At 45.8% G+C, this 115,343-nt stretch carries 104 protein-coding genes and 1 riboswitch (2 of these 105 cut by a window edge); of the genes, 26 read left to right on the forward strand and 78 right to left on the reverse strand.

Annotated features, from left to right (window positions below):
• The 14 genes from EGM68_RS21340 to uptA all read right to left on the reverse strand — a co-directional run.
• Nucleotides 1-1,272, reverse strand: partial view of a glycosyl hydrolase family 18 protein gene (locus EGM68_RS21340; RefSeq protein WP_129549964.1) — the 5' portion only. It extends 447 nt beyond the left edge of the window; only the first 1,272 of its 1,719 coding nucleotides appear in the window; the start codon lies at nucleotides 1,270-1,272; the stop codon falls past the left edge of the window.
• Between the two features lie 186 nt (nucleotides 1,273-1,458).
• Complete coding sequence (locus EGM68_RS21345; RefSeq protein ID WP_013373015.1) at nucleotides 1,459-1,890, reverse strand: Fur family transcriptional regulator; 432 nt, start codon at nucleotides 1,888-1,890, stop codon at nucleotides 1,459-1,461.
• 108 nt (nucleotides 1,891-1,998) lie between these two features.
• Complete coding sequence (locus EGM68_RS21350) at nucleotides 1,999-3,402, reverse strand: DUF4097 family beta strand repeat-containing protein (RefSeq protein ID WP_129549965.1); 1,404 nt, start codon at nucleotides 3,400-3,402, stop codon at nucleotides 1,999-2,001.
• 7 nt (nucleotides 3,403-3,409) lie between these two features.
• Complete coding sequence (locus tag EGM68_RS21355) at nucleotides 3,410-4,045, reverse strand: hypothetical protein (protein ID WP_025675442.1); 636 nt, start codon at nucleotides 4,043-4,045, stop codon at nucleotides 3,410-3,412.
• A gap of 83 nt (nucleotides 4,046-4,128) precedes the next feature.
• Complete coding sequence (locus EGM68_RS21360; protein ID WP_025675440.1) at nucleotides 4,129-4,842, reverse strand: MgtC/SapB family protein; 714 nt, start codon at nucleotides 4,840-4,842, stop codon at nucleotides 4,129-4,131.
• Between the two features lie 59 nt (nucleotides 4,843-4,901).
• Nucleotides 4,902-5,363, reverse strand: a complete 462-nt coding sequence (locus EGM68_RS21365) for a GNAT family N-acetyltransferase (RefSeq protein ID WP_013373019.1) — start codon at nucleotides 5,361-5,363, stop codon at nucleotides 4,902-4,904.
• Between the two features lie 131 nt (nucleotides 5,364-5,494).
• A complete protein-coding gene (gene gatB, locus EGM68_RS21370; RefSeq protein WP_013373020.1) occupies nucleotides 5,495-6,940 on the reverse strand; it encodes an Asp-tRNA(Asn)/Glu-tRNA(Gln) amidotransferase subunit GatB in 1,446 nt (481 codons plus the stop codon).
• 26 nt (nucleotides 6,941-6,966) lie between these two features.
• A complete protein-coding gene (gatA, locus tag EGM68_RS21375; RefSeq protein ID WP_025675437.1) occupies nucleotides 6,967-8,424 on the reverse strand; it encodes an Asp-tRNA(Asn)/Glu-tRNA(Gln) amidotransferase subunit GatA in 1,458 nt (485 codons plus the stop codon).
• A 27-nt stretch (nucleotides 8,425-8,451) separates the two neighbouring features.
• Complete coding sequence (gene gatC, locus EGM68_RS21380; RefSeq protein WP_013373022.1) at nucleotides 8,452-8,739, reverse strand: Asp-tRNA(Asn)/Glu-tRNA(Gln) amidotransferase subunit GatC; 288 nt, start codon at nucleotides 8,737-8,739, stop codon at nucleotides 8,452-8,454.
• Nucleotides 8,740-9,032: 293 nt separating this feature from the next.
• A complete protein-coding gene (locus EGM68_RS21385; RefSeq protein WP_025675434.1) occupies nucleotides 9,033-9,419 on the reverse strand; it encodes a hypothetical protein in 387 nt (128 codons plus the stop codon).
• A gap of 80 nt (nucleotides 9,420-9,499) precedes the next feature.
• The gene (locus EGM68_RS21390) at nucleotides 9,500-9,709 is read right to left on the reverse strand and encodes a hypothetical protein (protein WP_025675432.1); all 210 of its coding nucleotides are present in this window, start codon (nucleotides 9,707-9,709) and stop codon (nucleotides 9,500-9,502) included.
• A 244-nt stretch (nucleotides 9,710-9,953) separates the two neighbouring features.
• Nucleotides 9,954-10,583 (reverse strand): MBL fold metallo-hydrolase, encoded by a 630-nt coding sequence (locus EGM68_RS21395; RefSeq protein ID WP_025675431.1) that lies wholly within the window; start codon nucleotides 10,581-10,583, stop codon nucleotides 9,954-9,956.
• 3 nt (nucleotides 10,584-10,586) lie between these two features.
• A complete protein-coding gene (locus tag EGM68_RS21400; RefSeq protein ID WP_013373026.1) occupies nucleotides 10,587-11,156 on the reverse strand; it encodes a thioredoxin family protein in 570 nt (189 codons plus the stop codon).
• A gap of 1 nt (nucleotide 11,157) precedes the next feature.
• A complete protein-coding gene (gene uptA, locus EGM68_RS21405; protein WP_013373027.1) occupies nucleotides 11,158-11,772 on the reverse strand; it encodes an undecaprenyl phosphate transporter UptA in 615 nt (204 codons plus the stop codon).
• Nucleotides 11,773-11,916: 144 nt separating this feature from the next.
• On the opposite strand from uptA, the gene EGM68_RS21410 reads away from it, so the two are divergent.
• A complete protein-coding gene (locus EGM68_RS21410; protein WP_129550359.1) occupies nucleotides 11,917-12,240 on the forward strand; it encodes a dehydrogenase in 324 nt (107 codons plus the stop codon).
• Between the two features lie 80 nt (nucleotides 12,241-12,320).
• Here the strand turns inward: EGM68_RS21410 and EGM68_RS21415 are convergent, their stop codons facing one another.
• Entirely contained in the window at nucleotides 12,321-13,535 is a 1,215-nt protein-coding gene (locus tag EGM68_RS21415) for a class I SAM-dependent methyltransferase (RefSeq protein ID WP_016324720.1), read from the reverse strand.
• Nucleotides 13,522-14,178, reverse strand: a complete 657-nt coding sequence (locus tag EGM68_RS21420; protein ID WP_129549966.1) for a DUF6483 family protein — start codon at nucleotides 14,176-14,178, stop codon at nucleotides 13,522-13,524. Before EGM68_RS21420 ends, EGM68_RS21415 begins: the two co-directional genes overlap by 14 nt.
• Nucleotides 14,179-14,576: 398 nt before the next feature.
• Between EGM68_RS21420 and EGM68_RS21425 the strand changes: the two genes are divergently transcribed.
• Nucleotides 14,577-15,143, forward strand: a complete 567-nt coding sequence (locus tag EGM68_RS21425) for a pyridoxamine 5'-phosphate oxidase family protein (protein ID WP_129549967.1) — start codon at nucleotides 14,577-14,579, stop codon at nucleotides 15,141-15,143.
• 100 nt (nucleotides 15,144-15,243) lie between these two features.
• On the opposite strand, the gene EGM68_RS21430 is transcribed toward EGM68_RS21425, so the two are convergent.
• Both EGM68_RS21430 and yyaC read right to left on the reverse strand, forming a co-directional pair.
• Nucleotides 15,244-16,038, reverse strand: a complete 795-nt coding sequence (locus EGM68_RS21430; RefSeq protein WP_129549968.1) for an alpha/beta fold hydrolase — start codon at nucleotides 16,036-16,038, stop codon at nucleotides 15,244-15,246.
• A gap of 88 nt (nucleotides 16,039-16,126) precedes the next feature.
• The gene (gene yyaC, locus EGM68_RS21435) at nucleotides 16,127-16,720 is read right to left on the reverse strand and encodes a spore protease YyaC (RefSeq protein ID WP_129549969.1); all 594 of its coding nucleotides are present in this window, start codon (nucleotides 16,718-16,720) and stop codon (nucleotides 16,127-16,129) included.
• Nucleotides 16,721-16,840: 120 nt separating this feature from the next.
• Here yyaC and EGM68_RS21440 point away from each other — a divergent pair, with 120 nt between their 5' ends.
• Nucleotides 16,841-17,068 (forward strand): DUF1128 domain-containing protein, encoded by a 228-nt coding sequence (locus EGM68_RS21440; protein ID WP_013373034.1) that lies wholly within the window; start codon nucleotides 16,841-16,843, stop codon nucleotides 17,066-17,068.
• Between the two features lie 158 nt (nucleotides 17,069-17,226).
• On the opposite strand, the gene EGM68_RS21445 is transcribed toward EGM68_RS21440, so the two are convergent.
• Complete coding sequence (locus EGM68_RS21445; RefSeq protein ID WP_019688597.1) at nucleotides 17,227-17,946, reverse strand: pirin family protein; 720 nt, start codon at nucleotides 17,944-17,946, stop codon at nucleotides 17,227-17,229.
• A gap of 231 nt (nucleotides 17,947-18,177) precedes the next feature.
• Between EGM68_RS21445 and EGM68_RS21450 the strand changes: the two genes are divergently transcribed.
• The 4 genes from EGM68_RS21450 to EGM68_RS21465 all read left to right on the forward strand — a co-directional run bounded on the left by EGM68_RS21450 (nucleotide 18,178) and on the right by EGM68_RS21465 (nucleotide 20,299).
• Nucleotides 18,178-18,891: a phosphatase PAP2 family protein gene (locus tag EGM68_RS21450; protein WP_040102889.1), complete on the forward strand. Its 714-nt coding sequence runs from the start codon at nucleotides 18,178-18,180 to the stop codon at nucleotides 18,889-18,891.
• Nucleotides 18,892-19,031: 140 nt separating this feature from the next.
• Complete coding sequence (locus EGM68_RS21455; protein WP_039276219.1) at nucleotides 19,032-19,289, forward strand: GlsB/YeaQ/YmgE family stress response membrane protein; 258 nt, start codon at nucleotides 19,032-19,034, stop codon at nucleotides 19,287-19,289.
• A 42-nt stretch (nucleotides 19,290-19,331) separates the two neighbouring features.
• A complete protein-coding gene (locus EGM68_RS21460) occupies nucleotides 19,332-19,733 on the forward strand; it encodes a YtxH domain-containing protein (RefSeq protein WP_129549970.1) in 402 nt (133 codons plus the stop codon).
• 95 nt (nucleotides 19,734-19,828) lie between these two features.
• Complete coding sequence (locus EGM68_RS21465) at nucleotides 19,829-20,299, forward strand: DUF5665 domain-containing protein (RefSeq protein WP_090738246.1); 471 nt, start codon at nucleotides 19,829-19,831, stop codon at nucleotides 20,297-20,299.
• Between the two features lie 116 nt (nucleotides 20,300-20,415).
• Here the strand turns inward: EGM68_RS21465 and EGM68_RS21470 are convergent, their stop codons facing one another.
• From EGM68_RS21470 to EGM68_RS21520, 11 genes are all read right to left on the reverse strand, one after another.
• Nucleotides 20,416-21,375, reverse strand: a complete 960-nt coding sequence (locus tag EGM68_RS21470; protein WP_129549971.1) for a magnesium transporter CorA family protein — start codon at nucleotides 21,373-21,375, stop codon at nucleotides 20,416-20,418.
• Nucleotides 21,376-21,493: 118 nt separating this feature from the next.
• Complete coding sequence (locus tag EGM68_RS21475) at nucleotides 21,494-22,267, reverse strand: sigma-70 family RNA polymerase sigma factor (RefSeq protein WP_013373041.1); 774 nt, start codon at nucleotides 22,265-22,267, stop codon at nucleotides 21,494-21,496.
• Nucleotides 22,264-22,716 (reverse strand): anti-sigma B factor RsbW, encoded by a 453-nt coding sequence (gene rsbW, locus EGM68_RS21480; protein WP_013373042.1) that lies wholly within the window; start codon nucleotides 22,714-22,716, stop codon nucleotides 22,264-22,266. The genes EGM68_RS21475 and rsbW overlap by 4 nt, the downstream gene beginning before the upstream one ends.
• A gap of 18 nt (nucleotides 22,717-22,734) precedes the next feature.
• Nucleotides 22,735-23,073 carry an STAS domain-containing protein gene (locus EGM68_RS21485; RefSeq protein ID WP_040102885.1) on the reverse strand — a complete coding sequence of 113 codons (339 nt, stop codon included), beginning with the start codon at nucleotides 23,071-23,073 and terminating at the stop codon, nucleotides 22,735-22,737.
• A 100-nt stretch (nucleotides 23,074-23,173) separates the two neighbouring features.
• Nucleotides 23,174-24,844 carry a response regulator gene (locus EGM68_RS21490; RefSeq protein WP_025675411.1) on the reverse strand — a complete coding sequence of 557 codons (1,671 nt, stop codon included), beginning with the start codon at nucleotides 24,842-24,844 and terminating at the stop codon, nucleotides 23,174-23,176.
• 19 nt (nucleotides 24,845-24,863) lie between these two features.
• Complete coding sequence (locus EGM68_RS21495) at nucleotides 24,864-25,733, reverse strand: CheR family methyltransferase (protein ID WP_025675409.1); 870 nt, start codon at nucleotides 25,731-25,733, stop codon at nucleotides 24,864-24,866.
• 80 nt (nucleotides 25,734-25,813) lie between these two features.
• Nucleotides 25,814-29,530 (reverse strand): response regulator, encoded by a 3,717-nt coding sequence (locus EGM68_RS21500; protein WP_129549972.1) that lies wholly within the window; start codon nucleotides 29,528-29,530, stop codon nucleotides 25,814-25,816.
• A complete protein-coding gene (locus tag EGM68_RS21505) occupies nucleotides 29,514-30,698 on the reverse strand; it encodes a PP2C family protein-serine/threonine phosphatase (RefSeq protein WP_129549973.1) in 1,185 nt (394 codons plus the stop codon). Before EGM68_RS21505 ends, EGM68_RS21500 begins: the two co-directional genes overlap by 17 nt.
• 235 nt (nucleotides 30,699-30,933) lie before the next feature.
• Complete coding sequence (locus EGM68_RS21510) at nucleotides 30,934-31,275, reverse strand: YflT domain-containing protein (RefSeq protein WP_013373048.1); 342 nt, start codon at nucleotides 31,273-31,275, stop codon at nucleotides 30,934-30,936.
• 96 nt (nucleotides 31,276-31,371) lie between these two features.
• A complete protein-coding gene (locus EGM68_RS21515) occupies nucleotides 31,372-31,890 on the reverse strand; it encodes a hypothetical protein (protein WP_090738240.1) in 519 nt (172 codons plus the stop codon).
• 50 nt (nucleotides 31,891-31,940) lie between these two features.
• Nucleotides 31,941-32,462, reverse strand: a complete 522-nt coding sequence (locus EGM68_RS21520) for a DUF948 domain-containing protein (RefSeq protein WP_090738238.1) — start codon at nucleotides 32,460-32,462, stop codon at nucleotides 31,941-31,943.
• Between the two features lie 261 nt (nucleotides 32,463-32,723).
• On the opposite strand from EGM68_RS21520, the gene EGM68_RS21525 reads away from it, so the two are divergent.
• Nucleotides 32,724-32,891: a DUF1328 domain-containing protein gene (locus tag EGM68_RS21525; protein ID WP_013373051.1), complete on the forward strand. Its 168-nt coding sequence runs from the start codon at nucleotides 32,724-32,726 to the stop codon at nucleotides 32,889-32,891.
• Between the two features lie 129 nt (nucleotides 32,892-33,020).
• Here EGM68_RS21525 and EGM68_RS21530 read toward each other — a convergent pair whose 3' ends face one another.
• Both EGM68_RS21530 and EGM68_RS21535 read right to left on the reverse strand, forming a co-directional pair.
• Nucleotides 33,021-34,211, reverse strand: a complete 1,191-nt coding sequence (locus EGM68_RS21530) for a C40 family peptidase (RefSeq protein ID WP_064963544.1) — start codon at nucleotides 34,209-34,211, stop codon at nucleotides 33,021-33,023.
• Between the two features lie 188 nt (nucleotides 34,212-34,399).
• Nucleotides 34,400-35,269 carry a cation diffusion facilitator family transporter gene (locus tag EGM68_RS21535; protein WP_058712539.1) on the reverse strand — a complete coding sequence of 290 codons (870 nt, stop codon included), beginning with the start codon at nucleotides 35,267-35,269 and terminating at the stop codon, nucleotides 34,400-34,402.
• A 476-nt stretch (nucleotides 35,270-35,745) separates the two neighbouring features.
• Between EGM68_RS21535 and EGM68_RS21540 the strand changes: the two genes are divergently transcribed.
• On the forward strand, nucleotides 35,746-35,931 hold the full coding sequence (locus EGM68_RS21540; protein ID WP_007432127.1) for a hypothetical protein: 186 nt from the start codon (nucleotides 35,746-35,748) through the stop codon (nucleotides 35,929-35,931).
• Between the two features lie 181 nt (nucleotides 35,932-36,112).
• On the opposite strand, the gene EGM68_RS21545 is transcribed toward EGM68_RS21540, so the two are convergent.
• From EGM68_RS21545 to isdC, 8 genes are all read right to left on the reverse strand, one after another.
• On the reverse strand, nucleotides 36,113-37,741 hold the full coding sequence (locus tag EGM68_RS21545) for an ABC-F family ATP-binding cassette domain-containing protein (RefSeq protein WP_090738234.1): 1,629 nt from the start codon (nucleotides 37,739-37,741) through the stop codon (nucleotides 36,113-36,115).
• A 214-nt stretch (nucleotides 37,742-37,955) separates the two neighbouring features.
• Nucleotides 37,956-38,789 (reverse strand): ABC transporter ATP-binding protein, encoded by an 834-nt coding sequence (locus EGM68_RS21550; RefSeq protein WP_058712535.1) that lies wholly within the window; start codon nucleotides 38,787-38,789, stop codon nucleotides 37,956-37,958.
• A complete protein-coding gene (locus EGM68_RS21555) occupies nucleotides 38,779-39,762 on the reverse strand; it encodes a FecCD family ABC transporter permease (RefSeq protein ID WP_129549974.1) in 984 nt (327 codons plus the stop codon). The genes EGM68_RS21550 and EGM68_RS21555 overlap by 11 nt, the downstream gene beginning before the upstream one ends.
• 14 nt (nucleotides 39,763-39,776) lie before the next feature.
• Nucleotides 39,777-40,736 (reverse strand): heme ABC transporter substrate-binding protein IsdE, encoded by a 960-nt coding sequence (gene isdE, locus EGM68_RS21560; RefSeq protein ID WP_129549975.1) that lies wholly within the window; start codon nucleotides 40,734-40,736, stop codon nucleotides 39,777-39,779.
• A 157-nt stretch (nucleotides 40,737-40,893) separates the two neighbouring features.
• Entirely contained in the window at nucleotides 40,894-45,261 is a 4,368-nt protein-coding gene (locus EGM68_RS21565; RefSeq protein ID WP_129549976.1) for an NEAT domain-containing protein, read from the reverse strand.
• A gap of 99 nt (nucleotides 45,262-45,360) precedes the next feature.
• Nucleotides 45,361-45,858, reverse strand: a complete 498-nt coding sequence (locus tag EGM68_RS21570; protein ID WP_013373062.1) for an NEAT domain-containing protein — start codon at nucleotides 45,856-45,858, stop codon at nucleotides 45,361-45,363.
• A 32-nt stretch (nucleotides 45,859-45,890) separates the two neighbouring features.
• On the reverse strand, nucleotides 45,891-46,358 hold the full coding sequence (locus EGM68_RS21575) for an NEAT domain-containing protein (RefSeq protein WP_013373063.1): 468 nt from the start codon (nucleotides 46,356-46,358) through the stop codon (nucleotides 45,891-45,893).
• 72 nt (nucleotides 46,359-46,430) lie between these two features.
• A complete protein-coding gene (gene isdC / locus EGM68_RS21580; protein WP_013373064.1) occupies nucleotides 46,431-46,946 on the reverse strand; it encodes a heme uptake protein IsdC in 516 nt (171 codons plus the stop codon).
• A gap of 398 nt (nucleotides 46,947-47,344) precedes the next feature.
• On the opposite strand from isdC, the gene EGM68_RS21585 reads away from it, so the two are divergent.
• From EGM68_RS21585 to isdG, 4 genes are read left to right on the forward strand one after another with little or no spacing between them, the layout of a single operon-like run.
• A complete protein-coding gene (locus tag EGM68_RS21585) occupies nucleotides 47,345-48,325 on the forward strand; it encodes an ABC transporter substrate-binding protein (protein WP_129549977.1) in 981 nt (326 codons plus the stop codon).
• Nucleotides 48,326-48,334: 9 nt separating this feature from the next.
• Nucleotides 48,335-49,333, forward strand: a complete 999-nt coding sequence (locus tag EGM68_RS21590) for a FecCD family ABC transporter permease (protein WP_206099037.1) — start codon at nucleotides 48,335-48,337, stop codon at nucleotides 49,331-49,333.
• On the forward strand, nucleotides 49,330-50,121 hold the full coding sequence (locus EGM68_RS21595) for an ABC transporter ATP-binding protein (protein ID WP_129549979.1): 792 nt from the start codon (nucleotides 49,330-49,332) through the stop codon (nucleotides 50,119-50,121). The genes EGM68_RS21590 and EGM68_RS21595 overlap by 4 nt, the downstream gene beginning before the upstream one ends.
• 1 nt (nucleotide 50,122) lies before the next feature.
• The gene (isdG, locus tag EGM68_RS21600) at nucleotides 50,123-50,473 is read left to right on the forward strand and encodes a heme oxygenase (RefSeq protein ID WP_025674837.1); all 351 of its coding nucleotides are present in this window, start codon (nucleotides 50,123-50,125) and stop codon (nucleotides 50,471-50,473) included.
• 116 nt (nucleotides 50,474-50,589) lie between these two features.
• Here the strand turns inward: isdG and EGM68_RS21605 are convergent, their stop codons facing one another.
• The 4 genes from EGM68_RS21605 to EGM68_RS21615 form a co-directional block, all read right to left on the reverse strand.
• Entirely contained in the window at nucleotides 50,590-51,600 is a 1,011-nt protein-coding gene (locus EGM68_RS21605) for an MBL fold metallo-hydrolase (RefSeq protein WP_129549980.1), read from the reverse strand.
• 209 nt (nucleotides 51,601-51,809) lie between these two features.
• The gene (gene cydS / locus EGM68_RS26580) at nucleotides 51,810-51,920 is read right to left on the reverse strand and encodes a cytochrome bd oxidase small subunit CydS family protein (RefSeq protein WP_014278118.1); all 111 of its coding nucleotides are present in this window, start codon (nucleotides 51,918-51,920) and stop codon (nucleotides 51,810-51,812) included.
• A 6-nt stretch (nucleotides 51,921-51,926) separates the two neighbouring features.
• Complete coding sequence (locus tag EGM68_RS21610) at nucleotides 51,927-52,958, reverse strand: cytochrome d ubiquinol oxidase subunit II (RefSeq protein WP_058831087.1); 1,032 nt, start codon at nucleotides 52,956-52,958, stop codon at nucleotides 51,927-51,929.
• Nucleotides 52,955-54,301, reverse strand: coding sequence for a cytochrome ubiquinol oxidase subunit I (locus EGM68_RS21615; protein ID WP_013373071.1), 1,347 nt, complete (start codon nucleotides 54,299-54,301; stop codon nucleotides 52,955-52,957). The genes EGM68_RS21610 and EGM68_RS21615 overlap by 4 nt, the downstream gene beginning before the upstream one ends.
• A gap of 359 nt (nucleotides 54,302-54,660) precedes the next feature.
• Here EGM68_RS21615 and EGM68_RS21620 point away from each other — a divergent pair, with 359 nt between their 5' ends.
• The 4 genes from EGM68_RS21620 to EGM68_RS21635 all read left to right on the forward strand — a co-directional run bounded on the left by EGM68_RS21620 (nucleotide 54,661) and on the right by EGM68_RS21635 (nucleotide 59,991).
• Nucleotides 54,661-55,215 (forward strand): MarR family winged helix-turn-helix transcriptional regulator, encoded by a 555-nt coding sequence (locus EGM68_RS21620; protein WP_129549981.1) that lies wholly within the window; start codon nucleotides 54,661-54,663, stop codon nucleotides 55,213-55,215.
• An 87-nt stretch (nucleotides 55,216-55,302) separates the two neighbouring features.
• Nucleotides 55,303-56,535: an MFS transporter gene (locus tag EGM68_RS21625; RefSeq protein WP_129549982.1), complete on the forward strand. Its 1,233-nt coding sequence runs from the start codon at nucleotides 55,303-55,305 to the stop codon at nucleotides 56,533-56,535.
• Between the two features lie 398 nt (nucleotides 56,536-56,933).
• Nucleotides 56,934-58,067 carry a virulence factor gene (locus EGM68_RS21630; protein ID WP_025674828.1) on the forward strand — a complete coding sequence of 378 codons (1,134 nt, stop codon included), beginning with the start codon at nucleotides 56,934-56,936 and terminating at the stop codon, nucleotides 58,065-58,067.
• 120 nt (nucleotides 58,068-58,187) lie between these two features.
• Nucleotides 58,188-58,390: riboswitch (Lysine riboswitch) on the forward strand.
• 134 nt (nucleotides 58,391-58,524) lie between these two features.
• Nucleotides 58,525-59,991, forward strand: coding sequence for an amino acid permease (locus EGM68_RS21635; RefSeq protein WP_013373076.1), 1,467 nt, complete (start codon nucleotides 58,525-58,527; stop codon nucleotides 59,989-59,991).
• Between the two features lie 125 nt (nucleotides 59,992-60,116).
• On the opposite strand, the gene EGM68_RS21640 is transcribed toward EGM68_RS21635, so the two are convergent.
• Together EGM68_RS21640 and EGM68_RS21645 are read right to left on the reverse strand one after the other, a co-directional pair.
• Nucleotides 60,117-61,493, reverse strand: coding sequence for an MFS transporter (locus tag EGM68_RS21640; RefSeq protein ID WP_129549983.1), 1,377 nt, complete (start codon nucleotides 61,491-61,493; stop codon nucleotides 60,117-60,119).
• Between the two features lie 49 nt (nucleotides 61,494-61,542).
• Entirely contained in the window at nucleotides 61,543-62,670 is a 1,128-nt protein-coding gene (locus tag EGM68_RS21645; RefSeq protein WP_025674823.1) for a transglutaminase domain-containing protein, read from the reverse strand.
• A gap of 280 nt (nucleotides 62,671-62,950) precedes the next feature.
• Here EGM68_RS21645 and EGM68_RS21650 point away from each other — a divergent pair, with 280 nt between their 5' ends.
• The 3 genes from EGM68_RS21650 to EGM68_RS21660 are packed head-to-tail and all read left to right on the forward strand — an operon-like array spanning nucleotide 62,951 to nucleotide 65,415.
• Nucleotides 62,951-63,196, forward strand: a complete 246-nt coding sequence (locus EGM68_RS21650; RefSeq protein ID WP_025674821.1) for a FeoA family protein — start codon at nucleotides 62,951-62,953, stop codon at nucleotides 63,194-63,196.
• Nucleotides 63,187-65,196 carry a ferrous iron transport protein B gene (feoB, locus tag EGM68_RS21655; RefSeq protein ID WP_058710433.1) on the forward strand — a complete coding sequence of 670 codons (2,010 nt, stop codon included), beginning with the start codon at nucleotides 63,187-63,189 and terminating at the stop codon, nucleotides 65,194-65,196. Before EGM68_RS21650 ends, feoB begins: the two co-directional genes overlap by 10 nt.
• Nucleotides 65,197-65,232: 36 nt before the next feature.
• Nucleotides 65,233-65,415, forward strand: a complete 183-nt coding sequence (locus tag EGM68_RS21660; protein ID WP_013373081.1) for a FeoB-associated Cys-rich membrane protein — start codon at nucleotides 65,233-65,235, stop codon at nucleotides 65,413-65,415.
• Nucleotides 65,416-65,557: 142 nt separating this feature from the next.
• Here EGM68_RS21660 and EGM68_RS21665 read toward each other — a convergent pair whose 3' ends face one another.
• The 4 genes from EGM68_RS21665 to EGM68_RS21680 are packed head-to-tail and all read right to left on the reverse strand — an operon-like array spanning nucleotide 65,558 to nucleotide 69,946.
• A complete protein-coding gene (locus tag EGM68_RS21665) occupies nucleotides 65,558-66,274 on the reverse strand; it encodes an ABC transporter ATP-binding protein (protein ID WP_025674816.1) in 717 nt (238 codons plus the stop codon).
• Nucleotides 66,275-66,287: 13 nt separating this feature from the next.
• A complete protein-coding gene (locus EGM68_RS21670) occupies nucleotides 66,288-67,541 on the reverse strand; it encodes a hypothetical protein (protein ID WP_025674814.1) in 1,254 nt (417 codons plus the stop codon).
• 16 nt (nucleotides 67,542-67,557) lie between these two features.
• Nucleotides 67,558-69,720, reverse strand: a complete 2,163-nt coding sequence (locus EGM68_RS21675) for a peptidase domain-containing ABC transporter (protein WP_481855693.1) — start codon at nucleotides 69,718-69,720, stop codon at nucleotides 67,558-67,560.
• Complete coding sequence (locus EGM68_RS21680) at nucleotides 69,704-69,946, reverse strand: response regulator transcription factor (RefSeq protein WP_025674810.1); 243 nt, start codon at nucleotides 69,944-69,946, stop codon at nucleotides 69,704-69,706. The genes EGM68_RS21675 and EGM68_RS21680 overlap by 17 nt, the downstream gene beginning before the upstream one ends.
• A gap of 226 nt (nucleotides 69,947-70,172) precedes the next feature.
• On the opposite strand from EGM68_RS21680, the gene EGM68_RS21685 reads away from it, so the two are divergent.
• Nucleotides 70,173-70,394 carry a mersacidin family lantibiotic gene (locus tag EGM68_RS21685; protein ID WP_013373086.1) on the forward strand — a complete coding sequence of 74 codons (222 nt, stop codon included), beginning with the start codon at nucleotides 70,173-70,175 and terminating at the stop codon, nucleotides 70,392-70,394.
• A 107-nt stretch (nucleotides 70,395-70,501) separates the two neighbouring features.
• Complete coding sequence (locus tag EGM68_RS21690) at nucleotides 70,502-73,732, forward strand: type 2 lanthipeptide synthetase LanM family protein (protein WP_129549985.1); 3,231 nt, start codon at nucleotides 70,502-70,504, stop codon at nucleotides 73,730-73,732.
• A gap of 72 nt (nucleotides 73,733-73,804) precedes the next feature.
• Here EGM68_RS21690 and xylB read toward each other — a convergent pair whose 3' ends face one another.
• Together xylB and xylA are read right to left on the reverse strand one after the other, a co-directional pair.
• Nucleotides 73,805-75,328, reverse strand: coding sequence for a xylulokinase (gene xylB / locus EGM68_RS21695; RefSeq protein ID WP_129549986.1), 1,524 nt, complete (start codon nucleotides 75,326-75,328; stop codon nucleotides 73,805-73,807).
• A gap of 56 nt (nucleotides 75,329-75,384) precedes the next feature.
• Nucleotides 75,385-76,701: a xylose isomerase gene (xylA, locus tag EGM68_RS21700; RefSeq protein WP_013373089.1), complete on the reverse strand. Its 1,317-nt coding sequence runs from the start codon at nucleotides 76,699-76,701 to the stop codon at nucleotides 75,385-75,387.
• A 134-nt stretch (nucleotides 76,702-76,835) separates the two neighbouring features.
• On the opposite strand from xylA, the gene EGM68_RS21705 reads away from it, so the two are divergent.
• Nucleotides 76,836-78,008, forward strand: coding sequence for an ROK family transcriptional regulator (locus tag EGM68_RS21705; protein WP_013373090.1), 1,173 nt, complete (start codon nucleotides 76,836-76,838; stop codon nucleotides 78,006-78,008).
• 83 nt (nucleotides 78,009-78,091) lie between these two features.
• Here the strand turns inward: EGM68_RS21705 and EGM68_RS21710 are convergent, their stop codons facing one another.
• Together EGM68_RS21710 and trxB are read right to left on the reverse strand one after the other, a co-directional pair.
• Nucleotides 78,092-78,322: a glutaredoxin family protein gene (locus EGM68_RS21710; protein ID WP_013373091.1), complete on the reverse strand. Its 231-nt coding sequence runs from the start codon at nucleotides 78,320-78,322 to the stop codon at nucleotides 78,092-78,094.
• 58 nt (nucleotides 78,323-78,380) lie between these two features.
• Nucleotides 78,381-79,322 carry a thioredoxin-disulfide reductase gene (gene trxB / locus EGM68_RS21715; RefSeq protein ID WP_016820315.1) on the reverse strand — a complete coding sequence of 314 codons (942 nt, stop codon included), beginning with the start codon at nucleotides 79,320-79,322 and terminating at the stop codon, nucleotides 78,381-78,383.
• A gap of 282 nt (nucleotides 79,323-79,604) precedes the next feature.
• Between trxB and EGM68_RS21720 the strand changes: the two genes are divergently transcribed.
• A complete protein-coding gene (locus tag EGM68_RS21720; protein ID WP_129549987.1) occupies nucleotides 79,605-80,336 on the forward strand; it encodes a ZIP family metal transporter in 732 nt (243 codons plus the stop codon).
• Between the two features lie 82 nt (nucleotides 80,337-80,418).
• Here the strand turns inward: EGM68_RS21720 and EGM68_RS21725 are convergent, their stop codons facing one another.
• Together EGM68_RS21725 and EGM68_RS21730 are read right to left on the reverse strand one after the other, a co-directional pair.
• Nucleotides 80,419-80,880, reverse strand: coding sequence for a hypothetical protein (locus EGM68_RS21725; protein ID WP_129549988.1), 462 nt, complete (start codon nucleotides 80,878-80,880; stop codon nucleotides 80,419-80,421).
• Between the two features lie 10 nt (nucleotides 80,881-80,890).
• Nucleotides 80,891-81,445 (reverse strand): NAD(P)H-dependent oxidoreductase, encoded by a 555-nt coding sequence (locus EGM68_RS21730; RefSeq protein ID WP_129549989.1) that lies wholly within the window; start codon nucleotides 81,443-81,445, stop codon nucleotides 80,891-80,893.
• 135 nt (nucleotides 81,446-81,580) lie between these two features.
• Here EGM68_RS21730 and EGM68_RS21735 point away from each other — a divergent pair, with 135 nt between their 5' ends.
• Together EGM68_RS21735 and EGM68_RS21740 are read left to right on the forward strand one after the other, a co-directional pair.
• Nucleotides 81,581-82,216: an HlyD family secretion protein gene (locus EGM68_RS21735; RefSeq protein WP_058711483.1), complete on the forward strand. Its 636-nt coding sequence runs from the start codon at nucleotides 81,581-81,583 to the stop codon at nucleotides 82,214-82,216.
• 9 nt (nucleotides 82,217-82,225) lie between these two features.
• Nucleotides 82,226-83,749 (forward strand): DHA2 family efflux MFS transporter permease subunit, encoded by a 1,524-nt coding sequence (locus EGM68_RS21740; protein ID WP_129549990.1) that lies wholly within the window; start codon nucleotides 82,226-82,228, stop codon nucleotides 83,747-83,749.
• Nucleotides 83,750-83,908: 159 nt separating this feature from the next.
• Here EGM68_RS21740 and EGM68_RS21745 read toward each other — a convergent pair whose 3' ends face one another.
• From EGM68_RS21745 to EGM68_RS21850, 22 genes are all read right to left on the reverse strand, one after another.
• A complete protein-coding gene (locus EGM68_RS21745) occupies nucleotides 83,909-85,891 on the reverse strand; it encodes a heavy metal translocating P-type ATPase (RefSeq protein ID WP_346427891.1) in 1,983 nt (660 codons plus the stop codon).
• A gap of 306 nt (nucleotides 85,892-86,197) precedes the next feature.
• A complete protein-coding gene (locus tag EGM68_RS21750) occupies nucleotides 86,198-87,634 on the reverse strand; it encodes a PEP-utilizing protein (RefSeq protein WP_040102860.1) in 1,437 nt (478 codons plus the stop codon).
• A 304-nt stretch (nucleotides 87,635-87,938) separates the two neighbouring features.
• Nucleotides 87,939-90,362, reverse strand: a complete 2,424-nt coding sequence (locus EGM68_RS21755) for a heavy metal translocating P-type ATPase (RefSeq protein ID WP_040102859.1) — start codon at nucleotides 90,360-90,362, stop codon at nucleotides 87,939-87,941.
• 187 nt (nucleotides 90,363-90,549) lie between these two features.
• Entirely contained in the window at nucleotides 90,550-90,918 is a 369-nt protein-coding gene (locus EGM68_RS21760; protein WP_007432172.1) for an ArsR/SmtB family transcription factor, read from the reverse strand.
• Nucleotides 90,919-91,019: 101 nt separating this feature from the next.
• Nucleotides 91,020-92,144: an NADH:flavin oxidoreductase gene (locus EGM68_RS21765; RefSeq protein WP_170973200.1), complete on the reverse strand. Its 1,125-nt coding sequence runs from the start codon at nucleotides 92,142-92,144 to the stop codon at nucleotides 91,020-91,022.
• Nucleotides 92,145-92,321: 177 nt separating this feature from the next.
• Nucleotides 92,322-92,657 (reverse strand): cytochrome o ubiquinol oxidase subunit IV, encoded by a 336-nt coding sequence (cyoD, locus tag EGM68_RS21770; protein ID WP_013373103.1) that lies wholly within the window; start codon nucleotides 92,655-92,657, stop codon nucleotides 92,322-92,324.
• Nucleotides 92,658-93,266 (reverse strand): cytochrome o ubiquinol oxidase subunit III, encoded by a 609-nt coding sequence (gene cyoC / locus EGM68_RS21775; RefSeq protein ID WP_013373104.1) that lies wholly within the window; start codon nucleotides 93,264-93,266, stop codon nucleotides 92,658-92,660.
• Nucleotides 93,266-95,242: a cbb3-type cytochrome c oxidase subunit I gene (locus EGM68_RS21780; protein ID WP_013373105.1), complete on the reverse strand. Its 1,977-nt coding sequence runs from the start codon at nucleotides 95,240-95,242 to the stop codon at nucleotides 93,266-93,268. Before EGM68_RS21780 ends, cyoC begins: the two co-directional genes overlap by 1 nt.
• A 25-nt stretch (nucleotides 95,243-95,267) precedes the next feature.
• On the reverse strand, nucleotides 95,268-96,236 hold the full coding sequence (cyoA, locus tag EGM68_RS21785) for a ubiquinol oxidase subunit II (RefSeq protein ID WP_129549992.1): 969 nt from the start codon (nucleotides 96,234-96,236) through the stop codon (nucleotides 95,268-95,270).
• Nucleotides 96,237-96,589: 353 nt separating this feature from the next.
• Nucleotides 96,590-96,838 (reverse strand): hypothetical protein, encoded by a 249-nt coding sequence (locus tag EGM68_RS21790; RefSeq protein ID WP_013373107.1) that lies wholly within the window; start codon nucleotides 96,836-96,838, stop codon nucleotides 96,590-96,592.
• A 220-nt stretch (nucleotides 96,839-97,058) separates the two neighbouring features.
• Nucleotides 97,059-98,405, reverse strand: coding sequence for a GH1 family beta-glucosidase (locus EGM68_RS21795; protein ID WP_129549993.1), 1,347 nt, complete (start codon nucleotides 98,403-98,405; stop codon nucleotides 97,059-97,061).
• Complete coding sequence (locus EGM68_RS21800; protein ID WP_129549994.1) at nucleotides 98,402-100,873, reverse strand: glycoside hydrolase family 95 protein; 2,472 nt, start codon at nucleotides 100,871-100,873, stop codon at nucleotides 98,402-98,404. Before EGM68_RS21800 ends, EGM68_RS21795 begins: the two co-directional genes overlap by 4 nt.
• Before the next feature lie 105 nt (nucleotides 100,874-100,978).
• On the reverse strand, nucleotides 100,979-102,673 hold the full coding sequence (locus EGM68_RS21805; protein ID WP_129549995.1) for an ABC transporter substrate-binding protein: 1,695 nt from the start codon (nucleotides 102,671-102,673) through the stop codon (nucleotides 100,979-100,981).
• Nucleotides 102,674-102,735: 62 nt separating this feature from the next.
• Nucleotides 102,736-103,638, reverse strand: a complete 903-nt coding sequence (locus EGM68_RS21810) for a carbohydrate ABC transporter permease (protein ID WP_040102855.1) — start codon at nucleotides 103,636-103,638, stop codon at nucleotides 102,736-102,738.
• 15 nt (nucleotides 103,639-103,653) lie between these two features.
• Nucleotides 103,654-104,667, reverse strand: a complete 1,014-nt coding sequence (locus EGM68_RS21815) for an ABC transporter permease (RefSeq protein WP_129549996.1) — start codon at nucleotides 104,665-104,667, stop codon at nucleotides 103,654-103,656.
• 440 nt (nucleotides 104,668-105,107) lie between these two features.
• The gene (locus tag EGM68_RS21820; protein ID WP_025674777.1) at nucleotides 105,108-105,524 is read right to left on the reverse strand and encodes a cupredoxin domain-containing protein; all 417 of its coding nucleotides are present in this window, start codon (nucleotides 105,522-105,524) and stop codon (nucleotides 105,108-105,110) included.
• A gap of 144 nt (nucleotides 105,525-105,668) precedes the next feature.
• Nucleotides 105,669-107,468, reverse strand: coding sequence for a thiol reductant ABC exporter subunit CydC (gene cydC, locus EGM68_RS21825; protein WP_129549997.1), 1,800 nt, complete (start codon nucleotides 107,466-107,468; stop codon nucleotides 105,669-105,671).
• Nucleotides 107,449-109,203: a thiol reductant ABC exporter subunit CydD gene (gene cydD, locus EGM68_RS21830; protein ID WP_025674772.1), complete on the reverse strand. Its 1,755-nt coding sequence runs from the start codon at nucleotides 109,201-109,203 to the stop codon at nucleotides 107,449-107,451. Before cydD ends, cydC begins: the two co-directional genes overlap by 20 nt.
• A complete protein-coding gene (gene cydB / locus EGM68_RS21835; protein ID WP_129549998.1) occupies nucleotides 109,203-110,216 on the reverse strand; it encodes a cytochrome d ubiquinol oxidase subunit II in 1,014 nt (337 codons plus the stop codon). Before cydB ends, cydD begins: the two co-directional genes overlap by 1 nt.
• Nucleotides 110,203-111,609, reverse strand: coding sequence for a cytochrome ubiquinol oxidase subunit I (locus EGM68_RS21840; RefSeq protein WP_025674770.1), 1,407 nt, complete (start codon nucleotides 111,607-111,609; stop codon nucleotides 110,203-110,205). Before EGM68_RS21840 ends, cydB begins: the two co-directional genes overlap by 14 nt.
• A gap of 402 nt (nucleotides 111,610-112,011) precedes the next feature.
• Nucleotides 112,012-113,661, reverse strand: coding sequence for a response regulator transcription factor (locus tag EGM68_RS21845; RefSeq protein ID WP_129549999.1), 1,650 nt, complete (start codon nucleotides 113,659-113,661; stop codon nucleotides 112,012-112,014).
• Nucleotides 113,654-115,343, reverse strand: partial view of a cache domain-containing sensor histidine kinase gene (locus tag EGM68_RS21850; protein ID WP_102163508.1) — the 3' portion only. It continues 101 nt past the right edge of the window; the window shows 1,690 of its 1,791 coding nt (coding positions 102-1,791); its start codon lies off the right edge, out of view; its stop codon occupies nucleotides 113,654-113,656. Before EGM68_RS21850 ends, EGM68_RS21845 begins: the two co-directional genes overlap by 8 nt.

The following is a 115,343-nucleotide window of genomic DNA, read 5'->3' on the forward strand; positions in this document are numbered from 1 at the left end:
CATTACCATGAGATAATCAGTAATCGCACCCAATGATTTTCGATCCAAGAAGGCAGACCACATCTCACTTTGAGATTTAGGCGTAACATCAATGGACAGTATCAAATCATGTTCCCGAGCCATCGGTTTAAGTTCCCGTAAAAATTGGGTGACATTGGGACCATCCTTTGTATGAACATTTTCAAAGTCAATATTAATACCGTCCAGATCATTTTCTTGGGCAAGTGAAATCATCTTATCTACAATCGACTTTCGACGTTCAAAGGTAGATAGTGCCTCTGTTGTTATTTCGGGATTAAAGCTGTTGCTCAACAAGCCCCATACCTCTATCCCCTTACGATGTGCCCAGCTGACATATGCAGGGTCCGCCTTGCTTTCTACAGTACCCTCATGATCAACGACGCTGAACCATGTAGGGCTCACCACATTTACTCCAGGCATAGGATCAAATTTGGAAGGATCAGGCCTACGATTATAGACGGCTTCCCAAGCGAGATTCACAGGTTTACCCTGCCAATGCTTCTCAGAGATTGACAAATCGTCCTTAACCGAAGGTATCACAAGTTCTTCTCCTTCAGAGATACAGTCTGACTTAATGTATCCTGCATAACCATTGTCTAACTGCACAAAATACCAGTCGCCCTGTTGAGACCAGATGCGTACTTTCGTTTGCTGTGATACATCTGCCAGAATAAAGGATAGACTAGAGGCTTCTTTACGCAAAGCTATCCTAGCATCCTGTTGCCCATCTTTCTTTTCTACACTACCTAGCCTGACCTTCTCTCCGGCTTTCATCAGAATGACGGCACCTGTTACAGGGTCTTCGTGGATGGATATACCATATACTTCACGTACAGCCTCAATGGGGACATACACCTCTCCACTGATTATCTGAGGAGCAGCGCTAGACGTATATGTTTTACCATTCAGTTCGCCTTGTGTCTTTGAAACATTCATATGGAGCAAGCTTTGTCTCGTTGCCATAATGACGGTTTGGCTGTCATCCTCATAACGAATTGTAGGGTCAATTTGGCCTTGTATCAATTTAAGCGGCATCAGGATGTTCTTACCGGAGCTTTGAGCTTCATATCCGGTCAACTTGCCCTTCATAAAAATAGGTCGGACACTCCCCTGCCAATCGGGTTTCTCGTGAAGAGGATTACCGTACCATACGACAGTAATTGCACATATAATCGCTGCGATTAATAGCAGGCTTGCCGCTCCTTTGAATCGAGAACGTTTACGGCGGCGTCTGGAATGATTTCTAGCCAATATGGAACCTCCATTTTAAGAAATTTTGATTTCTGTATTTTGTAACTTTAACAGATTACTTGAAACAAAAAACAAAGTGATTCAAATAAAAAAACGCGGTAAATCCCCACTTATGGGGAATTCCTCACGTTTCCAATCCATTACAATATATACATACCGCACAAAAAACTTCTATTCCTTGTTTCGTTACGATTGTTTGTTACTACAAGCCTTGCATACTCCGTGTAACTCCATACGATGTCCATGCACCTCGAAGCCAGTTTCCAACGCGGCATGGCGTTCCACATCTGCCAAATACGGATAACTGAAATCTTCAATCTTTCCGCATTTTTCGCAAATGATGTGATAGTGCTCCGAAATATTGGCATCATAACGACTGGCGTTATCTCCATAGGTCAACTCATGTACCATACCCGCTTCTATAAACATCTTTAAGTTATTATAAACCGTAGCCACACTCATACTTGGAAACTTGGACTCAAGCGCACGATATATTTCATCTGCAGTCGGATGCCCCATAGATTCCATTAAATAGTTTAATATGGCATGGCGCTGGGGTGTTATGCGTACACCTGTCTTCTTCAGAAGTTCCAAAGCATGCTGGACGCGTGCTGCCATATATGTCCACCGCCTTATCCCTTACTTGCAATCCTATCAATTACCACGCATCTATTTAAAATTCACTTCTAAAGCTATTCACATTGTACGGTCTACTCAAGATTCTTGTCAACGCGCCGTATTGTCCCTGGATGTTCCTATAGAAGTATCGTTCACAGGAACTTCAGTCTCATCTGGAGAAATTCCAGTTGCATCAGGCACAGTCGATCCCCCAGAATCATCCAAGTAAGGTAACGACGGCATCAGCAACTTTTTAATGGTTAAATTGCTGTTACCCTCTACGCTAATCACATATTTGCCATCTCCGTTTTGGCCTGAAATGCTTTTACTGTCTATTTTAAACGGAAAATCAGACTGAAGATTACCATAACTGCTTGAACCCTCTAACTGAAAATCTCCATTCGATGGAAGTTCCAATACGATATCACCGACAGCACTGTATATTTTCCAATCCCCACCTACCTGCTCGCTATGCACTTTGATAGCGCCATTAAGCGAATTTGCATTCAGCTTGGCTGTAGAATTCAGCACATTCATGTCACCATTCTGAGTATCAACGGTGATATCCCCTTCCGAACGAGCGACCTGAATGTCACCTACCATGGTGTGGAGTGACACGGCCCCTTCAATATCCCCTGCCTGCATATCTCCACGGTTCGTGCGTACATCCACATCTCCGGAAATCCGATGCAATTTAATTTGTCCGTTCAGGGTGCCTCCTTTGACATTGCCAATAGCGTCATTAACTGTGAGATTCCCATTACCGCTCTCAAGCCGGATGCTGTCGATAGCGTCAACTCCATTCAAGGTGATATTCCCGTTGGAGGTTCTAATCTGCATGTTGAACCGCCGATCCTCTGGTACGGTGATCAACATGTTCATACGAGGCTGACGTTTACTTGATGCTCCGTATGACTGTACCTCTGGACGAATCTGGATGGTCTTGCCGTCGGTAGAAGTCAGTGAAGAAGCTTGAGCAATCTTGTCCGCTTCGGCAGCAGGCGCTTGATCCACCCATAGAGTCCCACGTACCTCTATATTGGATACCGGCCGTCTGATCAGTGTTATATCTCCATTCACTGAATCAACTACTAAATCGGACGTCTGCATAGTTACCGGTACCAGCACACCGCCCATATCATACCGATTCTCTTTAGCCTGGCTAAAATCCATAGAGGCCGATGTCAGATTGAGACTAACCCGGTTCCACAGGTACATATAATGGTTTTGCTGGGTCACGATAAAAACCGAAGCAGCCACTACCAAAGCGGACAGAATCCCCTTTAAGTCAGGTCTAAAACGTCGTCCGTTGTCAGGCTTGCCCTCTTGGCGATAATACACACCAAAAAAAATCAGATACTCCAGTCCCCAAAGCACAAAGATTACAGGCCACCACACAAGGAGCTGAAGCATATATTCCGTGTTCTGAAGCACATCTACAATCAGCAAAATGCCTACAGCCATCAACAGAAGCGAAGAGGTGTAGCGGCCGACTCTTATTTTGCGGTGCACGCCTGCTTCACCCTCTTTCTTTCAACTTTTTACGTTTAAAGGATAGAAAGGCTTCCCTTAGAAAAAGGAATAAACCGATCATCATTAATATAATGGCCAGCGTCAGAAATCCATAATCTTCGAAGAAAATGCTTAACCAGCGAGGTTTCATGCGGAACAGAATCATAAGTCCACCGCCTGCCACCAGTAGCACTGCAAAAGCAAAACCTCTTTCCCATGCATAAAAAGGACTGCTTTGCTGACCTCTAGCATCCATTCGTGCATATTGATCCGGCTTGCGCCGATAACGAACCATGTAATCCGCTGACTGTAGTACATCATATACATTATAAAAATATAATACGGGTATGAACAATCCAAGCAAAATAAGTAATGGGATGTTAATCCTCAATCCATCTGAGGAAACATACAGCATCGCAAAAATATCTAGCAGGAGCAATACAATAAATGTAAGTCCCCTAATAAACAATCCTAAGAAAAGATGTCCCATTCCTGGTATCAGTGCTGCCATGATAATAGCAATTACTTTGCGAAATTTAGCGTATTGCAGACGTCCCCGCTGTTTCTGTCCATGTGGCTGCCCAGGCTGTCCAGACGGTAACGGTTGTTCCGAGTTCATGCCATCCTCCCCTTTGAATTCCATACGTAGCTCCGCTGAAAAATGCTTTGATGGTTACATAGTACCCCAATCAGATTTGATAGTAACTGTAAAAAAAAGGGTTATGATCACTCAACGGAGACTGCAGCTATATCTTCCCATTGTCGTAAATCAGCTGCAATACGTACCGCATTAAAGTCATGTCGGGCCAGCACCTCCAGGGAAACCTCCATACTCTGACGATCCGGATGCAATTCATGAAATGGAACATGCTCATGTTCTTTAATCATAATTTTACGTATTTCCACTTTTTCTTGCTCTAAATAAGTCGAAATTTGATCGAGCAATCCGTGAGAGGACAATCCGTACAGTGTAATAAGATGAGGCTTGCGTCCACGCATATACCGAAGTTCTAATTTGTTGAACACCCATAAATTTAAAAATACGAGCACCGTTGCTGCTATAGAAGGTAAATAGAAGCCTGCTCCCACCCCAAGGCCAATGGCAGCTACGACCCAAATGGAAGCAGCCGTCGTGAGTCCAGTAATGGATTTACCTGTGAACATAATTGTACCTGCCCCCAAAAAGCCTACGCCAGTAATCACCGCCGTAGCCAAACGAGCTGGATCTATACGCACATTAGCTTCTTTAATAAAATCAGCAAAGCCGTAAATGGAGAGCAGCATAATCAGCGTCGAACCAAGACTGACCATAATGTGAGTCCGCAAACCAGCAGCGTGATTGGAACGTTCTCGCTCAAAGCCAATGAATCCACCGAGTAGCATGGACAGTAATAGCCGTAAAATGATATGTGAATCATCTATAATCCACGGATTATTCATTCGAGTCTCTCCTCCCGGTTGTGTCGTGCTTCCTTGTCCGGGCACGCGGTTTGTGAGTATTATTCCACGTTATGCAAATGGTAGGTGGTTAATTCCACACCTGGGGCCACTTCTGCCGCGGAAACGGGTCGAAAACCATGTTTTCGATAAAGTGTCACTGCAGGCGTGTTTAAAGTTCCTGTGGTGACGATAAACAGCGGGACATTCTGATATTCATTCAAAACATGCTTCATTAAGGAGTCCGCAATCCCTTTGCGAAAATGATCTGGATGAACCATCATACGTGTAAGGGTAAGCGAACCAGACGATTCAGACTGCACAGCTAGCGCTCCTAGCAGTTCATCATCCTCCAACCACCCATAAAAAGACTCTCCACAGCTTCTAAGTGTCTCCAATGTATCCATCAGTGGAGGAATCTCATCAAATCCAATCAGCTCAGCTTCCAGTCTATAAGCGACGTGCTGAAGACGCCATATCTGACTGACAATATCATCATCTTCCAATGAACATAGGGTAACCATGCTGTTTGCCCTCCTAAGGAAACTATAATATGTCATTACGATTCTGATACTTGTTCGATGCCCATACGTTCTCTGCACTTATGCAAAAGAGGCCTGTCCCTAAAAGACAAGCCCCTGTCATAACTATGCCATTAACGGTTCAACACTTCTGTCAGCAACTTATTAGCGAGACCCGGGTTGGCTTTTCCCTTGCTCTCCTTCATCACTTGACCGACCAAGAAGCCGATGGCCTTTTGCTTGCCAGCTTTGTAATCCTCGACCGATTGCGGGTTGGCTGCTACAACTTGCTCGACAATTGTCAGGATTGCACCTTCATCACTGATTTGCACAAGCCCTTTTTCTTCAACAATTTGCTGTGGCAGTTTATCACTTTCCAGCATTTCCTTGAAGACCGTTTTGGCTATTTTGCTATTGATCGTCCCCTTCTCCAGTAGTCCGATCATTTCACCCAAGCCCCGACCTGTCAATTTAACCTGCGACAGTTCTACACTGGCACTGTTTAAATAGCCGAGTAAATCTCCCATAATCCAGTTGGATACTGCTTTGGCATCCTTGGTGTACTGAAGACTATCCTCGAACAAATCAGCCAATGGTTTGGAGGACGTAATTACCTGTGCATCATACTCAGGTAATCCATATTCCGAAGTGTAACGTGTTTTGCGCTGGTCGGGTAATTCAGGAATCGAAGCACGGATACGTTCTTTCCACTCCTCATCAATATGCAGTGTAACGAGATCCGGGTCCGGGAAATAACGATAGTCGTGCGCCTGTTCCTTACCACGCATGGACAGGGTTTTACCCTGTGCCTCATCCCAGCGACGTGTTTCCTGTACGATCGTTCCACCTTCGTCCAGGGTCTGTTCTTGCCGGAACTGCTCATATTCCAGTCCGCGCTGTACGCCACGGAAGGAGTTCATGTTTTTCAGTTCCGCTTTGGTTCCCAGCTCTTTTTGACCATGCGGACGAAGACTGATATTGGCATCGCAACGAAGCGAGCCTTCCTCCATCTTCACATCGGATACGTCACAATACTGCATAATGGCACGTATTTTTTCCAGATAAGCCTTGGCTTCTTCCGGCGAAGATATATCCGGCTCCGAAACGATTTCAACCAATGGTGTGCCGACCCGGTTAAAATCAACCAAAGACGCATAGCCACCATCAACATGGGTTAATTTCCCCGCATCCTCTTCCAGATGCAACCGGGTAATACCGATACGCTTGGTTTCACCGTTCACTTCAATATCAATCCAGCCGTTCTCGCCGATCGGCTGGTCATATTGCGAAATTTGGTAAGCCTTCGGTGAATCGGGGTAGAAATAGTTTTTGCGGTCAAACTTGCTCACATCAGCAATGGTGCAATTGAGCGCCATTGCCGCTTTCATCGCATAATCAACGGCTTGACGATTCAATACAGGCAATACTCCAGGATGTCCAAGACAGACCGGACATGTATGAGAGTTTGGCGGCGCTCCGAAGGATGTCGAGCATCCACAAAATATTTTGGACTTCGTATGCAATTCCACATGGACTTCAAGTCCAATGACCGTCTCATACTTCGATGTAGTTGTAGACATGAATAGGTTCCCTCCTTTTTGCCAAATTACAGCTGCGGACGCTGCTTGTGAAATTCAGTATTTTGTTCGAATGCATGCGCTACGCGCAGTACAGAAGACTCGTCAAAGGCTTTCCCGATAATTTGTAGTCCGACTGGCATTCCATCTGCAAGACCACAAGGAATACTGATTGCCGGCACGCCAGCTAAACTCACCGGAATAGTCAAAATATCGTTCAAATACATCGTCAATGGGTCATCCACTTGGGAGCCGATTTTGAAAGCGGTAGTCGGTGCAGTAGGTCCGATAATCACATCATATTGTTCAAATACACGATCAAAATCCTGTTTGATCAGTGTTCGCACTTTTTGAGCTTTCAAATAATAAGCATCGTAGTACCCGGAGCTGAGTGCATAGGTGCCAAGCATAATCCGACGCTTCACCTCAGGACCAAACCCTTGCGTACGGGACTGATGATACAGATCAAGCAGGTTATCTGGATTGTCAGCGCGCACACCATAGCGCACACCGTCAAAGCGGGCCAGATTGGATGATGCTTCGGATGAAGCCAGTAGGTAGTATGTCGCAACCGCATATTCCGTGTGCGGAAGAGATACCTCTTCCCATACAGCGCCCAATCCTTCCAGAGTTTTCAGTGCATCAAGCACCTTTTCCTTGACCTGTGGGTCTACGCCTTCACCAAGATACTCTTTAGGTACAGCGATACGAAGACCTTTTACATCTCCGGTTAAAGCGTTCAAATAATCAGGAATGTCTACCTTCGCAGAGGTGGAGTCCTTCTGGTCATAGCCTGCAATGGCTTGCAGGACATAGGCCGAATCCTGAACATTTTTTGTAATCGGACCGATTTGGTCTAAAGATGAAGCAAAGGCCACCAGTCCAAAACGGGATACCAGACCATAGGTTGGTTTTAGGCCAACTACGCCGCAATAAGAAGCGGGCTGGCGAATGGAGCCGCCTGTATCGGAACCGAGCGTGAAATAAGCTTCACCCGCCGCAACAGCCGCAGCCGAGCCGCCACTGGAACCGCCGGGAACACGTTCTAAATCCCAAGGGTTACGTGCGGGGAAAAAGCTGGAGTTCTCGTTAGAACCACCCATAGCGAATTCGTCCATGTTCATTTTACCAAGTGTCACGGTTTGCGCTGCGCGTAACTTGCCAACCACTGTGGCATCGTAAACGGGATCAAAATTTTTCAAAAACTGACTGCCACATGTTGTGCGTAGCCCTTCCGTCACGATATTATCCTTAATACCAACCGGCAGGCCAAACAACAATCCTCTTTCCTCTCCGGAAATCAGCTGATCATCCAGCTGACGTGCGGATGCCCGGGCCTGTTCCTCGTCAACGGTAATATAGGCTCTGATCTTGTCTTCCCGCGCATCAATTGTCTCCAGAGCGTGCCCCACCAGATCACTCACGGAAATTTCCTTTTGATGCAGCTTGTTATGTATTTCCGGCAATGTGTTATTAAACAAGCTCAATTTGCATCCTCCTTTCAAATGTGAAATCTATTCCAGAACAGCAGGAACTTTAAACTGTCCATCTTCTTCTTCAGGTGCATTACGCATCACTTGCTCATGCGTCAAACTTTCGCGAACTTCGTCGTCCCGCATGACATTGCTGACGTGCAGCACATGAGTGGTCGGTTTTACCTGCTCCGTATCCAGCTCATTCAGCTTCTCCGCATAATGGAGAATGGCGTTTAATTGCCCTGTCATCGTTTCTTCCTCATTCTCGGTCAAATTCAACCGGGACAGCCTGGCTACGTGACGGACATCTTCCTTGGAAATGTTCATTCAAAACCCTCCTCATGTATATATAAAAATCCAATAAGCGACTGGAATCGGATTTTGCAAAATCCTGGTATCAAAAATGTTACACCGAACTTTGAAATAACGTTTTTAATTATAGGATAGAACCCTATACAATTCAATCTTTGACGCGGTACAGAAGCAGACTGTACATTAATGAGGTAAATGTTACTAAAAGAATATAAAAAAAGCACCTTTCGGTGCTCTTTCAAGAAAACTATAGCAGCTGAAATCGTGCCCATTATATATTGTTAAAAAGAGTCGGCAACAGCCGATTCCTATATCCAAGCACGCAAATTGACTTGTCTGATAAAATCAGCCTGTGACAACAACTCCGCCGCGGTTTCTTCTTCCTCAGTCTCTACCGAATCAATACCACCGTTCATCACATGCATGAACAGTTGCTCATTATGGGTAGCAAGGGCATAATCTATCAGCGCTTCACGCTCAATCCGCTCGGCTTCCAGCTTGAGAATACTCTCTTCCAGCTCGATGTCTCCGGATGGTACAAAAAAATTGCGGTTCACCTTCGGTACGCGAATGACATAGTCAAAAGCATTGTCCGCATTACGGTCGTAAGCAATGATATAACCATGTTCGCCCACAGGAAGATTCTGCTCAAAAGCATCCGCGACGATCATAATTCTAGCTCCTAAATGATGCATCGTTAGCCCCCCCGTTTGTCTGAACTTATCTGCTAAGTCTACTAAAAAAAAGGTAGCTTGTCTATATCATCTATGTATCTTCATAATCGATCGTCTCCACGTCCAAATCTATGCTCATTAAGCCGTATATGCCAATTTTGCGTAAGGGTTCCGCCCCGCCGTTTTACCTTTTTCCAAGTTATGATCTTCGGTTCGGAACCTACCACAACATCTTCAATATCTACTATTTCGGAAAGACGGAAACTGCCTTCGTTCTCACGTTGTACACCATATATATGTTTTCTTTTCATTCTTGCTCCCCCTTGTGATCTGATGGCCTCATGCCTCTTTATCCTCTTAATGGGCAAAAAAAAGAACGCAAACCGGGATTCATCCACAGCTTGCGTGCTTCGCGAGTTTAGTATGTAACTTTAATAAATTTATGTTAACAAAAATAAAAACCTTTGTCTATACATAATTTATATTTTGTTGTCGAATTGAGGCAAAACCTGTCACTTCTTTGATTTTGCCTCAATTAATTAACGTTTATCAAATTTACCGAATGTACGGATTGTTGGCTTTCTCATAACCAATGGATGTTTTGGGTCCGTGACCAGGATAAACTGTAACGTCATCTCCAAGCGGGAACAACTTATTCTGAATGGAATCATACAAGTCGCGTTCCCGACCACCAGTCAGATCTGTGCGTCCGACGCCCTGACGGAATAGCACATCCCCCGAGAAAAGATCTTTGCCACACAAGAAGCTAACACTTCCAGGTGAATGCCCCGGTGTATGGAGCACCTTGAACGTGTGTCCGATTAGATTTAATTGCTGACCTTCCGCCAAATCATATTCGGCAGGTCCTGTCGAGATCGGTGGAGATGCCTCTGGCCACATCAGGGAGCCATTCAGCTTAGGAGATGTGAGCCAGTCTTGCTCCAAAGCGTGCAGATACACCGGGCATCCTTTCGCATTGCGAATCTCCTCCACCCCTCCAATATGGTCAAAATGGGCATGAGTCAGCAGAATAGCTTCAATGGTTAGAGACTCAATCGCTCTCAGCAAAGGACCCGGATTCATTCCTGGATCAATAATAACGGCGCGCTGTGGATCATCCCCTTGAAGCAAATAAGCATTTGTTTGAAGGGGACCCAGATTAAAGCTGCGAATTGATAAGGTCATAAGTTAAAATCCCGAGATCAGCTCGCGTAATTCCTGAACAATCACAGGATGGACCTCGGTTCCCTCCCCATATTTTTCAGCCATTTCTTTGCGAGCTACTGCAATTTTTTCTTGATAGTCATCGGCTTCCCGATCTGGGTTTTCACGTTTGAATTCGATCATAATTTGTTGGACATGTGCAGGGCGTGGTCCCCAGTGGCCAAGTACATGACCTCCTGTATCCGCAAAAATCACAATCGGCACAGCACGTCCGCCCATTGTCAGGAAGTCGTCCATCAGCGCCTGATGATTTTCCAGAATCAATACTTCGGTTGGAATACCGCTATTCTCCAGCGCGCGGAACACAACTGGCACATTGCGTACGACATCCCCACACCAGTCGGCAGCCAAAATAAGCACACGCAGATCATCACGATGGTTCAGGCTTTCAAAAAACTCCCGATCCTCTTCGCTGCTCCACACAAACTGATCGTATCCAGAACGGAAGGCTTCTTTGTTCTTTTCCATGCCCTCCATAAATTGTTCAGGACTCAAGCCCTTGCCGAAATATTGCGATACGTTAGTACGGCTCATGTTATACACTTCCTTTTTTGTTTTTGGCTACAATCCATTTGATAACAAAATAAATGATCAAGAGTGCAAGAGCAACCAGCAAAATGGGTTTGATATAAGGTGCCGCCACTTCGTCAATTTGCTCCCACTTGTCTCCCAGCAGCATACCTAAATATATAAACAAAACAGACCAAGGTATAATCGCCAGCGTCGTCAAAATAATAAAGCGCCATACGTTCATTCGAGCCAACCCGGCAGGGATTGAGATCGCGTGACGAACAACAGGGATAAAGCGAGCTGTAAAAATGACCCCTGTGCCATATTTATTGAACCAGGCTTCAGCGTGGTCAACATGACTTTTTTTGATGAGTATGTATTTACCATACTTATCTAATACGGGTCTGCCGCCATAGCGTCCGATCCAGTAAATAAACAGCTGGGCCAGCACCCCACCAATCGTTCCAAACACGACTGCGCCAAAAAAATTAATATGACCCGAGGACACTAAAAAACCGCCATAAGCGAGGACAATTTCACTTGGAATGACCTCCACCATCAAGCCTAGCATAATACCAAAATACCCAAGACTGCGAATGATCTCAAACAAATAATTAATGATACTAGATATATGGTCCATTTCTCTTCCCACTCCCTGCCTGTTTCTCTATTTTCATTAGTGTATCACAGCGGCAGAACACGCCGCCACTTCACGCAATCAGGGAGGTCAGTGACCCCGGCTCCTGTGCCCGCATAAGTTGTGAGAGAGAGGAGGGGGTACAATATGCCTCCCGGCAAATTCCCCAAACATGACAATCCACAATCCCATTTACCCACGGCTCGTGGTATCCGCCGCGCATGCAGCAAAGAGCTGTACCGAACCTGCAAACGTCTGCCTGTTCACATTGCTCCTGATCTGGTCAAGCAGGGCGAGGAGCTATATTGCCGCAAGGTCGTCGGCCACCTCATCTGGATTGCGGAAAACCATAGCAACCGCAAACTACTGTGCGACTGGTGGGACGAAGATGTCAGCGAGGAGCTCGCGGCATTGTGGAAGGTGGATCGTGATGTCTTGTGCACCGCTTTTAGAAGTGCCTATGGCGGGTAGATGTTGGCGTACAGCAACCATGAACTGTAAACTACAAAAAAGTGGAGCCACCCTGCAATGGCTCCACTTTTACTATATTCTTAGCTGTGTGTCTGCTGCTGTCCCGCCCCTTCGGGAAGCAAATCCGCACAGGCACGTTCCAAATAAGGATCAGCATGTATAAAATCCCGAAATGCTGTATACTCACGCCACAGAACGGACCGTTCTCCCGCTTGGCCTTTGACAGCACGAATCAGAATATTTTTAGGCGTATGCTCCATGTCGATAAATTCCAAGAGCTGTGTCCGATACCCCATCATATCCAGCAGCTTGGCCCGGATTCCATCCGTTGCCAGTGCAGAAAAACGCTCTTTTAAAATGCCATGGGAGAGCAAAGGCTCCAATACCGGATTTTCCAGTTGGCTAAACAACTCATGCTGGCAGCACGGAACTGATAAAATGACAGACGCTCCCCAGCGGACAGCCTTTTCCAGCGCTGCATCTGTTGCTGTATCGCATGCATGCAAGGTAACGACCATATCCACCTGCTCCAGTTCATTGTAGTCTGCGATATCTCCGACCAGAAACTCCAACTGTCGATATTGCAGCTTTTGAGCCAGAAGATTACAGGTTTCAATGACATCTGCCTTCAAGTCCAAACCAACAATCTGCAAAGGTCGTTTTTGCTGTACTGCCAAATAATGATATAAGGCAAAGGTCAAATACGACTTGCCGCAGCCAAAATCCACAATCGTCAATGGGCGGCCTACCGGAAGGCTGGGCAATACATCTTGCACCATTTCGAGAAAACGGTTGATTTGACGGAATTTATCGTATTTGCGGGCCAGTACCTTACCGTCCTCATTCATAATCCCCAGCTCAATCAGGAAAGGAATACGCTCTCCTTCCTCAAGCACATATTGCTTTTTGCGATTATGAGACAGATCGGCTTTACTTTTGCTCGGTGACTTTGTCAGAATGGATACTTTATATTTTTTACTGATTAGCACCTGGTAGTCTGCATCCTTGGCACATAGAAGTCCTTGACGGAATGTGTCCTCAAACAAGGCAGTCATGCGCTCATTAGCTTCGTCAGGGGTCAGATTTTCATGAATGACTTTGTTGCTGTAATGAAAGGCAAACTGGTAATGCAGTTTGTTTTTCAATTCCACAGGTTTGATTTGTACTTTAGTAAAAGAAGCATCCTCACGTTTGCGCAGCTGACTCAGCGTTGCTGTTATGAGGGATCCTCCCGTGGTCAATTGGTATACAAGTTCGCGCAGTGAATCCAAAAGGTACATCTCACTTTCTTTCATGTAATTGGGTGATCTCGGACAAACCCTCGATGATTTCCTGGCGTGAAATTCCACCCCGTTCTAGCTCTGCATCGGTCTTATCCAGTAACTGACTGTAAAATGTCTCTGCTTCTGATCTCAGCTCCGGCTGCTCCCATGCCAATCCAAACCAGACATCTGCGGCTTGGTCCAGCCTGTTTTCCCGCTCATAATGAACAGCTAACAGCCTGCTGGTTTCCGGAGAGAGTTCATATTCATGAAGCAGTTTTACGATACACGCTATTCGTTCAGGCAGGACCTGTAGATCACGAGTCGCGCCATTCAGATCGCTGTACAAATATAAATGAAGAGATTTCATTAAAATTCGTATGCCCTCGTCTAATCTGCTGGTCTCCATGTATATAACAGCTTCTTCTTCCAGAATGCGAGCCACTTGCTGAAGCTCATCCGCTTCCATCCCAGGGCCCATTCGGAAAAGCTCAATAATTTGTTCCGGCGGCAATCGTCTGAGCAAATCTGAACGAAGGCGAAACTGCTTGTTGAGTAGGTCATCTAGTTGTTTTAGCGCTTCGATGTGTTTATTTTCACGCCTCAGACCGAGCACCGATGCCACTGCTGATGTCAATTCTTCCATCATGCTAAGCAAATAATCTTTTCTAAGCAAGCCGTTCCCTTCCTTTCATCCTGATGCCTAGAGACCCAGCAACCCTGTCCCTTCTGATTGTAAGACATCCTTGTCTAAAAGCCAAATGCCGCCGACATGGCGTAAACTCATTTAGCACAGTTACAAATCATTTATAGCATCAATGATCCGGCACTCAGAAAATCACGTACAACACGTAACATTCGGGTAGCAAAGTGTTTTGTAGCCGTCATGTGATCAACTTCAAATACAAGTATTCGAAAATTTGATATTGATTCTCCGTTAGTCTCATGTTATTTTTGTTTCATAAGAAACAAAAATAATCTTTTTAACATATTGATTCGCGAAATAAAATATAATATTTATTTTCTATAGAAACAAAATCATGAGTTAATATTTTACGGGAAGGATGTTGAAGTATGGGAAAACAATTTAGTTCGATACTACCGGAATATCAGGAGTTCATACAGCGGCAGCATATTTTCTTTGTAGGATCAGCACCTGTATCTGAGACGGGGCATGTGAATATTTCCTCCAAGGGCTATGATTCTTTTCGTATATTATCAGATCATAAGGTAGCCTATCTCGACTTGTCGGGAAGTGGCAACGAGACAAGTGCGCACATTATAGAAAACGGACGGGTAACCATCATGTTCTGTGCATTTGAAGGCGAGCCCTGTGTATTAAGGCTCTTTGGTACTGGCACAGTCGTACTGCCCAATACAAAGCGTTGGAATGAGCTCTATCCTCTCTTCAATCCACTGCCTGGAGCAAGACAAATCATTGTTGTTGATGTTCATATGGTACAACATTCATGTGGTTTTGCAGTTCCCTTCATGACTTACACGAGCGAACGGGAAAAGCTGAAGGACGTGGCGATTCAGATGGGCGAAGAAGCACTTAAAAAGTATGCATACGAGAAGAATTTAGAGAGTATTGACGGTTTGCCGACGGCGTTTGCCTTGAACAAAAACAATATGACTTAGGCATTTTGCACATTAACCAATAGGAAGCAACAAGTCAGCAAAAAACCGGATCCCCTCTGATACCACATCAGAAGGTTCCGGTTTTTAGACTTACCTTACTCTACTTTTTCAAGTTCTGATCTAAAAATGACAAGATGGCATTCGCTAATAACTGCGGTGCTTCGATCAAGCTCATGTGTCCAGACTGCGGTAGAGTAACCTGGGTTACCCCGGTTCGATCTGTTGTAAACGTCCGTGCTGGAGGAACCGCCTGATCCTGCTCCCCTGCTACTAAAAGAGCTGGCAATGCAGAAGCCGAGAGCACATCCCGACGGTCCGGGCGCTCGCGCATAGCCAGTGTTGCTCCTACGGCTCCTTGTGGAGGTGTTTTGTAGCCAATTTCTTTGACTTTTAGTAGTTGGTTCGGCATCGACTCCACATGTTCAGGAGCAAACAATCCTGGTACGAGTCCATCTACAAAGGTTGTAATCCCTTCCGTTTGAATGGTGGATACAGCCTTGTTCCGCTTTTCTTTACCTTCGTCCGTATCTGCATAAGCCGTCGAATGAATCAGTCCAAAGGCTGTCAGACGCTCTGCATGTCTCTGTACCGCGGAAAGAGCCAAGTAACCTCCTAGGGAGTGGCCAAACCATGCAGCCTGAGGAATGTCCAACTGTTCCTGAAGTTTAAGCACATCGTCTGCCATTTGATCAATCGTATAGGCTCCGAGTGGAGCATCGCTGCGTCCGTGTCCACGCAAGTCTGGAACAATACAACGATAGCTTGGGGATAGCAAGGGAACAACCTCATCCCAATAGGAGGAGCTTCCGCAAAATCCGTGCAATAGAATGATCGGATCTCCTTTTCCTTGTTCGGCATAGCAAATCGTCGTTCCTTCGCATAATACCTTTTCCATGTGGAACCCTTCCTTCTCTGTATATAATCTATTCGTTCTGAATATATTAGTAAGTAGAACATGCTGATGTATATTATTAAGCAGACCATCAATATCTGAAACGGTAACCCGCTGGAAAATCTTGCGAAGCTGTTTTTAAACCAAATTCACAAGCCGCTGCATCTGCAATATATGCAGCCATCGTCATGACCAGGTGAAGCGACGTCATCTGGAGTGTCCAGTACGGTTTGGCACTGCGCTCATTCACAATCGCTGCAACGCTATAATGCCCGACAGACGGCAGAGACAGACCAACCGATCGCGCAGGGGTTAGCGGTTCACGGGCAACAAGGAACATTCCCGTTGAGCCATGCTGTCCAAGACAAGCATCTATGGCGATCACATGATGATCTTGGGGAATACGCTCCAAGTATGAAACCAGATGATCCGCATCACAAGGCTCCGTCATTGTGCCAATCACATGTGGAAAGCCTTGCTCCTTGAGCATAGTGCCTACCAGTGGCCCGAGTGAGTCACCCGACGAGCGATCTGTACCGATACATACAAAAGTCAACTTATCTATAGCATGCTGATGTTGAATTTCTCGGAAAAACGGTGCGAGTCCGTCGCGATCTGTTTTCTCTACATTAGTAGGTTCTAAGGGTGAGCGACCGGATGTAGAAGCTCGATTATACAAAGACAACTTTGTCCATCCTCCTTCATTCAGTTGTATATCGATAATCTGGCTATCAGTACATTCTACAACAAAAACATGATACAATACAGGCAACTTCCCCTGTTATGAAAGGATGGAACATTAACGATGGATTTGTCTGTACCGTCTCATGCCAACATTGAGTATATGATTGAGGGCATTAAAACCAAGCTTCGTATGGCGAGTGGTGCTGCTATGCAGGCTTCCGCTTTCTCGCTAGAGCAATACGAGGACATCCATGATGTCTACGATATGGTGATCAGCAAGCCTAACCTCAGCATTTCAGAGGTTGAAGCCATTGTCTCCGAACTGGGTAGATTGCGTAAGTCCTCCTAAACCAGCTTGTAGGACAGACAGCTTGGCTATTTAAAGTTTGTCACCATAAATAAAGCTCGTATCTCCGGTCGTCTTAACAGACGCACAAGGGATACGAGCTTTATTTTTTCGATGCATATACGTATTTTCATACACTTCTTCCTTTACCCATGGACACTTCAAGGCAAATCTACTAATACCAGTTCAGATATTTCCTCATTCCCTGTAGCTAGTATCTTTAATGTACAGCTTTTTTGAATTCGCGCGGCATCACCAGGTCTTAACTGAAATTCCCCATCCTGACACGTAACTTCGACATGACCGCTAATGATATAAATGTGAGTACGGCGCTCTTCTTGCTGCGGATATTCAAGCTGCTGTCCCTTTTCCAATCTACTCAGATACAGATTTATATCCTGTGCAATGGATAGCGCTCCCTCCACCTCTGAACCAGACACTACAGGCTGAAGTCGATTTAGGCGTTCACTATGCTTGAATCTTTGTACCTGATAAGAAGGCTGAAGGCCAGGACTCTCAGGTAGAAACCACATTTGCAAAAAGCGAACCGGTTTTTCATCCCCAGGATTTCGCTCCTCATGTTCAATCCCGGTGCCTGCACTCATAACCTGGATCGAGCCGCTTTTCAGATCCTGTTCGTGGCCCAAGCTGTCGCTATGATGCAGAAGACCTTCAATTACATAGGTAACGATTTCCAAATCATGATGCGGATGTCTTTTGAACCCTTGCTGCGGTTTAAGCTCATTATCATTATGGGCCAGCATACATCCAAAATGGGCATTGCTCGGATCTTCATAATCTGCAAACGAAAAGCTAAACTCACTATGAATCCATCCTTTATTTGAGGTATGTCTTTCTGCTGATGTCACTATTTTAATCATCCTTAACACCTCCATGGATTTCAGTTCCGTAAAGCAGCCCTTACTTCGTGATTCCTAATCCACTTCCGGCCCTGGCATTACAAACGCTGTAATACGATCCCTTTACCCCGCACTTATATGCGTCAATCAGCCTATTGTCTCTGTCTGATTTTGCTCTCCAGTTCATTTTTCGTTAAGTTAATAGTACACAAAATCAATCTATCACAGCCATAAGGAGGCGATTTACTACATATGCTATCCCATGAACCTCAACGATTCCGATTCTTACCAAGCTATTTGCGTCGCAGTCTATCCGCATCTATGATCATGATCGCTGTCTTACTTCTCATTGCCTATTCAGTAAGATGGATTGGCACAGCTCCTTTTCTATATTGGGATGAGCGCATTCAAGATATTGTTTTTCCAGACACAGCTGCTACTCATTACCAACTGCTACCCGTCGCCATCTTCATTACATCGTTAGGCTCATTCCGCATATCATTACTGATAGCAATCGGTACCGCAATCTTGTGCTGGGTCTATCTCCGTTCAAAAGCGTACTCCTTTGCCATCCTAAGCAGCTTTACCGCGATGTGGGTGCTAAATACGATCATAAAAGAATTTTTACAACGGGAACGCCCGTCTCTTCAACATTTGGTGGAAGCGGGGGGTTACAGTTTCCCCAGCGGTCATGCGATGATTTCCATGGGATTTTACGGAATGATATTTGCCATTTGGGCTATAGAACGAATGGTTCATAAGCGAACATTCTTCCTTCCGTGTGTTCTTGGTGCATTGCTCATTCTCTTGATTGGCCTCAGCCGTGTATATTTAGGAGTTCATTTTCCTACCGACATTGTAGGCGGCTATATTGCAGGTATGATCTGGCTGGTATTTACCGTTCCCGTGGTCTATTGGCAAGCGCGTCTGTGGCCTTCCTCCCCTTCATCTCTCCCCCGTCCATAAGCGCTCTAAGATGGCTTTTTGTTTCACTCACGGTCACAACGTTTATATACGAAGTAAGCAAGGCGAAGAAATAACGAAAGCTCAGAGATTCATCAAAAACATTATCGTTGTGTGAACTCAAGATAAAGGAGGCGATCCTTGTGTGGGGAATTGTCCTAAGTATTGTAATGGCTATTATTATCGGATTGATTGGCGATGCACTAGCAGGTCATGAAATGCCTGGCGGCATTGCGGGCTCTATGATTGCTGGATTTGTAGGAGCTTGGCTCGGTGCCATGATTCTAGGAGACTGGGGCCCAGTCATCGGAGATTTTGCAGTTATTCCAGCCATACTTGGAACCGCATTGTTCGTGTTCTTGCTCGGACTTGTGTCCAAACTATTAAGAAGGGCTACCTAACATTTATATATATTTTTTATTCTATAAAAGGAGTGATATATCATGAGTAACATGGACAATCAAAATATGGCAAGCACTTCAGGTTTTGCAAAAGGTTTATTCATTGGAAGTTTGATTGGTGCTGCGGCAGCCCTTCTGTTCGCTCCAAAACCAGGCCGCGATTTGCGTAGCGATCTGTCCGAAAAAATGACCGTTGTCTCCGATAAAACCAAGGATGTCGCATCCGTAGTCAGCAGCAAAGCAACGGATTTGGCTAAAACCGTTTCCACCAAAACAGCAGATGTAGCCAAAACGGTAGCCGAGAGCAAAGACAACATCGTATCCAGCGTAACTAAAGCCTCTGCGGATGTCGCTAATGAAGCGGCCAAAGCGGATAAAGAAGTTATGGATGCAACCGCTCAAGCAGCCAAGGACACGCAGAAGCAATTAAATGCAAATTCCTAATAACAACACATTTCGATTACAACCAAAATAAGCTCCAAACACTGAACAGCCAGCAGGCAAGAAGCTGGCTGTTTTTAAATGATAGAAAGGCTGGGATGACCATGAACAAACCACACTCCTATGGAGATGATCTTGCCCGGAACAACAAGAGAACCTTTCACCCCCTTCAGACACAAGATCAGCCAGACGAGGTTTCATCCAAGCAGACCTCACCTACTCATGTTAAAAAGCATGATCATGAAAGAGATTTTGATGTGAATGAACATCCTTTTGAGCTGCGCCATGAGGTTAAGCGGCTTAATAAACGCTTAGATCAAATTGCAGATACATTGGAAAAAGCAGAATTCAAAGATATTATAGAGAACTACTCCAGCACAAAAAGAAGAATTATCAGCAATCTGACGGCTGGGATTTCACGAGGTCTCGGCCTTACACTGGGTACAGTGGTCGTACTCGCCTTACTCGCTTGGTTGCTCAGCTTCCTGGTGCAGTTAAATCTTCCGGTCATCGGAGATTTCATCGCCGAATTGTTAGGATATATCAAAATGAGTCAAGGTACTAAGTAATTGTCTTCTATCTCATATAAAAACGATCCTTCGTAACCGGTAATAGACTCCTCAAAGAGCCTCTAGTTACGATGGATCGTTTTTTATTTGTAAATTGCAACAGCTGTAATCAGCCACTACAATTTGTTACGCTTGTTTGTTTTTAATAAATCTCCCGTCCACCCCTTCATCATCAGCCAGCCGTACATCCCCGCCATACTTAGCAGAGTAGCAACAATCACAATGGTGAAGCCCCAGCCTGTTTTAATCCAAGGCAGATTTTCAAAGTTCATGCCCCAAATAGCACCCACTACAGTGGCAGGCGTAAATACAGCGGTCACAATGGTGAGCGTCTTCGTAATCTCATTGCCCCTAAATGCGGAAATGGCATCATCTATGGAGATCAATGTGTCGATTTCCTTTTCATAATGGCGGAAAAGTCCCTCCATCCGAGTGACACGGTACAATAACTGCTTAAAAAAGCGATTCTCCTCCAGCTTATCCAGATATGCTTCGCGGGAAGCCGTGACCAGCTCTGAAAAAGGGATGAACATATTGCTCCAATACAACAGCTCGAAACGCGCATTCAATATAGAATCCATCAGCGTACGTGCATTCCTTTTCTCCATGTCCTCTTCCAGTCTTCTCAGGTTGATCTCAAACTTATCCATTCCCGTATGAAAATAATGAAGCACGGCTCTCGCCAAAACGAACATGCCGTCTGCTGCATCCTCACACTGTTCCAGCATGGTTTGGCGTTCTGCGGTATGCATAATTTCACGGGTATTTTGGTCTAGATTTAAGGTCACTAGCTTCTGGTTTAGGACTAGAAAATAAAACTTGTTGCAATTACGCTGACTGTCGATCTCCTCCTGAACGGAGTAGATCAACGATCCGCACATCAACGGCTGATTGCCATCTGGAAAGCGCACAGAAATAAAACTGGATGGAATGTCCCCTACCTTATCCAGCCACTCTGCGGCTTCTGGGAGCTTCTCCTTCAAGTGCTGTATGACTGAATCCTGCCAGTCCGCAGCACAGATATCCCACCATTCCCAGCCTCCACGAAAGGTAGAAATCTGTTCAAATGCTGTCATGGATTCCATCCTTTCTTTGTTTTTTCCGCTTTATAAAAAGGACACGCTTCCCTAATTGGAATAACGTGTCCTTACGATGGGACGTCAAATATTATAAGCCATGAATTCAGCGATCTTGTCATGAAATAGAGGAATTAGACATAATCTGCTTCAACTTTTCTGTTGCCCGCTTCTGAATACGGGAAACACTCATCTGTGATACGCCCAACGTCTGTGCAATCGCACGTTGAGATTGACCGTCCTGAAATGCCAGAAGAAGCACTTTCTGTTCCTGCTCTTTCAGTTGGCTTAAAGCCTGCTGAAGATCCATCCGTTTTTCCACCGTGTCAAAATCGTTAGCATCTGAGCTAATAAGCTCTCCTAACGTAGCTGCACTCTCTTCCTGAGATAATGGCGAGTCCAGTGAAACATAGTGGTAGCACTCACGGCCAGCAAGCACCTCGATCGTCTCCTCAACGGTAAGGTCCAGATACTCCGCAATCTCGTTCACATTGGGTGAGCGTTCTAATTTGACAGTCAGCTCATCAATGGCATGTTGAACAAGCGCACCCTTTTCCTTGATGCGACGAGGAACCTGTATGTACCAGGATTTGTCGCGCAAATAATTTTTCATATGTCCCAGCATACTTTTCATAGCGTACGGCTCAAATGGGATACCCAAGCTGATATCGTATTGCTGGAGCAGACGTATCAAAGCCATCTGACCGGTCTGATATAAATCCTCGTATAAGTCCGGGCGGTTACGGGATATCTTCCCAGCAGCCATCTTGACCATGGGCTCATACTTGCGGATCAGCACGGTAGCAATTTCGTTATCTTTGGTTTGCTGGTACTCCCAGATTAGACCAACGGCTTCATCCATCGACTCCGGGGGAGTTACCTTTTCATTCATACTGTTTCCTCACTTCTGGTCAGACGCTTTACCAACACCACTTCGGTGCCTTTTCCTGTCTCATTCAAGATATGAACATCGTCCATAAGCGCCTGCATGAGATAAAAGCCCAATCCGCCGATCTGCGCATCATTCAACTCCTTGTCATGCAAGGATGCGATACGAGTCGGGTCCTCCACACGTTCAAAGCTCTCCCCTTCATCTTTGACACGAATGGACAACGAAGCTTCGTCAAATTCGAATGTTACTTCCACGACTCCTCCCTCATGACCATATGCATAGAGAACAGAGTTATTACAGGCTTCCGATACGGCCACTTTCATGTCTTCAATATCCTCATAAGAGAATCCCATTTTCGCGGCAATACCATATAAATTTAATCTTACAATATCAACAAAGTCAGCTGTGGCCGGCAAATTAAGAACTACTTTTTGAATTTGAGCATTCATTTCTTTTTCTTTCCTTTCCTATTGGGAATTCTCCTGGGGGGCAAAGAATTTGGCAATACCGGTCATATCAAACAGCTTTTGAATCTGAGACGGTACCTCTTGAACTGTAAACCGGGACTCCATCCCATGCCTTGCTTTTAAAATGGATAACAAAATACCAATGCCAGTGCTGTCAATGTATTTAAGGTCTCTCAAGTTAACAATCAAATCCTGGCTGGATTCCCCCACTAAAGGCTCCATGACCAGACGAAAATCAGGTGCTACCGAAAGATCCAATTCTCCACTCAGATAAACGGTATTTACACCATCTGCTGTTTCTGTGATCGCATTGAACTTCTCATTTTTATTAGTATTCATTGGCCTACTCTCCCAAAAAAATATTTCCCTACATACTAACCCAATATACGAGTGTTTGAATCACGTTATAACTTTTTATACACCTGTAAAATACCACCAGCTAGGCTTCATTGATTCGGTCTTTACCTGGCTGCATTGGAAAATGGTCCGGTGAATGCCGGAGCAACGCCTGTTTTACACTGCTGATTTTAACGGGCTTACTAATATAATCGTTCATTCCAGCTTCAATACATCGGGGCTGAATCCCATCCATGACGTTAGCTGTCATAGCGATAATGGCAGGCTGAGATCTTCCCGCCAATTGTTCACGTACTCTACTCGTACACTCCAGACCGTCCATTACAGGCATCTGCAAGTCCATAAAGATATAGTCGTAGTCTTGATTCGCAGTGACCATATCAAGCGCCTGTTGCCCATCTGCTGCCACGTCTGAAGCCAAACCGAGCTTATCCAGTATATTCACCATCAGCTTCTGGTTGATGGGATGGTCATCCACGACCAGTACAGGTTTACGGGTTGGGGGCTCCTGTTGTGGAATTTCCCAATCGTGGCTGGACTCCCCCTCCAGTTCATTTTCCTTGGCAACGCCAAGCTTCATTGTAAAATGAAACGCCACACCCTGTTCTCCACTTGTATCCACACGGATATCTCCGCCCATCATATCCACTAAGGTTTTGCAAATAGCGAGTCCTAGACCAGTTCCACCATATTTGCGTGTCATTGAAGAATCCAGTTGGGAAAAGGGATGAAATAGCCTTCCAACCTTGGCAGGATCAATACCAATGCCTGTATCTTTTACAGAAAACTCAACGGTAAGCCCATTGTCGCTACGCTCTTTAACAGATGCGAAAACATATACCCCGCCCTGATCTGTAAATTTAACAGCATTGGAGACCAAGTTAATCAGTACTTGACGCAGTCTACCCATATCTCCATATAACACGGGAGGCATCTGTTCATCGAGAAAATAAACCAGTTCCAAATTCTTGCGGTTCACCTCTACGGTAAATAGGCTGAAAACTTCCTTGATACAGGAAACCAAATCAAATGGATACTCCTCAACTTCCATCTTGCCTGACTCCAGCTTGGTAAAGTCCAGAATATCATTAATGACTGCGACCAGCGCGTCCGCACTGCGACGGATGATATCGGCATATTCCTGTTGATCGTTTTGCAGCTCTGTCTCCATCAGCAGATCAATCATACCAATGACACCGTTCATAGGCGTGCGAATCTCATGGCTCATCATTGCCAAAAATTCGGTTTTGGCATTGGCAGCAATCTCTGCCGCCTCCTTGGCGGCAATCAGTTCGCTGTTCATCTTTTCCAGCTCCTGCGTCTTCTGATGAAGCAGCATGGACTGTGTTTTCAAACGCTTGTTTGTTAGATACATTTGTACGAAGCCTTCAATTTTGGACTTGAGAATTTGAGGGATGAACGGCTTTACCATATAATCAATACCGCCCGCTGAATATCCCGCAAACAAATGCTCCGCTTCCTTGCTGTTAGCTGAAATGAAGATAATCGGAATATCCTTCGTCTTCTCTCTGGCCTTGATTAACTTTGCGGTCTCAATTCCATCCATACCCGGCATTTGCACATCGAGGACAACGAGTGCAAATTCATCTTTTAATAGACATCGCAACGCTTCTTCCCCAGATGTGGCCTTTACCAGATTATATTGTTCACTCTCCAGCACTGCCTCAAGAGCGAGCAGGTTCTCAGGTCTGTCATCTACCAGCAATATATGAATCGGTTCATGAAGCCCCATGGAATCCTCCTAAGCATCTCTATTTAATCTTCCGGTATATCTTCTCTACCCGGTCCAGCGGCTCGTAGGAATCACTATAATCGGTGAAATGTATGGATTCCTTGGCCCCAAGCACCAACACACCAAAATGACTCAAGCTATCGTAAAACAACCCATGTACGTGGTTGCGAAGTTCGTCGTTGAAATAAATCATAACATTCCGGCAAAAAATAACATTGAACTCGTTAAAAGACCGGTCTGTCGCTAAATTGTGCTCAGCAAAAATGATATTTTTTCGTAAAAAGGGGTGAAACATCACCGAATCATACTTGGCTGTATAATATTCAGAGAACGATTGTGTGCCCCCAGATTCCAAATAATTTTTGGTATACAGCTTCATTCGGTCGATCCCATATACGCCTTCCTTCGCTTGCTGTAAAGACAGGTTATTCATATCCGTCGCATAAATACGGGCCTTGTCATATAAGCCTTCCTCATGCAGCAAGATTGCCATAGAATATACTTCCTCACCTGTGGAGCAACCTGCATGCCAGATTCGGATATACGGATACGTTCGTAAAATAGGAATGATTTTTCGCCTGAAATTTAGAAACAGCTCCGGGTCGCGAAACATCTCGGTCACCGGAATAGAAAGACTCTGTACCAGTCTATCGAAGGCGCTGCGATCATGCAGCACCTTCTCCTGAAGTCCTGATATCGTGCTTACGTTCTCGGACTGCGCATGATAATAAATACGCCGCTTGATCGATGGCAGAGCGTAGTTGCGAAAATCGTAGCCGTACAGCCGATGTATACCTTCCAGCAACAGCTCAATCTCAATCATTTCCCGCTCATTGTCATTCGATTTCACTTCATTAGCAGCATTATCCGCCATATCCTTCGATGTCATAATCTCTCTCCAATTCCTAAATAGGTTTTGCCTGTATCGCTCTCAATCAAGTGTCAATTTATATTACCCATTTTTTTGGATTACGAATACAACCACACCCGCATTAATGATAAAAGCTGTTCGGTTTGAATCGGTTTTTTTACATAATCGGAGGCGCCTGCCTCAATACACTTGGAGCGATCATCCTTCATCGCCTTGGCTGTCAGGGCAATAATAGGCAACTTCTCGAATTGCGGCATTAATCGAATCCGTCGCATTGCTTCATATCCATCCATTTCAGGCATCATCATATCCATCAGCACCAGATCAAAATCAGGCGTCTGTTCGAGCATTTCCAGAGCTTCCCTTCCATTTTCCGCAAAGGTAACCTCCATACGATAGCTTTCCAGCACACTAGACAAAGCAAATACATTACGAATATCATCGTCTACCAACAATATTTTTTTGCCTTCAAACAGCTCTTCCTTGTTATAAAGCTTTTGCAGAATTTTACGTTTGTCCTCAGGAAGATTGGCCTCCACCCGATGCAGGAACAACGTAGTCTCATCCAAAAGACGTTCCGGTGATTTGACATCCTTAATAATAATAGACTCTGCATATTTTCGAAGTTGCGTTTCTTCTTTACTATCCAGATCTTTGCCTGTATAAATAATAATCGGCAGATCGGTGAGCTGCTCATTTTCCCGAATGCGGTCGAGCAATTCAAAGCCTGTCATGTCACTCAGCATCAGATCCAGCACCATGCAGTCATACCGCTGGGTGGCCAGCTCGTTTAGTGCTTCTTTACCTGTCGATACCGCCGTAATAGCCACATCATCATGGTCGATGAGCTCAATAATGGACTTGCGCTGATTATCGTCATCCTCGACCACAAGTAGGCGTTTTACCATTTGGTCCGTATACGATTTTATATGTGAAAATGCCTTATCCAGACTCTCCTTCGAAGAAGGTTTTTTGAGATAGGCAATCGCGCCCATCATCAAGCCCTGCTTCACATCATCAATGACCGAAATCACATGTACTGGAATATGACGTGTCGATGAGTTTCCTTTCAGCTCGCCCAAAATGGACCAGCCATCCATCACTGGTAACTGAATATCTAATATAATAGCGTCCGGCAGATAAGAATGAGCCATGTTTAGCCCATCGTCTCCTTTGAGAGCGATCAGCGCCTTAAAGCCTCGGCTATGGGCCATGTCATACAAAATATTAGCAAAATTAATATCATCCTCAATAATCAGCAACACTTTATCCTGCGGGGTAATCTCGTTTCGGTCATCACCCGGATGTATGTCCTCTACTCCGCTCTTCGCAGGCATCTGATATACAGGTAAGCGTTCAGCAGGCATAATCATTGGAAGATCTGCTTCCACTGAAGCAGCGACACCCTCATAATCCGGATGTACATCTGTACTGTCAAACGCCTCTCTCGAATGAGAATCCATATTCTTTTCGGTAGGCGTTTGTTCCGGCAAATACAGTGTGAAGCAACTGCCCTGTCCCTGCTCGGACTCGACTGTAATGGCACCGCCCAACAATTTGGAAAGCTCACGGCTGATCGACAGCCCCAGCCCTGTTCCCCCGTATTTCCGGCTAGTCGTACCGTCTACCTGCTGGAAGGCTTCGAAAATCAGATCTGTTTTATCTGATGCAATTCCGATGCCTGTATCACGTACAGATAGAGCCAGATAGGATTTTCGTGAATCTAACATATCTGGAAGCTGCTCTCCGTTTGCCCGAGATACCTTGAAACGAATAGAGCCTTCGGTGGTGAACTTGAACGCATTGGACAGCAAGTTACGTAAAATTTGTTTGAGACGATAACCGTCACTAATAATGGCATCTGGCAAGTTCTCTTCAATTTCGGTATGCAGTTGAAGCTCACGTTTGGCTGCGACCGGAGCAAAATTCTGTTCAACAAACAGCTCCAGCTCCTCCAAATGGACCGTTTCATGATTAATATCCATTTTTCCAGCATCCACTTTGGATAAATCCAGAATTTCATCAATCATTTTCAACAAATCCGCGCCTGACATATAAATGGTTTGTGCATATTCCACCTGTTTGGGCTTGAGATTGCCTTCCTTGTTCTCAGACAGTAGCTGAGAAAGAATGAGCAAGCTATTTAGCGGAGTACGCAGTTCATGCGACATATTGGCCAAAAACTCGGATTTGTATTTGCTTGTGATCCCAAGCTGCATCGCCTGTTGCTCCAACTGGGCTCGTGCACGTTCGATCTCATCGTTCTTTTCTTCCACTTCTCGAACCTGTTCTTCCAGTGCTCTCGTTTTGGCAATCAGTTCAGTATTAAAATGCTCCAATTCTTCCTGCTGACGCTGTAACAATTCCTCGGAACGCTTAAGCTCCTCTGTTTGCTGCTCCAAATTCTCGTTGGAACGCTTGAGTTCTTCTTGCTGAGTTTGCAGCTCTTCAGACTGGCATTGCAATTCCTCGGTAAGTGCTTGTGATTCGCGCAGCAATTGCTCAACCCGCATCCGTCCCCTGATGTTATTCAAAATGATCCCCAAGCTCTCCATTAGCTGAGCAAACAGCTTCGTTTCCAGATCACTGAAGCGATCCAGTGACGCTATTTCTACGGCACCAATGCATTCATCCTCGAACAAAATAGGGAAAATCATAATTCCCACGGGCTTACTTTCTCCTAAGGCGGAGCCAATGGACAAGTATCCTTCAGGCGCCTCTGTAACCAAGATCGGCTTACGATCCAGAACACACTGTCCAAGCAAACCTTCGCCCACTTGGATAACGTCTCTGATCGAGCCTTCGCCAGTCACCTTTGCATAAGAGCCGTACAACTTAAATCGGTTATCTTCTACATCTTTTCCTTGCAGATAGATAGCTCCGTAACTACCTCCCAAGATTGGCGTAAACTCACTAATGAACATCTGAGCAACCTGTTCCAGTGAATTCACGCCGCGAAACAGCTCAGTCAACCGAGCAGTATTGGCATTAAGCCAGGTTTGATCCTTCTGCGTTTGAAGGACGGAATGCTCGAATTTCCTTTTTTCATCCAGGTCTCCAGCCAATTGTTGAAACACACGAGCAACCTCTCCGATTTCATCTTTGGAGGCCACACTCATCCGGCTGATAGCCCTGTACTTTCCCTTGCCAAAGCCACTCATCATGAGGTTAACAGTATTTAGACCTTTGGCAATGCTCGGGAGCACCCACAAAATAACCAGTAAGCCCATGATCAGACCGGCCGCCATCAGGATTGTAGTAATCTGCACAGATTCCTCATAAGCCAGATTGGCCTGCTTCATATCGTTATCAATTTCCCGGTCTTGAAAAACAGCAAGGGTATTAATGCTGTCCATTGCCTCCTCTTGAGCAGGCAGACCCGTGCTATTACGGAAAGCATTAGCTTCCTCAATACGATCTTGCTCCAATAAGGAAACGAGTCTCTCTTCATAGTTTAGGAAATCTTTCCAGGCAACAGCCACCCGGTCAATCTGCTGTTGCTCTTCACTCGTACCGGGATCCGTTTGCAGACTAGCCAGAACTTTTGTTCCAGTAGCAGAGATATCATCCATCTCGCGCTTGGCCTCGCCGACAGAGGAGCCTGGATTCAAGATCAGATTGGCCATCACTTTAGCCATATCGTTCACCTGTCCGCGTATAGCTGTTGTTTTCCGGACCTTCACATATCGTTCTTGATAAACCTGGTTCAGCTGTTCATTCAGGCTCCCCATCCGGTCATAGCTGATTAGCGTCAGCACAAGGAGGATCGCCATAAGCGATCCAAAGCCAATCAGCAGTTTATTTCTGATTTTCATGCAAGCTCTCTCCCTCTTTCAATGAAATCCAGATCAGGCACTTATCATCATCGCGATCCTGCAGTCCCCCGTCATTACGAAAAAATGCATCCAGCATCGCTTCTTCATTCCATTCCTCATACTTACGCAGACAGGCAGTCAGATACTCCAATTGTTCCTCATATTCACCTTCTACCGCCTCCAGCAAGCCATCTGTATACAAAGCGATATGCCCAGTTCCTTCGTAATAAATCGTGTGCATCTCTGCATCAATTTTATCAAACAATCCGACCGGGCTACACGCACGGTCTAATTTGGTTATACTGCCATCCTGATTGAACAGCAAGCCAGGAGGATGCCCTGCATTTACATAGTCAATTCGCCGTGAACGAGTATCAATCACCATATAAATCGCCGTAAAATAATACTGTACCAGTTGCTTGCCCAAATCCAGTTGATTAAAACGACGATTCAGCTCTTGTATGACCTTCTCCGGCTCCACAAACGTGGTCACCGTATCCTTGAGTACAGACGCAATGAACATGCAAAACAGAGAAGAAGAAATGCCATGGCCCATCATATCGAGCAAAATGACGGCATATCTCCCTTCCCCTAGCGGATACCATGAATATAAATCCCCCGCCAGTTCAAAGGAAGGCTGGTACAGTGCATTCGCTTGCAGCATCGGGTCCTGAATGGCAGGACTCAGCACCGCCTGCTGCACCATCGCAGCCAGCTTCAATTCATCCTGAATTCGCTGATCCCGGTCCTTATGCCAGTCCTTTTCCTGCTTGAGACGCAAGGCAGATCGAATACGAGCCATTAGCTCTACCTTGTTAATCGGCTTCGTGACATAATCGACGGCTCCCACATCCAAGGCTTCGGCCAATTTTTTAGAATCGCCTACAGCGGTAACCATAATAATCGGAATATCTTTTAAATGTTCATATTCCTGCACAATACTGCAAGCCTCAATGCCGTCCATTTCAGGCATCATCATATCCAGCAGCACCAAATCAATATCCGAAGGACGGGGCCGGAGACTAATGGTACGGTCGCCGATTCCCAGATGCTCCAGCATTTCTGCGGCCGAGCTGGCAGAGATTACATCGCGATAATTTTCTTTTTTTAGTATTTCACGAATAATAATGACATTCGTTGGATTATCGTCAACAATTAGAATTCTCATTGCTCTCTCCTTATCTGTAACCCATGTATTATACTATACCTGCTTAGGGGGCAACACCCATGTTGATTGGAAATAGCGTTTCCGTAAGCAGGCATTCCAAAAACATAGATAAGGAATGAGGCTGAAGCCCCATTCCTTATCTATGTTTTTGGAGGACCCGCGAAACACTTGTGCTGCGGCCAACATCCTCTTTCTCAAATCTAAGCTTGTTTGATCCTATGATGAGCTGGAAATATCACGCTTTTTTCGCAATAACCAGCACTTTACCTTGATCTAATTCTTTTTCATAAAAATCTGCTTCCGTATCTGTAAAACCCAAGGAAGTGATTTTAGCACGAAGCTCATCGCCACGGGAGCGGAACAAATTCGCTAATGAGTCGAAAACGCCTTCTTCCTTAATCCCGATTTCCTTGGCAGCCACCGTATCGGCGATACGATCCGTCCGATCCTGATCATGAGCGAGCACGAACACATCCTCATAACGATAGCCCGTGTTACGCAACTCATTCACAGCTTCAACGGCTTGTACACCGTTCTCTACCACCTTGGCATAAGATTTATGATTGGTCTGATTCATGTTTCTCACGCTCCTTTAAGGATTGACTTCCCTGACTATTACACTTCATTCATCCATTTGAAACTTCCATATGATGTCACGCCTTGAAAAAATCGATCACCACTCCGTTTCATCAAAAAACTCAACATACTTCGGCTTATCAGACGTCTTATCCGTAAACACTTTGATCGCACGCTGCCCGCGTACATATACTTCTCCGTCTTCTGCCGTAAATTGCGAGCCGCCTAGCGCCTGATCCAGCGTTTTCCGTTGCAGTGGCAGCCACTTATCATTCACTTTGATTCGACCGGCAGCAGGATCTACATGCACATAAGAGACGACGTCATCACGCATACCTACCACGACATCCGGATATTGATATTCTGTAGAAAGCAGCAGCATATCCTTCTTGACTCGAAGTGGCTTGCCCAGTTTTTTTAATACATCCGTACGAGTATCATCCAGAGATATGCCATTTAAGGTCTGAAAATCAGCTGGCACAGCATGTGGAGCGGTTATCGTCTGAACAGCCCTTACCATATGCCCCGCTGTCTGCGGGGAGACGGTTTGCTGAACCGTATCCTGTCCGGAAAAGGGAGTGAGCAAACCAGCGGCTAGTAATAATGTCTTCATCATAATTCTCACCCTTTCAATGAATTTCCAATAGTTTACGGTTCAGCACTATACTACTGACGCATTTTCTGCCACACCCCAGCAGCGATGTCTACATAACCCAGCCAGTTCTTAGCTGGCTTGCCCGCAGGTTCCCCATAAGTGGCATTGTAGCTCTGAACCGTCCGCTCTGTTGCAGTCAAAGGTCTGTTCGAAACCGTTGACTTGATTGCCTTCTCCGTTCCGGAAGGGCTGCTCGCAGTGCTTCGCGACTTCTGAAGCCGTGTCATTAACGCTGTTGAAGCCTGCTTGGCGGCCAGCGTCACTTCACTAAGTACCTCCCCCAGGTTTTTAACCGACTCCATCACTGGTTCCACTTGCTTCAATTTATGATCAACATCTGCGGTGATGTCATTTGCATGTCGAACCGTTTGCTTTACTTCATAACTCAGTTCATCGACTGTCTTTTGTACTTCCTGCAAGGTTTGAGTCACCTTATCCAGAGAACCTTGGGCTGCTTTCAAAGTCTTAATAAGGTAAATAACGAGAACGGCAAATGCGATAGCAATAATAAAAATGCTGACCTGTGTTAACATAGCGTAACCTCTCTTTCGTCTTTCACGATGATGTTTATGATTACTGCATAGTTACCCTCTACATTCGGACACGAAACAACGTCCAGACTGGTAGCTCCTTGTGCTCCAATCGTTATGATTCACAGGCCCTTGCATCGTTTAAAACACCATATAATGATGGCACAGCCACGCTTAATCTGTAGAAGTCACTGTCATCTGCTACCACGCTCGATCAGGGCGCGAGTATGCCACATTATATACAATCAAAGGAGGATACAGAACATGCTGAAATGGTCGGCTTTATTCTTAGTTTTTGCTGTGATCGCCGGGATTTTAGGTTTTTTTGGTATCGTCGTCTCCGTAGCCGCTACAATCGCCAAAATGTTATTTGTACTATTTTTGGTGTTATTCGTTATTTCACTCTTTACCGGAAGAAAACGAGCCTCATAGGCATTGGATGATTGGTACGCCCAAAAGTGTTATGTATCATATGCTTATCAAAAAAGGATGTTCCCACCCTGGTCAACAGAGTTGTGGAACATCCTTTTTTGATGTAACTTTTAACAGTGAACGACGTTTCTATTGGATCACGCTGCCTCCAAACAGGAAACGATCCTGCCAAGGCTTGCTGAAATCCGTAACTTTAACACCACCGGCCGCTACAGAAAACGTATGGAGAAGCTTGTTGTCTCCCAAGTATACAGCTACATGCGTAATCGTTTGGGAGGAATTATCCAAGGACGTGTACGCCCCTGAAGATGCATTATAATTTGTAAAAAAGAGCAGATCGCCACGCTTCAGTGTAGTCATATCCGTATTCGGCTGACTATTCTGCTTGATCCACTCACCCTGTGAACGAGAATCTGCCGGAAGCTGGATACCTACAGCCTGACGGAAAATTTGGCGAGTAAATGCCGAGCAATCAAAAGTAGCCGTACTGTTGCGATCAGAACCATATTCATAAGGTGTTCCAAGGTAAGTCATACCTGTGTCAATAACCTGTTCAATTGCAGCCGCTGCATCACCAGAAGACAAGCTAACCGTCGATACAGGAGACGCTACCGCAGGTAGGGCAGTAGTATCTGAAGCTGGTGCAGCCGCAGAAGCTACTGCCTGCTGCACAACAACGCCCTCACCAATACGAATATATTGTGGAGATGAGCTGACATAGCCTACTGTACCGTCAGCAGTGGTGACCTTGAACCAATATGCGTTGCTTGAATCGGTAATCGTTACGACATCCCCTGTGTTCATATAGCCCAGAACCTCGGAAGAAGTGGATGCCTCCGCCCGCAAACGAACGGACGTTTGAATCGTAGCTTTCGTTTGACCGGCAGAACTATTCACTGAAGCCAAAGCCTCTTTAGTTGAAACATTTTTAACTGAAGCTGAAACAGTTTTAGCTGACTCTGAGGCTTCCGTTTTACGGCTGACAGGCGACGTGGCAGCAGCAGCGACGCTGGTAGCGCCAACTTTTATGTACTTGTCAGAGCTGCTTGTGTAGCCGGTTACTCCATCAGAAGTCTTGACCTTATACCAATAGTTGTTTGTTTTCTCCAATACCGTTACGGCCTCTCCCTGCTTCATAAAGCTGACTACATCGCCCGTAGTGGAAGGGCCAGATCTAAGCTTTACAGCCGCCTGGATAACCGCCTTCTGGCCTGCGGATGCTGTAGTCGATGCCGCTGCGTCAACCTGACCCGGCGCCACATGAATTGCTGCCAACAGCGCGGCTGACGTCATGAGCATTCCCATCACGCGTCTTCTCAATGTTGCACCTCCTGGCTGTTTTTACGAATTTGAAGAGCATAATTCCGACGAATATAGCCGGACATGCCTTCATTATAGTAAAAGCAGCAGGAAGAGAGATATAATCCAAACGTCACAAAAGATAGCGTGTACACCATTTTAGGTATAGGTCTAAAGTCACTTTTTATACTAATTATTTAATAATTAATCTATAATTTAGGTTCTACATGGACATGAACGTGCATCGTATTATGAACCTCTTGTAGACGTTCCTCAATCCGGTCGCTGATCCGATGTCCTTCGATCAAACTGAGCTGCGGATTGACCTCAATGACCACATCCACCAGCGCATGGTTACCGTGTACCCGTGCCTTAACGTCACGAATTCCCTCCACTCCAGGTATAAGAGCAATCGTACTCCGTAAGTCGGACAGTTCTTGCTCATCAAATCCATCAGTCAAGCTATGTGTGGAATCCCTAAAAATCTCCCACGCTGTTTTACAAATGATGAACCCTACCACAATCGCCGCAACAGTATCCAACCACGGCAGCCCAAACTGTGCCCCGATAATGCCCACTGCTGCTCCAACACTGACAAGTGCATCCGATAGATTATCCTTGGCCGCCGCCAGCAACGCCTTGTTGTTGATTTGCCGAGCCAGCCTGTTATTGTACAGGTACACTCCCAACATAATCACTGCACAAATCACAGCCACACCCGCAGAGGTAATATCCGGTGTTTGCTTTCCTCCCTTAAAAATGCTTCCGATTCCGTCAATCAGCACCTGCAAACCAACGACAGCCATAATAAAGGACGCCAGCAACGCCGCGATCGTTTCGGCCCGAAAATGTCCATAGGTATGGTCGGAATCTGGTGGTTTCTGGGAGATTCTTAGACCGATTAATACAGCAACCGACACCACAATATCGGTGACATTGTTGAATCCATCGGCCAGCAACGCGCTAGAAGCAAATATATATCCGCTAATCAGCTTTAAGGCGGACAGCAAGAGATAAGCAGCAATACTCACCCACGCCCCTCGCTCACCTTTTCGTATTTCATCATAGACATTTACCACAACCGAGGACACTCCTTCAAATAGATAGTTTGCAGCATAGAGACCTGCCCAGAAATAAAAATAGCAGCATAGCTGCCGTCGTACCATTCTTTAAAATAAGCAGCACAGCTGCCCTCACACTACTCCTCAAACAAGCAGCAAAGCTGCTACTAAAAATAACAATTTCCCTTTGGATAACTGTTATTTTCAGGATAACAGACGTACTTTGTGTGGGTCTAGAGAAACAGTCTTTCCGCTCTACATCGCTGTAGGAACAACGAAAAAGTATTGCCAGGCACCATCCCTGTAGGTTACACAAAACAATTTTTCCTTTATGCAAAAAACAGACATTTTCCCTCCTGCCTTACTCCAGCGATGTGTTATCATTGTTGCCCTTGTCCCTTCTTTTAAAAACGTATAAAATGAGGACACAGCCGCGTTTTTCTTCAATCCAGCATGATTGACTTGAATCTGGCGGCAACAGGAGGAATTTATTCATGAGCGATGCTAACGAACCACGTAAAATTAATCTCGCAGATGCCATTCGGGAAAAGCTGGCACAAAAAAAACAGCAGTCCGGCGCTTCACAGCAGGGCGGCTTTCAAGGCGGTTCCACCAAAACACTGAAAAGCCAAAATACGAAGAAGCCGAACAACCAACGCCGTCGTACAGGCGGATCATAAGCCACCCCATAGGCTATATAGGGTACCGAAGAGCAGGCAAGATCTATCTTACCTCATTCTCGGAACCGATTAAGCTAAGGGCATGGCACAAAACGAAAAAAGAGGAGTCTCCCGGCCATATCAATGGCCTGATGGAGCTCCTCTTTCGTTTATCTATTTGCTGAAATTAGCAGTTCGGATGTTAGCCGATTTCTACCGGGTACATGCGTTCACGTAATTTAGCGATTTCTTCATTTTCCAAGTATTCATCATAGCTCATCGTACGGTCGATTACGCCGTTTGGTGTAATTTCCACGATGCGATTCGCAATGGTTTGAATGAACTGATGGTCATGAGAAGTGAACAAAATAGTCCCGTCAAAGTCGATCAGACCATTGTTCAGCGCTGTGATGGACTCCAGATCCAAGTGGTTGGTCGGTTCTTCCAGAAGCAGTACGTTAGCACCGTTCAACATCATTTTCGCCAGCATACAGCGAACCTTTTCTCCCCCGGACAGTACACTTGCTTTCTTAAGCGCTTCTTCGCCTGAGAAAAGCATACGTCCCAAGAAGCCGCGCAGGAACGTTTCATCCTGATCCTTGGAATATTGACGCAACCAGTCCACAAGGTTCATATCCACACCTTCAAAATAAGTGGAGTTATCTTTCGGGAAATACGCTTGGCTCGTTGTAATCCCCCAGGAAAATTCACCTTTATCCGCTTCCAGTTCGTTCATCAAGATCTGGAAGAGCGTCGTTTTAGGCAGACCGTTCGGACCTACAAACGCAATTTTATCGCCTTTGTTCACAACCAGACTGAACTCGTTAAGCACTTGCTCGCCTTCCACGGTTTTGCTGACACTATCTACAGTCAGCAATTGTTTGCCCGCTTCACGCTCAGGCTTGAAGTTAATGAACGGATATTTACGGTTCGATGGACGGATGTCGTCCAGCGTAATTTTATCCAGTTGCTTTTTACGCGAAGTCGCCTGTTTGGACTTGGAAGCATTCGCAGAAAAGCGCTGAATAAAGGCTTGCAGTTCTTTGATTTTTTCTTCCTTCTTCTTGTTCGCATCGCGAGCCAGTGTAAGCGCAAGCTGGCTGGATTCGTACCAGAAGTCATAATTGCCGACATACATCTGGATTTTACCAAAATCAATATCCGCAATATGCGTACATACCTTGTTCAGGAAGTGACGGTCATGGGATACAACGATGACGGTGCCTTCATAGTCCATCAGGAAGTTCTCCAGCCACTGAATGGATTCGAGGTCCAAATGGTTGGTAGGCTCATCAAGCAGCAAATTGTTCGGACGACCAAACAACGCTTGTGCCAACAGAACGCGCACTTTGTCGTTGCCGCTCATCTCAGCCATTTTTTTGTCATGCAGATCGCGTGGAATACCGAGACCGATCAGCAATGCAGCCGCATCCGGCTCGGCATCCCAACCGTTCAGCTCTGCAAATTCGCCTTCCAATTCACCAGCACGCAAACCGTCTGCTTCGGAAAACTCTGCTTTAGCGTACAGTGCATCCTTTTCCTTCATGATTTCATACAGACGCGTATGACCCATAATAACGGTTTCCAGAACCGGAAATTCATCGTATTCATAATGGTTCTGCTTGAGGACAGCCATCCGTTCGCCCGGTGTCATGTGAACCTCACCTGAATTGGCTTCGATTTCACCGGAAAGAATTTTCAAAAAGGTGGACTTACCCGCGCCATTCGCCCCAATCAGGCCGTAGCAGTTCCCAGGAGTAAATTTGATATTTACGTCTTCAAAAAGTGGGCGTTTACCATAACGAAGCGTTACGCCGCTTGTACTGATCATATAAGCATACCATCCTTATCATTAGTAAAGTGCTAAACACAAAATTACCGACGGCAATAGTATAACACACAAAAGATCGGATTCGAACCGTAGTCTAAGCAGAACTGTCTCTGAATCTCATCCAATATCTTATAAATAAAATAAAAAAATGCTTCTGTCTTCACGATTGTCACCTGACAAACACCTCGACCAGAACCATTTTTATGTTTCAAATTCAATGAGATAACTCAAGGACAGATACCTTACACTCTCTCTGTACTTGTAAATGTTCGGAAGCTCCGACGCCTATCGGAATAAGATACATCCCCGCCTCCTCGTCCTGTCTTATGACTACTTTGACACCATAGACTGCCTGAATCAGTTCGGATGTAACGACCTCTTTAGGCGGACCATTCGCTATTATGCGTCCTTCCTTCATAGCGATCATCACGTCGCTATACCGAATAGCCTGATTAATATCATGCAGGACCATCACGATGGTCAGTCCGTGCTCCCGATTGAGCTGCCGAATAAGCTCCAAAATCTCAAGCTGGTAATACATATCCAGATAGGTGGTCGGCTCATCCAAAAATAAAATCGGCGTTCGCTGTGCCAAGGCCATCGCAATCCACACACGCTGCCGTTCTCCTCCTGAGAGCTGATCCAGTGTATGTGTTCTGCGTTCCTCCAGATTGGTGCAGGCTATAGCCCATTCGACTGCTTCCTCGTCCTCGTCTCGGCTGGTTGTGAACATGCTCTTATGAGGCAGTCTTCCGAAGCTGACAAGTTTTTCTACTGTCAGGTCGGAGGGAGCTTCGTTCTGCTGATGAACTACCGCTAATTGACGGGCCAGCTCCTTGGGCTTGTAGTGGGCTATCTCCTTGCCGTCCAGAATCACCTGGCCCATGCGAGGAACAGCATTGTTGGACATCACGCTGAGCAGTGTCGATTTGCCACATCCATTGGGGCCAATAATCGTAGTAATTCGTCCCCGCTCAATAACAGCATTGATCGCATGTAAACGGTCTGTTTTCCGATCATAGGAGAAGGTTATATCTTTAATGTCCATAGGTGCGATCCGCCTTTCTGATCAGGAATATTAGGAACGGTCCGCCAATGACTGCCATAATAATAGAGGCTGGAATTTCATTGGGAGCAAGCACCGTTCGCCCCAGTGTATCCGCAAGCAACAGCAGCAAACCGCCGCATAAGGCAGAGAACGGAATCAGCCACTTATGATCCGAACCAACCAGGTAGCGGGCACAATGCGGAACGAGCAGGCCGATAAAAGCAATCACCCCTGCGATAGCTGTAGCAGTTGCTGCAAGCAGCACTGCAATCACAGAAATCAAAAGTCGTGCGCGCGTCACGTTAAGACCCAAATTTTTAGCCGTTTTATCTTGAAGTGACAAGAAATTACACCAGGAGAAGACGAGCATGGCTAAAATTAGCCCAATCCCGCCATAGGTCACAATTACCTCAACATCTACCCATTTTTTCATAGACAAGGTTGAGGTGGTGACCTGATTAATGCTGGTGACCGCATAACTGCCCCGATAGTTAAACGACTGACCTAGGCCGGAAAAGATGGCGTTTACTGCCACCCCAATCAGAATAAGGCGAATGGGATGCAAGCCGGATTTCCATGAAAATCCGTAGACCATTAGACAGGCCAACGCACCGCCAATAAATGAAAAGAACGGCATCCAGAAATAAAGCGCGGGAAAGATGGTCACCGCGATCAGCGAGACCAAGGCCGCTCCCGAAGAAATGCCGATCACGCCAGAATCCGCCAGGGGGTTTTTCATGACAGCTTGCAGCAAAACACCCGCCACCGCAAGTGCTGCTCCCGCCATCACAGCTACGATAATTCTCGGTAGTCTGAGGTCCTTGATCACATTCACCTGATCATCTGTACCTGTCCACAATCCGGTCACCAACTGGCTCAAATTCACCTTGAGGCTGCCTGTCATCGCTGAATACAGCATGACAGCGACGAGTAAGACAATTACAACAATAAGGCTCCATAATTTTTTGGACATGTCATCAGCTTCCTTTAATTCGAAGGATACAGCATTTTCATCAGCTCATCCAGCGCAGAGCTTGCCGCTAAATTCCCTGTGGTGCCAAACAACGGTTCAGGCAGGTCATAAACATGCCCTTTTTTCACAGCGTTGAAATGCTTCCAGATATCGTTAGTTTTGAACTCTTCATCGAACATTTTTACGACCTCATCCGGCATCCCGTGTGCAGCACGCAAAATGATATCGGGGTTGGATTGCTGCAAGGCTTCGGTATTATGGGCTATGAACTCCACTTTCTCGCCTTGAACTACATTTGTTCCGCCTGCAATTTTAACCAGATCTCCAATATAGGAATGTTCGGTAGCCACCAGATAGCTTCCCGGAACACCCAGTAGAATTAGTACTTTAGGAGACTTCTTGCCTTTGATGTTTTGCTGAATCTCAGCAACTTTGGCATCCAAGGCCCCATTAATCTCTTTCGCCTTTTCAGCTTTATCAAATCGGTCTCCCAGCTTTTGAATTTCCTTTTGCATATTCGCAAGGCTTTCAAAATTCAAAAATTCAGCATTGATGTTCAGATCCTTAAACTTGGGCTCCAAATCATATTTGAGTGTGGTCACCGACAGTACATCTGTAGGTTTCAAGGACATTACTTTTTCCATATCAGGACTCATCGGATTTCCCACATCAGGGACATCCTTGTAACGATCAGGCAATACTTTGGTGCTTGTCGGCTTGCCAGCCAAATCCAAGCCCAGCGCATCCGTAATTTCAGAAATGGCTACTGTAGTCGCCACAATACGTGGAGTTGCTGTTTTATCATTAGACGACTTTCCGGTTGCATCTGATGCTGCCGTTGAAGTCGAACCATCGCTAGGGTTCTGTCCAGCCTGTGTTCCCCCGGAGCATCCGGCCAGCAATAAGATCATAATGCCGATTAACATATAGAAAACAAACGATTTCTTTTGAGTCAAAGCTGCATACTGTTTCATGAAAATCCAATCACCTCAATTCAAAATATAGAGCAACAGCGTGGGTCCCAATTTTTCGGGTATGTAAATGCTGACAAGTCTTGATGCCGAGGCACCAAGACTTGCTCGCATACAAGCTTTGCTGTTATTCAGGCTTTATTGATGGCATAACCTGAGGTTATTTCACCTTTAGGCTTGCTTCATCAAATTGGAACTGAACCGTATACCAGTGATCATATGGTACTCCGCCAAGGACCAAACCAGGCACAATGACGTGTGTGTAAGCACTGATTTTCTGGGACAAGTCCCCTACCTCAAATTGGACGATACGTGTATCACCGGATGTCGAGATCACTTCCACATCTTTTAGGGTACCGTTTTGCTCCACTTGTAGAGTTGGCATCCAAGAGCTGTTTTTCAAAGAGACTTGGATATAACGCTTGTCTCCCTTTTCAATCAATGTGGCTGGTTTATCGAGATAACCATCCATAACGGACGCTTCATTCGTTTTGTCTTTAAATACGTTGTAATTGATTGTGTATTGCTTCTCGGAAGCCGTTTGAACTGGTTGCTCAACTGCTGGTTTTGCTTCAGCTACCGGTGTGGTCGTTTCTGCTGCTTTGTCCGTAGAAGCTGCTGTCGGTTCAGTAGGGGTTGCAGTTGTAGCTGCATTAACTCCCTCACCTTTGAGTGACGCACGGTCAAATTGAATCTGTCCGCCGAATTTCTCATTAAAAATGTACTTCTCAGGCAGATATACCTGTGTGTACACACTCAGCTTTTTATCCAGATCAGGTACTTCGAAGGCAATTGTGTGTGTATCCCCTTTTGTGTCGGAAGCCACAATCGTTGGATTAGCATAACGGCCCTCAAAGTCCGTTTGGAATAATTTCAAAGCCTGATTGTCCGTTACGGTTACATGGGCCTGGACCTTACCATTTTTCACAATCAACTTCGCCAGACTCTGTACAAATGGAGCCACCAAAGAATCCTTGTCCGTTCCGTTTGCAAGCACACGGAAGTTCGCAGTGTACTCTCCATCGGCTAAGTTATTTTTCCCCTGTTCTACTTTGTCTGCTTTGGTTTCGTTGTGATAAGATACATTACTGGTATCGAATTTAAATTCAAAATCATATACCTTTTCTACTCGATCCTCCGCCTTGAAAACCATCGGCGCGCTACTTGCCACTTTAGGAGCTTCGTAGACAACCAGTTGACCTTTTACGTTGTTCTTAAAGTCACTCACACTGAAACGAACGTCCTTCGTATTACTTGCTGCATCTTCCCGGGTCACTTCTGCATCCTGATAACCTCCACTTGCGTTATCCCAAATGCGCAGCGCCTTAACTTCATTACTGTTTTGCAGCTTCAGACCTACAAACCGTTTGTCGCCTTCCACGACCAATTGCGCTGGTTCATTAGTGATGAAGCGTTGAGCCGGAGAATCAGATCCTGTGACACCATTTGGCAGCACAATGCTGAATTTCAATGCATATTTACCATTGGCAAGCTTGTCGAAATCCAATTTAACGATAGGATCAGCTGCCCCTGAAGAAGTAGGCTCCACAAAGCTGCGAATGGTGGCAGGCTCGAATTGGAACTGCACATCATATACGTGGTCGTAAGGGATGCCACCCAAATCCAATCCAGGTACGATGACATGCGTGTTCACTGTAACTTTATCTGAAAGATTAGGCACTTCAAATTGTACTGTTCTTGTGTCTGCAGAGGTGGACTGTTCAACCACCTGAGCTTCAGAACCATTTACTTTAAACGTTTTAATCCAGCTGCTCTTGTCCATTTTAATTTGAATGATATTTTTACCAGACTGTTTTAACAGTGTAGCTGGCTTTTGCATATACCCATCCATCACAGATATTTCATTGCTTCCGTTTTTGAGTACGGAGAAATCAATGCTGTATCTGCCATTTTCAACTGGGGTTGTGGTTCCGTTATCCGGTCCCTTAGCTGTAATGCTGCTGCGGTCAAATTGAAGACGAAGCTTATGATTCATCTCATAAACCCCACCTGGATAGGTGGTGCTCACATGGACCTGTGCATTCAGAATAGCGTCCAAATCGGCTACTTTGAATTTCACAACACGTGTATTAGCATTCTTGTCCTCACTTACGATATCTGCATCTGCCAACGTTCCGTTTTGTTCTGTTTTAAACTCTGTCACGGTGGTGCTGTCTTTGATGGTAAAGGAGGCTTCATACTTGCCTTTTGATACCGTCAGCGTGGCCGGAGATAATAAATATTGCGCCATGGCCGATTTTTGATCTTTGGTTGCGTGCAGCGCATCGAAATTGATCGAATACGTTCCATCAGCTAAATTCTTTCCGGGCGTGCCTGGTGTGCCTGGCGTCCCAGGATCAACCGGGGTTGGAGCATTCGTAATGCTGTTTTTATCAAATTGAAGACGAAGCTTATGATCCATCTCATAAACCCCACCTGGATAGGTGGTGCTCACATGCACTTGTGCATTCAAAATTGCATCCAAATCGGCTACTTTGAATTTCACAACACGCGTATTGGCTGTCTTATCCTCACTTACAATATCTGCATCCGTAAGTGTCCCGTTTTGCTCTGTTTTGAATTCTGTTACAGTAGTGCTGTCTTTAATGGTGAAAGAAACTTCTTTTTGTCCCTTCAATACCGTCAAAGTCGCTGGAGACAACAGATATTGTGCCATGGTTGATGGCTGATCTTTGGTTGCGTGCAGGGTGTTAAAGTTAATAGAATACGTTCCATCCGCCAAGCTAGGTGATGTGGGCACAGATGCCAATTGAAGATCTACATTATAAGTATGCACGTAGCCCAGCTCAGGCCAGTTGATGCTTACCCATGCGCTTAACTTAGCAGGTATTTCTTTAACCTCGAATTCAATAACTCGTGTATTTGCAGTTTTGTCTTCACTTACTGTAGCAACATTAGTTAATACTCCGTTTTGCTCTACCTTAAAGCCGTCAATTTGCGTACTGTTTTTCAAGGTAAAACGGACATACTTCTTGCCATTACGTTCAATCAAGGTGCCTGGTTTCTCTGTATACCCATCCATCATAGACTTTTCATTCGTTCCATCCTTCAAAAGAGTGAAGTCCAGATTGGATTTTGTTTCCGGAGAGGTTCCATTTTCTGTGATACTATTTTTATCGAACTGAAGACGAAGTTTATGATCCATCTCATAAACCCCACCTGGATAAGTCGTACTCACATGTACCTGTGCATTCAAAATCGCGTCCAAATCGGCTACTTTGAATTTCACAACACGCGTATTGACTGTCTTGTCCTCACTTACAATATCTGCATCCGTAAGTGTCCCGTTTTGCTCTGTTTTGAATTCTGTTACAGTAGTGCTGTCTTTAATGGTGAAAGAAACTTCTTTTTGTCCTTTCGCTACTGTCAAAGTCGCTGGAGACAACAGATATTGCGCCATGGCTGATGGCTGATCTTTAGTTGCGTGCAGGGTATTAAAGTTAATAGCGTACGTTCCATCCGCCAAAGTTGTTGGTACAGGTACAGAAGACAGCTGAAGATCTACATTATAAGTATGCACGTAGCTAAGCTCAGGCCAGTTGATGCTCACCCATGCGTTCAGCTTGGCTGGCAGTTCTTTTACTTCAAACTCGATAACTCGTGTATTCGCATTTTGATCTTCACTTACAATAGAGGTATCGGTTAACACTCCATTTTGCTCTACTTTGAAGCCATCAATTTGCTTGCTATTCTTTAATGTAAACCGGGCATATTGTTTACCTCCACGCTCTATTAGTGAGCCTGGTTTCTCTGTATACCCATCCATCATAGACTTTTCATCTGTTCCATCTTTCAAGAGGGTAAAGTCCAAATCAGCTAATTTTTCTCCTGTGCTAGGAGGCGTTACCGGCGGTGTCACTGGTGGAACGGTTGGATTCTCCGTTGAGTTTTTAAGTCTCAAACTGGAAGGATCAAACTCAATCCATTCCTTCACTGAACGGTCTGGATCGGTATCTACATACCATGGAGAACTACTGTTAAATCCAAACTCTGTATTTACATTTTGATGAAAATCATAAACATCGAAGCTAACAGTTCCCGAAGCTTTTCCGGAATCTACTTCTATTTTGGCGGGAACCGTTTCCCCGTTTTGTTCTACTAAAAATTTCGAAAGTCCTTGAGCCTCCGCAAATTTAAATGAAAAATGGTATTTTCCATCTTTAATGATCAAGTCTCCAGGATAGGTATAGTTTGTTTTAAAACTCGAGTCCTTGGTGCTTCCGCTGACTGTCTTTCGTAAAGGCTTATAATCAATCAGGTATTCTCCATCTGCATAAGTCGCTTCAGTAGTAGTTATAGCATTGGTAGGCTCAACATATGGACCGGGCAGTTCTACCGGATACTCATAAGTAGCATACGTAGCACTAGTCACTGTAGTGCTTGAGTCAGGCAAATTCGACGAAGTGGATTCATCCTCGGGTGTTGCTCCTGCGTATGGTGAAAATAAAGAAAACAACATTAGAATAGCAGCGAATGTCGTAATATATTTGTTAAATCGGCTTTTCAAGGTGATGTATCCCCCTACTTAAAATATACTCATTTGGAGCTCTGGAACTGAGCTCCAAATGAGTATTCAATTCAAAATCATATTTTCAAAATGAAACCCTTAGATATCGCTGTCGTCGAATTGGAACTGAACAACATAGTCGTGATCGTAAGGAATACCGCCAGTGTATTCTTTAGGTACGCTTACATGCAGTTTGACATTCAATTTTTGAGACGAGCTAGTTACCGGGAATTCAACTATTCTTGTATCGCCGGATGTGCTGACCACAGTCGCATTCACATACTGACCGTTTTGTTGAGTTTTAAATTCAGTAACCCAAGCACTTTTGGTAATAGCTACACGCACTTTGTATTGACCATTCGTAACAATCAGTGTAGCTGGTTTTTTCACATAACCATTGGTATCCATGTAAGATGGCTGAGTGGTTCCATCCTTAAAAACGGTATAAGGCAATTGATACGTTCCATTAGGCAAAGCCGCGTTCGCTTGATTAGCTGAGAATGGGGCTAGTACCACAAAAACAAGCGCAGCCATCAATACAGTGAGCATTACTTTTTTCAGAGACAACTTCTCCATACGATTCATAATCATGTTCATGTTTTCAATCTCCTTTTACGTTTTATTTTGGATTAGATTTCGTCGAATTGCAGTTGTACATCGTACTTGCCTGTGTAGTTAACTACTGGGATTGTGATTTCAGCGTAAGCATTTACTTTTGCATTCAGGTCAGCTACTTCGAATTCCACTACACGAGTGTTGTTCGCGGTATTTGTGCTGACTACAGTCGCATCTTGCAGTACGCCATTTTGCTCTACTTTGAACGCTGTAATCAGATTGCTGCTTTTCACAGTCAGACGAACGACATTTTTGCCATTGGCTACCGTAACCTGAGCAGGCTTTGTCAGATAGCTGTCTAATCGAGAAGTTTCATTGGTTTGATCCTTCAGAACGGTATAATCTACGTTATAAGTGCCGTCGGCTGCTGCTGCTTTAGCAGAGAGTGGAGCCATCAGTGCAAAAACAAGTGCTGTCATGATCAATGCTACGAATACCTTCTTGAAAGAAAATTGCTCAAAGCGATTCATTACCATATTCATATCTACACACACTCCTTCATTTTTTATGCTTGAATTTATGTTGATTTTATGAACGATAAAGATAGCCTGAATTTACTTTTTGGAAGATTTGGCTGATTTCGCTGACTGGACGGCTGCAACTTTTTTGATGCTTTTGGAATCAAAAGCGAAGCGGATCGTATAGTCATGATCGTAATTGTATGCAGGCACAGTAACATGAATTTTAGAGATCAACGGGCTGTTGATACTCGCAATTGGAAATTGCACGGTGCGAGTGTCGGTTTTGGCATCCTTTTGGATGACTTTGGTATCGATGATTTTGCCTTTATAATCCACTTTAAACCCGGTTGTCCATTCGCTATGATTCAGCTTAATTTGCATGGTCATTTGACCTTTCTTTACATACAACTTAGCTGGTTTTTCAAAATAATCATTAGCCATGGACACTGAATCATTTTCTGCCTTGAGAATATTGTATTTGAGCGTGTATGTACCATCCGCCAATTTTGGAGAAGCCGCAGCGGCTCCTACAGATGACGAAGTTGGCCAAAAGCTCAGCACACTCACCAGCAGAAACACAGCAATAATTGCAGAATACCCCTTCTTCATTTTGACAGCAGTCCCTCCCCACGAGAATAAACTAATTGATTATCATTCTCAATTAATAATTTAAAAAAAATAGCTCTTTTCGAGCTTGTCTCCCCACCTCTCTATTCCATAATTTCGCAAAATCAAGTAAACCCATCACCAATATATCTTACACTTTTCGAAAATGTCAATATGTATTTGTGTGTACGTAATCCCTTGATATATGCTATTTTTTAATAAAAATTTGTAGTTCCTTCTTCTATAATTCGAATGACTCTCTTTTATTTTTAGTTCAAAATTTATTTAAAAATTTGCTTTTTTCAATTGACAATCCTCAGTGATATTCATTATCATTCTCTTATACATAAATGAAAATGATTATCATTATTGTTCAACTTGAAAATTGCAGGAGGAATAACATGAAATCTTATGTGTTGTGGTCATCCGCAGCGCTTTTATTGGCAGTTACCGGATGTAGTAATGGTACCTCGACCGCAGATCACAAACCAGTCAGTGCTGCCGTATCTACCACTTCAAGCACGACAAACGGCGCGACGATTCAAGTTACTGATTTCTCAAAACGGACGTTGGCGTTTCAAAAGGTCCCTCAACATATCGTTGCGCTCAGTAATGGCGATCTAGATATTATTTACGCATTGGGCGGGACAGCCGTGGGCAGGCCCAACTCCAATGGACCTTCCGTCGTACCTGCTGCTGAAAACGTTCAGCAAATAGGTTCCACTCATGAAGTAGATCTGGAGAAAATTACGATGCTCAAACCGGATGTCGTACTAGGCAATTATCCTATGAATGAAAAAGACATCCCAGCCATTGAAGGAGTCGGTTCACAGCTGCTGCTAACTGGGGCTAATTCAGTTCAGGATATCCAGTTACAAATTACGCTGTTCGGACAATTACTGCAAAAGCAGGACGGGGCCGTAAAGCTGAACCAACAAATTGACCAACAAGTAGCCAAGCTGCAAAAAGAAACAGCCTCTACCTCCAAACCGAAGGTGTTGCTGGTTTACGGAGCCCCGGCCACGTACATGGCAGCGCTGCCGAATTCTCTAGGCGGAAACATTTTGGAAGTTGCAGGTGGCTCCAATATCGCTGCTGATTTTCCGGGCCTGCAAAATTTCCCGCAATATGCGCAGTTGAACACAGAACGCATCGTGCAGGCTGACCCTGACTACATTTTCATCATGACCCATGGTAATACGGAAGAGGTTAAAGCCGCATTTATAAAAGAAATGCAGGAAAATGCAGCTTGGAACGGAATCCGGGCAGTCCAAAACAATCAGGTCGAGGTTCTACCTTCAGATTTGTTCGGGACAAATCCAGGGACACGGATTACTAAAGCGCTGGATTTGATGCACCAAAAGCTGTATCCGGCGAAATAGGCGATGGCGATGAACAAACTACAACGCGCCAGAAGACGCACCATCGCCTGGATTATCCTTCCGATCTTATTGCTAGCCGTCTCTGTGTACGGTCTGGCCTACGGTTCGGTGTCGATTCCACTTCAAGAAATCAATCAGGTTTTGCTACATAATGATGAATCCACATATCGCACGATCCTAATGGATCTCCGACTCCCCAGAGTATTGGTAGGTTTATTGGTAGGCGCTTGTCTCGCAGCTTCTGGAGCACTTCTTCAAGGCGTCATGAAAAATCCATTGGCTGACCCAGGCATTATTGGTGTATCGGCTGGAGGTGGACTTGCAGCCGTTATTACGATGGTGATGCTTCCACAGCTTAGTTACCTTCTTCCGGTAACCTCCTTTTTGGGAGCCTTTCTGAGTGCGATCGTCATTTACCTGCTGGCTTGGGACCGAGGGGCTTCCCCTGTCAAAATTGTGCTGGCTGGCGTTGCGATCAACGCGTTGTTGGGCGCGCTCACCAACGGCGTGATGGTCATGTACAGCGACCGCGTACAGGCAGTACTTCCTTGGCTATCTGGCGGGTTAAATGGACGCAGCTGGCATCATCTGGAGTTCATGGCTCCTTACGCTATCATTGGCTTAATTGCCTCTTTGTTTGCGATGAAGCCTGCGAATTTGCTGCTGCTGGGCGACGATTCAGCACAGCTGCTAGGCCAGCGGGTAGAGCTTCAACGGATGCTCATTATCTTGCTCTCTGCCCTGCTCGCCGGCACGGCGGTCAGTGTAGCCGGGCTGATCGGGTTCGTAGGACTGGTCGTTCCCCATGTTATAAGGCTACTCATCGGGGAAGATTATCGTTTCCTCCTCCCCCTTTCCATTGTGGGCGGTGGGACACTGGTTGTCCTAGCGGATACAGTCGCACGCTCTTGGTTTGACCCGATTGAGTTGCCTGTCGGTATTTTGCTGGCCGTCATTGGGGCACCGTTCTTCTTAATCCTGCTCAAGAAACGGGGGAATTTCGGATGACAGCCATTCAGGGTGAGCATCTCTCCTTACAACGCGGATATTTCCAGCTGGACGATGTGAACATTACCTTGCCCGCCGGCCAGCTCACCGCCATTGTCGGTCCCAACGGCTCAGGCAAGTCTACGCTTTTGCGGATTTTGACCCGGCTGCTCAAGCAGGATCAGGGCAAGGTTTCTGTACTGGGCAAGCCCGTGGAGGAATACAAGCGGCGTGATTTGGCTCAGACGATTACAATGCTGCCGCAAATGAAGGATATGCTGCCGTTATTAACGGTTCGTGAGCTGGTCGCTTATGGAAGATCTCCTCATGCCAAGGGCTTGAGGACACGACCTACCAGACAAGATCAGCAAATTATCGACCACGTCATGGAAATCACGGACATTCAGCCCTATGCAGATCGGATGTTCCATACTCTATCGGGAGGTGAACAACAAAAAGCGCGAATTGCAATGGCCTTGGCCCAACAAACGGGTATTCTTTTGCTCGATGAACCGACCACTTTTCTGGATATCGCCCACCAATTTGAAGTTATGGATATGCTGCGGCGTATTAATCACGAGTCCGGCTTGACGATTGTTATGGTACTGCATGATTTGCAGCAAGCTGCGGCCTATTGTCATCATATGATTGCGCTTAAAAGGGGACGAATCGCCGTTGCTGGCGAACCCCGTCAGATTTTGACGTCTGCTTTTCTTCGCGACATTTATGAAATGAACGCTACCATCAAATTTGAGGATGGCTATCCGGTTATTATACCGACCATACCACATCATTCAGGAGGAATTTAATATGGTTATCGTTACAAACACATCTAAAATCACACCAGGCAATGCCCATTTGCTCATCGAAAGATTTAACAAAGAAGGACAGGTTGAAAAGATGGAAGGCTTCCTCGGTCTGGAAGTGCTGCTGACGGAAAACACGAAGGATTATGAGGAAGTAACGATTAGCACACGCTGGAAGGAAAAAGAGAACTTCCAAGGCTGGACGAAAAGTGAAGCGTTCCGTGAATCCCACAACCACCGTCAAATTCCAGACTATATTATTGAAAATAAAATCACGTTCTATGAGGTTAAAATCGTTCGTCACCCCATTGCGAACAATGACTCCTCTTTGGCGAGTGAGATCGAAGCCGTTTAATTTTGGACGGTAGCATAGAACTCAAAAAAGCGGCTCGGCAAGCAATATTAATTGTCCGCCCAGCCGCTTATTGGATTTTTGCAAAATCCCCTTATATACGTATTTTATTGAATCCCTCAGATTCTGGTTGAGCAACGGCGCCCAATTTTCAGCGTCTCTCCGTGCCCCAGTACATGGATGCGTTCCTTTGCAATCCCCAAGCGCTCTCGCTCCACTTCGAGACGATCCAGCGCCTCTCTCGGCGTATCGTCCGCCAGCTTAAAGGCTCCATAATGCATCGGGATCATCTGATCTGCGCCGCAATCCACAAAGCCCTGCAACGCCTCTTCTGGTGTCACATGCTGTGAGGTCATGAACCATTCCGGTTCATACGCGCCAATCGGCATAAAGGTCAGATCAATGGCAAAGCGCTCGCCAATCTCTTTAAATCCACGGAAATATCCGGTATCTCCCACAAAATACAACGTAGGTGCCTCCGCTGAATCGGATTCTGCATGAGCATCTGAGTCTGTAACAGACGTGGCAGAGCCAATCACCTGCTGCTCACTTTGCAGAACGTATCCACCCCAATGCGAAGTATTGGTATCAAACGGCGTACGCCGTGTCCAGTGCTGTGCCGGAACAAATGTAATCCGCACCCCGCCTACCGTAAAATGCTCCCACCATTGCAGCTCATGGCAGTTGCGAAAGCCTTTGCGGATCATTTTCGACTTTAACCCCGAGGGTACGAGCATCAATGTGTCTGCACGATATAACTTCCGCAACGATGCCAAATGTAAATGATCATAATGCGAATGTGATAGCAGAATGATATCCAGTGGTGGCACATCCTGAATGCGAATGCCGGGTGGAGCCAACCTTTTATCAAAAGCCATACGCTCTGCCCACACCGGATCAGTGACAATATTCAGCCCAAGGTACTGAATAAAAAAGGTGGAATGGCCCACCCATGTCGCCGTCGCCATTTCCCGATTATGATGCAGAAACTCCAGCTCCGGGGGATGGTTTGGCACGACGAACGTATAATCCTTTATTTTGCTGCGTCGCTCCTGTCGCCATTGTCTGAATTGCTTGATGGTTTTATCGGTATTTACATGATCCATATTGTTAAAACGCACTTTAGGCATGATGCAGCCCCCTCCCTGACAGACCCGTTCTCCAAAAACACAACGGTTCAATTTAACTATATATTGTCACTCAAATGTGAACATGAAATGATGCAACATCCTGATATATGTAAAGTATAATTCAATCACATCTGTAAAGGAAATTCTGCGATAATACAGCAAAAACAGACCTCCCGGGTCTATCAGAAGGCCTGCTCCACATGTTATTGTCAGTCCTGTGGGTTCTTAAAGCGTGCCGAATAAATGAACAAAAACACAATCGCCACCACGATAATGATCGGCGACTCATACATGATCGTAAAATGCTCGAAAGCAACCACTCTAACTCACCCTTTCTTTCCCGCTTGTCCTCGTACATACTTTGCATCGAACAGGAACAATCTCAATATCAGGATCAGCGAAGGAATCAGCACTAGCAGACCCGCAACAAACGCCGTAATCAATGCATATGCCATCGTAGAGTTCGTAAAGCTGTCATACACATTAATGTAGGGATACAAAACATACGGAAGATGTGACCGGCCATAGCCATACCAGGCAAATGCAAATTGCAGCATCACCAGGATAAAGGAAATACCCAAATGGCGCCGCTGCCAGACCAGATAAACTGCCCCCACAAAGCATATGAAGGATGCGACAAACATCCAGGCCATACTGAGCATATTGGCAAAATGGTCCGGATTTTGTTTGTTAATTTGAAAAAATGCGAACAAACTCGCCAAAATCGTAGGAGCACTCCAGAGCAACGCGTACCCTCGTACAATTTCGAAAGCGACCTTGTCCCCTGCCCTTTTGGCATAAAAGCACAAAAACATCGCCGATATATACAATACACTCACCAGCGCCAGAATAATAACCGCCCACGTGTAAGGGTTGCTTAATAGCTGACCCCATTGGAGATGAACACCTGTGCTGTTTTCCAAAATAATGCCGCCTTCCGAAATAGCGAGGACCGTCGACAGTGCCGCGGGAATCAGTAATCCAGTCGCACCATACAACGCCATGTAGACGATATTATTTTTACCCGAATGCCCATACGTATTGTAAGCATAATATACTCCCCGGATCGCGAGCAGCACGATTGCAATACTACCGGGAACGAGTAACGCCGTCCCATAGTAATAAGCTGCATCCGGGAAAAAACCGTTCAATCCCACCACAAAAAAGATGAGAAATACGTTCGTAACCTCCCATACTGGAGACAGATACCGTTGAATGATATTGTGGATTTTGTTCTGGTGGCCTGTCAGCACACTGTAAAAGCTGAAAAAGCCTGCACCAAAATCAATGGATGCCACAAGCAAATATCCAAACAGGAAGGTCCACAAAATGGCGATGCCTACAATTTCATAGCTCACTTGCCTTCAGCCCCTTCCAGGCCCAGCTGTCTTATCTCTTCCACGGCATCCTTATTACGGAATAGTTTGCTGAGTACCTTGATGGCCGAGAAGCACAACACCAGATACAAAATAACAAACAACACTAGCATCCACCCAACACTTGTAGAAGTAGTTGCTGCTTCGGACACCTTCATATATCCGCGTAAAATCCACGGCTGTCTGCCGACCTCCGCAAACATCCAGCCCAGCTCAATAGCTACCATCGCCATCGGTCCGACCAGAATGAGCGCTAACAGCAGCCATCTGGGGTAGGGTTTGCGACCTGGCAAACGCTTGCGGATCAGATATAGCAGTGGGATGACGAGAATCAGCACTCCTGTGGTGATCTTGAGGTCAAACATATAATGAATAGACAGCGGCGGACGCTCCTCCACCGGATAGTCATTTAACCCCTTAACCTCCGTACTAGGCAAATTCCCGGCCAACACACTAAGTGCATAAGGCACTTTCAGAGCGTATTTGATTTCACCGTTTTCATCCATAAAGCCACCATATACAAAGGGGGCGTGCGTCATCGTATCAAAATGCCATTCGGCGGCAGCCAGCTTCTCCGGCTGATATTTGGCCAGAAATTTACCTGATGCGTCTCCAATCATCACTGTACTGATGGCAAACACAATGGTACAGGTGGCGGTCAGCTTCAGCGCCTTTTTAAAATAAGGGTGATTACGCCCTCGCAGCATGCTGTAAGCAGCCAGCCCCATCAGCACCCCTGCGCTCAATGTATACGAGGAAGCCAGTACATGAGACACTTTGGTCGGCGTGGCCGGGTTTAGCATAGCCTCGATGGGATGAATATTGGTCATGACTCCATTTTTGAGTGTAAAGCCTTGAGGTTGGTTCATGAACGAGTTCACAGTCGTAATAAAAACCGCTGATGCAGACGAGGCAATCGCTACCGGGATGAGCAGCATTAAGTGAAAATATTTACTTTTAAACCGATCCCAAGTATACAAGTAGATGCCTAGGAATATTGCTTCGATAAAAAAAGCAAACGTCTCTAAAAACAGGGGCAGTGCAATCGCTTGTCCAGCCACCCGCATAAAGGTAGGCCAAAGCAAGCTGAGCTGCAGACCAATGGAGGTGCCTGTAACGACACCCACGGCAACAGTGATGACAAACCCTCTCGCCCATCTCCGGGCCAGTAGTGTATAATGCGGATCACCGGTTCGCAGCCCACGCCATTCTGCAAGTGCAATCATTAAAGGTACACCAACGCCGATGGATGCAAATACGATATGAACAAACAGGGTAATCCCGGTCAGCATCCGGCTTAGCAATACAGGGTCCAGTGAAGACAAATGGGTTTCACTCCTTCATTTCACATTTTTAATAGGGAAAACTTCGAAATCACTCTTGATTACCAACTAGGGAGTCAAGCGAGCTATGCTTTTAATTACGGCATATAGCATAATGGCCGCAATTACTATACATACAATAATGAGCGTTCTTTCCTGCTTGCGGAACATAGGAACGCCTCCTTCACTTATCTATTGGCGCAATTTGGTAACCTACTCACAGTTTGGTTCATTCAACTGATTTTTAACCCTGCTTCTGTATGGAATGTAGCAGTATTTCTTGCTAGATATTGTCTTTTGCATGGCAATACGTTATATTTAGATATAGTTAGATAACCTAATTATATGAAAAGAGTGAACTTATGCCGCCAAAACAAAGTAAGCGGGACACCATCCAGCAGCCTCTTCCTCGTCTGGGACCAGAACCTTACCTGGAGTTAATGGATCAAACTGCCCTTGCAGAAACGGATCGGCAACTTGCCCGTATTGGTCTCTTTTTGCTATGGACCAGTGATAATACGCTCGACGCAATAGATTTGGATCTGGCTGCTTACGGCCTGACAGAGAGTAAGCTAGATTTATTGTTGCTGTTGACACTGCACCAATCCCAAGCTCAGATGAGCCCTTCTATGATAGCCGACCGTCTGGGAATTCGTCGTGCATCTGTTACATCCCTCCTGGATTGGACAGAGCAACGAGGCTGGATTATCAGAGAACATAGTCCTACAGATCGGCGCAAAATTCATGTACGCATTACAGAAACGGGTTCTCACCTTGTACAGCAAGTGCTCCCTGTATTTTGGTCTTCCTGTGCTTCCCTAGCGAGTATTTTGGAGCCCGAGGAGCAGATTATTTTTTTACGGATTATAGAAAAAATCCATCATCATATGGAAGACAAACTGGGGGTGGGCAGGTAATTTTTTTTTGAACATATAATTAGGTTATCTAATATATTTAATTGTTTGTATCTCAAACTACTTATTTGATGAAGGAGTGTTCTATTGATGAGTAAATTACGAACAAATGATAGCGTTATACAGAAGGAAAATGTTGCTCTCCCTTATACATGGATGATTGTAATCCTATGCTGGTCAGCGGTTGCCGTGATGTCCAGCCTATATGTAACGATCCCTTTGGTCCCTCTCTTCGCTAAAGTATTTGAAAAAACACTAGCTGAAGCAGCTCTGCCGGGAAGTATCTTTTCCTTAGGCTTTGCGGTGGGATGTCTTATTTATGGAGGATTGTCTGATCGCTTTGGACGCAAGCCGGTTATCGTCGCTGGACTGCTCGCATTGACGATCCTGTCGTTTTCCCTCAGCTTAACCAGTCAGTATTCCGTATTAGTTGCACTACGCTTGCTTCAGGGTTTGGCGGCAGCCACCTTTTCCCCCGTTGCTCTCGCATATGCCGTAGATATGTTTCCGACTGAAAAACGGGTAACAGCTATCGGCTTTATCAGCACTGGCTTTCTCGTGGCAGGTATTACCGGACAGGTATTTAGTATTGTCATCAGCGAACAAATCGGATGGAATATGGTATTTCGGATGCTAGGTGTTTTGTACGCCATCACCTTCCTGATCGTTCTTTTTTTTCTGCCTAAAGCTCCCTCTCCGCAACGAGGAGTTCGCATTTGGGCAGCCTTTGGTCAGTTGGGGAGCGTTCTGCGTTCGTATCCTTTATGGTTAAGCTACACAATCGCTTTTGTTCTTCTGATGTCCTTTGTGAGCATGTATACGGTTTTGGGAAGCTACCTTGGCAGTCCCGAATTTGGCCTGAATAGCAGACAGATGCTATACGTCAGATCCGCTGGCATCATCGGCATGCTTCTCTCACCGTTCGCCGGACAACTGGCCCTGAAGTTCGGTGTTCACCTTTTACTACGTACAGCTCTTCTTCTTTCCATTCTCAGCTTGGCGCTGATGGGAATGACGCATTCTCTAATAGCTATCGTGGTATTAAGTGTATGTTTTGTTAGCGGCATTGCCCTGAGTGTCCCTTCACTTATTGCAATAGTTGGCCAGCTCGGCGGTACAGCAAGGGCCATAGCCGTCTCACTGTATACCTTCATTTTGTTTGCCGGTACGAGTCTAGCACCTATGCTTTCCATTCGTTTGATGGGAAATGGCGGCAATCAGATGACTACGTTTATGCTGCTGGCGGCAGTTCTGTCTGTGGGATTTATCGCCTCTCTGCTCATTCACCGCCGTCAGAACAATCCGCTGAAGCGGGATGCATAATACAACATCAAACTAAAACCGAACTTAAAAGTTACCTATAGTGCCACTGCGCAGTCGGATGGTACTTCCCATCGCCACCGCCCCCGGATTTCTAGAATAAAGCCTATGAATAGGGTAAAAATCCGGGGACAAAAGCGACCGCTACGCTTGTACAGCACCATTCCGCCTACTCCGTTTTCATGTTCATTTTTTCGAGTTTGGCTTATATAGCATCCTGTTTTTATTTTAAAAAAACTTCTATTTATCAGGTAAACCCATCTAAATCGTGTGATATATGTCATTGTATTTTCTTCGTAAATAAAAACTCTTTCTTTGGAGACATACACAGAATGAGGTACAATACAGATAAGCTATATATGATATATGGAGAACTTTTGAACAGGAGGCTGTACCGAGCTATGAAGATAACATCTATCGAGCCAACTCCCAGTCCGAACACCATGATGCTGCATCTGGATGAGCGACTGGAAGCGGGTATCCGCAGAACATATACACGAGACAATGAGCGCTCCGCTCCCCCATTTATCCGGCGTATGCTGGCGATTGAAGGGGTCAAAAGCGTGTTTCACACGACCGATTTTGTAGCCCTTGACCGTAAAGGAAATGCGGATTGGTCTACTATTCTGGGCCAAGTCCGGGATCAGCTAGGCGAGGAAGGTGCTGACGCAAACTGGGATTTACCGGAGGAAACCTCTGGGGAAGCGTTTGGCGAAGCACAGGTTTTTGTTCAATTTTTCCGCGGTCTTCCCATGCAAATTCGCGTTAAGGCTGGACAGCAGGAGGAACGAATTTCCTTATCCGACCGCTTCGTGCAAGCCGTTACCCGCGTGGCAAGTGCAACACTGATCAAGGAACGCAAGCTGAGTGATTACGGCGTCCGCTACGGTGAGCTGCCGGATATTGCCCGCGAGGTTGAGCAGGAATTAGAGGCAGCCTTTCCGCAGGAACGGCTGGAACAAATTATCCAGCAGGCGATTGCCCACGGCGCGGACAACAGCGAATTCGTGGAGGAACGCCGCGAGTGGAGCGATGCCGAGCTGAAGCAGGCCCTCCAACACGAAGACTGGCGCACACGCTACGCTGCGCTGGATCGGCTGGAGCCGACGCCTGAGCATTTGCCGTTGATCCGGCAAGCACTACATGACGACAAAATGCAGCTACGGCGGCTGGGAGTCGTCTATCTGGGCGATATTCGTTCACCGGAGGCAATGGAACTGCTGTTCGAGGCGCTGCGCGATCCTTCAGCGGCAGTACGCCGCACTGCTGGCGACACGTTGTCGGACATTGGCGATCCCGTCGCTACCAGCGCTATGATCGGAGCCCTGTCGGACAGCAGCAAGCTGGTTCGCTGGCGTGCAGCCCGTTTTCTATACGAGGTTGGAACCGAGGATGCGCGTGATGCGCTGGAGAAGGCCGTCGATGACCCCGAATTTGAGGTCAGTCTGCAAGCTAAAATGGCACTGGAGCGCATCGAATCAGGCGAACAAGCCGCAGGTACGGTGTGGCAGCAAATGGCCAAGCGGAACTCCTGATTTAAGATTCAATAAATGGATTCCAAAAAATTGTCGATTGTCAGAAAGTGTACAGGTACGATATACTATAGTTCACTATACAATATAATATCATGTCATACACCTCATCAACCTGTTTTATGATGAGGTAGAGGTCGCGGATGTAATCAGTACACTGGAGGAGACGACAAGAGCCGTCTGAGATTCCAGTAGAAAGGTACACCCGCCGAAGTATGCGGAGCCGACTCTTTGTAAATACTCCGTATGCTGGGGCTGCTAACCGAAAGGAGCAGAACTGTCACGCGATGTCCTAACACAGACACGTGTGTTGAGCTATCTTGTTATAGAAGAAGGTATGGTGCGGAATGCATAGACAAGACCGCAGGCGTATTCCCTGCGGTCTTTTGATTTATATACTCCCCCTCCTTCTGGCTCTTGCCCTGACATGAAATACAATTTCATGAAGGAGTGTTTGAACGTGCAACACAAAGCAACATCTGACGCAACCTTGCGGAAAAGTCTCAAAGCCCGTCATATGACGATGATCGCCCTCGGCGGCTCTATCGGAACAGGGCTGTTCCTCGCCAGTGGAGGCGCGGTCGCCGAAGCTGGACCCGGCGGTGCCCTGCTGGCTTACGCAGCAGTTGGCCTCATGGTCTACTTCTTAATGACCAGCCTCGGTGAGCTGGCTACGTTTATGCCTGAATCCGGTTCTTTTAATACCTATGCAGGTCGCTTCGTCGATCCGGCTTTTGGTTTTGCCATGGGCTGGAACTTCTGGTACAACTGGGCAGTAACGATTGCTGCCGAATTGGCAGCAGCGACCGTGCTAATCAAATACTGGTTCCCGGAAAGCCACTCTGCCTGGTGGAGTCTGTTATTTCTGGCCATAATCTTCTTGCTGAACGCGTTGACGGTCAAAGGCTACGGTGAGTCCGAATACTGGTTCGCGATGATTAAAATTGTGACTGTAATCATCTTTTTGGCCGTAGGGGTGCTGATGATTTTCGGCATCATGGGTGGTCCTGCGGTTGGCTTTGCCAACTTCACGGTAGGAGATGCCCCGTTCCATGGTGGATTCTTCGCTGTATTGGGCGTATTTATGGCTGCGGGCTTTTCCTTTCAGGGAACCGAGCTGATTGGGGTAGCCGCTGGCGAAAGCGAAAATCCGCGTGACAATGTGCCACGTGCCATCCGTCAAATCTTCTGGCGTATCTTGTTCTTTTATATTCTCGCGATTCTCGTGATTGGTTTGATCATTCCATATACGAATCCGAATCTGCTGCGGGGAGATATCAGTGATATCGGAGTCAGTCCGTTCACGCTCGTATTTGAAAAAGCAGGGCTTGCCATTGCTGCCTCGGTCATGAACGCCGTTATTTTGACTTCCGTATTGTCAGCAGGCAACTCGGGTATGTATGCAGCGACTCGGGTACTGTACGCTTTGGCACGGGAAGGCAAGGCTCCCCGTTTCCTTGGGCGTATCAATCGACGTGGTATTCCTATGAATGCACTTCTGATCACGACTGCTGTTGGTATGCTTGCTTTTCTCGCCTCCTTGTACGGAGACGGTGTAGTCTATAACTGGCTGCTCAATGCCTCTGGAATGTGCGGATTTATTACGTGGGTCGGTATTGCCGTCAGCCACTATCGTTTCCGCCGTGCCTTTACTGCACAGGGTCACAGTCTGAGTGAGCTTCCCTACAAAGCACGCTGGTTCCCGTTCGGACCGTTGTTCGCTTTTGCTCTATGTATCATTGTCATTATCGGGCAAGGGACGGATGCCTTCACCGGACAGGAGATTGACTGGAAAACGATGATCGCTACGTATATGAGTGTGCCGCTGTTCCTTCTGCTGTGGCTTGGCTACAAATGGATCAAACGTACTAAAATCGTTCCGCTAAAAGAATGTGATTTGAGTTCAAATCCTTCTTCGGATAAATAATAGAACACAGTGATAAAAAGCCCGTCTCCACATATCAGGGAAAACACGCTGGTACACCTGGTCCCAAGACCATTATCCGCATGTTCCCCTGTATATGCCCGGAGACGGGCTTTTTCTTTTTCTGTTTATTTGGAAGAAGTAGCTACTTCAGCTGATAAAGACATAGATAAGGCACGACGACTAAAAATACCGTATATGACAGCAATCATCGTTAGCACTGCTGAAAACAAGTACAAATTAACGATACCCAGATGATCTGCAATCCAGCCCATTAAAAGCAGCGAAATACAAAACGTCAGGCTTGTCAGCGTAGCCTGGGCGGACAGCACCTTGGGCAAATCATGTACCGACACACTCATTTGCATCATTGTGCGGCGGGAAACGACCGACATTTCCGCAGGTAGTCCCATCAACAGCACGATAAGCAGCGTAAGTGGCGGTAATGTGTTCAGTGCATACCAAGCCGTCAGCAGCCCGTAGCCTGCCATCCCTGCCAGCATAGCGGGCAGCAGTCTGCGCTGCAAATGCTTGACACAGGCAAGGACTACGATGCCACCACCAATCGCACCTGCAAAATACGCCGCATTAATGTATCCCCACCATGCCTCGCTCTTGTGCAAAACCTGCTGAGCGAAGGCAAGCGTGAACGCGCCTACCCAAACCGAACCCCCCAGCAGGTCAATCATATCCATAAAAATAAGAGCCTTCAATCTGCGGCTGGCTCCAATGAGACTCCAGCCTTCACGCAGTATTTCTTTTTTACGTTTAGGAGGCACCGCTGGGCTCTCTGATTCCGGACCATACAGCTTATCTTCCAACTGCGCTGGAGGCAAGTCATGTTGCCCTTGTCCCGGCTCGGTTACAATCTCAGAAGCCAAGACATCCCCATTTTGTACCCTTGTTCCGGGCTGAAGCAAATAATGAGCTTTGCCCTCTAGGGGATCTCGAATCAAGCTGGTGAAGATCAGCGCTATCAAATACAGACCGCCAGCCACCAGCAATGTTTTTTCCGAGCCCAGCATAGCTACGAGCACACCACTAAGCCCCCACCCTGCTAATTGCACCGTCTGATCACTGACCGATACCAGACTGTTTGCCCGCATGAGTCCTTCCCCAGAAGCAAGGCGGGGAATCAGTGCATTGCGAGCAGGTGTAGTCCAGCCGTCCAGAAAGGACATGGCTGCCACCAACGCGAACACAATCACCCATACGGGCTCTGTGCCCACTGACCATAAGTGTCCCAGCAGAATAACGAAGAAAGCCAGTTGTCCAAACTGGGAAACGAATAAAATAAAAGGAAGCCGGAATCGGGCCAAAATGAGCGGTGCTAAAAAGCCGCTGATCATCTGCGCCCCCATCCGCAGCAACGGAACGAGCACCGAAGAGAAGATCGAGTCTGTTTCATGAAAGACCAAAGACACAAGTGCCATAATGTAAAGAATGTCGGCCGCATTGGACATCGTCTGCGTGCCAAGCAAATAGGTAAAGGAACGCTTGTGCATATAAATTAGAATACTCCTTTGATAAGGTGGCTTTTTTACAGCCGAATAATTAAGTCCATTTCAGGGTTACCCGAAGATTGCCGGTACTTCCGAGATCCGTAATCTGATAGGAAATGGATTTCAAGTCGAGTTGATACAAGGACTGTAAATCCTCCTTAAGACTTCGTTCCGTCCCTTGATAGCCAAAAGTAAGTGACGTTTCTCCCTTAGTTATCATCTTCCGAACCTGTTCCTTAATGTCAGCTGATGATTTAACCAGTCCCTTGCCGTCTTGCAATGGATATTCCAGGTTATTGTACAGTTTTTGATACACGGCAGCCTTTGCTCCTCCGGCAGCTATCAATGCCGATAAGGTTTCGCGGTACGATGTGTTCGCCTGAGGATATTGTTTCACCCACGAGTGATCCCGTCGCATTTCTGAATCCGTCAGCAGATAATATGAAGTGCTTACCTCGTTCGCGCGATCGGGGGTCGGGTCATCCCATGTCGTATCCATGTGATACCATCGGCCATCTAATAAAACAAGATTCCATGCATGCAACTGCCCTCCTGCTCTACCTTCCACAATCCGATTTGTAATCCCTGCTCGTTCGAGCATTTTATAAGCCAACAGCGAATAACCCTGGCAGACCGTGCTTCCCGTTTTCAGACCATCATAGGCTGTGTACTTTTGCTGTGCTTCATCATACTTCAGGCGAACGACGATCCAATCATGGATGGCCTTCACCTTTTCATGATCCGTCATTCCCTTCGTAATGATATCCCCCAGCACAGCTTGCACTGTGCTATCCACATATGCCGTCTGTTCCTTCGTTTCCCGGTAGCTTAAACGAATCGTAACCTGGGCGGAGGTGGTTGTGCCTGTATAGCTGAATGCGTAGCTTTTGATCGTATAATTCACATACGGATCGCTCTCCATCGCCTGTTGGATGGCTGTCTGTAACTGCTGCTTGAGACCGTTCACTCGCCCTTGATATGTAAAGGTCAGCGTTTCACTCCGCGTAGCCATTGCCTGTAAAAGCTTGTTTTGAAGCTGCTGCGATGATACGGAGGGAGTCGGCTTGACCGACGCCGCATACACATTGTTGCCCCACTCTACAGCCTGCGGCAGCAACACAGCCAGCGCTGCACCTGCAACCAGACATTTTACAAGCCTAACCCCGATTTTTCTGTTCATACAGAGCGTTCCTGCCCTTCTTAGCATAGTTGTAAACAGCTCTATCTTACCATAAAAACAGTTGCCCCAAACGCTCTAGTTTTGTCGGTTGCAGGCGGGTATGAGTGCATTTAAAGGCAGGTTGCGACACCTTAATCTGTTATATAACAGAGAGGGCTATACATAAACATGTCGTTCGCAGAGAATTTTATCACAGCAATCTAGTACTCCTCATGATATGGTACTGGCATCGGAAGTAAATGATATTGATTCTCATTCTAGATCAGAAAGGCTGAGCACCATGGCAGAATGTATCTCACTCCTTCGTACACCATTAGGTCAGACTGTGCGTTTGCAATCTCTTGCCACTCTTCACCCCTCATTGCGCCGCCGTTTAACAGACATGGGCATCAACGAAGGCTCCATTATACGCTTAAAAAAGATCAGTTTATTGGGCGGCCCGATCGTCATTGAATGCAACGGCCAGTTAGTCGGCCTCCGTCAAAATCAAGTGAAGCAACTGGAGGTCGTTCCGACATGGACATGATCGCTCTTTTCGGTAATCCCAATACAGGAAAAACCTCATTATTCAACAAGTTGACTCGTACGTATGCAGAAGTAGGAAACTGGTCCGGCGTCACTGTGGAAAAGAAAACAGGAATCCTGCGTGACAAGTCTGCCGTATTGGTGGATTTGCCGGGTGCCTACTCTTTACTCCCTCTGTCGCTGGATGAAGGCGTCGCAACCCGTTATTTGCTGGAAGAACCGCCTGCGGCGCTAATTAACATCGTGGATGCTTCCCAGCTCCAGCGCAATCTATATCTGACCGTACAATTATTGGAATACGGCCGTCCGCTTGTACTTGGCTTAAACATGACCGATGTAGCCGATGCCACCGGTCTTCGGGTGAACAAGGAACTGTTGGCTGATCAATTGAACGTTCCCATTATTCCGATGGTGGCACGTACAGGTAGTGGAAGTAAGCAAATGCTTGCTTCCCTTCGAGAGGTCAGACATACATCCAATGCTTTTCAACTGGATTACGGCCCTGCCGTCGAAGCTGCTATTGCGGATATTTGCAACTTGCTGCCGCATACATCTGTGCCTCAACCCCGCTGGGCTGCACTGCAATGTCTGGAAAACAATCCGGTCGTCATGGAATGGATGACGAATGAGACACGGCGTGAGCAAGTAACTGCACGCATCCAGCGCTGCGAGGAAGAGCTTCTCAGGGAAGGGTATGCCAGCACCCCTGCTCAACATATTCGTTCTGTAAGAACAGCATGGATTGCTGAGCTGTGCACCAAGGCAGTTGACACATCCAAACTCAGACCGCACAGCCTGACTGATAAGCTGGATGCACTGCTAACTCATCGGTACTTGGGGATTCCGATCTTTTTACTGTTAATGTACGCTACCTTTAAGTTTACCTTCGATTGGGCGGGTACCATTCTTTCAGATATGCTGGATGAATTTTTTTCAGGGACACTCAGCAGCTGGATTACTGAATTACTCGTTCACTTGAACGCGTCCGCTTTTACGCAAAGTCTAGTCGTGGACGGCATCGTGGCTGGGGTCGGGGGTGTGCTTGTTTTTCTGCCTCAAATTGCTATCTTATTTCTGATTATCTCGGTAATCGAAGACTCCGGGTATATGGCACGGGTCACGATACTCATGGATCGCTTGATGCAAGCCGTGGGCTTGAACGGAAAAAGCTTCATTCCCTTCATCATCGGATTTGGCTGTAATGTGCCAGCTATTATGGCAGCACGCACCATTGAACAACCAAGAGAACGCCTCATTACAACGTTGCTGGTACCCTTTATGTCATGCTCGGCCCGCTTGCCAGTCTATGCGTTGTTTGCAGGTGTATTTTTCCCGTCACATGCGGCGAGCATTATCATGCTGATGTATGTGTTAGGGATCATCGTATCGCTTATACTTGCCAAAATTTTTTCCAAAGTATCTATTTTATCAGGTGAGCCCTCCCTCTTTATCGTAGAGCTCCCTCCCTATCGGGTGCCGCAGGCTCTTACATTATTTCGCAGCACATGGGAGAAGGTCAAAGGCTTCGTCCGTAAAGCCGGAACGATTATTCTTGCAGGCTCTGTAGGCATCTGGCTCTTGTCCAATTTCGGTCCGCAGGGCTTTGGCGTAGAAATGGATGACAGCCTGCTCGCTACGATTGGAGGATGGTTTGCACCTCTATTGGCCCCTCTTGGTTTTGGCACCTGGCAAGCAGGCGCGTCTCTGCTTACAGGCTTTATGGCCAAAGAGGTTATCGTCTCAACGATGAATATCATTTATCATGTTCCCGATATGCAGGGATTGGAACTGCAAGTCAGTCATGCTTTTACATCGCTTGCCTCATTTAGCTTTATGGTGTTCATTCTGTTGTATGTGCCGTGTCTGGCTACGGTAGCGGTTATTCGCAAGGAGACACTCTCCTGGCGCTGGACCGCATTTTCTGTGATCTATCCTTTGACCGTGGCATATATCATCGCCGTCTTGATCTATCAGTGTGGCAGATTATTAGGTTGGGGTTAAGTCAGACCCTAGAGTATATAAAAGGAAGTGGATTCCATGGTCAATATCATTATTTTATTGGTGATCCTCGGTTACAGTGCGTGGGTGCTGGTAAGATTTTTGCGAAAAAGCCGCCAAGGCGCCTGTGCTGGCTGTTCATCGAGCAAGTCATGCCCAGGCTGTGCCGTGAGCTCAGTGAATGAGGATACCAGAAAAACAACGGCAGCTCACAAAGGTTAACCATAGTCATCTCACAATGGACGGATAGCAAGAAAAAAACTTGGCGACTGCTCTCTAAATACATTACAGGGAGCACTGTTAGCCAAGTTTTTTCATTGTTACTCTATTCCTTGAAAACATTTTAATCAGGGGTACTAATAAGCTAGTCATGTTGATGTGCTATATATAGGCGTTCAAGGTCAATTGTAGATCTTCCTGCATATGTTATCCGACCGTTTCGAAGAATGGCAACCTGGTCTGCTAATTTCTCAGCTAATCCTATAATATGGGTAGATAACAATATAACTCTGCCTTCTGTTAGATACTCCCGTAGTGTACTTCTAACAATCATCACTTGATCAGGATCTAATCCGTTAGTCGGCTCATCTAATATAAGAATTCTAGGTTCATGTAAGAGCATTGAAGCTAATGCAACTCTCTTTTTAGTTCCTTGTGATAACTCTTCCATTTTTATATTTTGATAATCTTCTAATTTGAATCTGTCCAGCCATTTAGCGATGCGCATTTCGAGTTGGTCCTTCGGTACCTGTCGTAATCCCCCAATAAGTCGCATCATTTCTGATACAGAAAGTGCAGGATAATAAAAGGGAAATTCTTGTAGATATCCTACCATTGATTTATAGTTTTGATTTTCAAAGTCAATTATGGTTTGATTGAAGCGAATTGTACCTTTTTGTACCTGATGGAGACCAGCAATTAAACTTAATAAAGTTGATTTACCCGCTCCATTAGGACCTAGCAACACAGTAATTTGGTGGTCTGGGATATCCAAATTTATTCCATGTATAATTTCTCTGGAGCCGTAACTGAATGAAACTTGATCCAGTTGTAAAAATGATGATTTATGTTCTTGGGTCATCGTTGACTCACTCCTAAGATACCTTTTTATAAAAAAGTATAAATCTTGTATAGATCATAACTGATATAGCTACAAATAATACTTTATGAAATTGATGAAGATACAATAGTAATAGCATGCTCATTGCTATGACCCAGCTCCCAAGAAACTTGATACGGTAATTTCCTAAATAGTCTATGGATAAAAATTTGTAGCCCAAAGGCATGCCCAAACTAATTAAAGTAGTTGAGAGGAATATACTCCATATAGTTTGGATTGATAAAATCACTGGACTAATCTGTAAATAAATCCCCCAAAACCACTGATGCATAAAAATAATCCCTATGTTTATAACACATAAAATTAACCATTTAGTGCGCAGCATCTTCTTCCAGGCAAATAACGTTGCTTTATATATTAGTAGTCCTTTTTCCTCTATAATAAGACTCTTGACAGCCCAGATATCAACAGCAAACCATGATAATACTGCGCTACTGATTGGAAGAATAAACGGACTTTCTCTAATTATATAAGAATTTAAAACTTCAATTCCAAAAGCTAAAATAAAAAAAGAAAACAGGTTAACTCGCCTAATAATAAATAACAATTCTTTTTTTAGGAGTGGACATTGAGATAACCATCCACGTCGGCCCAAAAGTTTTTTTGAACCATGATACTGTAAAAAAACAGACCAAGAGCGTTGTGCAAAATAGAGAGTTATATATCCCATGCTTATACATAACAAAATCCAAGTCAAAATACGTACTGACAGAGACATTGGCAATATGAAATAGACTACATCCAGTGATAGAAAGAAAAAGCTTATTGCATAGCCAGAGAACTTTCTAAATAACGTTATATACCAAAATATCTCTGCTAAAAGCACCCCTAAGATCAATCCTGAAACCATACTAAAAATGTAATTATGATGAACACCCCATAAGATCTGGCCAACTACGATCCATAAAAGTAATATTAGAAAAGGAATTTTCTTTACAATAGTATATTGGGTTAAAAACCAATTTCCCTTTCCTATAGACCACAAAAAACGTACTTCCTCCATTTTAGAAATCGATATACTTATACCAAATTGAATCAAAAAACCAATGATTCCATATATGATAGCCCACATCATTGCTTTAAAACCCAAGCTGTTTAACCTTAAGGTAGCATTAGCTAATCCATTGGGAATTAAAATTAATAAAAAAATGAATAAAGCAGCCTCCATTTTAGTTAGCTTTCTGAGTTGCTTTAGATACAATATTTCACATAACTTTATACTTGTCATTTTTCTCGTCTCCAAGTCACAAAACTGGCTCAACCTGAATATCAGTTTTCTTCAAATTATACAAATCAAAATATTTACCTTTTAAACCGATCAATTCCTGATGATTTCCTTGTTCTATTATTTCCCCTTGATCAAGCACAATTATTCTATCAGCTCGTTGGACTGTACTAAGACGATGAGCAATAATGATCTGTGTACAATGTCTCTCTTGTAAGAAATCTGTTATCAATTGCTCTGAAACACTATCAAGCGAACTTGTTGCCTCATCTAAAAGGAGAATTTGAGGTTCTGCCAAAAAAGCACGCGCCAATAAAATACGTTGCCGTTGTCCCCCTGAAAAGTTTAATCCGTTCTCGGAAACAACAGTTTGATAGCCTAAAGGGAGACTCATAATAAAACGGTGAATATCGGCTTGCTTTGCTGCCCGAACTACCATATCTATGGTACAATCTCCATTGTCCATGGCGATGTTATCCAATATAGAAACATTGAATAATTTTGTCTCTTGTAGAATAACACCTATTTTTTGACGAAACTCTCTCAAATGCCATTGATCCAGCAGGATATTATCGACGCTGACTTCTCCCATTGAGGCCTTATAAAGTCCTAGTATTAACTTCGCCAAAGTACTTTTACCTGAGCCTGATGCACCCACAATTGCAACCTTTTCACCTGGGAATATTTCAAGATTAATATTTTTTAAAACATATTTTCCAAATCGATGATAATTAAAGGAAACATCTTTAAACTTAATATATCCTTTAAAAGTATGGTTCGGTTTATGGTTACCTGAAGGCTCCTCTACATTTTCAATAACATCTTGAATTCGTTGAATATATGTGCCCACAGTGACAAGTTCACTAAGAGTCGATCCTAAGGAAACAAGCGGTACCATAAAAGCAGTTGACAATGTTTGTAAGCCTAGGAGTCCCCCGAAAGTTATCCATCCCTCAAGCACATAATGGAATCCAATCCATAGAATTAGTAGGGGAAAAATAAACTGGATGCTAACTGTCATGGAATCAAGTGATGCATTCCAAATGACACGTTTTTCCGTATTAGTTAGTTGTTTTTTAAAAAGCTCCCCCCACTTCTTAAATACTCTACTCTCAAACCCTAAAACTTTTATGTCTGTAATTCCATGTATATGTTCTGATAAAAAACCATGCATCTCAGCCTGGCTCGAAGTCTCCTTTCGAGATAAACGGTGAGTAGTAAAAGAACTTAAAACGGTAATAAGTAACAATAGAAAACCTATAATTGTAACTAATAATCCAATTTGCCATAGTAGATTAATCATTAAAGCTGCATAAGTTATAAGTAAAAGCCCGTCAATAAATATAGTTATAACTCGATTAGATAATACCCTTCTAATTGTTACATTAGAGTTAGCTCTAAATACCAATTCTCCTCCTTTTCGATTTTCAAAGAACTCAAAAGGAAGTTTGAAAAGCTTATCGATAAATTGTGTCATCATAGAAGTATCCATTTGGGATTGTAACTTGGCAATCATGTAACCCCTTAAAAATTGGAATAACTGTGAAAATAGAAATATTGTAAAAATAGCCCACCCCAATGGGACCAAAAAAGAATAATTTTTGGATTCTAGTAAGTTGTCAACAGAGAATTGGGTGATCTTAGGTATTAAAACACCTAATCCTTGAAGAAGTATTGAGACCAAAAATACAGAAATAAGAAGTTTCCTGCTCTTAAAAGCTAATTTGATATAGAACATCCATTTTGGCCTTTTTCTTTTACTCCGAAAATCCTTTAACGGGATTAAAGAAAGTGCAAAACCCGAATACTTCTCTGTGAATTCTTTGAGAGGAAGAATGAGTCTTCCAAAAGCCGGATCAAGGATTATTACCTTTTTCTTTTTTATTTTCTCAAGAACCACAAAATGCTGGTTATCCCATAACAAAATCAGAGGAGCAATTAGCTCATTTAATTGAGATGCAGTTGCCCGGTATCCTCGTGATTTTAAATGATATGTACTTCCTATTTCTTGAAGTTGTTGCATAGATATACCTGCGCGTACTGCACCAACCTGATTTCTTAACTCTGTTAAAGAAATATTATGTCCATAAAAACCTAAAACCATAGCCAAGCTGGCTAATCCACATTCACTATGTTCCATCTGTTCAATAAAAGGTACTTTCTTATTAAAATTCAGAGGAATGCACCTCCATACCTTCTGTCAAAAAAACTAAGCCGTAATGATAAGCGAATATACCAATCTCAACTCTTGTTTTTATATTCCATTTCTCTTTAATTGAAGCCACAATTTCGGCAGTACGTCTCATACTGATAGATAAATTCCGGGAGATTTCGCTGTCTTTGTATCCTTGAGCTATACAAATTGCAACTTTTTGTTCTTTTGGAGACAAATTTTGATTTTCTCTCAATTTTCACTCCCCCTATGTCTTTTATGAATATTTTTTCATAATTAAGGAAGAAATTCAATACATATTCAATGAATATATTTGTAAAATTAAAAATAAAATCGTTTTTTTTTGAATTTTTATAGGTTTTTACATTAAAATGCACTTTTATGAAGTGCAAATTTTTAGGGAATATGATTATCATTAGGTTTGTCTTATATCACTACATTCCCGAGAGGAGTAAAGAATAATGACAAAAGAAGAAATGATCCAAGCATGGAAAAATCCAAAGCTTCGTGTAGCTGGAGAAGGGATTGAGCATCCTGCAGGCGACGCTTTGGTCGAGTTGAGCGCTGACGAGCTTTCTCGTGTACATGGCGGTTTAGGAGTGCAACCAGATTCTACTCCAACTATTACTGTTACTGTTATTGGTGTCACAGTACTAGTTTGTTTTCCAGGGCATGCCGGATAAAATAAGTGAATGCCACTCAGGTATACGCCTTAATTGGCGTATACCTGAGTTATTTTATTTCCTAAAATTGAGTTTTTTAACTTCATATAAACGAGGACGGGGTATTTATGAAAGAGCAGATCATGCGTGCTCTCTTTTTACAAGAACGTAAGAACCTTTTTGATCAAGCCTTTCAAGATTTTAATTATAAAAATTGGAAACAAGATAAAGAGAAGACGACAGAACTGATTGACGAATGGTTTAAATTTGCTCTTATTAGTACAGAATCCAAAAAGGAAGCTCGATTTAAAGCTTTAAGTATGAATGAAGAAATATTTGGAGCCTTGATTCAATCTACGGAAAATCTTAAATGGGATGAGAACTATTTAACGGTTATTAAAGAGTATCAAGCAGATTGGTTTCAAGTTTTGGAAGAGGCTCTAAAAATGAATGAAAATCAACCAGTTTTGCAAAATGAGTCTCGAACAATGGATATTCTTGTTCGTCCATTTATTATTTGGTCCAGAAATCAATTAAAACAGCACTTATGCAATATAGATAATGCTCAGGATTTTATTCTACATGAGAGTACGATAAATTCGGTCTTGCATACATTATCTTTTCAATTGACCCAAATCGCTGGTCGATCATTTGTCTTAGAACTAAATATAGCTAAAGCTTTGGGAGAATTAGAAGGGCTAACTCCGGAGGAACGATTTATCTCTTTCATTGAGAAAAAATTTGTAAGACATAAACAACTTGTATCATTTTTTTCTGAGTATGCAGTTATTGCCCGGACTTTAGCTGAAAGAACTATGCTTTTTGTAAATGTAACAAAAGAGACGTTAGACCGTTATCTCCTAAACAGATCTATGATTATCGATACATTTTCTTTACATTCATCAGAACTTATACGTATTGATGCTGGGTTCGGTGATTCTCATCAACAAGGTCGCACAGTAATGCGGTTATATCTTGCAAACGGGCAATCGTTTATGTATAAGCCAAAGCCATTAGATATCTCTCTCCATTTTCAAGAATTAATTCAATGGTTTAATGATAAAGGGTTTTCTCCTTTTCTCCAAAGAAATTCTGTTATCGCATTAGACGGTTATGGTTATGAAAAATTTATCGAAGCAAAACCTTGCAAAACTGAAGAAGAAATTCAATGTTTTTATACACGTTTAGGAGCGCTTTTAGCCATTATATATGTACTGGATGGGACCGATTTTCATTTTGAAAATTTAATTGCTTTCGGGGAGCATCCAATGCTGATTGATTTGGAAACCCTCTTTCACAACCAGGTATATCATAATGTCCCCGATTCCGCAGATATAGAAGCTCAGTTTAAAATCCGTAATTCTCCATTAGGCACTTCACTCCTCCCTATCTTGTTTCATCAAGATGATAAAGGATTTGGACTTGAATTGAGTGGTGTAAATGGAGAACGGCAAATGACACCCTACCCGGTGTTGAGTTTAGTAGATGTAAATACTGATAATATGAGATACATTAGAAAGTCTCAGTCCACTTCAACTGGTAACAATCGCCCTTCATTGGAAGGAGAATTTAAAAATGCAGGTGACTACACTGCTGAAATTATAAATGGTTTCCAATCATTATGTTCCATGCTTCTTCAATACAAAATGGATTTACTAGTCCCAACAAGTCCTCTCTTTAGTTTTAATAATACGCCAGTTCGTATCGTATTGCGATCAACACAATTTTATACAAATTTCCTTCTCGAATCTCGACATCCTGATTATGGTCGCGATGCTCTAAATCAAGAGAATCTACTTGATCGGATTTGGTTTTCTTGGCTGGATGATCGGATTATTTCTTCAGAACTGCAAGATTTACGAGCAGGAGATATTCCATATTTCACTGGTACTCCTAATTCACTTGACCTTTGGGATAGTTATGGCAGATGTATAAAAGATGTGTTTACCCGAACAAGCATGTCAATAGTAGAAGATAGATTGAGATCCTTAAGTACTGACAGTATTTCTTTATACAGCGATTGGATCTCTTCTTCCATAGCAGGCTCATCATTAGGAAAACATGTACATAAAGTACATGCTCCCTCTCAAAATGAAAAAGTAATGACAAGCGACTACAGTCCAAAACCATTACACTCTGAAAACTTTCTTGAGACAGCAAAAATCCTTGGCGATGAGTTAATTGAAAAATCAGTGTTTAGCCAAAGCAAAAGGTATGTAACTTGGATTGGAATGAATCTAAATTATCGCGGACAACTTTATTTGTCTGCCTTAAGCCCTGGATTATATGATGGTACGGCAGGCATTGCATTATTTCTAGCATATCTCGGAAAAATCTCAAAAGAGGAGAAGTACACCAACATAGCTCTAGCTGCACTTGAAACAACGCTAAGTAAAATACCTGTACACCTAAAATTCCCATCAGCCTTTTATGGCCAAGCTTCTCTCTTATATACTCTCTCTCATTTTGAGAGTTTATTAGGTTTTAACGATGCTTGGAGCAAGCGGAAATTGGACATTATAAGTAATTTGGAAGATAGCATAGACGAGGATACTTTCTTCGATCTCTTAGGAGGTTCGGCTGGAGTTATTCACGTTCTTTTAAATGAATATAGTCTTACAAAATCGGTTAAGACTCTAGAGGTAGCAACTCAATATGGAGAGCACTTGTTAAAACATGGAGAAAAAAATAATGAGATGATTTCATGGACATCTAGTGTATCTCCAACCCCCTACGTAGGCTTTGGCCACGGTAGTACTGGTATTGCTTCAGCTTTGTTTCGTCTTGCAGCAGTTACTAAAAATAATTGCTACTATGCTACTGCCGAGAAAGCATTTGCTCACTTAACAGAATCCTATTCTCCAAACTATTTTAACTGGATTGATCAAGATATTAAGGAGAATCATGATCTGGCTAATTGGTGTCATGGGGCTAGTGGAATTGGCATAGGATTAACCTTATGTATGCCTTATTTAAATTCAAGTTTAATACCTGATATCGTCCAAAATATCGAAATAGCAGTTAATACAACTTTAAAATACGGATTTAATAAAAGTCACTGCATTTGTCATGGAAGTCTCGGAAATATTGAGTTATTAATTTTAGCTGGACAAGCTCTTAACCGTCCAGAGTGGGTTGCGGAGGCAAAGAAACAAGGCAACATTGCATTAAGTTATTTTTTCGAGCATAGTAAATTTAAGACTGGCCTGCCCACTGCGTTAGATTCCCAGGGGTTGTGGCTAGGTTTGTCTGGAATAGGTTATCAATTCATGCGTCTCCACTCGTTAACTTCCTTACCAAGTATCCTCTCACTACAGGAGCCACTTTATAAGGAGTCCTCTTGCACTAAACGTCCTTAAAATTCAAAAGCCATAATAAAGGTGTCCTCATCAGGCAACCCTTATTATGGCTTTTATTAACGTAAAGTCTATTCAGCGATAGACCGCCAATTGCTCACTTAGCTCCCGCGTGTGTAGATAAACTTCACGGTATAGCTCGTATAAGCCTTCATACTGTGCCACACGTTCCGGATTTGGCGTATATCTTGCTGCTTCACGCAGAAAAGCTTCAGCGCACGCCTGCAGCGATTCAAACCACCCGCTACCATATGCAGCCAGCATAGCCGCTCCCAAGGCAGGACCCTGCTCACTTTCCAGCTTGACGATATCCGCGTTAAAAATATCGGCCTGCATTTGCAGCCATGTCTCATTACGCGCACCGCCGCCGATGGAAATCACTTCATTCACCGTTTTGCCCGTGCCTCTGAGAATATCAATGGATTCCTTGAGCGAAAACGTAATTCCCTCCAGCACTGCTCGTGTAAAATGCGGAAGCTTATGCCCTGCATCCATCCCGATAAAGCTGCCTCGAATAGCTGCATCCGGATGAGGGGTACGTTCGCCCACGATATAAGGCGTGAACAACAGCCCTCGGCTGCCCGGCTCGATCGAGTTTACATCCTCCAACAGCGCATCAAAAGAATGTTCCGCCGCAAAGGTATCCTTAAACCAGGTCAAGCTATATCCGGCTGCGAGTGTAACCCCCATAATATAATAAGCATCCTGCTCACTATGATTAAAAAAATGTGCCCGTCCCTGAACGTCGATATCCTTGCGTTCCTCATAGGAAAGCACAACTCCTGAGGTGCCGATACTGCACAAGGTGCGGCCTTTGCTCAAAATGCCGGCACCAATCGCGCCACATGCGTTGTCTGCTCCACCTGCATAGACCTTGGTTTCAGACGAAAGCCCGCTCTGCTCCGCAATCTCCGGCAATAGTGTACCCGTCTGGTCAAAGGATTCCACCAGCGGCGGGAACAGTGACAACGGCAGATCAAACGTAGCTGCGATCTCTTCGCTCCACTGCTTATTCGCGATGTCCAACAGTAGTGTGCCCGCCGCATCCGAATACTCCATCGCCAACTCTCCTGTGAGACAATAGCGCACATAATCTTTGGGCAGCATAAAATGGGCCGCACGAGCCAGCACGTCTGGCTCATGCTCCTGCACCCACAGCAGCTTGGGTAGCGTGAAGCCTTCCAGCGCGCGGTTGCGCGCGATACTTAGCAGCGCTGGCCCGAGCTGTTCTTCAATACGGCGGCATTGTGCCGTTGTGCGCGTGTCATTCCATAGAATAGCTGGACGAAGCACTTGGCCTTCCTTGTCAGTCAGCACAAGCCCGTGCATCTGCCCCGAAAAGCTGATGCCGTCCACAGCATCTGTTCCGGCGATTCCGGCCTTCTCTACAAGCTCTTTCAACGATGCTAACGTCCCACGCACCCAGTCTTCAGGCTGCTGTTCGCTATACCCTGCTTTCGGCTGATGAAGAGGATATGACTGAGAGGTTTCATAAGCCACCTGCCCTTTACGGTTGACCAGCACCGTTTTGACCGCACTGGTACCCAAATCCACGCCGATGACATAGCGCTCCAGCTCCTGTTTTAGCTTCTCCTGCATTGGAGTTCCTCCTTCCCTGTGATCGTACGGCCCTTATTCATATATAAATTCCGGCATTAATCAGCCAAAATGTATTGATTCAATGTTGCTTTCAGATATTCCTGACGACCGGACACGTTTTTGCGTGGTGCTTCGTTCGCCAGAGCATATTCAGCCAGGGAAGCAAGCGTTGCTTTTCCAGATACAATGTCTGCTCCAATGCCTTCTTTAAAGCTGCTGTACCGCTTCTCAATAAAGTCCTCAAACACACGATCCTCGATCAGTTTGGCCGCTACCTTCAATCCTTTCGCATACGTATCCATACCTGCGATGTGCGCGAGGAACAAATCTTCTGGCTCAAACGATGCTCTGCGCACCTTGGCATCAAAGTTGATACCGCCACGGCCTAATCCTTCATTTTGCAGTACTTCATACATGGTTAGTGTGGCATCATACAGATCAACCGGGAATTCGTCCGTATCCCAGCCCAGCAGCAAATCACCTTGGTTGGCATCCAGGGAACCCAACATGCCGTTAACCCGTGCTACACGTACTTCATGATCAAAAGTATGACCCGCCAAAGTGGCATGGTTAGCTTCCAGATTAAGCTTGAAATGCTGATCCAGATCATATTTTTGCAGGAAGGCAATCGTCGTCGCCGCATCAAAATCATACTGATGCTTGGTTGGCTCCTTCGGTTTTGGCTCAATCAGGAATTGAGCGTCAAAGCCGATTTCACGCGCGTAGTCCACGGCCATATGGAACATCCGTCCCAAATTGTCCTGTTCCAACTTCAAATCTGTATTCAGCAGTGTTTCATAGCCTTCACGGCCTCCCCAGAATACGTAGTTATCTGCGCCCAGACGTTTGCCCACTTCCAGTCCTTTTTTAATTTGAGCAGCTGCGTGTGCGTATACATCTGCATTGCAAGTCGTCGCAGCTCCATGCAAATAACGTGGATGGCTAAACATGTTCGCCGTGTTCCACAGCAGCTTTTTCCCCGTAGCCTTCATGTGCTCCTCAATCAGATCCACGATGGTATCCAGATTGCTGTAAAATTCCTTCAGTGACGCGCCTTCAGGAGCAATATCCACATCGTGGAAGGCGAAATAAGGTAAATTCAGTTTATCCAGCAGCTCAAAGGCAGCTTCCACACGTGCCTTCGCCAAATCAAGTCCGGTAAACTTGGACCATGGGCGTTCCGCAGTCTCTACTCCAAAAGGATCAGAGCCGCCTGCAACCAGCGTATGCCAATAGGCCATACTAAAACGCAAATGCTCCTCCATCGTTTTTCCCGCTACTATTTCCTGAGGATTATAAAATTTGAACGCAAAAGGATTATCGGATTGCTTGCCCTCAAAGTTAATTTTGGATACTTGTTCGAAATAAGCCATTATAAGTTCCTCCTTTGTAGTAAACGTTTACAAAAATGATTCTAGCACAGCCAAGAAACTTTGTCTATTGCTTAAACTAAGTTTATTTTTATGATATAATAACGGGAATTACATCAACAGGAAGGGAAATAACCATGAATGTTACTGGCGATCAGGCGCTTGTCAAAAAGCTGAATAAATCCATTGTATTGGAGCGCATCCGCCTTCATGCCCCTCTATCCCGGGCACAGTTATCCAGTCAAACCGGATTAAACAAGGCCACCGTGTCCAACCTGGTTGCAGAGCTTATCACCGATGGATTGGTGTATGAGACAGGATTAGGAGAATCCAGCGGTGGGCGCAAACCTTTAATGCTGCTGTTCAACAGCCGTGCAGGCTTTGTACTTGGTATCGAGGTTAGTGTACAGTACATCAAGGGCGCTCTGACCGATCTGGCAGGTACCATTGAAACAGAGCTTACCCTTTCTCTAACCCAGCATGATCCTGACTTTGTCATCGAACAAATCCGTAAGCTCGTTCAGAAGCTCATGCAGGTCACCCCTCCCTCCCCTCACGGTATTGTCGGCATTGGGTTGGGGGTACCAGGGATGGTGGATGAAACCGGAAATGTTTTATTCGCACCCAATCTGGGCTGGGAAGAGGTTCCGCTACGGCAGCAGCTGGAGACAGAGCTGGGTCTTCCCATAGTGGTGGATAATGAGGCCAACGTCGGTGCACAAGGCGAATTGTACTATGGTATGGACGCCGATCATCGGCAGCTGGTGCGGGATCTGGTCTACATCAGTGCAGGCTCCGGGATCGGGGCCGGAATTATCATTGATGGCAAGCCGTATCAAGGGGCTTGGGGATACGCGGGCGAGAGCGGGCATATGTCCATTGACTGGAATGGGCGCCTCTGCTCCTGCGGCAGCCGAGGCTGCTGGGAGCTGTATGCTTCGGAGAAGGCGTATGTAGCATCCACCTTGAAGCTGCCCGCACATAATACAGCGGGATTATTACCGTTTGCCCAGCAAGGTGATGTGAGTACATTAAGCGTCCTTGGTGAAATCGGGCGATATTTGGGTGTGGGTATTACCAACATTGTGAACAGCCTCAACCCTGGCATGCTTATCATTGGCGGTCCACTCGCGGAAGCCAGACCTTGGTTGGAGCAAAGTATGCGTGAAGTGATTGACGAACGTGCCCTGCCCTATCACCGCCGGCAACTACAGATTCGTTTCTCCACGCTTGGCAGCCGTTCGACGATGCTAGGTGCCGCCTATGCGGCAACAGCTCCTTTTCTCGGGCGTGTACGTGTATCTTTATAAAAAAAGCGTACAGGAACACTCAGGTTCCTGTACGCTTTTTTTGCTTAGGATTTTGCAAATCCGTTGTCTGCTGTTAGGTTGGATTAAGCGTTCAACACTTTTTCAAACTTGGTTTTGTTCATACCGGAAATACGTTCTTCTCCGATCAAAGTCAATGGAACAGCGCGAATGCCCATATCCCAAACCTCTTGCGCAAAAGCTTCATTGGTTTCAATGTTGCGTTCTTCGTATTCGACACCTTTTTCAGCCAGGTAGCTTTTTACTTGACGGCAATGCGGACAGTTTGTAGATGTGTAAACTATTGCTTTTTCCATGAATATCACCTCATCATTTATTTTGTTACATTATATTTATTCATACTTCCAAATATCATTACAGGGCCAGTGCGCTGTGCTCCAGACTTTCGATGTATTTCTCGCTGTCCATAGCAGCCATACAACCACTACCTGCTGCGGTAATCGCTTGTCTGTAGCGTGTATCCTGTACGTCGCCACAAGCGAATACGCCAGGCACGTTTGTTTCGGAGGTACCCGGATTGACGACGATATAACCGTTCGCATCCGTTGTAATTTGTCCTTCGAGGAAGCCTGTATTCGGATGATGACCAATTGCCACGAAAACGCCGCTCACTGTAATGATTTCCTCTTCACCTGTTGCGTTGTTTAGCACTTTCAAGCCAGTTACTCCGTTTTCGTCTGCAACTACTTCGACAGGAGTACGATTGAGCGCCCATTCAATTTTGCTGTTCGCACGAGCACGATCCTGCATAATTTTAGAAGCTCTCAATTCTTCACGACGATGTACCAACGTTACTTTGGAAGCAAAGCGAGTCAGGAAATTAGCTTCTTCCAGTGCAGAGTCCCCACCGCCGATAACAACGATTTCTTTGCCGCGGAAGAAGAACCCGTCACAGGTAGCGCAAGTGCTCACGCCGCGTCCGATATTATCTTGTTCACCGGGTATCCCCAGGTATTTGGCAGTCGCCCCTGTGGAAATAATCAGCGTATCGGTAACCAGTTCACCCAAACCTTCTACATCCAGTGTAAATGGACGAGCAGTTGTGTCTACCTTGTTCACCCAGCCTGTGCGGAATTCAGCGCCAAAACGCTCCGCTTGCTTACGCATATTATCCATCAAATCAGGTCCCATGATTCCTTCAGGAAAGCCTGGAAAATTCTCAACTTCTGTAGTCGTGGTTAATTGTCCACCTGGCTGTGGTCCCTCGATTACCAGCGGGTTCATATTAGCACGTGCGAGGTAAATAGCGGCGGTCAAACCGGCAGGACCGGTACCTATAATAATGGACTTGTACATATCTTGGTTCCTCCTAAAATATCATAAGTATTATATAGCGAGTTTTCGGTACCGGGCGCTGGGCTACTGCATATACTCTAAAAGTAGTGCTGGCAGAAGCTCATCCCAAAAAGTGGACACCCGGATGTTGTAAAAAACGAATCACTTGTTTTGTAGCTTCTTATGACTTAGACTGATTCTAAATCCTAATTTCATTATGCGGAAAGAGCTGTAAACAGTCAAATGAAGTTTTCATGAAGCGAAGTTTAAAGATAAATGAGGTATGGAGGGATTATCCCGATTATGAATGACGTTTTCGTAGGTAGCTTAATTTCTGCCCTGTCCACCGGACTCGGCGCCGTACCTATATTGTTTATGCGTAATATCACGCATCGGCTTCGCGATGTTCTGCTGGCTTATGCCGCAGGAATTATGACCTCTGCATCCGTGTATAACCTGATTCCAGAAGCGATCCAGCATTCCAATTGGTTCGTGCTGACTGCGGGAATTTTGCTTGGTTGCCTCGTATTACTGGTGATGGAAATGTATATCCCCCATGCCGATTTGGAGGACCCGGAATCCAAGACTTTTCAATTGGAGTCCAAATCTTTTCTCATTATTGCAGCTATTACGTTGCACAACTTGCCGGAAGGGCTCTCTGTTGGGGTCAGCTACGCGAGTGAGACTCAGAATCTAGGCAATCTCATTGCCTTCTCTATCGGTCTGCAAAATGCCCCTGAAGGCTTTATTGTAGCGTTATTCCTTGTGAATCAAAACATCGGTCGTTTCAAGGCATTGGGCATTGCTACCCTAACGGGGGCTGTGGAAATCATCACCAGTCTGATCGGCTTTTATTTAAGCAGCTGGGTGAACGGACTGGTGCCATATGGCCTTGCTTTTGCCGCCGGGGCTATGATGTTTATTGTCTATAAGGAACTGATTCCCGAAAGTCACGGGGACGGTAACCAGCGGATCGCCACATTCTCTTTTATTCTTGGCTTGATTACGATGATCGGGCTAACCGAATGGCTATAGCCGCGCAGCACAAAAAGGCTGCTTTTCTGCCTGTAATTCAGACAGAAAAGCAGCCTTTTTGCCATGTTCAAATGATGGGACCTCATTTTCTTTGGTTCATGGAACGCAGTGCTTCACGGTACTGTTCGTCCTTACTTTTGGAAGTCCCTTTCTTCCCATTGGATCTTGGGGAACCTCCATCCTTTTCTCCGTCCTTTCCAGCAAAACCACGCAAAGCTGCACGATAATCCTGATCCCCGTAAGCACCTTCTATGTTCTTGCGATCTTTTTCCACCTTCATATCCGTTTGGATATCAGGCAACTTCTGATGCTCCTTGGCACGATGTTCTTCAACTTCGGAATCCTTAGGCGGCATCTCTCCGTTATGTTCCGTTAATTCATGCGCCTTGGGTTCCACTTGCACAGGATAAGGACGTTTACTTCTTTGCCGGGATTCCTCTTGACTGGGGCGATTCTTGGCCGAGGACTTGCGCGTCATCTTTGTGTTAAATACCAGCAAAAAGATCAAGGCAACCACAGCTACTGCGATAAAAGCAATGGTCATCGGCGGCCTCCTATTCTCTTTCAGCGCTACGGTACCGTCCCGCCATCTCAGCAACCCGTTTGCCCAAAGAGCGACCTAACGCAAGATCATCGCCCGTTGGAAGGTTGGGCGGTCCATCAGGGTCTGTCTCCACCGGACATGTCACCCCTACACCGTAATAGGAGCCGTAGAGCGCATTTTCCGTGATGCTAGCGGGCAGGCCTACAATAATCATGCCTTGATGAAGCATAGGAGTAATCAAATTCAAAAGCGTTGATTCCAATCCACCATGAACGGTAGCAGTTGTGCAAAATACTGCACCGATTTTGTCCACCAGCTTGCCCTGCGCCCACAGATATCCGAGCTTGTCAATCCAGCTCTTCAGACCGCTGCTGATGGTACCAAAATGACCCGGGCACCCCCATATAATTGCATCCACGCTTACTAGCTCATTCACATCAGCCTCATTCACATGTTTTAGCAGCACTTCTGTGTGATTGAGGCGTGCTCCTTCTGCGATTGAGCGAGCGAGACGTTCGGTATGTCCATTTTCACTGTCATATACAATCATGATTCTGGTCGTCATTATGCGCATCATCCTTTATCAGCAAGATCATCCTTTTTGCATACGCTCTTAACCTTTCCCAGAATCGATCTGAATATTATGAATCGTTTGACGCATACTTTGAACATCCAAAAACACTAAGGAGGCATGCACAATATGAATTCGCGCGCCATATTAGTTAATCTGCTCGTAATCATCATTATTCTCGCAGGAGGTGGAGCCGCCGCCTATTACTACAATCAATCCGCCAACTACATAAAAACCGACAATGCACAAGTAAGCGGACAAGCAGTTACTGTTGCCTCTCCAAGCGGAGGAAAGCTCACGGGCTGGAACGCTGAAGTTGGTAAAACGTATACCGCTGGCAGCTCGCTTGGTAGTGTAGAGGGAGGCGGAAGCCGGATCAGCGTTACGATCCCGACTGACGGTACCATCGTACAGCAAACCGCAGTCAACAACTCAATAGTCGGGGCGGGCACACCTTTAGCGAAAGCATTTGATCTGAACAATCTTTGGATTACTGCCAATATAGACGAAACGGCTGTGCAGGATCTTCAAGTAGGCCAGACCGTAGATGTGTATATTGATGCTTACCCAGATACATCCCTGACCGGTAAACTCGAAAAGATCGGTCTGGCAACCGCATCCACCTTTTCACTGCTGCCCACTTCCAATACCACTGCCAACTATACTAAGGTGACGCAGGTCGTGCCTGTCAACATTTCCATTCAAGGTTACAAGGGCCTAGGTATTATCCCGGGAATGAGTGCAACGATCAGAGTTCATAAGTAGGAGGCTGTCATGGATCAAAAAATGTCCGTCGGACGCATTCTGTCCGTGCTACTGCTAGGCGCCTTCATTTCGATTTTGAATCAAACGCTGCTTAACGTGGCTATTCCACACTTGATGAATGACTTCAATGTATCTGCCACAACCGTTCAATGGTTATCCACCGGATATATGCTGACAAACGGAATTTTGATTCCTATCACTGCTTTTCTGATTGAGTCATTCGGAACACGTGCACTGTTCATCTCCGCGATGGGGTTATTTACTGCCGGGTCTGTCGTCTGTGCTGCCAGTACCGGCTTTGCGCCTATGCTGGTTGGACGTGTTATCCAGGCCAGCGGAGCAGGCATCATCATGCCTGTGGTCATGAACGTGTTCCTGACTGTGTTTCCTCCAGAAAAACGGGGCGCTGCCATGGGTACTATGGGAATCGCCATGATGTTTGCCCCGGCGATTGGACCGACTTTATCCGGCTATATTGTGGAGCATTACAGCTGGCGGCTGCTATTTTTACTCGTTATTCCGCTGGCGGTCATTGATATTCTGTTTGCCATACGCTGGCTCAAAAATGTCTCCAAGCTAACGAAACCGAACTTTGACCTGTTGGGAACCATCTTCTCCACCCTTGGGTTTGGCTTCCTGTTGTATGGCTTTAGTTCGGCTGGAGACAAAGGCTGGAGTAGCAATACGGTAATCCTTACACTCGCTGCCGGGGTTGTGTTTATTGTATTGTTTATCGTGCGCGAGCTAAATATGATACAGCCGATGCTGGAGTTCCGTGTGTTTAAATATGATATTTTTACTGTATCAACCTTAGTTGGGGCTACCGTCAACATGACGATGTTCGGCGGGATGCTGCTGCTGCCAATCTATTTACAAAATATACGCGGCTTTACACCGCTGCAATCCGGTCTGCTGCTGTTGCCGGGTGCACTGCTGATGGGTGTGATGTCACCGATATCAGGGGCAGTATTTGACCGTATAGGCGCAAGGCCGTTGGCGATCATTGGACTGATCATTACAGCAGTCACGACATGGGAATTCAGTCTGCTGACCGATGCCACCACCTACGGACATATTATGATCATCTATACGATTCGCAGCTTCGGAATGTCATTGCTGATGATGTCCGTCCAGACGGAAGGGCTAAACCAGCTACCTGCCCATCTCGGCAGTCATGGTACTGCCATGTCCAATACAGTACGGCAAATCGCTGGATCTATCGGTACCGCTTGGCTTATTACAGTAATGAGTAGCCGGACTACAGTTCATATGGCAGATTATGCGAATGTCGCTACCACAGCGAATGCTTCTGTAACGGAAGGCGTATCGCAACTGGGACAAACCCTTGCACAATCGGCGGGTATTTCTGCGGAAAGCGGCTCTGCACTCGCGCTACAACAGGTATACCGAAGCGCTGTTACAGAATCGACGATCCATGGCATTAATGATGCCTTCATCATTGCAACCGGGATTGCATTGGCGGGATTATTGTTTTCCCTGTTCTTGCGGCGATCTACACCGCGTCATAGATAGGTGTACAGCAGTCGCAAATTAAAGATATGAGATGAACCTGCTTTGCATACAAAATAGACTGATACTGCCAAAGAAGGAGCATTCATCCCCCCTTGGATGTAAGAGGGTTGAATGCTCCTTCTTGTTTGTAATCTTGTGATTTGTGATTGGATTATTTTCTTATGAGCGCAATAAACGCAGACCGTTCAAAATGACTAGGAGTGTGCTGCCTTCATGTCCAATGACCCCAAAAGGCAGGGCTATATCTTGCACAAAGTTACTGATCACCAGCAGCACAATGACACTTACCGCGAAGATCATATTTTGTTTGACCACTCGCTGCGCCTTGCGCGCCAGTGCTATCGTCGGAGCAATCTCCTCGATTCCGTCGTTCATTAGCACCACATCTGCAACCTCCAGTGCTGCTCCGCTGCCATGCATCCCCATGCCCAGCCCTACAGTAGCTGCAGTCAAAGCCGGAGCATCATTCACACCGTCGCCGACCATAACGACATGCCCGTATTGCTCTCGCAGCATGCGAATATGACTGACTTTGTCCTCCGGCATTAAGCCAGCATATACGGCGTCGACTCCAGCCTGCGCCGCGATCACGGCAGCCGTTTCCGGGCGGTCTCCGGTCAGCATGACGACCCGGATACCCTGTGCTTGCAGACGTTTCACGGACTCTTGTGCCTGTGGACGCAACTCGTCACGCAGCGCCAGCATCCCGGCAATCCGATCATCCGCAAGAATGATGGATACGGTTTTGCCCTCGGCTTCCAGTCGGGCCCGACTCTCCACCCACTCTGGTCCAACCAGAAGGCCAGGTTCATCCAGTACATTCGTGCGACCGATTTTCCATTTCACCCCACCTATGATGCCTTCCATTCCCCATCCGGTAAGAGCCTGCACTTGCTCGGCTGTGAGAAGCTCTCTCTGTTCCAATTCAGCTTCGGCTTTGGCTACAATCGCTCGTGCCAGCGGATGTAAGGAATAGCTTTCGATTGTCGCCACAATATGCAATAGCTCATCAGCATCGTAATCTGGGGCGGTAATCCAGTCCGTGACCACGGGTGAGCCCTTCGTTAACGTGCCCGTTTTGTCAAAAGCAACGACAGATGTCAATGCCATATTCTCCACATGCGCGCCACCTTTGAACAGAATGCCCCGCCGGGCACGGTTGGAAATAGCGGATAGCATTACCGGCATAATGGATGAAACCAGCGCACAAGGTGAGGCCACGACAAGGAACACCATCGCCTTGTAAAACGCCGCTGCCCAGGTCCAGCCCAATACAATGGGCGCACCTACAATGACGATCAACGTGACGGCAACAACAATTCGGGCGTATACCGATTCGAATGTTTTAATAAACCGCTGGGAATCGGGAACTTCGGTCCGTGCCTCTTCTACCATACGAATAATTTTTGAAAATAAAGTATCTTCCGAGGACTGGCTGACCTCCACATACAGCACGCCTTCTCCATTGATGGTGCCTGCATATACTTCGTCACCTGCCATCTTGTTTACCGGAACAGATTCCCCGGTAATGGATGCCTGATTCACTGCCGACACACCTTTGGAGACTCGACCGTCCGCCGGAATTAGTTCACCCGGCTTAACCAGCAGCAGGTCGCCTGGCAACAGCTGCTCAATGCCAACCGTTTCTGTTCCCTCGTGAGACAAGCGCAAAGCTGTTTCCGGCTTCAACGCCATGAGCTCGGAAATATCCTTACTACTACGCTCCGTGGTATAGCTCTCCAGCGCACCGCTGAGTGCAAAAATAAAAATCAGCATGGCTCCTTCATTCCAGTAGCCAATGGCCGCAGCTCCTAAAGACGCAGCGATCATGAGTAAATTAACATCCAGATCATGTTCTCGGATCAGGGTTTCAATCCCTTCTCTAGCTTTGGACCAGCCTCCAAGGGCATAAGACACTACATAGAGAATGACGGATAGCCATTGCCACCAATGTGAAACCCCCCATGCCATCAGCATTAGTATTCCACTGCCTAGAGCAGCCTGCATCTCCTTATTTTTCAGCATGCTTTTGAGCTGAAATTGCGGCTTGCGCTTTGGACCGGGGCGTCCGCTGCCACTGTTTTTTGAAAGTGCTCTGTTAGAGGGAGACAATGTATCTTGTAGTCGTTGAACTGCTTGCATCATGTCACGTTCCTTTCCATTTTTTGTTCCTTGTACTTGCATTTCATTGAGAATGATATCCATTGTTAAGTGCCCTAAAATAGCACATGCTGCTTCGGGAAGCCCGAAGCAGCATGTTTGGCAATGAGAATGATAATCATTTTTGCATCTATACAATTATTTTGGCTTAGAGAAACTTTTGTTTTATTATATACCCTTTCTTTTCCGCTTGTAAACTGCTAATAGCCTAAATAAAAAAGATACCCGCGTAAACAACGCAGGTATCCTCCATATTTCAAAGCGTTCTATCACATAAATTCCTCAAGGCTAAAGTGGAAACTTCCACGCATGGGTGTGTGCAGTTTCTGAAGTGTGTTGCCGATTGGCTTGCTGTTGCAGCCTCCAACGCGCAGCCGCAAGACGTACAGTAGGAACTTCTGGGTCTGAGCAAATGACCCCCGTTAGCTCGTTCTCCCAGATCCAATTCCTATCTAGGAAATGGTGAATTTTATCTATCGCCACCCATATAGGAATCTCAGGCTTTACACGCCGAACAGCTTCCATTATGCGTTTTATCGTATCATTAGCATTCTCATGCCCATCAGCAACAGATGGAATCAACGGATCCCCAGCTCTGATACCAGCAGATGGAGCTGGTAAAACTTCTAAAATGACCGTATCGGCAAAGCGTGCCAAATCTGCGGCTTGAGCCGCCTGCTTGGTCTGTCGTGCGCTCACTTCGGACATGTTATCGGCGTTGTCCGACTTCTCCGACTGTGCGGATTGCTCATCCCCTATTTGACCTGCATTAAGCACCAAACTTGTATCAACCGTCAAAAGTACACCTACCCGATATGGAACGCACCGCAGGCGGCCACATAACGTTTGCTCGGCAACGCCGTCAATCCAGTCTCGGATGGTCTGGAACTGGTTTACGTCAGTAGGATTGCGCACCATAATCTCCAGCCGTGGTTCTCCTCCCTGTCGCATGCTTCGCAACGCTGCACGCAGTAGGGCCTCCAACTGCATATCTTGCAGGCTTCCAATGCCCACTGCATTGTTCTGCTCAGTCAAAGCTATAGTCAGCGGCAATCCGTCCAGCAACTCAAACAAGCCTTCGTACTCTGTTTCCAGCAGGCCAATGATTCGTCGGGACAGGTGCTCACACAATCCAGGCAAACCTGATGCTTTATTAAATGTTGTGTACGTCTCGGATGCACGGGAACCGGGGACAAGGATAGGATCGATCTCCCCGGCAAGGGCATGAATCTTTTGTCCAGACTCTGCCGCGTCCAAATAGGCATAGCATAATTCCCTCACGCGGCCGGATGCCAGTGACAATGGACCATGCAGAAGGCTATAACCGTCAAGATCGCGTATTCCTGTACTTTTACGACTCATACTTGCAGGAGCATCAGCATAAAGCCGTATGGAGGTGTCGCTGTATTCATCGCTCCATTTTAGTAGTGTATCCATGGCTTGCTCTGTATCATTGCCGTTATTCAGCATCGATTCTCCAAGTAATTCCGGGTTTGCAGCCAGCAATGCCTCCGCTTGACTGATTGCACCCTGCTCGGCTAAACCAACCAGCCAGCCCAATGGATCTTCCTCCTGTGAAGCAGATACTTGATGGCTTCCTGCTCTTAGCGTCTCCATAGCCAATCTCCGTGCAGCAGACTCCTTACCTGGCTCTGGAACGTTGCAATCCCTGCTGTTTATGCCACCCAACAGCTCTGCGAATACATGCATCAGTTTAGCCTCCATGCCATTAATCCATCCTTTCTTTCGTCAGCAAGTTGGCACACACGAATTCGAGTACCCCTCCAAATAAAGAAAACGCTTACTCATTGCTGAGCAACCGAATGTTACGTGGGCCTTACTTATTAAGTCCCTACCTTAAACGTATTAGGCCCTCCCCACATTTATACATCTCTGCACAACTACTATATATGAGAAAAATAGATCTATACTGCGGAAAGCACATGTCTGCACAAAAAAGGCAGCCATAAAGAAACACCCCCTGTTTTCATAGGATGCCTACATCCAATGTTAACGGGGGGTTCCCTTTTTATTCGTCAGTACCAACCTTCAGCACACGCATCACATTTAATACAGCTAGCAGTGTTACACCAACATCGGAAAATACAGCCTCCCACATGGTAGCAATACCAATCGCGCCCAATGAGAGAAATACTACTTTGACACCTAGCGCAAATATAATGTTTTGCCATACGATACGGCGTGTGCGTTGAGCAATATGAATCGCCGTCACCAGCCTTGAAGGCTCGTCGTTCATGATTACGATATCTGCTGCTTCAATTGCAGCGTCTGAGCCCAAACCACCCATCGCTACACCAACATCTGCCAAAGCAAGTACAGGTGTATCATTAATTCCATCGCCTACAAACAAGATTTTATCGCTCGTTTTTTTACTTGCAGACAACTGCTCAATGGCTTCGGCTTTATGCTGAGGCAACAGTTCTGCCCGTACTTCATCCAGGCCTAACTGACGTCCTACAGCTTCGGCAACTGTCCGATTGTCACCTGTTAGCATGATGGTTTTTACCACCCCCAGCTTTTTCAGCGAAGCAATCGTCTTGGCCGCGTCCTCCTTAACCTCATCCGATATTAGAATGCACCCGGCATACGTTCCGTCTACAGCCACATGTACGACCGTTCCTACATCCAATGGTCCTGCTTGCTGCGCCACATTAAAAGCAATATGCTCCCGCTCCATCAGCTTAGCGTTTCCGGCCAATACCAAGCGCCCATCGATCTGAGCCTGAATCCCGTGACCGGATATTTCGCTATATTGCTGCACTCGCTCCGTTTGAAGTTCATTGCCATAAGCTTCACGCAGAGAAGCTGCGATAGGATGCGTGGAGTGCATCTCAGCCAATGCAGCAGTCTCCAGCAGACTTTCCTTCGTAAAAGCTTCGGCAGGATAAATCCCTGTCACATGGAAATCACCTTTGGTGAGCGTACCTGTTTTATCAAAAACAGCATATTTCACATGATTCAGGGCTTCAAGATAATTACCGCCCTTGATCAGCACACCTGAACGGGAGGCTGCCCCGATTCCGCCAAAGAAGCCCAGTGGAATAGACACCACCAGCGCACACGGACAAGAAATAACGAGGAAAACAAGCGCACGATATATCCAATCTGCAAACAATGCACCCGGCACAACCAGCGGAGGAACAACCGCCAGCAATAACGCTACAATAACCACTACAGGAGTATAATATCTGGAAAATTTCGTGATAAACTTTTCAGTCGGCGCTTTTTTGGCACTCGCATTTTGCACCAGTTCCAAAATTTTAGAGACCGCAGATTCACCAAATTCTTTGCTGACCTCTACCGTCAGAAGTCCGTTCGTATTCACAAATCCACTCATCACGCTGCTTCCCGGCTCAACGGTACGAGGCACAGATTCACCGGTCAACGCCGAGGTATCGACATGCGACTTGCCTTCTACAACCTTACCGTCCAGCGGGATCTTCTCACCCGGCTTGATCACTATCAAATCTCCAATACGGACCTCTTCTGGGGACACCCTTCGTACGGACTCAGCCGTCTTCAGGTTGGCATAGTCTGGTCTAATATCCATCAGATCGCTGATGGACTTACGTGAACGGTTAACTGCAATGCCTTGGAATAGCTCTCCGATTTGGTAAAAGAACATGACAGCTACGCCTTCGGGGTATTCCCCAATAGCAAATGCGCCCACCGTAGCCAGCGTCATCAAGAAATACTCATCAAAGGCCATTCCACGCACCAAGCTGCGTGCAGCCTGCAAGACAACATCACCGCCAACGATGATATATGCCACTAAAAATAGAGCCAGCTTGCCCACACCTTCGACAGGTAACCACCAGGCAACAGCCGCAATAACCGCTCCTATGGACAGACGTGCAATCATGCGGCGCATACCGTCCGTACCATGATCATGCGTATGCCCGGCATGACTATCATCATCATGCGAATGTGAATGAGCATGGGTAGCTTCACCATGATCGTGCACTGCATGGTGATTGTGGTGCATGTGTGCATGATTACCGTGGTCGTGCCCATCGTGTGCGCCATGTGCTTCATGGCTATGACCACCATGACTGTGAGCAGCATGCTTTCCATCATTGTGATTATGTCCTTCACCATCATGCTCATGACCGCATGCGCAATCCTCTGTGCAGCTTGCCTCTACTGCACCAGCGCCACTTCGACTGTCTTCGCGCAAGCGTCCACCCGCACTTTTGGCAACCATCCGAACATGAGGCTCAAGTCTGTGGATCTTCCATTCCGTTTGGCGAAAAACCTCTTCTTTTTGATCCGAAGTTGTCGTCATCGTCAACGTTTTTGTTACAAAATTGACCGAGCAATCAAGGACCCCTTCTATTTTACTGACTCCATTTTCAATCTTTAAAGCACAGTTGGCGCAATCTAGACCTTCCAAAACCCATTCATGCCGTTCATTTCTTTTTAGAGCATCCATAATAATTGGCCTCCAATTAGCTATATATGAGCAACTGTTCATATATTATTTGTTAAGGTCATTATATTCAGGTTTAGGGGCAAAAGTCAATGATCATAGCCCTTTTTAACGGAAAAAAATCGACTTCAATGGACAAACACCAAAAGAGCGCCAATTGCTTGGCGCCCTGCTGTTGGTTTGTCAAAAATCATTGATGTGATATGTGCTGATGGGTTTGCAAAAAAATCTGCTCCACATGATTATCATCCAGTGAATAAAACACTGTCTTGCCTTCCTTGCGTCGTTTGACAATACGCAGGTTGCGCAAATAACGAAGCTGGTGGGATACCGCAGATTGGCCCATGTTCAACACCTGTGTTAAATCATGAACACACAGTTCCTTTTGGGCCAGGGCATAAATCAGCTTGATCCGTGTCGGGTCACCTAGCGCCTTAAATAGCTCCGACATTTTGTATGCGATGGAATCCTCAACTAGGGAAGATTTTATACGCTCAATTTCCTGATCTGAACCGTGACAAGCCGGCTCACAATCCAAAGCTTCCGTTTCAGAATTCATCCTTTTCACCCCGTGTATTTCGACTTGATGCTCCTATTATAGCAAATTCGTAGAATTTACGAATAGCTTATATTACAGCTTGCCCTGTAACCGAAATTTTCCTAATTCAACGTTTTTAATACTTCATCATTGTAAGGAATTATTTCTTTTATCTGTTGATCACGTAATTTTACTGCAAATGCCGGATCAACCAGCAATGCACGTCCAACTGCAACCAGATCAACTTCCTCTCGTTCTACTAGCTCCACGAGTTGTTCTAATCTGGCCTCTACACTACTCGATTGATCAGTCTGACGATCATTGTTTTTTTCCAAATCACTCAAAAAGGCCTTCTCCAAACCAATTGACCCCACCGTAATCACTGGCTTGCCTGTTATCTTTTTGGTCCATGCTGCCAGGTTTAGATCTGACCCTTCGAATTCTGGCTCCCAGAAACGGCGGCTTGAGCAATGGAATACATCCACCCCAGCTTGTACCAATGGGGCAAGGAACTGTTCAAGTTCCTGTGGTGTCTGTGCCAGCTTTTCTCCATAATGGTACATCTTCCACTGGGAGAATCGCAGTACAATTGGAAAATCCGGGCCTACTGCACGGCGACAAGCCTCAATGACCTCGACCGCAAACCGGGTACGCTGAACCAAATCGCCTCCATATTGATCGGTACGCTTATTGGTTTTGTCCCAGAAAAATTGATCTATTAAATAGCCATGTGCTCCATGAAGCTCAATGCCGTCAAACCCCACCCGCTTGGCATCGGCAGCGGCCTGAGCAAAGGCTGCAATGATATCCGCAATTTCCGCCTCCGTCAATGGCTCAACTACCTTTTCACCTGCGGGAGAAATACCTGAAGGACCGACAGGCAATGCCTCGGGATTCGGTTGGTTATCCGCACCTATTTTCCGGGCTGTACCCACATGCCAGAGCTGCGGTATAATTTTGCCGCCGGCCGCATGAACCTCCTCTACTACCTTGGCCCATCCTTTCAATCCCTCACCATAAAAGTTAGGGATGCCTGTGTGCTCCACAGCGGCGGGATGATTGATAGCTGTTCCCTCTGTAATAATCAATCCAACAGCATTTTCTGCACGGCGACGATAATACGCGGCAACCTCAGGTCCTGGAATACCTTGGGGAGAAAAATTTCGTGTCATGGGAGCCATAACCATCCGATTGGGAAGCGATAAGTTACCTATCTTGAAAGGTTTAAACAATATTTCGGTGTTCATGACGTTTTCCTCACTCTCCATTAGTATTATCTTTTTCACTCTTCTGTTATACAATTCCATTTTACACGCGTGCAAACTTGAGTTCAAGAAGCCACAGTTTAAATTCCAGCAGGTCCTTTACAAAAAAAGAGGAAGCGGCATAGAGCCGCTTCCTCTTATCTAAAATAGTGTGACTTATTAGTGTGCTACCATGTTGTATTCCATAATCCATACAGAACCGCCAACGACAGTCAACAGGATCACAACACCAAAGATCAAAGTCATAACATTCCAACGTGGTCCATTGCTTTCACGGATGTGCATGAAGAAGAAAAGCTGAACCAGAAATTGCAGCACTGCCGCGGCTAAAATAACAACCATGGTCGAAGTGCGGCTCAACATATGATTCATAACCACGAAGAGAGGAATGATGGTCAGTACGATGGACAGAATAAACCCGATAACATAGGATTTCACTGAACCGTGAGAATCATCATGACCATGCGAACCCGCTCCTGATTGATGCTGTGCCATCTACATCACCCCCATCAAATAGACAACTGTCAGCAAGAAGATCCAGACAGCGTCCAAAAAGTGCCAGTACAAGCTCAATGCCGAAACTTTGCCCTTCGTCTCTGGAGTAAGTCCGCGTTTTTTCAACTGGAACATAAGTCCAATCATCCAAACCAGACCTAACGAAACGTGAAGTCCGTGTGTTCCGACTAATGTGAAGAATGCCGACAAGAACGCACTGGTTCCAAAGTTGGCACCTTCATGTACCATCTCAACAAACTCGTAAACTTCAAAACCGATAAAACCAAGACCCAGGATCGCTGTCACGATTAACCAGCTGATTAATCCCTTCATGCTTCCTTTGTTCATAGCCAACACAGCCAGACCACTTGTGAAGCTGCTTGTGAGCAAGAGGAACGTTTCAATAATAACGCCCGTCATGTTAAACAGCTCTGCGCCACCTGGTCCTCCGGCTGTGTTGTTCCGAAGGACAACGAAGGTTGCGAACAAGGTACTGAACAGGATTACGTCCGTTACGAGGAAGATCCAAAAACCAAGCATCTTCAATTCTTGCGGATCGTGATGCCCGTGGTCATGATCATGGCTGTGATGTGCTGCAGCTTGTGCCATTATACAGACCCCCTTATTGCCGCTTCCGTGCGTTTTACTTCATCCGCAGGGATATAGTAGTCGCCATCATAGGAGAAGAACGAACGGCAAATCATACAAATTGCCACGCCGATCAGCCCTGGAATATAGAAGAACGACCATCCAAATACGAACCCGAAACCTGCAATGAAAAAGAATACCGACATAATGAATGGAATCGCCGAGTTTTTCGGCATATGAATCGCTTCAATTGGCGGTTGCTTTCTGAAAATACCTTTTGCACGTTTATCTTTTTCTGCCCACCAGTCATCGCGTTCTTCTACTTGCGGAATGGTAGCAAAATTGTATTCCGGTGCAGGTGAAGGAATGGACCATTCCAACGTGTGACCGCCCCAAGGGTCGCCAGTTGTATCCTTCAGCTTGCGGTAATTTTTGATACCCAGAAGAATTTGAAGAACCTGGAACAAGAAACCAATCCCCATCAGGAATGCCCCAACGGTTGACACCATGTTAAGCGGCTGCCAGCCAGTATCCCAGCCGTAAGTGCTCAGACGACGTGTCATCCCCATCAGACCGAGGGAATATTGCGGAATGAAACATACATAGAAACCGATATTCCAGAACCAGAAAGCCCATTTACCAGGCGTTTCAGGCAATGTGAAACCGAACATCTTTGGCCACCAGTAGTACAGACCTGCCAAGTAACCGAACACTACCCCACCAATTAGAGCGGAGTGAAAGTGAGCGATCAGGAAGTAACTGTTATGGAACTGGAAGTCCGCAGGCGCTACAGACAACATGACGCCCGTCAAACCTGCAATCAGGAAGTTCGGAATAAATGCAATAGACCACATCATCGGAGTTTTAAATTCGAGTTTACCCCGGTACATCGTGAACAGCCAGTTAAATACTTTAACCCCTGTCGGTATTGCGATAACCATTGTCGAAATCGCAAAGAATGCATTAACATCTGCGCCTGATCCCATCGTGAAGAAGTGATGCGCCCACGTGAAGAAGGACAGGATCGCAATAATGAACATCGCGTAAACCATGGATTTGTAACCAAACAATTTCTTTTTGGAGAATACACTGATAACCTCGGAATAAATACCGAAGGCTGGCAATACTACGATGTATACCTCAGGGTGACCCCACATCCAGATCAAGTTGATATACATCATCGGGTTACCGCCGAAATCAAGGGTAAAGAAGTGCCCTCCTCCGAAGCGGTCAAGGAATAGCAATGCTAAAGTAACCGTCAGAATCGGGAACGCGAAAATGATAATAACACATGATGAAAATACGGACCACGTAAAGACAGGCATTTTCATCCAAGTCATACCAGGTGCGCGCATTTTAATAATGGTAACAATAAAGTTGATCCCTGTAGCCAATGAACCTATACCAGAAATCTGAATACCCCAGATATAGAAGTTCTGACCGACGCCAGGACTAAATTGCAGTTCTGAGAGCGGTGGATAACTCAACCAGCCTGCATCTGGCGAACCGCCGATAACGAAGGACAAGTTGAACAACATCGCACCCATAAAGAAAAGCCAGAAGCTCAATGCGTTCAGGAAAGGAAACGCAACGTCGCGCGCACCAATTTGAAGGGGTACGGCGATGTTAAACAAACCAAACATCAACGGCATTGCCATAAACAAGATCATGATTGTGCCGTGAGTTGTGAAAATCTGGTTGTAATGCTCAGGATGTAGGAGTGTCACATCCGGTGTAGCAAGTTGAATACGCATCAATAATGCATCCACGCCTCCGCGGAATAACATCAAGATGGCCGCAAGAATATACATAATACCGACTTTTTTATGGTCAACCGTAGTCAACCAGTTTTTCCAAAGCCAGCCCCATTTTTTGAAATAAGTGAGCACAAACACGATCCCGATCGTTGCTAATGCGATGGAAACGTCCGCTCCATAGATCATCGGGTCTCCAGTAACGAAGAAAGTGGATGCAAACTCTTTTATTTTGTCAAGCATTGGGGGCCTCCTTCCCTATAATCATTTAATTGTGTCCGCTCATGTCCATTCCAGCATGATCTTCTGTGCCGGATTTGGATGAATCTTCTGTGGATATAGCTCCGCCATGTCCAGCATGGGGGTTAGGAGCGCCTTCCACTACATACTTGTTAACAATCTCTTTGAACAAGCCGTCTGGAATCGAAGAATATTCATCAGGCTGGGACAAACCTGGTTTTGCAAGCGCCAAATAGCCGTCTTTCGTCAGCGGCTTAGACTGCTTCTTGATGTCAGCGACCCAGTTTTTATACTCTTCATCCGACTGGACTTCTACATCAAAACGCATTTGTCCAAAATGCTCACCGCTAAAGTTTGCACCCGAGCCAAAGTAAGTTCCTTCGTGATCGGCCTGCAGATGCAGTTTCATGGCCATGCCTGACATGGTGTAGATTTGACCGCCCAATTGCGGAATCCAGAACGAGTTCATCGGGGCGTCAGCAGTCAGTTCAAAACGGACTGGAACACCTTTAGGAATGTGAACTTGGTTAACTGTAGCTATACCTTCCTCTGGGTACATGAAGAGCCATTTCCAGTCCAGTGAAGTTACTTGAATCGTTACTGGCTTTTGCGTACTTGCAATCGGCTTGGAAGGCTCCAGCAAATAGGTATATCTCGCAGTGATAACCGCAATAATACAGATAACGATAATTGGAATAGCCCACCATGTGGTTTCCAGCTTTTTGCTGTCATCCCAGTGAGGTTGATACTTCACCTTGTTTGTTGGGGTATCGCGATACCGCCAAACGATGAAGAAGGTCAAAATCATAACCGGTACAATTATAAGCGCAGACAATGCAGTTGTAAGAATGATCAGCTCTTTTTGTGCTTGCCCAATTGGTCCTTTCGGATCGAAAACAACGTATTTTCCGCCAGCATAAAAACACGTCCAGATGAGCAATGCTACCGTGAGCACGGTCAAAACCAACGCAATAATCGCTTTTGGTTTTTTGTTCATGTTGTTCCCCTCTCCTTAAAATAGTAAATTACTCAAAACTTAACGAACTCCTGTAATCTTGCCCTTATATAAGATAGCAGAAAAGCGGCCACTTTTTTTATTGTTAACAGAATTGTCGATTATTTGTCCGATTTTTGTGAAAAACCTCTCTAAAAATAAAATTTCTCTTGCAAATTCAAAATTTCTTTTTAATTCAAAAATGACATATAAAAACGTTAATTATGCATCTTGAAGTATCTTAAAAAAGCTATACTAAAGCAAAAATCGGGACTCCTTACAGTTATCATGCTACACTGCTCGAAGCCCCGCGCTGTTGTTTTCATTATCAGTTTTACATCATTTTTTCAATTGTATTAACGATGCCCGTTCTCTTGGTCTTCCTTCTTACGGGCAATGACAAATGATTTCCCGATTAGAAAAATGAAAATTCCGGCAGCAAAGGCGCCAATGCCTGTCATTAAATAGATATTACGATCGGTTAAATTCCCTATATCAAGCAAAATAAGAATAATACCTACAATGCAAGCGATCAAAGAAATAACAGATACCGTGCGGCTCATTTGGTTATCACTTGATCCTGATTTTCTAAAATTCGAAGCCATACCCTCCACTCCCTCTAGTTTAAAATAGTTTAAAAAGTGCCCTCGCCAGGTATTTTTTTCAGTATGCACATTTTTTATTTTATTATTCCTGCCGGTCTCTACATACTAGAACCATCTGTAATTCATCTTGGCTATTATTACCCCAGAGGACCTCCTATTTAAACAAACGGGAGCGGAGGCAGACCTAAATTTGCTTTATATTCAGATCATTTCTCTTGATTTAACGTCTAGTCTCCAACCAGTTATTACTTACTACATTTCGATACCAATAGTAACTTTCCTTGGGGGTACGGACTTGTGTGCGAAAATCGACATGAATCATGCCAAATCTCATATTATATCCCTCTGCCCACTCAAAATTGTCCATAAGTGACCAGGCCATATACCCTTTAACATGGAGGCCGTCATGAATCGCCCGGTGTACCTGCACCAAATGCTGCTGCATGTACGAAATTCGACGGTCATCCTGCACCTTTCCGTTTACGACTTCATCATTGATACAAGCCCCGTTCTCTGTGATATAAATATCGATGTTACCGTATTTTTGCAAATAATGTAGTACCTCATACAGCCCACGTGACTCCACCGGCCAGCCGATATCCGTTACAGGTAGTCCCATATTGATTTCTTCAGATTGAAGAAAGCCTGCTTCCGGATTAAAGCGATTAACCGACATACTATAATAATTGATACCGATCATATCTATAGGTTCACCGATAATGTCCATATCTCCATCTTGTATAGGTACGGTGGCTCCCTGCTCCGCAAACCAGTCTACCAAAATCTGAGGATACGAGCCTTGATAAATAGGCTGGAGAAACCAGTCACTATGCAGAGAAATCGTGCGCGCACAAGCCGCTTTATCTTCCTCAGAGGTGCTGTAAGGAACAGCCCAGGAGACATTGGGAGCGATACCGATCTGGCCACTGGTGCCTAGCTCGCGGAATCGGCGTACAGATAGGCCATGCGCGACCAGCAGATGATGTCCTACATCAATCGCTGTCTGGAGATTCGTCAGACCCGGAGCATGAACTCCTAACATATTGGATAAAAAGGCGATGCACCAAGGTTCATTGAATGTGAGCCAATGGTGTATCTTACCGTGAAACTCACGGAACATCGTTTCCGCAAACTGGACAAATGCCTGTATCGTACGACGATTTCCCCATCCTCCCGCATCCTGTAGCGCCTGTGGCAGATCCCAGTGATACAGTGTACAAAACGGTTCAATCCCGTTGTCGTTCAACAAATCAACAACGCGATGATAATAGTTCAATCCTTCTTGATTGACTTCACCGTCACCATTCGGGAATATACGCGGCCAGGACACCGAGAACCGATATGTACGAATGCCCAGTTCCTTCATGAGACGGATATCTTCTTCGTAGCGATGATAGCTATCACAAGCTACATTGCCGTTATCCCCGTTAAACACTTTACCAGGCGTATGGGCAAAGGTATCCCAGATCGACAACCCTCTCCCATCCTCCTGATATGCCCCCTCGATTTGGTAGGCGGCTGTTGCGGTACCCCACATAAAGTCCTGCGGAAATTGAAAAATAGTCATTGTGTTTCACCCTCTCCCTCAATTATAATCGTATGTTCATTCGTTTTTCCCTGCTTTTTGGTAAAAATCCATGACAAAATAAATCCTCCGTGCTTGGGATCAGACTGAGCCTGACGAGCATCTGCGCTAAACGGGTGTGCACTGCGAATCGTGCAGCTTCCCGTCTGGACAGATGCGGTAAGCTCCGCACGGACGAGCCGCGAACCGGACCACTCCATGGTGACCGTAATCCCGCCACGCCCTTTCAAGCCGCTGACCCGTCCCTCCGGCCATGCCGATGGCAGGGCAGGCAATAGCGTCAGCTCGCCCGGGCGGCTTTGCAGCAGCATTTCTGCGATGCCTGCCGTCGCACCAAAGTTACCGTCGATCTGAAAAGGCGGGTGAGCGTCAAATAAATTAGGGTAGGTCGATCGCGACAGCAACGTGCGAACATACCGATGCGCAGTGTCGCCATCTTCCAGCCGGGCGTACAGGTTAATCAACCAGGCACAGCTCCACCCGGTATGCCCGCCACCATGATCGAGTCGGCGGCGTAACGATATGCGGGCCGCCTCAGCCAGCTCCGGAGTATCGCGGATATGGATCTGTCGGCCGGGATAAACCCCATAAAGATGCGAAACATGTCGATGACCAGGCTCCGCTTCCTCAAAATCGACCAACCATTCTTGTAACTGACCGTGACGGCCGATTTGATAGGGCATTAATCGTTCCCGTGTCTCCTCGCAGCGTTTGCGGAATTCATCGTCTAATTCCAGCAGATCCGCGGCCTGAATACAGTTGCTCAACAGCTCCCAAATCAGCGTCATGTCCATCGTGGAACCCATCGATATACTGCCATCCTCGCCTTCGGGCGTGATGAATTTATTTTCAGGTGATGTGGATGGAGACGTTACGAGCCGACCAGCCGGGCCCTCCACGAGCCAGTCCAGGCAAAAGGCTGCCGCCCCCTTCATAAGCGGATAAGCCTGTTCTGCCAAATAGGTTGTATCCAAGGTGAACAGATAACGTTCCCATAGGTGAGCAGTCAGCCATACACCCCCAAGCGGCCAAAATGCCCAACTGGCATGGCCACCTGACGGTCCGGCGTTTCTCCACACATCTATATTGTGGTGAGCTGTCCATCCTTGAGCCCCATAATGGATGGAAGCGACCCTACGTCCCGTACGACCGACTTCTCCAATCATGTGCAGCAATGGCTCATGGCACTCGGCAAGATTACATACCTCTGCGGGCCAATAATTCATCTGTGTATTAATATTGGTTGTATAGTTACTATTCCACGGCGGCTGTACCCGGTCATTCCAGATGCCCTGAAGGTTGGCGGGCTGACTGCCCGGACGTGAACTGCCCATAAGCAAATAGCGTCCATACTGAAATAACAGCACTTCCAGCCCCAGGTCTGCCTGACCTTTCTGATAGTGTTCTAATCGCAGGTCGGTCGGGAGAACGGACTCGTCGGTTAGCGTGTCACTTCCCAGTTCTAATGCAACACGGTCAAACAGCTTCCGGTGATCCTGCTCATGGCGTTGCCGCACCTGCTCACTTCCCAGCGAAATCGCTCCGTCTAGAGTGACTTTGCAGGCTTCTACTGACTCCGTTGCATCACTATTCGGCATAGCCTGGAATCCCCGAAATCCGGTAGCTGCTGCCAAATATACCGTGATTTTATCCGCGTCCGAGATGATCAATGCTCCGTCATCTCCCGTCGTCAAGGTTCCTCCCTCGGGAATAACCCTCGCCTGAACTGCAAAAGCCATCCCCAAATCATTTTCGTAAACGACAGACTGTGGATGATCGCCGTGATAATTAGATTCCACATGACTGGGCGCTCGTCCAGTCAACGTAATAAAGTCCCTGGTCGGTTCCTCGGATGGATCGTCATCGCTAGCCCATTTGGAGGAATTCTCAAGTGCATTCTCTCCAACTTCATCCTCACAAGGATGGGGTGTGGTCATGCGCACAGATGCATGGATTTTTCCGACCTTACTCGCAGTCAGTGACACCATAATGACTCCATCGGGTGCACTGGCGATAACTTCACGAGTATAGCGGACTCCATCACTCTGAAAAGTGACCGCTGCCGTTCCGGTCTGCATATCCAGTTCCCGTTCATAATGCGCAATCTCCCCTAGGTTCTCCTGCGTAATCCACAAATCTCCCAAAGGCTGGTAGGCTTCTGTATCGCGGCCCAGCATGTTTGAAGTAATCAGTTGTTCGGCTTCTTTGTATTTTCTATCTGCAATCAGCTTTCTGGCAGGTTTTAAATATCGCAATGCATCATACTGAACGCCATCCCTGGGGAATCCGGACCAGAGCGTATCCTCGTTTAATTGCAAATGCTCCTCCCTGATTCCGCCAAATACCATAGCTCCCAGCCGTCCATTGCCGACTGGCAATGCTTCCTCCCATACCTCAGCAGGCTGGCGATACCATAACCGCAGGGACTGTGGCCTTTCGCTTTTCGTCACGTCAAACCCTCCCTCATCAGGGTCAGACAGAGCGCTGCTCCCGTGTTGCCCATGGCGCATGCGCTCTGTCACTCCGAGATTTCAAAGTTTGGATAAATGGACTTACTATTTGGACGCTTTCCCACTCCATAACTCCACTCTGTCCTTCACCAGTTGCGTATATTGCTGTTCCATTTGGACAGCTCCGGCGGCATCCAGTTCTTTAATCATGTTGTCGTATATCGTATCAAAATTGGAAGCTGGTGCTAATATCGCTTCCGGTATCCGTTTGCGGATAATGTCTGTCGTTTTTTTGAATGTAACGTTATAGTTGGATTCATTGTCTGTCGTTATGTTATAGGCCGCGCCCCAAGGCTTCACATCAAATTCTTCTTTGTCTGGAAACAGTTCCTTCCACGTTTTTACGCCATACGCTTTAAGTGATTCTTTCTCCGGCTTCGAATAAGCCGCGATAATTTGTTCCGGGAATTTGGCAGTGTAGTAGTTACCCGTAGAGTCTTTCACCCCGTCACCATAGTGTCCGCTCATTAATGTGTACAAGTCTATTCCAGTGGATTTATTGAAGCTGGTTGTATTGTTCGTTTTTTGATCCAATACATCGGCAGGAATGACGCGTTTGCCATCTTTGATTTCATAGTGCTTACCTTCGATTCCCCAGTTCACAAGCACCTGTCCTTCATCAGAAGCTAAATAATCCAGAAATTTAATAGCCCGCACCGGGTCCTTGCAACTTTCCGTAATCCCTACACCATAACCGGACGCAAATCCTGTATCCTGAAAGGAACGATCCTTATATTCCTCCGAAAGTGTAACTGGAAAATGTGCATAGCTGGCATCAGACTTACCTGACGCTTTTAATGCATTTTCGGCATCCTGATAACCCCACTCTTGGTCGATCAGACCCAGGACACGGCCGCTGGCAATTTTGGATTTGTATTGGTCACTTTTTTGTACAAACGAATCTTTATCGAGCAGCCCTTCATTGTACATGTGGTTCAACCAACGGAAATATTCCTTTTCTTCCGGACGTTTGTAATGAAGCTTGGCTTCAAATGTTTTGGGATCAATAAAATATTCACCATCATCCGGCGCTCCAGTCGTCTGGAAGGCAGGGTTCGTTACGGTAATCATAATTCTCCAGTCGTCCGCATCCAGCGTGAGAGGGATCGTTTTTTTGCCATTGATCGTCGGATGCTTGGCTGTATAGGTTTTGAGTACGTTTTCAAAATCCTGTAAGGTTCTTACCTTGGGATATCCCAGCTCCTTAAGCACCTTATGCTGAATTTCAAATCCTCCCGTCGCATCAAAACTCTCCTGTCCAACACCTGCATACGTAGGAATAACATAGATAGCTTGATCTTTATTGCTGTATTTCAGCCGATCCATATAGGGACCGTAGAGCTTTTTGAGGTTAGGCGCGTGATCGTTAATCAGATCGGTCAGATCAATCATGGCCCCCGCATCCACAAGCTTGTTAATATTTGCTTTAGGAGAGACCAGGTCTGGGTATTCTCCACTTGCTGCCATCAAAGCAATTCGGTCATCTCCACCTCCGCCGCTGACATCAAATTCCGCATTCAAGGTTACACCTGTTTTCTTGGTGATTTCCTTGCCTATTTCATCTTTCATTCCATTCCATTGCGGGCTTGTATCTGCTCCGAAGAAGCTAAACGTAATCGGATCTGTGCCGCTGGATGAGCCTTCCTTTGCTGCTTTATCGCTTCCACCGCAACCTGCGAGTGCTGCAAGAGATACGGCGAGCAAGGGAATCAATGCAAATCTGGACCAGTGTTTTTTCATGTTCAAGACCTCCTGCATTTGTAGGATTTTACCGTTGTGAATGGACTGTAACGATTTGATTGTTATGATTTAACAGCTCCCAGTGTCATACCGCCTACAAAATACTTTTGTAGGAATGGATATACGAGCAAAATAGGAAGCGTGACGGTAATCGTGATTGCCATTTTAATCGACTCTGGCGAAATTTGAGCCATTTGCTTAGCCATATCGTTGTTATTCGCCATATTGGCGCCGCCTTGCTGCGTACTTTGCAGTATCTTCATCAGCTCAAATTGCAGCGTTGTCCATTGTGCGGCGGTTCCGTTGTACAAGTACGTATCAAACCATGCGTTCCATTGATTTACCGCTAAAAAAAGAGCAATTGTCGCCAGTACAGGCTTGCACAGCGGTAGAATAACCTTCCAATATATTGTAAAGTCATTTGCTCCATCCAGCTTTGCAGACTCCTGTAACGCATATGGCAAACCATCCATAAAGGAACGAATGACAAAAACGTTAAATGCGCTGATCAGCCCCGGAAAAATATACACCCAGAACGAGCCCAGCAAATGCAAATCACGCATCAAAATAAACACAGGCACCATCCCGCCGGAAAAATACATCGTCAGCGCCAGAAACGTGGATATGAACTTGCGCGCGCGGAAATCGACCCGACTCAGCGTAAATGCAAGCATAGAAGCACAGATGAGTCCCAGCAGCGTTCCAACCACTGTACGTAAAATGGATACCTGCAGACCCCGAAGCAGGCCATCGTATTGGAAAATCGTTTTGTAATTTTCGAGTGTAAACTGGCGCGGCCATATATAAATACCGCCACGCACCGTATCCGTCGAATTGTTCAGGGAAATTGCCAGTACGTTCAGAAACGGGTACAGCGTCAACACCACGATCAGAGCCATGAGAACATAGTTGAACAAGTCAAACAGCTTTTCTGACCGTGTAGCGTTAAATGCCTTATTCGTCATTTCGCTTCTCCCTCCCTACATGATGCTTTCTTTGGTCAGTTTTTTGAATATACCGTTCGCTGTAAACAACAATAGAATGCTAACCATTGAGTTGAAAATGCCTATTGCCGTCCCGTAAGAGAAGCGGCCCAAATTAATCCCGTAATTCAGTGCATACAAATCCAGCACTTCCGAATAATCCGTTACGAGACTGTTGCCAAGTAAGAACTGCTTTTCAAAACCATTGCTGACCAGATGCCCAATCGCCATAATAAACAGAATGGCGATAGTCGAGCGGATACCCGGCAGTGTAATATGCCACATCTGTCTCCAGCGGCTGGCCCCATCCACACGCGAAGCTTCATACTGTTCCTGGTCAATTCCTGTGATGGCGGCTAAATAAATAATCGTATTCCAACCCGTCTCTTTCCATATGTCGGAAGCGGTTACAATGTACCAAAACCAACTCCCCTTGGCCATGAACTGAATCGGTTCATCCACAATATGAAGCGCTACCAATATATCGTTAACAATCCCTCCGTCAATGGACAGCATTTTCGTTACCAATCCGGCCACAACTACCCATGATACAAAATGCGGAAGGTAGGATACTGTCTGCACAACTCGCTTGAACAGCATACCACGCAACTCATTTAACAGAATTGCAAAAAAGATCGGTACAACAAAACCAAAAACAATACCCATCAGGCTCATCGCCAGCGTATTGCGTAATACCAGATAAAAACGTTCATCCTGAAAAAGCTCAATAAAGTTGTCCAACCCTACCCACTTTTGATCCCAAAACGATTTGGCTGGTTTATAATTTTGAAACGCCATTGTCCAGCCCCATAGTGGAAAATAACTGAAAACAAACACCCATATGACGAAAGGAATGGACATAAAGTAAAGATACTTTTGCTGTTTCACGCTGTTCCACAAGCCTTTTTCACCACGTTCGGGCTTCGATCCGCGAGCCTTACGCGGTCTTCCCCGATTGGATTCAGGAACTGCAGTATCAGCGCTGGAAGCGGTTTCAGTTGAAGATCCCATAACAAGCTCCTCCTCATCTCTAGATACTATTATCATACTTTGCTGGCTCAGAAGCGGGTACCCGACGAATTAGGAGAAAAATCAGTTCAAAATTAGATATATGGGATGAAAAAAATTACATTCGTGCCACTACGCATGCGGATGGTGCTTCCCATCGCTGTTGTCCCCGGATTTCTTGGATAAGCAGACAAAGGCTGAAATCCGGGGACAAAGGCGACCGCTATCGCTTGTACAGCACCATTCCGCCTGCTCCGTTCTCATGTAAATTCCCTGAGAGAAGAAAAAACAAAAGATCAGCTAATGTAAGCTGATCAGAGGTAAAGGATAGTGCATATTGCACCACAGCTGGATGATGATATATATACACATACTGTCCCAATTCACCTAGTTAAAAGAAAAAAGGCTTTCTGGCATCAATGTGCCAGAAAGCCTTTTTTGATTTATTTTACTGTGATCGTCCCGTAGTACATGTACATGCCACAATTATACTCATATACGCCCGGTTTCAAGTCCTGGACGGTAAAATAATTATTTTCGTGATCCAGGTAAACGTCCATTCCGATCTTCAACGACTGTACTTCATCAATGCAAGTAAAAGACGTCATTTTCTTGAAATTGATCTTGGTTGGAACGCCGGCTTTCACTTCAATATTTTTAGGATAGAAACCGTCCCCTTTTACACCCACTGTCACAATCTCGTATTTGGCTTCATCTGGTTCTTCCTGAGCTTGTTTAGGTTGAACGGCCGGAAACGACGACACGCTCCCCTGAAAATAAAACAAGACAAACCCGCCCATGATCAGGGCTACAAAACCAATCAGCATCAAATGCCAATGTTTAGAGATGAGTGTTTTCATTTCTTTCAGCCCCCTCCAGTTGAATGTCTACATGACATGTGACGCATCAACTCTAACCAGTATATAAAAGTTAATCGAAATTTTAAATACCTTGTTTCAAAGCTTCTAGCAGATGAATCATATTATCCGACACGGTGATCATCACTATTTTTCCAGATCCGGATGATCTAGCTTATACAGATTACGGTACCGGGCATGATCGCGCCAAAGCTCATCATGACTGCCTCGCATGGAGATGGCGCCTTGTTCCATAAAGATCACCTCGTCCATATGCTTCATCCCCGTGAGATGATGAGTGATCCAGATCAATGTTTTGCCTTCCAGTACGCGAAACATCGTCTGCATAAGTTCATGCTCCGTCAGTGGATCAAGCCCCACTGTCGGCTCATCCAGCAAAACAATCGGATGGTTTTGCAGCAAAATCCGCGCCAGTGCAATGCGCTGTCTTTCTCCACCAGAAAAGCGAAGACCCGTCTCCTGCATTCTAGTATCGTAACCCTCTGGTAAAGAATCGATCAGGGTTCCAAGCCCTACCTGCTCCGTTACTGCACGAACCTCATCGAGCGTGGCGTCAGGTCGCCCTAAACGAATATTGTTCGCTACCGTCGTATCGAACAAATACGGTTGCTGGTTTAGCACCGCAAACAGACTGGAGTATGCTCCACCTGTAAATACGGGCACGCCTGCGACAGTGACGCTCCCTTCATCAGGTTGCAATGCTCCCTGAATCAGATTCAGCAGCGTAGACTTGCCCGCACCACTGCGGCCAAGCAATGCAACCTTCCCCCCCTGGGGTACGTGTAGGGAGATATTACGCACACTCCATTTCTGCGTTGCCGCATAGCGGAAGCTTACGTTGTTCAGCAGTAGGTCTCCCCGGTGGCTTAATCGCTGAGCGGTAGCCTGTTCTTCTTTAGTATCTGCTGCATCGTCTGCTGCTGGTTGTCCTGCATCTGATCGTGCTGCAAGTGCAGATGTATCTTTCTCGGAATCCTTTAGCCGTCGAAGTGAATCCTGATACTCCGGCGCATGAACCACCGCTTCTCCAGCGCGAACGAAGGCATCCAGCAACGGAAAAGTTACTAAGGCAAAGGATGCCAGCCATGTGGCTTCAATGCGATTCTGTGCTACCAGTCCTCCGGCCCACACAGTCATAATTACAATTCCGCCGCCTACAAGGCATTGTGCGATCCAATGAGAACGCCACTCGTTCCGACGAAGTGAACTTTCAACCATGGCAGCCCTCTTGTGCCGTTGTGTAAAGGTGCTAAGGAAATGCCCAGTCCGTCCACTCAGCACCAGATCACTCATGCCGAACAAAGCATCCGTCAGTTCCTGATAGGCTTTACTCCGTTCCTGCTTGAACGTAAGCCGTTTGGCGAGTGAGGTCCCAAGTGAGATAGCCGGGGCGATGAACAGCAAAAATCCCCCATATAGCGCCATCAGCAAGGCAAATGTTCCGTCCATCCAGCCAAGCGCCAAGATGCCTGCTGCATAAATCAGCAAAGCCGATAACGCAGGCAGAACCAGCTTCAGATAGATATTTTGAAGCTGCTCAATGTCCTCCGCCAGCAATCCCAATAGATCCCCTGTACGAAATTTGCTGCGAATCATCAGCGCCTGCGGTTCCACTGCCCGATACAAGCGTACCCGCATACGAGACACAAGGCGCAGCGCAGCATCATGGCCTACCAAGCGTTCCAGATACTGAATGACGGCTTTACTAAAACCAAACGTTCGCACAAGCACAATGGGCACATACACCATTAATATATTTTCAGGCTTTAAGGCCGAGCGAGTAATCAGATGGCCGGACGTAAAGAGCAGCGCGCCTGCACATCCAATGGATAGTGCACCCAAAAGAGCAGCTGCCAGAAGGGCCCAAAAATAGTGTTTCAGATAAGGCAAAAACCAGCCTTGGCTACTATTGTCCGTTGCTCTCATATCGTCCGTCCCCTCCTTCCGACATTCCCGTCAGCAATCGGTAATATTCTCCCTTTTGGGCAACTAGTTGCTGATGGGAACCTACCTCTTCCAGACGGCCTTGATTCATCATCCAGACACAGTCCATATCCGGCATCCAATGCAGCCGATGGGTGGCAAGAAACATTCTTTTGTGTTTCAATACGGACAAAATGGTCTGTTTTAACTCCCATTCTGTCTCAATATCCAAATGTGCTGTAGGCTCGTCCAATAAAATGATCGGACGGTTACTAAGCAAAGCCCGCGCCAAGGCAATCCGCTGCGCCTGCCCTCCACTCAATGTCCGACCTGCTTCCCCAATAGGCTCATTCAAACCACCCGGAAGGCCATTCACCAGTTCACGCAGTCCAACCGCGTCAATCGCCCACTCTACCTGCTGGTTGGATGCTTCCGGTTCATAAAAGCGAATATTATCTGCCAAAGTAGCGCTAAACAGGTAAGGATGCTGTGGAATATAGGCAATATGCCGTTGCCATTCAGCTTTGGTATCCGCAGATAATCGGCATCCATTAAGGGTCAGCTCACCTGAAGTGGGGTCAGAAAAACCGCCAAGCAGACTAAGCAATGTCGTTTTGCCTGCACCGCTCGCTCCGACGATGCCAATCATGTTCATGTGCGGTTCAACACTTGCAGACACATGTTCAAGCCGGGCGGAGCCGTCTTCATTAAGAAAACACACATCGGACAGCTTGAGGATGTCCTGCCCCGTGATGTCTAATCCTTTATCATTAGCTGTCTTCGGCTCTATCGTTTCATCCTCTGCAACGAGAATGGAGCGTATCGCTCCCCAAGCCTCCTTACCGTCCAATGAGGCGTGATAGTCTGATCCCAACTGGCGTATAGGCATAAAATATTCCGGTGCCAGAATAAGCACCGCAAGCGCTGCCTCCAGTCCCACCGAACCACTAATCAGACGCAGCCCCAAGCCTACTGCTACAAAAGCGACCGACAGCATACTGAAAAAGTCGAGGGCAAATGAAGAAAGAAACGCTACCCGCAGCGTACGCATCGTTGCCGTACGGTATTGGTCGCTGACCTTCCCTACGGTTTCCCCATGCGCCCGACTGCGTCCCAAAAACCTTAGTGTCTGTAGGCCACGCAACGAATCCGTGAAATGATGTGATAATAGACGATAGGAACGCCACTGCTTGTCTGCCTGCTTTCGCGCCGCCAAGCCGAGTAAAATAAAGAAGCCCACCAAAATCGGCATCGTAGTCGTCAAAATCACACCTGAAATCATATCTAATGTGAAAACATACACAAGCACCAGTAAGGTTACAGCCATCATGTCTATTATACGAGGAATGGATATTTCCAAATAATTGCGAAACCGATCCACACCATCCAGCGCTAGCGTCACCAACTTGCCGCTTCCTTCCTGCGCGGCAAAACCCGGACCCCGCTCGAACAAACGCGCAAGCAGACGCTCCCGTAAGGAAGCGCCTGCTGCTTCGGCGAAACGACCGGCTGTCCGGCGTTGCAGCCAAATCATCGTATGCCTCACTGCAAAAGCCGCGAAAAACAACGCCAGCGATGGCCAAGCCATTACCAGCGGATTTTTATTAAACAAAACCGTTACAGCCTTTGCCAAAAAGATGGCTTGTGCAATTACCGCTGCTCCCTGGAGCAGGGAAAGGGCGGCCAGCAGCAGCATTACTGGCCGAATGCCCTTTAATTCAAACCAGGCTTTATCCATTAGTATTCCAGATGATCCTTCTCACTGAGACGCTTATGGAAAACAAAATAGCTCCACGCCTGATAAGCCAACACAAAGGGTAAAAGCATTGCTGCAACAATCGTCATGGCTTTCAGTGTGTAATGACTGGAGCTTGCATTATATATCGTCAAATCAAAAGCACTGTTGATCGAGCTCACCATAAATCTTGGGAACAAGCCAACGAATAACGAAACGAAGCTTAGCAAAATGATGACACCTGTCATCCCGAAAGCCCACCCTTCGCGGCGCTGCCTCAGGAAATACCATGTCAGCACATAGGCGAGAATTCCCACCGCTACCGCAACATACATAAAGGGACCGCGACGTGCAAATAAATCCGTTGCAAAATAAGTCCATACCACCATACCAGCAAGTAGAATTCCCAAAACCGGAAGAAATTTGGACGCGATCACACGAGCACGATCTCTGACTTCACCAATCGTCCGCAGAGAAATGAACGTCAGCCCGTGCATGAGGCACATTCCGACCACTGTCAGTCCAATCCATACGGTGTATCCATTGAACACATCCAAAAATCCGGCTTTCAAATCCATGTTTTGCTGAATAGGTACACCTTTCACCAAAGCCGCAAAGGCCATACCAAACAGCATCGGCGGCAGGAAGCTGCCAATCAGAATGCAAGTATCCCACGTTCCTGTCCACCCTTTTCCTTCGGCCTTGCCACGGAACTCAAAGGAGACTCCTCGCAAGATCAAACCTAGCAAAATAAACACAAATACCAGATAATATCCGCTGAACATCGTTGCATAAAAATGCGGAAAAGCGGCAAACATCGCACCTGCTGCTGTAATCAGCCACACTTCGTTGGCATCCCAGAATGGACCAATCGTATTGATCATCAAACGTTTTTGTTGGTCATTACGCGGCACTAATCCTGTTGCCATCCCCACGCCAAAATCAAAGCCCTCTAGAAAAAAGAAGCCTGTAAACAACACTGCGATCAATAAGAACCATAAATCATTTAACGACAATGCTGTCACCTCCTTGAGCAAATGGATCATGAATGACTGTATGCTGATGCGGCTCAATATCTGGGCCTTTACGAGCGGTGCGAGCAAACAGGAATGCCAGTACACCCGTTAAAATGAGATACAGCGTCGTAAATGCAATCAGGGAGAACAGCACTTCTCCTGCTACAACGGTAGGTGAAACAGAATCTTTCGTTTGAAGCAAGCCAAACACAGTCCACGGCTGACGTCCCATTTCTGTCATGATCCAGCCTGCTGTATTCCCAATGAACGGGAGCGATATCCCCCACAGCATAAGGCGGAAGAACCAACGATGTGAGCCCTCCAATTTTTGTCGAAAACTCAGGTAAGCTCCGTACAGAGCAAGTGCAATCATGGCACATCCTGCCGCAATCATAATGCGGAAGCTCCAGAAGGTCGTACGGACAGGCGGAATATAATCACCTGGACCGTAGGTCTTTTCATACTGTGCTTGAAGTTCCTTCATACCAGGCACAGAGCCAGAAAACTTGCTATACGACAGAAAGCTCAGTGCAAACGGAACCTTAATCTCAAAGGTATTTTCCTGCTTATCAGGATCAATATTTGCAATAACCGTCCAAGGCGCCGGATCGCCGCTGTCTCCCCACAGAGCTTCACTGGCTGCCATCTTCATGGGCTGTGTTTTGATCAAATATTGAGCCTGTCCATGACCAAACAAAGGAATAGCAATGGCACAGATTAATGCAACAATAATGCTCAATTTAAAAGAAGGTTTAAAAAAGTCCATATTCTTTTTATGCATCAGCTTCCAAGCACTAATCCCTGCTACGAGGAAAGCACCGGTTGCAATGGCAGCAAAAATGGTGTGAGGATACTCCCACAAAAGCTGCTCGTTCGTTAACAAAGCAGCAAAATCCTGCATTTCTGCCCGACCATTTACAACCCCATATCCTACGGGACGTTGCATGAATGAATTGGCAGCCAAAATCCACAAAGCCGAGAGCATCGTACCGATCGCTACTAGCCACATGCAAATTAAATGGACAGTTTTGGATAATCTTTCCCAGCCGAATACCCATAGACCGATAAAGGTCGATTCCAGGAAAAATGCGAGCAATGCTTCAATGGCTAGCGGTGTACCAAATACATCACCGACAAAACGGGAAAAGTCCGACCAATTCATTCCGAACTGGAACTCCTGCAAAATCCCGGTGACTACCCCTAGCGCAAAGTTAATCAGCAGAAATGTCCCCCAGAATTGAGCCATTTTTTTGTACAAGTCTTTTTTCTTGATAACATACATAGTCTCCATAATTGCCACCAACAATGACAATCCAATGGAGATCGGCACATAAACAAAATGAAGAATCGTAGTGGTTGCAAACTGCAACCGTGCCAAATCCAATACGTCCATGATGCTGCTCCTCCCCTGTACTTCCCTTAACAATGATTTAATGTTTGTGATCTGAAGTCTTTTGTATTTGTGATTATATTCACACTCTTACATATGAAACCGTCACTTTTTTAGGAAATGACCCACTCAGCTAACTTGCCATGGTTGCCATAACCGGGCTTCAGATTATCCCCATTATATAGAATAAATTTAAATGAAATTGAATCAAAAATGTGAACATCGTGTCAAAGTTGTGTCATAACGATGGCTTTTCTACGGAAATGCCCTAAATTCCATAATCAATGTGACATTTTCTATTGATCTGTCTTTTTCAATATATATAAAAAGAGCCTCTCTTCATTCGGAGGAGATACCTCCGACATCTGCAAGAGAGACTTCATAACGTTAAACCTAGGGAATCGATCAACAGCCATCTGTTCCTCCGTTCTTTTGGACCTGATTACGGTAAGAGGAAGGTGACATTCCAACATACTTTTTAAATTTACTATGAAAATAATCTGCATTCGCATACCCCACGCGGCCCGCCACTTGGTGTACCTTAATCCCCTGTGCAAGCAATTCCCTTGCTCGCTCAATCCTTACCTTATCCAGGTAGGCATTAAAGGCCTCGCCTGTATGACTTTTGAACAGTTTGCCCAAATACCCACTATTGTAATTGAACATATCTGCCAGTAACTCCAGTCGCAAATTTTCATCATAATGACCATGTATAAAGTCAATCATTTGCTTCATGATGATCTCCTTGCCACCCGTATCAGTCTGGCCAATCCACTGCAACACATGTTCGAGCGAGTGATCCACCAGCTCGCCCAATGTTGAATAGGCATATACATTGGTAATCAGGTTAGAGTGCTCCTCCAGCACGGTCCGGCTGTGTTCTTGTCCAGCTGCATACTTGTTCAGTGCCAGTGTGAATGTCTGAGCGAATGCCGCCTTGATTGCAGATTCTGTACGATAAATCTGTGGAAATTGGATTTCCATGTCCTTAATGACACGGGTCGCCGCTTTACCATTAGCCATATCCAGCGCATAGTACAGCTTTTCTGCATAACGCATGGGGTCATCCGAGGCCCTGTCAGACGCTTCATCCATTTCAGCATGGACTGTCTCCCATTCATGTAAGTCTTCGGGAAGCATGACTCTTTCTGCTCGGAACAAAAACGTACGCTCCAATAATCGTAACGCCTGCTCAAAAGATCTGGGGATATCGCTAAGAATGTCTACCGGAGCGCCAGCAGCCCCATAGATTTCATTTACCCAAGGCTTTAGTTCCTGTCGCCATGCAGCCAGCAACTGAACAGCATCTTGCTCCGTTTTTAACATGGCAGGAAGCAGTAGGCCCGTATATATTCCAGCCTCAAACACAATGCCTCTATCCTGATCACGACACAATTCCGCTAGCCGCTGCTTTGCTGCCAACTGCCGGGCTTGCCGATCCCAGTCAGGTATACGCAAATCTAGCAAAATCACCTGATAGCTACTCCAGTCCAATGCTGGTAACGCTGGCTGTTGTCCGTGCTTTCCAGCGCCGCTTTGGTGATCAGCTTGCTTGGATGCACGATGGCTGGGTTCCACAGCATCCCGAGTGTGCTCTGCATGAACCGGAAACAACAGCGCTTCAATCCAATCGCGCTCATGCGGAGATGGACTCCCCCACTTTCCATCTCCCTTTTCATTCTCAATGCTTTGTCGTACTCGTTTCAGCTCTAACGTCATTTCTTCCTCATCAACCGGCTTCAACAGATAACCATCCACCCCGAATCCCATGGCTTGCCTAGCATAATTAAAGTCTGCATATCCGCTTAAAATGAGAAAGTGAAACGGCTCCCCATTCATTTGGCGTATGCTTTGTATAACCTCCAATCCACTCATCCCAGGCATACGAATATCTACAATGACCAGTTCCGGTCGATGCTCTCCGAACTTTTCCAGAGCCTCGCGTCCGTTCTCTGCCGTATCGACGATGCGAAAGCCACAATCCCCCCAGTCAATAATGGAAGACAGTCCTTCACGAATCGCAGGCTCATCATCTACAATCATCGCTTTATACATTCGACGCTTCCTCCCTTGGTATGGAAAAGTATACGGTTGTTCCTACCTGTAATGCGCTTTCAATATGCAGACCATAACGTTCACCATACATCAATGTCAGACGTTGATGAACATTACGCAGACCAATACTGCTCCCTTCCGGCTCCTCCGTACCCGTGATCCGAGCCAACAGACGGGTCAGTTGCTCTTCCTTCATGCCAATTCCATCATCAGCCACTTTAATGTGCAGTTCTCTTTGTTCTATTGTGATATCTACCTTCACGGTAACTGGCTCTTCCTTATTTTCTAGGCCATGAATAACTGCATTTTCCACTAGCGGTTGTATGATTAAGGGAGGAATCGACATGTCCTTCGCGCTTTCTTCCAAATTCACTTCATAGACCAAACGATTCCCAAACCTGAACTGCTGAATTTGCAAATAGGATCGCACCATATCCAGTTCCTGTAATACGGTTGTTTTACCACTGCCAATCTCCAGATTCCTGCGCATCAGCCTGCCAAGCAAACGGACCGTCGTTGCAATCTCCGCTTCCCCATTCAAATGTGCTTTCATTCGAATGGATTCTAACGCGTTAAACAGAAAATGCGGATTAATTTGGCTTGCCATCATTTTTAGCTTGATATCCTTTTGTGCCAATTCAAGCTTATTGTTATGCTCACTCGTCTCATAGACCTGTGCCATAAGCTGGCGGATACTACTTACCATGTAGTTGAAACGGCGCGATAAATCACCGATCTCGTCCCTTCCCTCCACACTGGATACTACATGAAAATCACCCGCAGCTACTTGACCCAGCTCATAGCTCAACCGCTGGAGCCGTTTGGTAATAAGCCAGGAAATGATGGTAATCAGAATCAGCGCCATGATGAGTACCGCTAGTACACATAATGCACCAATCAGGCTGACCCGGTTCGCCCCCTGCACAATATGTTCCGTAGAAAACACCGAAATAATTGTCAATCCGCTCACACTTGAGGTTGGCAGCAGCTCATCCACAATAATGTTCGAGGGCGTTCCGTTGATTTTTGCTTCATATATCCCCTTACCTGCACGCTGGACATCAAAGCCTAAATGTAAATCGGTCAACGTCTGACCTACCGACTGTGGATGGGTAGCTGCGACCACAATCCCGTTACGATCCGCAATCAATGTTTCAAAGGGCTCCTTGCTTAGCATATGATTCAACTCGGTCTGACTCAGTGCAATCATCAGAACTCCCTTGGAATTGTATTCGGGAAAAGGAATTTGTCGTACCAGGCTGAGGCGGTTAACCGGGTTATCCTCCTTATCCTGAATGTAAATCCAGTTAATCGCCGTCCCCTTCAAAGCCTCCTGGAACCATGGCTGCCGCTCAATGTTAGAGTCCACAGGAATAAACTCCAGATTGTTGACCAACGTCGGATTGTACGAATAGAACCGGATAGTAGCAACCTCTCTATATTGTTGGGTGTACTCATTAAAATCCTTGTATTGATGGTACGCATTCATGAGCTCCACCATGCCGGGATAACGACGGTTCGCCATCTCCTTTAGCCTTTTATCGAACATCAGCCCATTTGAAATATCTGTTGGCACACGTAGTAAATTTGCTGTCTGGCTCTTAATCTTTTCCACATTATTTACCGTCTGGGCAATCGCACTGTCCAGTGCCTGCTCTCGCAAATAAAAAGTAACGCAGCCG

This window comes from Paenibacillus sp. M-152 (assembly GCF_003856555.1).
GTDB classification, from domain to species: domain Bacteria; phylum Bacillota; class Bacilli; order Paenibacillales; family Paenibacillaceae; genus Paenibacillus; species Paenibacillus polymyxa_C.

Coding starts and splice junctions, on each gene's coding strand:
- EGM68_RS21755 (WP_040102859.1), bottom strand. CDS start 90,362: ATGGATGCTCTAAAAAGAAATGAACGGCATGAATGGGTTTTGGAAGGT.
- cyoD (WP_013373103.1), bottom strand. CDS start 92,657: ATGGCACAGCATCAATCAGGAGCGGGTTCGCATGGTCATGATGATTCT.
- EGM68_RS21805 (WP_129549995.1), bottom strand. CDS start 102,673: ATGAAAAAACACTGGTCCAGATTTGCATTGATTCCCTTGCTCGCCGTA.
- EGM68_RS21425 (WP_129549967.1), top strand. CDS start 14,577: ATGGGAAAACAATTTAGTTCGATACTACCGGAATATCAGGAGTTCATA.
- EGM68_RS21670 (WP_025674814.1), bottom strand. CDS start 67,541: ATGACAAGTATAAAGTTATGTGAAATATTGTATCTAAAGCAACTCAGA.
- EGM68_RS21630 (WP_025674828.1), top strand. CDS start 56,934: ATGAAGATAACATCTATCGAGCCAACTCCCAGTCCGAACACCATGATG.
- EGM68_RS21760 (WP_007432172.1), bottom strand. CDS start 90,918: ATGAATTCTGAAACGGAAGCTTTGGATTGTGAGCCGGCTTGTCACGGT.
- EGM68_RS21730 (WP_129549989.1), bottom strand. CDS start 81,445: ATGACGACCAGAATCATGATTGTATATGACAGTGAAAATGGACATACC.
- trxB (WP_016820315.1), bottom strand. CDS start 79,322: ATGTACAAGTCCATTATTATAGGTACCGGTCCTGCCGGTTTGACCGCC.
- EGM68_RS21570 (WP_013373062.1), bottom strand. CDS start 45,858: ATGAACATGATTATGAATCGTATGGAGAAGTTGTCTCTGAAAAAAGTA.
- EGM68_RS21540 (WP_007432127.1), top strand. CDS start 35,746: ATGAGCGATGCTAACGAACCACGTAAAATTAATCTCGCAGATGCCATT.
- EGM68_RS21740 (WP_129549990.1), top strand. CDS start 82,226: ATGGATCAAAAAATGTCCGTCGGACGCATTCTGTCCGTGCTACTGCTA.
- EGM68_RS21505 (WP_129549973.1), bottom strand. CDS start 30,698: ATGAGAATTCTAATTGTTGACGATAATCCAACGAATGTCATTATTATT.
- EGM68_RS21705 (WP_013373090.1), top strand. CDS start 76,836: ATGAATGTTACTGGCGATCAGGCGCTTGTCAAAAAGCTGAATAAATCC.
- EGM68_RS21400 (WP_013373026.1), bottom strand. CDS start 11,156: ATGAGCCGTACTAACGTATCGCAATATTTCGGCAAGGGCTTGAGTCCT.
- EGM68_RS21345 (WP_013373015.1), bottom strand. CDS start 1,890: ATGGCAGCACGCGTCCAGCATGCTTTGGAACTTCTGAAGAAGACAGGT.
- EGM68_RS21810 (WP_040102855.1), bottom strand. CDS start 103,638: ATGACGAATAAGGCATTTAACGCTACACGGTCAGAAAAGCTGTTTGAC.
- EGM68_RS21685 (WP_013373086.1), top strand. CDS start 70,173: ATGACAAAAGAAGAAATGATCCAAGCATGGAAAAATCCAAAGCTTCGT.
- EGM68_RS21690 (WP_129549985.1), top strand. CDS start 70,502: ATGAAAGAGCAGATCATGCGTGCTCTCTTTTTACAAGAACGTAAGAAC.
- EGM68_RS21815 (WP_129549996.1), bottom strand. CDS start 104,667: ATGGGATCTTCAACTGAAACCGCTTCCAGCGCTGATACTGCAGTTCCT.
- EGM68_RS21550 (WP_058712535.1), bottom strand. CDS start 38,789: ATGGACATTAAAGATATAACCTTCTCCTATGATCGGAAAACAGACCGT.
- isdE (WP_129549975.1), bottom strand. CDS start 40,736: ATGAAACAGTATGCAGCTTTGACTCAAAAGAAATCGTTTGTTTTCTAT.
- EGM68_RS21845 (WP_129549999.1), bottom strand. CDS start 113,661: ATGTATAAAGCGATGATTGTAGATGATGAGCCTGCGATTCGTGAAGGA.
- feoB (WP_058710433.1), top strand. CDS start 63,187: ATGGACATGATCGCTCTTTTCGGTAATCCCAATACAGGAAAAACCTCA.
- EGM68_RS21665 (WP_025674816.1), bottom strand. CDS start 66,274: ATGACCCAAGAACATAAATCATCATTTTTACAACTGGATCAAGTTTCA.
- EGM68_RS21510 (WP_013373048.1), bottom strand. CDS start 31,275: ATGAATCAGACCAATCATAAATCTTATGCCAAGGTGGTAGAGAACGGT.
- isdG (WP_025674837.1), top strand. CDS start 50,123: ATGGTTATCGTTACAAACACATCTAAAATCACACCAGGCAATGCCCAT.
- EGM68_RS21735 (WP_058711483.1), top strand. CDS start 81,581: ATGAATTCGCGCGCCATATTAGTTAATCTGCTCGTAATCATCATTATT.
- EGM68_RS21385 (WP_025675434.1), bottom strand. CDS start 9,419: ATGCATCATTTAGGAGCTAGAATTATGATCGTCGCGGATGCTTTTGAG.
- EGM68_RS21430 (WP_129549968.1), bottom strand. CDS start 16,038: ATGGAAAAGGTATTATGCGAAGGAACGACGATTTGCTATGCCGAACAA.
- EGM68_RS21360 (WP_025675440.1), bottom strand. CDS start 4,842: ATGAATAATCCGTGGATTATAGATGATTCACATATCATTTTACGGCTA.
- EGM68_RS21585 (WP_129549977.1), top strand. CDS start 47,345: ATGAAATCTTATGTGTTGTGGTCATCCGCAGCGCTTTTATTGGCAGTT.
- EGM68_RS21500 (WP_129549972.1), bottom strand. CDS start 29,530: ATGAAAATCAGAAATAAACTGCTGATTGGCTTTGGATCGCTTATGGCG.
- EGM68_RS21720 (WP_129549987.1), top strand. CDS start 79,605: ATGAATGACGTTTTCGTAGGTAGCTTAATTTCTGCCCTGTCCACCGGA.
- EGM68_RS21515 (WP_090738240.1), bottom strand. CDS start 31,890: ATGATGAAGACATTATTACTAGCCGCTGGTTTGCTCACTCCCTTTTCC.
- rsbW (WP_013373042.1), bottom strand. CDS start 22,716: ATGAATGCTCAAATTCAAAAAGTAGTTCTTAATTTGCCGGCCACAGCT.
- EGM68_RS21780 (WP_013373105.1), bottom strand. CDS start 95,242: ATGCTTGACAAAATAAAAGAGTTTGCATCCACTTTCTTCGTTACTGGA.
- EGM68_RS21595 (WP_129549979.1), top strand. CDS start 49,330: ATGACAGCCATTCAGGGTGAGCATCTCTCCTTACAACGCGGATATTTC.
- EGM68_RS21745 (WP_346427891.1), bottom strand. CDS start 85,891: ATGCAAGCAGTTCAACGACTACAAGATACATTGTCTCCCTCTAACAGA.
- EGM68_RS21555 (WP_129549974.1), bottom strand. CDS start 39,762: ATGTCCAAAAAATTATGGAGCCTTATTGTTGTAATTGTCTTACTCGTC.
- cyoA (WP_129549992.1), bottom strand. CDS start 96,236: ATGAACAAAAAACCAAAAGCGATTATTGCGTTGGTTTTGACCGTGCTC.
- EGM68_RS21620 (WP_129549981.1), top strand. CDS start 54,661: ATGCCGCCAAAACAAAGTAAGCGGGACACCATCCAGCAGCCTCTTCCT.
- cydD (WP_025674772.1), bottom strand. CDS start 109,203: ATGGATAAAGCCTGGTTTGAATTAAAGGGCATTCGGCCAGTAATGCTG.
- EGM68_RS21490 (WP_025675411.1), bottom strand. CDS start 24,844: ATGGGGCTTCATGAACCGATTCATATATTGCTGGTAGATGACAGACCT.
- gatB (WP_013373020.1), bottom strand. CDS start 6,940: ATGTCTACAACTACATCGAAGTATGAGACGGTCATTGGACTTGAAGTC.
- EGM68_RS21525 (WP_013373051.1), top strand. CDS start 32,724: ATGCTGAAATGGTCGGCTTTATTCTTAGTTTTTGCTGTGATCGCCGGG.
- uptA (WP_013373027.1), bottom strand. CDS start 11,772: ATGGACCATATATCTAGTATCATTAATTATTTGTTTGAGATCATTCGC.
- EGM68_RS21625 (WP_129549982.1), top strand. CDS start 55,303: ATGAGTAAATTACGAACAAATGATAGCGTTATACAGAAGGAAAATGTT.
- EGM68_RS21590 (WP_206099037.1), top strand. CDS start 48,335: ATGAACAAACTACAACGCGCCAGAAGACGCACCATCGCCTGGATTATC.
- EGM68_RS21605 (WP_129549980.1), bottom strand. CDS start 51,600: ATGCCTAAAGTGCGTTTTAACAATATGGATCATGTAAATACCGATAAA.
- EGM68_RS21470 (WP_129549971.1), bottom strand. CDS start 21,375: ATGACAGCATTTGAACAGATTTCTACCTTTCGTGGAGGCTGGGAATGG.
- EGM68_RS21395 (WP_025675431.1), bottom strand. CDS start 10,583: ATGACCTTATCAATTCGCAGCTTTAATCTGGGTCCCCTTCAAACAAAT.
- EGM68_RS21710 (WP_013373091.1), bottom strand. CDS start 78,322: ATGGAAAAAGCAATAGTTTACACATCTACAAACTGTCCGCATTGCCGT.
- EGM68_RS21795 (WP_129549993.1), bottom strand. CDS start 98,405: ATGACTATTTTTCAATTTCCGCAGGACTTTATGTGGGGTACCGCAACA.
- EGM68_RS21495 (WP_025675409.1), bottom strand. CDS start 25,733: ATGACATCGAAGGATATGGCGGATAATGCTGCTAATGAAGTGAAATCG.
- EGM68_RS21840 (WP_025674770.1), bottom strand. CDS start 111,609: ATGGACGTATTGGATTTGGCACGGTTGCAGTTTGCAACCACTACGATT.
- xylB (WP_129549986.1), bottom strand. CDS start 75,328: ATGCAGGAGAAGCTAAAACAGGAGCTGGAGCGCTATGTCATCGGCGTG.
- EGM68_RS21415 (WP_016324720.1), bottom strand. CDS start 13,535: ATGAAAGAAAGTGAGATGTACCTTTTGGATTCACTGCGCGAACTTGTA.
- EGM68_RS21545 (WP_090738234.1), bottom strand. CDS start 37,741: ATGATCAGTACAAGCGGCGTAACGCTTCGTTATGGTAAACGCCCACTT.
- EGM68_RS21645 (WP_025674823.1), bottom strand. CDS start 62,670: ATGAACAGAAAAATCGGGGTTAGGCTTGTAAAATGTCTGGTTGCAGGT.
- EGM68_RS21765 (WP_170973200.1), bottom strand. CDS start 92,144: ATGAACACCGAAATATTGTTTAAACCTTTCAAGATAGGTAACTTATCG.
- gatC (WP_013373022.1), bottom strand. CDS start 8,739: ATGAACATTTCCAAGGAAGATGTCCGTCACGTAGCCAGGCTGTCCCGG.
- EGM68_RS21485 (WP_040102885.1), bottom strand. CDS start 23,073: ATGAATACTAATAAAAATGAGAAGTTCAATGCGATCACAGAAACAGCA.
- EGM68_RS21410 (WP_129550359.1), top strand. CDS start 11,917: ATGCCTCCCGGCAAATTCCCCAAACATGACAATCCACAATCCCATTTA.
- cyoC (WP_013373104.1), bottom strand. CDS start 93,266: ATGGCACAAGCTGCAGCACATCACAGCCATGATCATGACCACGGGCAT.
- EGM68_RS21575 (WP_013373063.1), bottom strand. CDS start 46,358: ATGAATATGGTAATGAATCGCTTTGAGCAATTTTCTTTCAAGAAGGTA.
- EGM68_RS21750 (WP_040102860.1), bottom strand. CDS start 87,634: ATGGAGGCTAAACTGATGCATGTATTCGCAGAGCTGTTGGGTGGCATA.
- EGM68_RS21450 (WP_040102889.1), top strand. CDS start 18,178: ATGCTATCCCATGAACCTCAACGATTCCGATTCTTACCAAGCTATTTG.
- EGM68_RS21355 (WP_025675442.1), bottom strand. CDS start 4,045: ATGGAATTCAAAGGGGAGGATGGCATGAACTCGGAACAACCGTTACCG.
- EGM68_RS21520 (WP_090738238.1), bottom strand. CDS start 32,462: ATGTTAACACAGGTCAGCATTTTTATTATTGCTATCGCATTTGCCGTT.
- EGM68_RS21445 (WP_019688597.1), bottom strand. CDS start 17,946: ATGATTAAAATAGTGACATCAGCAGAAAGACATACCTCAAATAAAGGA.
- EGM68_RS21725 (WP_129549988.1), bottom strand. CDS start 80,880: ATGACCATTGCTTTTATCGCAGTAGCTGTGGTTGCCTTGATCTTTTTG.
- cydC (WP_129549997.1), bottom strand. CDS start 107,468: ATGAGAGCAACGGACAATAGTAGCCAAGGCTGGTTTTTGCCTTATCTG.
- isdC (WP_013373064.1), bottom strand. CDS start 46,946: ATGAAGAAGGGGTATTCTGCAATTATTGCTGTGTTTCTGCTGGTGAGT.
- EGM68_RS21440 (WP_013373034.1), top strand. CDS start 16,841: ATGGATTTGTCTGTACCGTCTCATGCCAACATTGAGTATATGATTGAG.
- EGM68_RS21475 (WP_013373041.1), bottom strand. CDS start 22,267: ATGAATGAAAAGGTAACTCCCCCGGAGTCGATGGATGAAGCCGTTGGT.
- EGM68_RS21465 (WP_090738246.1), top strand. CDS start 19,829: ATGACCATGAACAAACCACACTCCTATGGAGATGATCTTGCCCGGAAC.
- EGM68_RS21790 (WP_013373107.1), bottom strand. CDS start 96,838: ATGGCTTCGAATTTTAGAAAATCAGGATCAAGTGATAACCAAATGAGC.
- EGM68_RS21650 (WP_025674821.1), top strand. CDS start 62,951: ATGGCAGAATGTATCTCACTCCTTCGTACACCATTAGGTCAGACTGTG.
- xylA (WP_013373089.1), bottom strand. CDS start 76,701: ATGGCTTATTTCGAACAAGTATCCAAAATTAACTTTGAGGGCAAGCAA.
- EGM68_RS21660 (WP_013373081.1), top strand. CDS start 65,233: ATGGTCAATATCATTATTTTATTGGTGATCCTCGGTTACAGTGCGTGG.
- EGM68_RS21820 (WP_025674777.1), bottom strand. CDS start 105,524: ATGAAAACACTCATCTCTAAACATTGGCATTTGATGCTGATTGGTTTT.
- EGM68_RS21640 (WP_129549983.1), bottom strand. CDS start 61,493: ATGCACAAGCGTTCCTTTACCTATTTGCTTGGCACGCAGACGATGTCC.
- EGM68_RS21460 (WP_129549970.1), top strand. CDS start 19,332: ATGAGTAACATGGACAATCAAAATATGGCAAGCACTTCAGGTTTTGCA.
- EGM68_RS21390 (WP_025675432.1), bottom strand. CDS start 9,709: ATGAAAAGAAAACATATATATGGTGTACAACGTGAGAACGAAGGCAGT.
- EGM68_RS21365 (WP_013373019.1), bottom strand. CDS start 5,363: ATGGTTACCCTATGTTCATTGGAAGATGATGATATTGTCAGTCAGATA.